A 115,343-nucleotide genomic window follows, 5' to 3' on the forward strand; every position below is an offset into this window, starting at 1 on the left:
CAGTTCGGCCCAGAGCCCGCGCGATGGCGAAGACGTGTTCGACGTCTACTCCCACGCCAAGGGCCGTGGCCTCAACGGCATCGCTTACCGCGAGTGGTGACTTTCATGCGCCGGGAAAAGGGTTTTACCTTGCTCGAACTGATGGTGGTGATGGCGATCATCGCGACCCTGATGACCATCGCATTGCCGCGCTATTTCAACAGTCTCGAAGCCTCGAAAGAGACCACGTTGCACCAGAGCCTGTCGGCCATGCGCGAGGCGCTGGATCACTACTACGGCGACACCGGGCGTTATCCCGATTCCATCGAGCAACTGGTCGAACAGCGTTACCTGCGCAACGCGCCACTGGACCCGATCACCGAGCGCAATGACCAGTGGGTGCTGGTCGCGCCGCCGGAAGGTGTGGCGGGTGGCGTGGCCGATATCAAGAGCGGTGCTACCGGGAGGGCGCGTGATGGCAGCCAGTATTCCGAGTGGTAAGCGCGCGGAACAGGGCGGGTTCACCTACCTGGGCGTGCTGTTCCTGATCGTGATCATGGGCATGGGCCTGGCCAGTGCCGGCGAGTTGTGGTCGACGGTTTCGCGGCGCGATCGCGAGAAGCAACTGCTGTGGGTCGGCACTCAATACGCCCAGGCGCTGCGCAGCTATTACCGCAGTTCGCCGGGGTTGGCGCAGTACCCGAAAGACCTGGCTGACCTGCTGCAGGACGAACGTTTTCCTGAGCCACGCCATCACCTGCGCCAGCTCTACCCGGACCCGATTGGCGGCGGTGAATGGGCGCTGCAACGGGGCTTTGACGGGCGTATCACTGGCCTCAACAGTCCGTCCACCGAAGTGCCATTGAAGCAGGCGGACTTCCCGTCGCAATGGTCGGATTTCGAGGGCATGCAGCGTTATTCGGACTGGCAGTTCGTGGCTGAAAAAGCCTTCCTCGATGGCACCGGCCCTGGCAACGGGTCCCCGGTCAAAGGCCAGTCGGCCCTGCCGCAGGCATTGCAGCCATGAGCCGTCCGTGGTGGTGCGCGTTGATCCTCGCTGCTGTGGCGTGCTGCGCCAGCGCCGCCGAGGAAGACGAAATGATGGGCTTCATCGTCGACGACACGATCTCGCACATCGGCCACGACTTTTACTACTCGTTCAGCGAACGCCTGCGCGACACCAGCCCGATGGATTTCAACCTGGTGGTGCGCGAGCGCCCCGACGCGCGCTGGGGGAGCCTTGTGACCGTGGAATATCAGCAACGCCTGGTGTATCGGCGCTTCCTGCCGCCGAACACCGTAGAACTGAAGGACGAGGCCTACGAGGCCGCCGACTCGGTTCGACTGGAGGTCGTCCGGCGCAAGCTGGAAGCCTTGTTGCAGGACACCACCGACCTTGAGAAGGACGAACTATGAACACGACAACGTTCTCACGGCGCCGCGGATTCTGGATCTCGGGGTTGTTGATCGGGCTTGCCAGCGCCGCCGCCGTCCAGGCCACCGAGCTGGTCTACACACCGGTCAACCCGTCGTTCGGCGGCAACCCGCTCAACGGCACCTGGCTGCTCAACAACGCCCAGGCGCAAAACGATTACGACGATCCGGACCTCAAGAAACGTACGACGGTGGCCGGCACTTCGGCGCTCGAACGTTTCACCAGTCAATTGCAGTCACGGTTGCTGGGGCAACTGCTGGACAACATCTCCACCGGCAACACGGGGAGCCTGTCCACCGACGCTTTTATCGTCAACGTCGTCGATGACTCGGGGGCACTCACGATTGAAGTGACTGACCGAGCGAGCGGCGAGGTTTCTGAAATTCAGGTGAACGGCCTCAACCCATGACGGGATGACGGTTCCGGGGAGTGATGGACATGAAAAAAATAATAGCGCTAGGGCTGATGTTGGCGGCATTACAAGGGTGTGGTCTGCGTGAGCCGATGTCGGCCGAGCAGGACACCGACACTCCGACCCTGACCCCCAGGGCCTCGACCTACTACGACTTGCTGAAAATGCCTCGGCCCAAGGGCCGCTTGATGGCGGTGGTGTACGGCTTCCGTGACCAGACCGGACAGTACAAGCCGACCCCGGCCAGTTCGTTTTCCACCAGCGTCACCCAGGGCGCGGCGTCGATGTTGATGGACGCCTTGCAGGCCAGTGGCTGGTTTGTGGTGCTTGAGCGTGAAGGGCTGCAGAACCTGCTGACCGAACGCAAGATCATTCGTGCGTCGCAGAAAAAGCCGCATACGCCGGTGAACATCCAGGCTGAACTGCCGCCGTTGCAGGCGGCGAACATGATGCTTGAGGGCGGGATCATCGCTTACGACACCAATGTGCGCAGCGGCGGGGAAGGGGCGCGGTATCTGGGGATCGATCTGTCCCGTGAGTACCGGGTTGATCAGGTGACTGTGAATTTGCGCGCGGTGGATGTGCGCAGCGGGCAGGTGTTGGCGAATGTGATGACCAGCAAGACGATTTATTCGGTGGCGCGCAGTGCCGGGGTGTTCAAGTTTATCGAGTTCAAGAAATTGCTTGAGGCTGAGGCGGGGTATACGACGAATGAGCCGGCTCAGTTGTGTGTGTTGTCGGCGATCGAGGCGGCGGTGGGGCATTTGCTGGCGCAGGGGATTGAGCGGCGGTTGTGGCAGGTCGCGGGGGATAATTCTTCGCCTGCGGGGGATGAGACTTTGAATCGGTATTTGACTCAGAACAAGGTGGATCCGGAGGCTGAGTGAACTTGGCGGCCTTTGGGCCGACCAGGTTCCTTTGGGTGTTTTGAGTACATATCCGTTGCTGCGGTAACGGCTTCTTATGGTTTCGCCCTTACGGCGACTCCCTTTGGCAAACGCCCCAAAGGAAGCAAAGGTCTGGGCCCCGGCGTTCAGCCCCTCGCTGGGGCTCGGGGTTCCTTCGTTCCGGGATTCATCCGGGGGCATCGCCTCCGGTTTGCTTCGCTGCACCTCCTCTCGATGTGTTCGACTTCGTCGAACGGTCGCTGCGCTCCCACCCCCGGATGAATCCCTCCACTCAGCCTGCCGAAGGGGCCGGCACGTCAAAAGCGGTACTCGAGCTAACGCTCATTGTGTTGAGTGGTGAGAGGCGAAAAGCAGAAAGCAGAAAGCAGAAAGCGGACTGCTTTTGCTTTGATCGTTCCCGCGCTCCGCGTGGGAATGCAGCCCGGGACGCTCCGCGTTCCATTCTCGAATGTTTAAAAGATGTGTCTGTTTTAACGATCCTTCCCACAAGGTTTTCAGGTTGTCCGTCGGAAGCGCGGGCTCTAGCCTGTTTTGGTCGCTGCCAATTCAGCGATCGGGTCTGGAAACCCGGATGTGCGAGAAAGCGAAATCGCTTTTCATAACGTATGCTTGCGCACCTTCATTGTGTGCACGCTGTTATGGCGGCTGTGCGCGGGAGACATTTATGTCTGCCGGGTCGCGTTCTCCCCGGATTTCCAGCCCGCGTACTGCTGCCACCCATTCTTCCTGGAAGTCGATTGGGCCGGCTGCAACCATCAATGAGGACGAAATGACCATGAAGAAACCAACACCCAACCCACCCGAAAACCAGGCCAGTCTCGAAACCGACCCAACCTCCCCATACACCTCCATCAACTCGAAAAAACTCCACGAAGCCGCCGAGCGCGCCCTCGACCATTACCTCTGCCCCGGCGCCCACATCATGGGCAGCGTCAACGAACCCGCCCCGATGTACCTCGCCAACCCGGCCTACAACACCGAATCCCTGCTCGCCAACGCCTGCGAATCCCTGGGCTCCGCCAGCGAAATGCTCAACAACTTCGCCGCCACCCTCGACCCCGCCCACCGCAAGACCGCGCTGGGTATCGCGCAGATCCTCATGTTGAGTGAGCTGGCCGTAAATCAGGCCTTGGATCACGTCGAGCTGAACGATGAATAGCTCGGTACAGAAACCAAGTCCCTTCGAATCGGAACATAGTCGACTTACCTTGGAGGCAATGGACGATGTGGATGCTGATCGGGTGATTGACCATCAAACAGTGCTGGATTGGGCCGGTTCTTTGATCTGTCCGGATAAACCAATAGATAGTCTCCAATAGCTTGAGAACCATCAGAAACAAAAAAAGAACGCGATCCAAAAAAGAGGTCGCGTTCTTCACTTTCAATCAGGAGCCAACATGGATGACCTGTTCTCCCCAATCGTTTCAGACTTCGAAAGCGAAGAGCAGGCCGCCAGATATGACCGTTGGTTGCGTGCCAAAGTACAGGTTTCAATCGATGACCCACGACCCAGCATTCCGAATGCGCAGGTGATGGCTGAAATGTCGGCCCTGATGGAGGACAAACGAAGAAAGCATGAGGCGGGGTGAGTGCTTTGCGTTGGCAATGTGAAAAGTAGAAAAGCGCAATGCCGATTTTGGCTACTCTACTGCTTCCTGACGACTAACTATTTTTGAGGAGCGCATGGACCTTTCACCACCACTGGAAATCGACAGCGCTACCTATGCAGAATTCTTGGGCCTGTGGGAAATGGGTTCCTTTGATAATCAGCGATTGGGACAAGCCTTCTACAACCATTTCCGCCTCCATCGGTTAACCGATCAGGCTTTGTTGCATGGGCTTTACGAGGCAGACGGCAAGAAGGCTCGAGCCGCTATAAGTCGCATATTTAATCTCAATTAGCATCAGCCTTTTTGCGCATTGATTCCATTAAGGCATGTATCTCGGCCATCACCTGGTCATGCGGGATGTTCGGACGCGGATCATCGAGAGAGGCCTGCACTTCCGACGGCCAACCGCCAGAATTCGTCAGAAAAGTCCCCGATTTTCTGAAAACGGTCCGTTTTCCGTAGTACGCCACTCAAGCTTCAGCGCGAAAAAAACCGCGACCCTAAAAGATCGCGGTTTTCCAACACCCAACCCTTACTGCTGCAAAACCGTCGCCTGGTTAGCCGACCCGAACTGTTGAATATTCGCGGTCTGTGTCATCCCGCTCTGATCCACATTGGCAATGTTCCCGGTTCCGCCCTGGGTCACGTACGCCACGTTCATGGTGTCAGCCTGTTTCACGGTGATCATGTTGTCGCTGCCATAAAGCTGCGCGGTGTACGCCTGGTTGCCCGTGCCGGACTGATCGAATTCGGTGCTGTTGCCCGTGCCGTTCGAGCTGCCTTGGGCCAGGTTGGTAGTGCCGCGTTGATCGGAGATCAGGATGTTGTCGCTGCCGTTCTGATCGAAGTACAGCTCGTTGTAGGAATCAGCCTGGCTGACTGTGGTTTTGTTGCCGGTGCCAGTCTGGTGGGTCGTCATGGTGTGGCCGACGCCGTCCTGGGTGAAGCTGGCGATGTTGCCGTTACCCGCCTGATTGATCGTTGCACGCTGGTTGCTGCCGAACTGGCCGCCGTGTTGCGGGCCTTTCCAGTTGCTGGCGTAGACCTTGTTGTCGTTGCCCACGGAGGTGGCGTTGAGCGTGTGACCGTCGCCACTCTGGTAGGTGTAGTGCACGTTGCCGTTGCCGACTTGATAGAGGGCCAGCGTCGAGTTGACCGACTCGAACTGGTCGGCGTAGATGGCGTTGGTGTTGCCGACCTGGGTGACGGCGGCGGTGTTGTTTTCGCCGAAGCTCTGGTCGACCACGGTTTCGTTGCTGTCGCCGTATTGGTTGACGGTGGCCTGGCTGGCCAGTTGGGTGTCTTGCCAGATTTCGCTGCCGTTGAGGTTGCCGAACTGGTTGATGGTGATGTTGCCGCCGGTGCCGTTGCGCTGGTCGGCGTAGCCGTAGTTGTTTTCGCCGGCCTGGTTGATGCCGATCTGCCCGCCGTTGTGGGTGACCTGTTCGGCGGTGCCGTAGTTGGCGGTGCCGTATTGGGTGATCACCGAACTGTTGCCGCTGCCTTCGTACAGTTGCTCGATGTTGGCTTCGTTGCTGTCGCCGAACTGGAAGGTCTTGCCTTCGCTGCCATTCTGCGAGTCCTGGTAGACGAACGAGAAATTGCCGGTGCCTTGCTGCTGTTGCAGGGCGGTGTTGGGTGAGCCGAAGCCCAGCGACTGGCTGGCGTGGGTGGTGTTGAAGGCGCCGACCTGTTGTTGGGTGATGGTGCCATTGTCTTCGTAAAGTTGTTCGGCATAGGCGGCGTTGTAGTCGCCGACCGCGTCCTGGGTGATGACGCTGCTGGCGGTGTCTTGCACGGCGGCGGCGTCGTTGCCCTGGCCGAGTTGGGTCTGGGTGGCGCTGCTGAACGGGGCCTGGGTCTGCTTCACATTGGCGATGTTGGCAGTACCGACCTGGCTCTGGGTGGACAGGCTGTCGTCGGCCATGGCCTGGGCACTGATCATGACCAGGATGGCGGCGGTGAGGGGCGTCAGTTTGAACATGATGAACTCTCCGATGATTGCAGTGCTTAGCGATATTGCTTGACCGAAACGCTCATGCCGTTGCCCGACTGGGTCACGGCGCTTTGCAGCCCCGTGCCGGCCTGCTCGATGCTGGCGTCGTTGTTGTTGCCGTTTTGCGAAATCTGCGCGCGGTTGTGGCTGCCGTTTTGTGTGATGGACGCGGCGTTGCCGGAACCGTTTTGCGTGATCAACGCCATCAGGTCGCTGCCTTGCTGAAGGATGTACGCCTCTTGATTGCTGCCCGACTGCACGATCTTTCCAAGCAGCGACTGACCGTTCTGCGAGAGCAGGGCGAGGTTGGCCTGGCCGTTCTGGTCGATCAGGGCTTGCTGGCCCACCGGGGGCGGCAGTTCACCGAGGTCGGCGGAGGGCGCCAGGTCGTCGTTTTCCATCAGGTCGTCGGCACGCACGCCCGCACTGCCGCACAGGGCGAGCAGGCAAAGCAGGGCGGCGGTCGGCGTGTTCATGGCGTTGTCCTGTGGTGTGTCGTGTTGCGCAAACCTGAAATCGTGGCTGAGACCGGCCCCACCCACTCCGCGCCAGGCGGTGTGGGGCGGGTGGGGCGTGGGCTCAGAGGGTGGTCACCGAGATGGTGCGTACGGTGCCCTGGGACGAACGGATGGTGGCGGTCGGGTTGGCCGATGGCACCACCGTCGTGTTGTTCAACGTCAGCCGCCAGCGTCCGGTGACCGGTACCGTCGTCGTGCCCAGGGTGACCAGCCCGGTCGGGGTGGTGACCTGCACGGTGATGGTGTTGCCGGTGGTCACCGATGAGGTGCCGGCGAAGTCCCAGTTGAAGCGGTTGCCGGAACGGGCCTGCACGGTCGAGGTGGTGATCGTGAAGGTTTCCGCTGCTGGCCGTGGCGACACTTGCACAGTGACCGTGGCCGGCGTCGACTGGGCGCCGAAGCTGTCCCGGGCGATGTAGGTGAAGGTCGTGGTGAAAGCGGTGGTCACGGTGGCCGGTGGGGTGTAGGTGATCACCGTGCCGTCAGTGCTGACGGTGCCGCGTCCTGCCGGCGGTTGGGTCAGGCTGGCGACGCCCAGCGGCGTGTTGCCTTCCGGATCGGTGTCGTTGGCCAGGACGTTGATCGGGATCGCCACGCCCAGCGTTGCGACGCTGTCGGCGACGGCGGTCGGTGGCCGGTTCGGCGCGACGCTGATGGTCACCGTGGCCGGGTTCACCGAGGCCAGGCCTTTGCTGTCCTGGGCCTTGTAGGTGAAGGTCGTGGTCAGCGGTGCGTTGACCACGGCTGGCGGGGTGTAGACCACCGAGGTGGTGCCGTTCAGGGCAACGGTGCCCTGGCCGGCCGCCGGTTGGGTCAGTGCGGTGATGGTCAGCGGTACGTTGCCGTCCGGGTCGTTGTCGTTGGTCAGCACGTTGAGGGTGATCGGCACGCCGAAGCTGGTGCTGCCGGTGTCGGCGACGGACAGCGGCGCCTGGTTTTCACCGGTGTCCGGCGCGTTGCCGACGACTACGACCGGTTCTGTGTCGCTGCCGCCAGCGGCGGATTTGACCGTGACGGTGGCCGGCGGCTGGGTCAGGTCGGCGACGGTGATTTTTTGCAGGGTGCCGGTTTTCGACAGGCGTCCGTAACCTTGGGCAACCATATCCGGCACGGCGACTTCATCGGTCGATGTGGCTTCGATCAGCAGGCTGTGGTTGGCCCAGCTGTAGCGGGCAGTCTGGATTTTCACCACGTCGGTGAGCTTGGCCGATACCGAAGTCGGGCGCGTTGTCCCGGCCGGGTTGGTTGCAGTCACGACGATCACCGATGGCAGGGTCCCGTTGCCCAGACGCTGGCCGAAGAACAGACCGTTGTTGTCACCCAACAGACTGGTCTGGCACGGCGTTTTCGGTGGACCGGGCAGCAGCGCCAGGGTTTCGCGGAAACACAGGGTCGAGCTGCTGTCTGCCTTGGCGAACACTTCGGTACGCACGCCGGCCGACGTCCGGCGATAGGTGGCGCGATCGAGGGCGACGTGGGTCTGTTGACGGTTGTCGAGGACCTTGCCGGCGACGGTGAACAGGGTGGTCTGAATCGAGCCGGCGCCCGAGGGACCGTCGATCCGCACGAAGTTGGTGTTGAACGGGCTGCCGGTCACTGCTTCAGTGAGGTTCGGGTCACCGACGAAGGTTTCGATGCTGCCGGTGTCCGGATTCACTTCGGTGTACGGGCCGTTGATGCTGCGCAGGAACGGTCCGATGGCGCCGTTGAGCGCACCGCTGAAGTTGCCCGGAGCGCCGATGCCGACGTCCTTGGTGATGTTGATTGCCCGCCGACCTGGCGTGGTGACGGTGACCGTTTCCACGCCATACGGGTGGGTGATGGTGTAAGTGCCGGCAACAGGCACGTTCACCCGGATGCGGATCCGCGCGAAGCTTTGCTGATCACCGTCCACCGGGTTTCCCGAGGCGAACGCTGCTTCGATCCCGGCGACATAGGCGTCCATACCAAAACCGGCGCCATTGTTGGGGATATTGGTTTCCGCCAGGAACCAGAACGCTTCCGGCGGCCAGTTGTCGGGGAAGACCATCGGCAGCGTGTCGTCGAAAATCCCCGGTTCCGGCAGCAGGGTGCACATGTACGCCGGCGGGGTGGCGGCCGGCACTCGCGAACTGGCGGCGCGCGACTGGCAGAGCTCCATCGACAGCAGGTTGTTGTCCTGGTACCACATCGGGAATTTCCCGGTGGCGAAGGTGTAGGGGCCGGGATCGACGGCGGCCAGTTGCGCGAACGCACTGCCGGTCAGCGAGATTGTCAGCCCGAGCGCGTTGAGCGCGAAGCGTGGCCACTTGTTCATGATGCCTCCTGATGCGGATCTGGGCATGTGAGCGTTCATTGCACGATGACCACTTCTTCGGTATCGCTGCCGCCGTTGGACGACGTCACCCGAACCTTGGCCGGTGGGATCGGGGTGATCCCGGTGGTCAGGGTTTTCACTGCGCCGTCACCGCCCAGCGCACCGATGGCGGCGCCGCTGCCGGAGGTGGCGGTGAGTACCGGCGGCGAGGTTTCGTCACTGGTCGAGGCCACCAACGTCAGTTGCCCGGAGCTCAGGCTGTACTCGGCGCGCTGGATCACCACCAGGTCGGTCAGGGTCATGGGTAGGGTGGTCGGCAAACTGGTCGCGATGGCCAGGTGGTTGTCGGCGGTCACTTGCAGCGTGGTCGGCAAGGTCGGGTTGACCTGCGATTGCGCGTACCAGCTGCCGGTGCTGTCGGCCTCTTTGAGGTTGAGCACCGGCGTGCTGCTGGTGACCGCGACGGTGGCCGGAGCAGGCGGGGCTTTGACGAATACGTCTTGTTGGGCGACCGGGGCGCTGTCGCCGGGTTTGCGCGAGTAGGTGCTGCGTTCGGTGATCAGCGGTGTTGGCCGAACCACCGTCGACAACTTGCCGGAGACGGCAAACACCGTGGTGCGCAGATCGATCCCGCCGGGGCCTTCGATGCGGATGAAGTTGGTGTTGAACGGGCTGCCGGTCACCGCTTCTTCAAGGTTCGGGTCGCCGATGAATTGTTCGGCACCGCCCGCCGGATTGGTCTCGGTATACGGACCGTTGACGCTGCGCAGGAACGGCCCGACGTCACCCTTGAGCGCGCCGTCGTAGGTTTTCGGACTGCCGATGCCGATGTCGCGGGTCATGTTGATCGCGCGGCGACCGGGGGTGTCGACGGTGAACACTTCGACGCCGTACGGGTGAGTGATCACGTAGGTCCCGGCGGTGGGTACATCGACCCGGATGCGGATGCGGGCGAAGCTGATCTGGTCGCCTTCCACCGGATCACCGCCACTGAACGCCGCTTCGACGGCCGAGCCGTAGGACAGGTTGATGCCCCGGGCCGCATCGACAACGGTGCCGTCGGCGGTGAACCAGAACGCTTCGTCGGGAAAGTTGCTCGGGAAGACGATCGGCTGGGCGTCGTCGAACACACCGGGTGTCGGAATCAGCGAGCACATGTACGAAGGGGCGCCAGGCGTGCTTGGCACGCGCGAGCTGAGCGCTTTGGACAGGCACAGATCCAGCGTACGACCGTGGGTGTCCTGATACCAACTGGCAAATCCGCCGGTCGCCGGGGCATAGGGTCCGGGATCGACGGCGAACAGAGCGGCCTGGGCAATGCCCTGGGCCAAGGCGCTCACGACCAGGACGGTCGCGGTTTTGGACAGTAAAGGGTGCATGAGTTAATCCCTCTATCGAAGTGCCTGCCCCTTGGGGGTGGGTCAGTTGCAGAGGGGCTTTACAACTTCCATACCAACGACCCGTAACGGTCGGGAGAAGCCCGTGGCGCAAGGGTTGGCAAGTGAGGGTGGGGATTTTTTGCAGCGCGGGCATCGGGCGACAGTCCCCAGGATTGGGGATTGTGGGGCTCCATCGGCAGAGCGGATTTGCAGATCGATGATCGTGGGGCCGTTCACCCCCCGCATCCGGGCAATCACCCAACGGTGGGCTATAACCCTATAGGGACGTATCGGGAAGTCGCCGCCATGAACATGCAGTCAAAATCGCTACCGGTCGAGGAGAGCAGCCTGCGGCTGGGCTCGCGCAAGCAGCCGTTCAATCTGCTGCGCTGGTTTTCATTGATCAGCATGGCGGTGATCGGCACGGTGGCCGTGGCGCTCGGGACGGTGTCGACGCGATTCGTGATCGAAGAAAGCGTGCAGCGCGATGCCTTGCTGACCGCGCAGTTCATTCAGGCCATCGCGTCGGCGGAAGTGCGTCACGTCTCGATCCCCAATATCCGCACCATGGGCGAGTTGCTCGACCCGCGCCAGGACAACGATTTTCCCGACGTAGACCCAGCGGCCCGGGCCAATGCCCGAGGCGAGTTTCTCGATCACATTGCCCACTTGCCGGACGTGATTCTCGCCAACATTTATGCGCCGGATCGTCTGGTGATCTGGTCGACCAACCCGGCACTGACCGGTACGCGGATTCACGCCGATGAAGACCTCGACCGGGCGTTCAATGAAAAGATTCCGGTCTCGGCCAGTTACCACGACGTCGACAAGGGTCGTGAAGAGCAGAAGTTCGTGGTGCCGCCGGAATACATCTTCATCGAGAACTACATCCCGTTGTTCGACGCAGACGGCAAGAACGTCACGGCGATGGTCGAGATCTACAAGGAGCCCAAAGACCTGATCGCCCGCATGGAGCGCGGTCTGACCCTGATCTGGCTGGCCACGGCGCTGGGCGGCGGGCTGATTTATCTGGGGCTGTACTGGATCGTGCGTCGGGCGGCGATCCTGTTGGCGGTCCAACAAAAGCAACTGATCGCCAACGAAACCTTCGTTGCGCTGGGCGAGATGTCCTCGGCGGTGGCGCACAGTTTGCGCAACCCGTTGGCGACCATCCGCTCCAGCGCCGAACTGGCCCTGGAATTCGACGCGGGGCCGGCGCAGAAGAACATCAAGGACATCATCGGCCAGGTCGATCGCATGTCGAAGTGGGTGCGCGAACTGCTGCAGTCGCTGCGACCGCTCAACGACGAACCGGAACCGGTGAACCTGGTGGCGGCGCTGCATGAAAGCCTGGTCGCGTTCGAACAGCAGATCGCCAAAAACGCGGTAAACGTGGTGTTTCATCCGCAACAAACGCCGATGGTGCTGAGCCAACCGGTGCAACTCACGCAAATCCTCAACAGCCTGTTGGCCAACGCACTGGAGGCGATGGACAAGGGCGGCACGCTGACCATTACGCTTGAGCCAACGGACAGCCGAGGTGTCAGCGTCATGCTCAGTGACACCGGCAAAGGCATGAACGAGGAACAGCGCAGCATGGCGTTCCGGCCGTTTTTCACCACCAAGCAGGGTGGGCTCGGCGTAGGGCTGGTGCTGGTCAAACGGATCATGGAGCGCTTCGGCGGCGGCGTGACCCTGGACAGCCGCGAAGGCGAGGGCACCACCGTTCGTCTGGCGTTTCAGCTCATCCAGTAAATTGGGGTGAACTTCCCCCAGGAGCGGGTGTCAGGCCCCAGTCACCGGGGAGTGGGGAATGCAACAGCGTCTGTAATGGCTTGTTTCAACGGGGATTAATACTTTGGCGAGGTAATTGCAAAACACCATCACCCCTTCCTTAGATGAGGCGGCTGGTGATGGACAGAGCAACGCGTTACCCCAACAAGTTATTCCTGCTGACGCCGTTAAGCGTCTTTCTGGCATTGACCCTTGGCACCATGACCGGGGTTCGAGCGAGCCCGATCGATGACGAGAACCAGCCGGAAGCCTCCGACCCGTCGGCCTACTACGACGAGCCGGCCGATGAACCGGCGGCCCTCAACGCCATCCTGACCATGCCCGAGGCCAACGAAGATTCCTTCGATCTGCCTGACGGGGTGAAAGGCACGCGCAACACCACGCGTTCGGAAAACATCCTGCCGCCCACCGTGCAGACCAGTTTCAATTACCCCACGAATGGCAAGCCGAGCCCGTTGTACGGCGCCCAGCCGTTCACTCAGCAAATCGTATTGTTCGAAGAATTCGGCCCGGAAAAACTCGACCCGACCACCCCGGCCGCGCCGTTGGGCTTTCCGCCCGCTGCCATCGGCCCGGCGCCGGCCCAGGACCCGAACAGCGTTGCCCGCAGCGCGCCACCCGGCACGGCGCTGGACGCGTTTTTGCGTCAACCGGGGCTGACACCATTCCCGAGCCAGTTCTCCAACGTCGTCGACCGTAACCCGTGGCAGTCGCAAATCGAGTTGTTCCTCAACCGTCACATCGGCTCGTCCGCCGAAGGCCGGCCACCGGGAAAAGGCTGGGCTCACCAGCGCTGGAACGAGTTCTACCCGCAAGTCGCCTACAAGACCGTGCAGACCGGCGCGCGTCTGAACGGTGGCCTGCGTGACAGTCGGCAGATGCACGGTTATGCCGTCGGCGAATTCGGCCCCGGTGGTCTGTACCACAACGTCGCCGGCGTGCCGGCGACCGATGGCACGGCCAAAGGCGTCGATGCGCGTTTCCACCCGGCGATGCCAGTGCAGAACCACAACTCGGTGTGGACCTTCGACGGCACGCTGCCGCCGAAACTGCTGATGGTGCGCTACGGCCAACCGGTGATGATGCGTCACTACAACGGCTTACCGATCGATCCGTCGGCCAACCGCGGTTTCGGCCTGCACACCATCACCACCCACGAGCACAACGGCCACGCACCGGCGGAAAGCGACGGCTATGCCAACGCATTTTTCTTCCCAGGCCAGTATTACGACTATCGCTGGCCGATCCAGCTCGCCGGTTACGACAGCATCAACACCAAGGCTGAAGACCCGCGTGCGGCGTTCCCGTGTGCACCGGGGGAAACCCTGTGGGTCAACGACCTTGCACCTGCGAAGAAGACCTGCGACCACGGCACCATCAAGATCCGTGGCGACTGGCGCGAAACCATGAGCACCCACTGGTTCCACGACCACATGCTCGATTTCACCGCGCAGAACGTCTACAAGGGCAACGCGGCGATGATGAACTACTACAGCGCCCTGGATCGCGGCAATGAATCGGTGAACGACGGGGTCAACCTGCGTTTCCCCAGCGGCAGCGCCTTGCCGTGGGGCAACCGCGACTACGACGTCAACCTGGTGTTCGCCGACAAGGCCTGGGATCAGGAAGGCCAGTTGTGGTTCAACCCGTTCAACACCGATGGCTTCATTGGCGATCAGGTGCTGGTCAACTGGCAGTGGAAACCGACCCTCGACGTGCGTGCCCGCAGTTATCGGTTCCGTATCCTCAACGGTTCGGTCTCGCGCTACTTCAAACTCGCGCTGGTACGGGAAATCAAAGGCACCAGCGGTGAATTCCAGGGGCCGAAGAACTCCGGCGTTTCCTACAGCCGCGTGCCGTTCCACATGATCGCCAACGACGGCAACATCATGGAGCACAGCGTGCCGTTCGACGGTTCGATGGATCTGGATGCTGACGGCGACAAACAGAACCACAACGCGATCCTGCCGACCCAGGGCATCGCCGAACGGTTCGACATCATCGTCAATTTCTCGAAAAACGGCATCAAACCGGGCGACAAGCTGTTCTTCGTCAACCTCCAGGCCCAGGACGACGGCAAAGGCCCGAAAGAGACGATCTCGCTGTCCGACGTGCTGTCCGAGAAGTACCTGGCGGTGATCAAGCAGACCAGCAAAGGCCCGCAATGGGACAGGGGTGATCCGGCAGTGGGCAAGGTCTTGCAGCTCAACGTCAAGCCTTTCACCGGGCAGGACCTGGCCATGGACCCGGCAGCCTACGAACCGGCCAAACCGGGCAAGGCTGAAGGCATGGTGATGATCCCGCTGAAGATCCACCGCGACAACGCCGCCGACAAGGCGCTGCTGGCCAACGCCCGTCACCGGACCTTCACCTTCGGCCGCAGCGACGGCACCGATGAAGCACCGTGGACAGTCAAGACCGATGGCGGCTTCGGCTTCCACATGGACCCACGCCGGTTAAACGCCTCGACCAAATTAGCCAGCGGCCCGACCGATGCCGGCACCGCAGGGTTCGGCACTCTGGAGGTGTGGAACATCAAGCTTGGCGGCAAGGGCTGGAGCCATCCGGTGCACGTGCACTTCGAGGAAGGGATCATCCTCAGCCGTGGCGGCAAGGCCCCGCCTGAGTGGGAAAAATGGGCGCGCAAGGACGTCTATCGCATCGGCTCGGAAGCCGACGGGCTGGACAGCGTGGAAATGGCGATCAACTTCCGCGAGTTTGCCGGGACCTACATGGAGCACTGTCACAACACCCAGCATGAGGACAACTCGATGCTGCTGCGTTGGGACCTCGAGAAACCCGGCCAACTGCAGTTGATGCCGACACCGTTGCCGAGCTGGGATGGCGTGCGCTACGTCAACTCTGCCGCGCTGCCAACCTTCCGCACTGGCGATGGCTTCGGCCCGCAAGTGACCGTGAAGAAATGAAAAGGGAGGGAGCCGACATGACCCAGCCAACGCCGCGCTCCCGCGCCCTCGGCATGCACTTGATCCTGGTGCTGGTCACCTGCCTGTTCGGCAGTCAGGTGCTCATCGCCCATCAAGCGCTGCCCGAAGGCGCCAGCGAATCCGCCACCCCGTGGGGTGGCGACTATTTCCCCAACACCCTGCTGACCGATCAGGACGGCAAGCAGGTGCGCTTTTTCGATGATCTGATCAAAGACAAAGTGGTGGTGATCAACTTCATCTTCACTTCATGCAGCGACTCCTGCCCACTGGAAACCGCACGCCTGCGCCAGGTGCAGAAACTGCTGGGGGATCGGGTCGGCCAGGACATCTTTTTCTACTCGATCAGCATCGACCCGCTCAGCGACACCCCCGAAGTGCTCAAGGCCTATTCGCAACGGTTCAAGGTCGGCCCTGGCTGGAAATTCCTCACCGGCGAATTCGAAGACGTCACCGACCTGCGCAAGAAACTCGGGCTGTTCATTGAGGGCGTCGACAACGGCCGCACCAAGGATCACAACCTGAGCCTAATCGTCGGCAACCAGAGCACCGGGCGCTGGATGAAGGCGTCGCCGTTCGAGAACCCGTGGATCCTTGCCGATCAACTGGCCAACACCCTGCAGAACTGGAAGCAGCCAAGCATCGAGGAAAGCTACGCCAATGCGCCGGACATTCGTCCGCCAAGCAACGGCGAAGAACTGTTCCGCACCCGTTGCGCGTCGTGCCACAGCCTCGGTCCGCAGGACGGCGAAGGCATCGGCATGCGCAACATCGGCCCGGACCTGATCGGCGTGACCCGTCAGCGTGACCCGGCCTGGCTCAACCGCTGGATCCGCGAACCGGATCGGGTACTGGCGGAAAAGGACCCGATCGCACTGCAACTGTTCGAACAATACGAGCGGATTCCGATGCCCAATCTACGCCTGGACGAGTTGTCGGCGCAGTCGATCATCGACTTTCTGCGCGATGAAACCGAGCGTCAGCACCCCACCGCGCAGCCCTTGGCTGACGGGGCGTTGACGCCAATAAGTCCGGCCGCCAGCAGCGAAACGGTGAGTCGCATGCGCTAGCGGCTAAATAGCATCATTGAGTCCTGTATCACGGTCATTGCCACCTACACTCAGTCGTGAGGTGGCTGTAACCGGTTCGATACACAATGCCAGGGCACCCCCATGCAACGACTGGAAGAACAAAAAACACCTGCGCCGAATGTCGCGGCAGCAGCCATCAAGAGTTGGGGCGGACAGTTCAATCTGCTGCGCTGGTTCTCGCTGGCCAGTTTTTTCATCATCGCCGCCGTGGCGCTGGGGCTGGGCTATATCTCCACGCGTTTTGTGGTCACCGAGAGCGTGGAGCGCGATGCGTTGCTGACGGCGCAATTCGTCCAGGCCATCGGCGATGCGGAAATGCGCCATGCCGGCATCACACCCCTGCGCACCATGGGCGAAATGCTTGATCCGCGTCAGGACGAAAATTTCCCCGACGTCGATCCGGTGGCCCATGGCGCGGCCCGGGCCGAGTTTCTCGATCATGTCGAACACTTGCCGGACATCCTGCTGGCGACGGTCTACGCCCTGGATCGCTCGGTGATCTGGTCGACCAACCCGGAGCTGATCGGCGTGAAATTCGAGGACGATGACGAGCTGGACGAATCGTTCGAAATGAAAGTGCCGGTCTCTTCCAGTTATCACAAGATCGACGACGAGAAACCCGAGCAGAAACTGTCCCGCGAACCCAAATACCTGTTCATCGAAAACTACATTCCGATGTTCAACGCCGACAAAAGCAAAGTCATCGCCATGGTCGAGATCTACAAGGAACCGGCGGATCTGGTGGACCGCATCGACCGTGGTTTTGCTTCGATCTGGGCGGCGACGATCCTCGGTGGCGCGGCGATTTATCTGGGGCTGTTCTGGATCGTGCGGCGTGCCTCGACCTTGCTGCAGAGCCAGCAACAGCAACTGATCAGCAACGAAACCTTTGTCGCCCTGGGCGAGATGTCTTCGGCGGTGGCTCACAGCTTGCGCAACCCGTTGGCGACCATCCGTTCCAGCGCCGAACTGGCCCAGGAAGTGGCCAGCCAGAGCGCCCAGCGCAATATCGGCGACATCATCAGTCAGGTCGACCGCATGTCGCGCTGGGTGCGCGAGCTGCTGGTGTCGTTGCGGCCGATGAACGATGACGGTGAAGCGGTGGACCTGCTGGCGGCGGTCGAAGACACCCTGGGCGCGTTTGATGCGCTGATTCGTCGTAGCGGGGTCGACGTGCGATTCAACCCGCAGGACTGCCCGCCGGTCGTCAGCCAAAGGGTGCTGCTGACGCAGATTCTCAATAGCCTGTTTGCCAACGCCCTGGAAGCGATGCCCAAGGGCGGCGTGCTGAGTGTCGACATTGAGACACCCCATGCCGGCCAGGTGTGCATGACCCTGGGCGACACCGGCAAAGGCATGAGCGCGCAGCAGCAACAGCTGGTGTTCAAACCGTTTTTCACCACCAAGCAGGGCGGCCTCGGGGTTGGCCTGGCACTGGTCAAAAGAATCATGGAGCGTTTTCAGGGCTCGGTCGTGCTGACCAGCCGCGAGCAGGAAGGAACCCGCGTCAGTCTCAACTTTAAAGTGGCATCGGGAGGGGAATATGGAACACAGCATTCTGCTGGTCGAGGATGACGAACTGTTGGCCGACAATATTCAGACCTACCTGGAGCGCAAAGACTTCGAGGTGACGGTTTGCCATTCGGCTGAAGACGCGCTGGGGCAACTGGAAAGCTTCATGCCGGACATCGTGCTGACCGACAACTCGCTGCCGGGCATGAGCGGTCACGACCTGATCCAGAAGCTGCGCATCAGCGCGCCGGATCTGAAAGTGATCATGATGACCGGTTACGGCAATGTCGAAGATGCGGTGGTCGCGATGAAGGAGGGCGCCTTTCATTACGTCACCAAACCGGTCGCGTTGCCGGAGCTCAAACTGCTGCTGGACAAGGCTCTGGCCACCGAGCGGATGGAGCGCACGCTGTCGTTCTATCAGGAGCGCGAGGCGCAGAAATCCGGGGTGCAGGCGCTGATCGGTGAATCGGCGCCGATGCAGCATTTGAAAAACACCATCGGCCAGTTGCTCGAAGCCGAACGCCGCATGACCAACGGCGATCTGCCGCCGGTGCTGGTGGAAGGCGAGACCGGGACCGGCAAGGAACTGGTGGCGCGTGCGCTGCATTTCGACGGCGCGCGCAGCAAAGGCCCGTTCATTGAATTCAACTGCGCGTCGATCCCCGCCAACCTGGTGGAATCGGAGCTGTTCGGTCACGAGAAGGGCGCGTTCACCGATGCCAAGGATCGTCGCGTCGGGCTGGTGGAAGCGGCTGACGGCGGCACGCTGTTTCTCGACGAAATCGGCGAAATGGATCTGGTGCTGCAGGCCAAACTGCTGAAGTTGCTGGAAGATCGCACCATCCGCCGGGTCGGCTCGGTGAAGGAGCGCAAGGTCAACCTGCGGGTGATCAGCGCCACCAACTGCAACCTCGAACAGATGGTGCAGCAGGGCAAGTTCCGCCGTGACCTGTTCTTCCGCCTGCGGATCATCTCGATCAAGGTGCCGCGCCTGTATGCCCGGGGCGACGACGCGCTGCTGTTGGCCCGACATTTTCTCGCCAGCCACGGCAAGCGCTACGGCAAACCGAATCTGCATTTCAGCCAGCAGGCCGAAGAGCTGCTGCTCAACTACACCTGGCCGGGCAACGTGCGCGAACTGCGCAACATGCTCGAACAGACCGTGTTGCTGGCGCCGAACGACATCATCGCCGCGCACCAGTTGAACGTGTGCATGAGCCTGGTCGACGAGCCGCCGCTGCATCAGCATCACGAGGTGCCGCATTTCGAACCGCGCCCGGCGAGCAATACCGAGTCGATGAACCTGCCGGAGGTCGAGCGCGACATGGTGCGCAAAATGCTCGACAAGACCGACTGGAACGTCACCAAGTCCGCCCGCTTGCTGGGTCTGAGCCGCGACATGCTGCGTTACCGCATCGAAAAACTCGGCCTGGCACGCCCGGACAAGCGTCAGTGGTAGACCGCGTTACTCCGTGGATTCGGCGGGCTCAGGCACTCCAGCAGGCACGTCGGGTCCAGCACCTCGTCATTGACGTAGATGCCGCGCTCGGCATCGTACGTGCGGATAAACACCCGCACCGTCGCATCGGCCACGGTCGGCAGTTGTGAATCGTGGAAGTCGTGGCGATCGGGGATCACCACGAAATCCTGCGGCGTGGTGTCATCGAACGGCCGTGGCGGCTGGGCATTCAGCGACGGCGGCGCCGGATGGGCGAACGGCTGGTTCGGCCCGTAGTAGTTGAAGTTGCTGTCGAGAGCTTGCGCCTGTGTGGCGGCGAGCAGACAGGCGGATAGCAGCAGCCGGTTGAACGTTTGCATGGCGGCACCTGTGGAAGCGGTTTTCCCCAAGGCTATTAACTATAGCCGCCCGTTGGCTTACAAGTTCGCAACAACCTGGATCTGCAGGCTCAACTAGACTCGGGCCGCTCAATCAAGAGCATCGTCCGGAGTGCGCCATGGAAGTGCCAAACAACAAGAACGCCATCGAAAGCAATCGTCAGGCGTGGAACGATTCAGCCCGTCATCATCAGGAATCGCCCGACTGGCAGGCCTTGCTGACCGAGGTCGCCCAGGCTGATTTCTCCTGCCTCGACTCAACCCTGCGCGGTTTGCTGGAGCAGGTCGGTGTCGATGGGAAGGATGTCGTGCAACTGGGTTGCAACAATGGCCGCGAGAGCCTCTCGCTGTTCGCGCTGGGTGCGCGAAGCGTCGTCGGGGTCGATCAGTCGGTGGCGTTTCTCGAACAGGCCCGGGAGCTCAACAGCCGCTCGCCGCACAAGGCCGAATTCGTCGAAACCGATATTCATCACCTGCCCGAATCACTGCGCGGTCGCTTCGACGTGGCACTGATCACCATCGGCGTCCTCAACTGGATGCCGGACATCGGCGAGTTTTTCCGCCATGTCGCCTCGACTCTCAAACCGGGCGGGCAACTGGTGATCTACGAAACCCACCCGTTCCTGGAAATGGTCGATCCCGACGCCGAGGACCCGTTTCGCCTTGCGACCTCGTACTTTCGCAGCGAGCCGTTCGTGCAAGAGGAACCGATTGTCTACGTCGGCAAGGTCGAACAACAGGCCGCGCCGTCGTACTGGTTCGTGCACAACCTCGGCGCCATCTTCACCGCCGCCCTCGAAGCGGGGCTGAACATCGCGCATTTCAAGGAATACCCGCATTCGAACCGGGAAGAGGCGTATGACCAGTACCTGAACCGCGAGGCGCAGATGCCGATGTGTTTTACGTGGGTGGGGGTGAAAAACTGAAGTCCGAATTGAGCGTCATGAAGGCGGCCGATTGGCCGCCTTCTTCAATTCAAGCCTGCGCAGCCGCCGTCACCACCGGCCGTCCCGGTTTGCGCAGCGGTTCCAGCCGTGAACCTTCGTACCGCGTCTCGCGGAAGAACCGCCATTTTCCAAACAGGCCGTAGACGTGGGTGACGCGGCCCTGTTCGTGATAGCCCATGCGGATGTGCAGCTTCAGCGCCGGGATGTTGTGGGTTTCGCAGACGTCCACCACTTTGTGGCAACCCTGGGCGGCCATGGCTTGCCAGAGGGTGACTTGCACGTCCACCGACAGGCTGCTGCCGAAGTAGGCGCGGGTCATTTCGCCGCCGAACTCGAAGAACTCGCCGGGTTTGACCGGGAATTCGCAGCCGTAGTAATGGCGGTCGTGGTAGTTGCGGGTGCTGCCCCAGATGAAGCCCACTGCGTGGTCGTCTGCGTCGAGGTACATGTGCCCGGTGTGACCTTCGGCCGCAAGTTCGGCCATGGTCTGCACGCGGTCACCGAAGTGTTTGGCGAAGGCGCCGGTGTTGTGCGGCGTGATGTCGACTTTGCGCAGGCCTTCGTAAGGGCGCAGCTTGTGCGGCGGCACCGGGCTGATCAGGTCGCGCTCCATCCACAGCAGTTCCCAATGGAAGAACACGTAGCGTTTCCACAAGGTGCCGAAGGTGCGGCCCAGGCCTTTTTGCTTGATGCGTTCGCGCAGCTTTTCAATGACGCTCATATGCCCTCCGTGGCCGCAGCCCGGGTGTTTTTGGATGTCGCTCTGGTGGGTATAGATCAAGCCTGCAAGTTCATTTCGAAGTGCCATCTTCGAAAGTATTGCAAGTTGTGTAACTCAATCGAGTGCCGCGGCACCGCGCAGAAAATCCTTGTTCAGGTCGGCATAGGAGACCCGTGGAACGCCCGCCAGCCGCTGCTCTAACACGCGGCTCAGGGACTCTCCAGGTTGCAGATAGGCATCACCGAAATCAGCCCCGAGCTGATTCGGATGTGCGACGATTTCCAGCACACCGTCGGTCGGCGCGGGCTCGTTGCGCAGGTCGACCGGGGTGCAGACGTAGTCCGCCGTCGCACCGGCCAGCCCTTGCAAACGACGGTTGAGCAAGCCTTTGAATAGGCGTTTGGGCAGGCTGAGGTTTTGCCCCAGGTTACGTGCCAGTCGCACCGGTACGCCCTGGTGGGCGGCGAAGCGCGCGACGATCTCGCCGATCGGCCAGATGTTGTGCACGTGCTGATGGGAATCGATGTGGCTCGGGCGCACGCCATGATCGACACAACGTTGCCACTGCGCCTGCAATTCCTCCTGCACCGCCTCGCGATCCGCTCGACCGAGCCACAGGCTGTACCGCGTCAGGTTGAGGTCGAACACTCCCTGGCTGTCGCAGAAGGTGGGACGGGCGATAATCGCCTGGCTCAGTGGCCGGCCATACGTCAGGTTGAAATGCAGGCCGATCCGCCCCTCCAGCAAGTGATGGCGGGCCATCGCGCAGGCGGCTTCGAACGCCGGCATGTTGGCCATGGCCGTGGCGGAACTGATGACCCCGGCCTGGAAGGCGCCGAAGATCACCGCATTTTCGTTCGGGGTCAGGCCGAAATCGTCAGCGTTGACTATGACTTGGCGAGGCATGTTCGCCCTCCGTGGTGATGGCGGCGGGTTTGCCGACGGGTTGGGCGATCGCCGTTTGCCGACGTGCTCGCCACTGCTGCAGTTTCGGTTTGAGCCGCTGCCAGACGCGTAGCCCAAGCCCCAGCAACAGGCCGCTCGGGCGCCAGGAGTAGAAGCTCCAGCGCCAGTGTTCCAGTTGCCCGGTCATGCGTTCGTGCAGTTGGTGACTGGAGTTTTCCAGGCTGACCCGCGAGGCATCGATCCAGCGCCAGTGATCGTCCAGGCCCCAGCGAATCCATTCCTCCAGTAACACCCGACCGCTGCCCAGATCGGCGTACTGCGGCAGGAACGCGAGGTTGTAATCGTAGAGCCGGCCCTGTTCGAGCAAACCGAGTCGGTAGCTGATGCAGCGCCCGTCCAGCTCCAGCGTGACCACCCGCACCAAACCCTGTGCGGCGAGGGCGGTAAAGGCGCTTTCGATGCAGCGGCGGCTGCGTTCGCTGGCGAAGATGCCGACGCCTTCGTCGCCTTTCCAGCTCACCGCTTCGACTTCGCTGATGGCCTGCAACAGCGGGCCCATGGTCACGGCATCGGGAATGATTCGCCGCACGACAGCTCCGCACGCCGCAATCCGTTTGCGCGCACGGCGCAGTTTGTAGCGCGGATCACCGGAGACTTCCTGAAGATCGGCGTCACTGATCAGGTGCACCGGCACCCGACAGCTCAAGCGCCGCTCGCCAGTTGAACTGCGCGCCATCCATTCGGTGAGGACGCTTTCTTCACCCGCCGGCTCAGACAGTTCGTTGAGCTGCAGCAACGCGTGGGGGATGCGCTGGCGAATGAGCAACAACGCCTGGCGCAGGCTGTCGGCCTCAAGCACGGACAGCAGCGCCAGGCGATCCGCCAGCGGATAACCGAGGTGATGCACCACGCCAAACGGTATCCCGGCAAAGCGTTCACGACTCGCCACCAACGGCAGGCACAGGCGCAATTCGTCCGCCTCCCAGCCCAGCAGAATGTGCAGATGCTCACTCGCGTCGAGTGTCTGCTCTGCCGCGATCAACCAGCCGAGGCTGTTGAACGGCGTGTGATCCGTCACCCGCAGGCGCAGCCCTTCATAGGCTGCTGCCGGGAAGTCGGGTGCGCACAACGAAGTGCGCCATTCGAATCGCGCCATAGGCTCAGGTCGCCGTTGCTGTGACGGAGGGACGGGAAGGTTTGCGCAGCGCATCCAGACGCGAGCCGCTGTAGCGGGTTTCGCGGTAGAAACGCCAGCGGGCGAACAGGGTGTAGACGTTCATGATCCGGCCCTGTTCGGTGTAGCCCATGCGCAGGTGCAGCTTGAGCGCCGGGATGTTGTGGAACTCGCAGACGTCCACCACTTTGTCGCAGCCCTGGGCGGCCATGGCTTTCCACAGTTCCAGTTGCAGGTCCACCGACAGTTCGGTGCCCCAATAGGAACGGGTCAGTTCGCCGCCGAATTCGAAGAACTCACCGGGTTTCACCGGGAACAGGCAGCCGTAGTAATGGCGGTCGAAATAGTCCCGGGCGCTGCCCCAGATGAAGGCCACCGCATCGCCGTGATCGTCGAGGTGCATGTGCCCGGTGTGACCTTCGTTGGCCAGCTCCGCCATGGTCCCGACGCGGTCGCCGAAGTAACGGGCGAAGGCACCGGCGTTGTCCGGCGTGATCTTCACCACCCGCAGCGGCGGGTAAGGCTTGAGGCTGTGGGGCGGCACCGGGCTGACCAGGTCGCGCTCCATCCACAGCAGTTCCTGATGGGAAAAGAAATAGTGCTTCCACACCTTGGCCAACGTGGCACGCAGGCCTTTCTGTTTAATTTGCTCGCTGATTTTTTGCAGAATGCTCATGGTCGTTGCTCCTGATGACGAGTCATCGCGCGGCACAGGCCTGCGCGGCGGAACATCAACGGACGGTTCATCAAGCGTTCCAGCTCAGAGAAAACAGGGTTTGCCCCGGCAGCTCGAAACGCACACGACCGTCCTGGCAGCGGAAGGGCGCGTCGCGGCTGCGGTTGTCGGCGCCGAAATAGCGCAGGGCGCCGTTGTTCAACGGGCACTTGGCCCCCGCCAGATCGACACGCTGCAACCGCGTGCCCTTGTTGACGCCCAGCAACCCGCGCTGATCGTCGCCGGCCATCGCCAGCACATCGACTTCGAATGCATCGTTTTCCAGCCACAACACGTTGTGCAGCCAGTGCTGCTGGATGAACTGCTGGGCCAGGCCCACCGGTTTCAGTTCGAAGTGTTGTTCATCCGCCGAGACGCGCAACATGCCTTTGGGGTATTCCGGTTCATCGGCGGCCTGGAACCAGTTGAGCATCGTCAGCAAGCCGTCCTGGGAGGCGTTGATCACCACCGAGGCCCACCACAGCGAGGTGTAATGGGTTTCCTGATCGTAGGGGCTCAGGCTTGAGCCGCTGGAGAGATTGGTCTGATCCAGCAGCAAGGCCTTGCGCGGCTGACCCTTGGCGTCGAGGCCGACCAGATCGGCGGCGCGGCGCACGCTGTCGCGGTAGACGCGGGTGGCGAGCAGGTCGCGGATCATCCATTCGTGCCAGGCCAGCGCATCGACCTGATCGGCGGACTCACCCAGCAGACGCCGGGCCCAGTCGATGCCGCGTTTGCTCGCCGCGTTGTCGGCGAACGGGCCGTTGACCAGTCGCGAACTGGCCGGCATCGCAATGCGCACGCCGGCCCTGGCATTGGCCGGATCGCTGCGCACCTGCCGGGCCATGCTGGTGAAGATCGAACGGTATTGCTCGTAGCTTGAATAGTTGAGATTGGGCTCGTCGGCAAAGCCGATGTAGTGCGTGCCTTTGCCGCCAAGCAGCCGCGTGCTCGCGAGCCAGGCGTCGAGGCCGTTGTTGCTTTGCACATCGGCGCGCAGATCAGCCTGGCGCTGGCTGCCGGCGAGCAGGGTGATGTCCTGGCGGATGCCGAAACGGTCCTGATAGACCTGACGAAACGCATCTTCGAACTGCGGCTTTTTCGCCGTCACATCGACGAAGCTGTAGTAACTGGCGGCCGTCGGTTTCAGTGCATCGAGCGCCGCATGACTGGCGGGCGGCGGCATCACGTAGGGCAGGGCGATGCCCAGGTCCGGCGTGCGGCCGAGGACTTTGTCGTGCAGGGTCAGGCGGGTCTGGCCATCGTCTTCGCGCAGCGGTTTGAGCTGCTGCGGATTCTGCGCGAACAGATTGGCCGTGCCATCGAGCCAGAACGCCGCTTTGCCGCTGCCTTGCAGACGCAGGCGCCAGACTTGTTCTCGATCGCTGACCGGCAGCGCGAGCTGATCGAATTGCCAATAGGCGCGATACGGTTTGAGCGCCAGCGACAGTTGTTGGCCGTCGCCGACCCGCTGCGCTTGCAGGGCGCTGACGCCACCGTGGAACTTGCCCGCGAGCACCGCGTGTTCACCCGGTGCAATCCTGAAATACAGCTCATCGCCGTCGCGGGTCTCAGCGCTGAAATGCACCTTGGCCGGGGCGAACAGCGCCACGGTGTTTTCGTCGTGCTCGACCCGGTAATTGCGGAAACTGTAGCCGGGGATTTCCAGTTGATAACTCGCCGCGCCCGGCGCCAACGGCCAGCTCTGGCTGCCACGGGCTTCGCTGGCCTTGATGAAGCGGTCGCCCTGCAATTGGCCCTGGCCGTCGAGCAGGTACAGGTGCTCTTCGTTGGCGTCCGCCTGCCACGCCGGCGCCCAGCGCACGGTCACGGTGTCGGGGCGATCCGCTTGCAGGTACAGGCTGCCGTCGCGAATGTCGCCCCAGCGCATCGACGCCGCGAAGGCGTCCAGCGACAGACCGAGTCCGAGCAGCAGGGCCAGGCTTTTCATGCCGCCTTCCGACGCTGCAACATCAGCCACATCGGAGCGATGTCAGCGGGCAGGATGATCAGGGTTTGCCAGAACGGCACGCCGCTCAACCGGCAGTACAACACCAGCATCGCCACGGTCACCGCCAGGTAGGCAATCGACGAGGCCGCTGCCGCGCCGACGATGCCGTAGGCCGGGATCATCACCAGGTTCAGGGCCAGGTTGAGCAGGGCACCGAGGCCCATCAGCAACGACACGGTGCCGGGACGATTCTTGCCCAGCAGGTCGAGCCGCAGAATGCTCGCGTAGCACAGGCCCAACAGGCCCGGCAGCAACGCCAGCAGCGCCGGATACGCCGGTTGGTAGGCGACGCCGAACAACGTGACGATCAGCCATTCACCGATCACGGCCATGGTCAGGCAGGCGCCGAGCATCACCGTGGCCGTCAGGCGCAGCGCCAGCGGGGTGACTTTGTCCATGCCTTCGTCCTGTTGCAGCAGGCGTTTCATCAGCGGGGTGGTCACCGCTTCCGGGACGATCAGCAGCAGTTCGGCGGCGGCGCTGGCCATCGCGTAATGACCGAGTGCGGTGCTGCCGAGCAGGGCACCGATGAACAGATAGTCGGAACGCAGAATCACTTGTTGGAACAGCAAGTCCGGATGGCTGCGGGCGCTGTAGCGCAGCAGTTCGTTCTGGCTGGCGCGGTCCCATTGCAGCTGCAACGGTTGTGCGCGCTTGAGCCAGACCCAACCGGCCAGCACCACCAGGCTGATCCCGGCCAGCCAACTGATCAGCGCGGCTTCCAGTGCCGCTTCCTTCCACATCCAGAACAACGCAAGAAACAGCAACAGCGGCGCCAGGGATTCCACCAGGCGCAAGGCATTGAACGCGACCACGCCGCCCGATGCATTGTGCAACGTCAGCAGGCCGCTCTTGAGCACGGTCAACGGCACGGCCAGCAGCAACAGCCAGGCCAGCAGGCCGAGTTGCACGGTCACGTCCAGTTCACTGCCGAACTCGCGCACCAGCGCCACCACCAGCAAGGTCAACAACCCCGCCAGCAGACAACCGAACACCAACACTTGAGCCAGCAGCAACCCCATCGGCCGCTGCTTGGCGGCCTGATAGCCGACAGCGGAATTCAAGCCGCCACTGGTGGCCGCGCTGATCAGATCGGGCAGGGTGCTGAGCAGGGCGAACAGCCCGCGTTCACTGGGGCCGAGGATCCGCGCAAGCAACACATTCCTCAGCAGGCGCAGGGCAATCATCGCCAGCTTGGTGCCCATGCTCAGCGCCAGGTGCTTGAGGTAATTGCTTCGACTCATGGTCGCGCCCCGCGAAAGATCCGCCACGACAGCAGTTCCGGGTTGCGCGCAGTGCGCTGGCTGACCCCGAAGCGCGGCAGGTTCAGCGGATCACCCGCGCCGCGATAGATCCCGGTGCCGGTGCCGAGGGCGAACGGATAATCGTGGTTGGCAATCTGTTCGCGCACCCGTGCGTCGTTGTCGCCGTTGGGGTAGCAATACACCGGCAGTGGACGGTTGCAGCCATTGTGCAGGGCATCGCGGCTGCGACTGATTTCTTCGCTCAGGCGCACGTCGTCGAGTTGGGTCAGGATCGTGTGACTGGCACCGTGGGGGCCGAAACGCACCAGCCCCGAAGCTTCCATCGCCCGCACCTGATGCCAGTCCAGCGCCTGGGGTTGCGACTCTGGCGGGCATTCGTCGGTCAGGCGTTCGAGCATCAAAGGGTCAGAACTCTTCAAACCTTGCAGGTAGTGCAGCAACGTCAGGCTGCGACGATCCACATCGATGTCGTCCATCAGCACCGGCAGCGGGTGGTGAATCGCCTGCAAGCAGTCGATCAGGTGCATGCGCGGTTTTTCACCGTGGCTGCCCCACAGGGTTTCTCCGATGCTTTCCCACCAGAAGCGCTGGCGGCTGCCGATGAAGTCGGTGGAGAGGAAAATGCTCGCCGGCACCTGATGTTTCTGCAGCAGCGGGAAGGCGTTGGCGGCGTTGTCGCGCCAGCCGTCATCGAAGGTCAGCGCCACTTGCGGGCGTTCGCTGCGCAGGGCGTTGGGCTGGAGGATTTCCATCAGCGGCACGCAATCGAAATGCTTGCGCAGCCACACCAGCAGATGCTCGAAGGCTTTCGGCCCGACGCACAGTTCGTTGCGATGCGGCAGGTCGGCGGCGCGGTCGTTGGACAACACCCGGTGCAACATCAGGATCACCCCGGCGCCGTGCAACTGGTTTCGCCCCACGGACGAGTTGAGATAGAGCCAGCCACTGGTGCGTTTTATCAGTTGTTTGATCGCCATGGCTTGAGCCCTCTCAACGGTTTTGGTCAGGGTTCCACTGGGCGTAACGCTGGCCGCGCAGGAACTGCCACAGGCCGATGCTCATGCCGGCCAGTGTCACCAGCAGGAATGCCGCAAGGCGGAACGGTTTGGGTAAGCGGTGTTGCGAATCCAGCAGACCGGCAATCGCGATGCCGTACCCAAGCAGTTGCGCGATCAGGCTCAGGCGATAGAAACCGTGGTCGTCCCACAGCCAGAAATTGCTCAGCAGCAACGGCAGCAAAAGAATCGGTGCCAGACGCCGGATCAGTTTGTGGCTGATCAACGCAATCGAATACAGCCCGTGCTTGAGCGGATTGAGCAGTTCGCTGCGCTGGGCCAGGCTTTGCAGGCCGCCGACGGTGACCCGCTGGCGCCGGCGGAACTGTTTGTCCGCTTCATCGACGCCGTGGTCGATCACCTGCGCTTCGGGCACGTAAACGATGCGTTTGAACTTCACCGGGGCGCAGGTGCTGATGAAGAAGTCGTCGTTGACCTCCGCCGGCACGTCCTCGAACAGTTCCCGGCGCAGGGCGAGCAACGCGCCATCGGCGGAGACCATGCAACCGGTGCGGTTCTCGACCCGGCGCAGCCAGCCTTCGTAATGCCGGTACAGGCTGTCGCCGACACTCAAGCCGCCGCCGGTGACCGGGATCACCATGTGCCCGGCGCAGGCGCCGACCTGCGGATCGCTGAGGGGCGCGAGCAGGTAGCCGAGGGTTTCCCGCGACCATTGGTTATCGGCGTCGGTGAACACCAGAATGTCCCCCGTGGCCAGCGCCGCGCCGGCATTGAGCGTCGCGGCTTTGCCCTGACGCGGCAGGTCGAGCACGGTGATTCGCGGGTCGACGACCTTGTGCGCGCACGCCACGGTGTCGTCGGTGGAACCGTCGCTGGCCAGAATGATTTGCAGGGTGGCCGGCTGATAATCCTGGGACAGCAGCGAGCGCAGCTTGTGTTCGATATGCCGCGCCTCGTTGTGCGCGGCGATCACGATGCTGATGTTCAGCGGCGGCGCCGGGCTGTGACGCCACGCCGGGAAAAGCGGCGCCAGCAGCGTCAGCAGCAACGGGTAGCCGACATAGGCGTACACCGGCAGCAGCAGGCACATCCAGAAAATGAACTCAGCCACGGGCAGGCCTCCTGGCATTCCAATGACACAGACTGAGAATGAACGCCGCACCCGCCAGGTGCAGGCGTACCCAATGCAGCCCCCACAGTTGCAGGGTCAGGCCGAGGTCATGCTGTTGGCGACTCTGACGGATGCTGAGTACCAGCGCCGGTATCGTGGTCAGTGTCACCATGACGGCGGCGTGATGGGGAAAACCGTTGAGCAGCGCGGAAATCGCCAGCAGATCCAGCAGCCACGCGGCCAGCGACAGCAATGGAAAACGCAGCAACCGCAGGCTGAACCCGTGAGTGCGCAGCAGTTGCAGGTGACTGCCCTGGCGCCACATTTCCTTGCCCATCCATTCGCGCCAGTTCATTTCGTAGCCCCAGTGCAGCGCCACGCTTTCGTTGACCGACAGCAGCCGCGCGCCCTGTTCGCGCTGGCGCAGGGTGAACTCTTTGTCTTCGCCGGTGCGCAGGGTTTCGTTGAACCCGCCGACCTTGTCGAACCAGCGCCGACGCATCAGCAGGTTGGCACTGGGCAGCCAGTCCACGGCATGGGCGGCGTGGGAGATCGGCCGTTGGGTACGGCGTTGCCAGGCCACGGCGTACCACGGCGCGGCGGCGGGGGTGTGCAGGTCCAGCCCGAACACGTCGGCGTGGTTTTCGGCTTCGAGGGCGAACAGCCCGGTCAGCCAGTCTTCGGGCATTTCGATGTCGGCGTCGATGAACGCCAGCCATTCGCCGGTGGCGATGGCGGTACCGCGATTGCGCAAGGCGCCGATCAACACGCCTGGCACGACCAGCACTTGCGCACCGAACTGGCGAGCGATCTGAGGGCCGTCATCGCTGGAACCGTTATCGACCACGATCAGTTCACACTCGACATTGGCCGCGTGCGCGGCTTTTTGCGCGGCCAGCAGGGTACGGCCGATGTGGCGGCCCTCGTTGTACATCGGGATGACAACACTGATCCGGCTCATGCCCGGGCCTCCGTCAACGGTGCTTGCTCGGCTTTCAGGCGCAGGACACTGGTCAGCGCGAGCATGATCCACACGTACTTCTGATTCGGTGCACTGAGAAACATCAGGAACAGCGTCAGCGACAGGAAGCTCACGCCAAGGTGGGTCATCAGGTCCGCTTGATCCCAGTCCCGTCGTTGCATCCAGGCGCGACGGGCGCGGATCAGGTTGTACAGGCCCAGGCCGAGCATGCCGACGAACAACAGGCCGGCGGGAACCCCCAGTTCGCTGAAGACTTCCAGGTAAGTGTTGTGGGCGCGGCGGTACAGGTCGCCGATCTTGCGGTTGGCGGAAAACGCCTTGGCGTAACCGGTGGTGGCGTAGTGCAGCGGGAAGGTGCCAGGGCCGGAACCGAGCAGCGGATTCTCGCGGATCATCTGGCTGCCGACCACGATGTACGAGGCACGGCGACCGAGGGATTCGTCATCGTGGCCACGGGCGCCGGCACTGAGCACGCTCAGCGACTGGATACGTGCCAGATAGCCGGCGGGCATCGCATAGATCGCCAGCGGAATCACGATCGCCAGACCGAGCATCGCGAAGCCGAGGTGACGCGGACGAATCCGCGACAGTTGCGCACGGTAGTGCCAGCAACCGATCACCAGACTCAACGCCAGCACCACCAGCCCGGAGCGGGATTCGGTCTTGGTCATGCCGCCGAGCAGCAGCAGGCAGCACGCGCCCCAGAACAGCCGGTGCAGCAGGTTCGGGCCGCGAATCACCAGCAACAGACCCAGCGGCACGGCGAACGCGATCAGCAGGGCGAAGGCGTTCGGGTCTTCGAGCAGGCCGGCGGCGCGGCCCTGATCCTGGAATTTGGTCGAAAACATCGCCATGGCGCAGGTGGCGCTGACGCTCAAAGTTACCAGCCGGGCGAACAGGTCGAGGTTAAGCTCGCGGCCAATCAGCAACGTGATGACGAACAGAATCAGGCCGACGCTGAGTTCGCGCAGATGACCCAGCGACATACCCATGTCATCGGTGTTGAGCAGGCTCAGAAAGTACAGAACCATGAACCAGATCAGGTAACGCCAGATGTTGCTGCGCAGGCGTTCCGAAGGAATCTGGTGCATCGCCAGTTGCAGCATCAGGATCACCGCCAGCGACGCGCCGATGAGCTTGCTGCCCGACAGCGAACTGTCCTTGAAGAAACCCTCGAACGGCACCAGTGCGGCGATGCCGAGCAGCCCCCAGGTCGGTTTGCGGTACAACACCGCGAACCCCACCAGACCGAGCACCGCGCCCGGCGCCAGATAGGGCCATGGGCTGGCCAGCAAAGCGATGCAGACCAGACCCAGCAGACTGACGATCGAGAGCGGGAAAATCATGCGCGTGCCTCCCGTGCCGTGCGGATGTACAACTGCGACCAGCGCTCGGCCAGGGCCTTGAGGTCGTAGCGGTCCTGTTGCGTGCGTTTGGCGTTGTCGCGCAGTTTGCGCGCCAGCGCGGGTTGGCTCAGCAGCGTGTCGAGCTGGCGGGCGAGGGCGCTGCTGTCGGCCGGCGCGGCCAGCAGGCCGTTGTGCCGGTCTTCCAGCACATCGGGAATCCCGCCGACCGCGAACGCCACCACCGGCACCCCGGTCTGCATGGCCTCCAGCAAAATCATCGGCGTGCCCTCGGTGCGCGAGCTGATCACCAGCGCGTCGAGTTGCTGCCACCAGTGGCGCATGTCGGTCTGATAACCCGGCAGACGAATGCGCTGTTGCAGCCCGGCGGCGTCGATCCGCGCCTGAAGTGCCTCGCGCTCCGGGCCGTCACCGAGCATCACCGCGTCAAGTTGCGGATGTTGATGACACAGCGGGATCAGCGCATCGAGAAACAGGTCCGGACCTTTTTCGCTGCTCAGTCGTCCGACGTACCCGGCGAGCCAGCGCTGATGATCGACCTCCGGTATCCGTTCAGCGACCGCCGCCGGCAGACCGTTGGGGATCACTTGCAGCTTTTCCGCACGAACGCTGGCCTGGCGGTGCAGCACCGCGATGCTTTCGGCCACGCACACCACTCGATCCACCGACGCGGTGCGGCACAGTTGCAGGCTCAGCCAGGTGTAGAACTTCTGCTTGCGGCTGCGCGGGGTGAAGCCGTGTTGAGTGATCACCAGCGGCAGCCGTAACAGCGTGGCGCCAACCCAGCCGAACAGCAGGCCTTTGAAATTGTGGGTGTTGATCAACGGACGTTCCGCCCGGCGCTGACGCAGATGCCCGAGCAATGCGCCGAGCCCGGCGCAACCTTGGGCATCGACGCCCGCCGCGCGAAAGCGCTCGATCAGTTCCGGCGGCGCATCGAGAAACAGCACCTGATGCTGCCCCGGTGTCGCCAGGCAATGATCCAGCAACATCCGCTCGGCCCCATAGAAGCCGCCACTGCTGAGCAAATGAATGATCGGCAGGGCGGCGTTCGGGGAGGACGGGGTGCTCAATTGCGCACCCAGTGCACGAAGCTTGGCACGGTCCAGTTCTTGTGCGGATTACCCGGCTGAGTGCTCTGGTCGTTGATCACCAGCAGCACCGGCAGGCCCAACTCGTGGCTGATTTGCGCCGGGTGTTTGAAGCGGTGATCGAAGAACTCACGCACGTAGACCAAGGCAATCGCCAGCAACAGACCAGTGAACAGGCCGAACGGAATGATCAGCAGCGGTTTGGGGAACGCCGCTTCGGTCGGTTCGAACGGCGGGCTCAGGACCCGGGCGTTGGACAGGTCGTCGTTCAGTGAACGGGTGGTGCTGCTTTCGGCAAAACGCTGGGCGTAGGTCGAGAACGCGGCGTGCAGGGCGTCGATTTCAGTGTCCATCTGCCGCAGCTTGCTCTGGGTCTGCTGCAACTCGTGGATCCGTGCCTTGAACTCGGCGATGCGCGCGGTTTTCTGATCGATCACCTGCTGAACCACGGCCAGGTCGTTGGTGCGCTCCTGAATGCGGTTGCTCACCACTTTGAGGAACTGCTGACGGGTGCGGGCGATCTGCTCGCGGGTCAACAACATCGGCTCGCTGCCAGGCTGGAACACCGCCAGATCGTTCATGTAGCGACTGACCTGGGTGGTCAGTTGCTCGCCCAGCTGTTTGATCTCCCGGTCCTCGAACGCCACGTTGTCGACGGTGGTGGTGAAGGTGTAGGGGAAGGTGTAGTCGTTGAGCTTGTTGTTGCTGGCGGCAGCCAGGCTGGTTTTCAGGTACTCCAGCCAGCGTTGGCTTTGCAGCAGGCGGTCCTGATACAGGTTCAGTGCCTGTTCTTCGGTGTTGATCGCGTTCAGGCGGAAGGTGATTTCTTCCTTCGGATCGGACGCGCCGACACTTTCGAGCAAGGCTTGCCGGTTGCCTTCCAGGCCATCGAGACGCACCTGGTACAGGTGTTTTTTCGATTCGTAGAACGACTGCGGCAGGTCGATCGATTGCAGCGCCTGACGGCTCACCAGATAGTTTTGCAGCAGGGCTGAAACGAACGTCGTGCCTTGATGCGGATCGGGGAAGCTGTAGACGATCGAGATCACGTTGGAGCCGGGCAGGGTCTCGATCTTCAGGCTGTCGATGGCCTGTTGCGTCAGCGCATCGAGGGCGGTGTCGCGCACCGGATCGGTTTCAAGGCCCAGCACGTTGCGCAGCGGGTTGATCAGGTACTGACGCAGCGGCGAGGTGATGTAGCGCTTGAACGGCTCGCCAATCAGCCGGGCGAAGACGCCGGGCGACGGGGTGTACTCACCCTTGTCCCGCAGTTCGCTGATGGTCTGACGGATCAGTGCTGGCGAGCGCAGGATATTGCTCTCGGTTTCCATGTCCGCCAGCGACGGCGGGATGAACGTCGCGTTGTCCACGGTCAGCGACGTGGTGGCGTCGCCCTGGGAGAGTTTTTTCGACTGCACGATCACCTGGGCGGTGATATCGAAGCTCTGTTTGAGCACCAGCGGCAGCACCAGCGCGATCACTGCAAAGATCAGGAAGACACGCTTCACCAGTTGCTTGTTGGCGAAGAAGATCCTGAAGAACTCATGCAGGTAGTTTTCCTTTGGATTCATGTCAGGTCACCCGAGAGTCAGTTGTTGTTGCTGCCTTTGTTGTCGACGCGATAGCCGAAGCTGAAACCCACGCCCTGGAACAGCACTACATCGGCCAGTTGCCTTGCGAGTTCGCCGGCGCTGGCCAGTTTGGTTTTCGGCACGTAGAGCATGTCGTCCGGTTGCAGGTAGGCGATCTGCGAGGCATCGCCGGACAGGGCTTTTTCGACGTCGTAACGCACGGCCTGCACCTGATTGCCATTGCGGCGCATGATCACCACGGAATCCAGGCGCGCCTTGACGTTGGTGCCACGGGCCAGGGTCAGTGCTTCAAGCACCGAGACCGGCCGACGGATCGGGTAGGAGCCGGGCTGGCCGACTTCACCCAGCACGTAGATCTCGTTGCCGGCGGTGGACTTGAGCAGCACGTCCACGGTCATCCGTCCCGGCAGTTGCGCGTAGCGTTTGTTGAGGAAGGTTTCCAGTTGATTGACGGTCATGCCTTGCAGCGGCACGGCGCCGATTTCCGGGAAGCTCGCGTAGCCGTCGGTGCCCACGGTGATCTCGCGGCTCATGCCGGTGGCCGGGTGGTTGAGGGCGCTTTTCAGGTTCTGCTCGTTGGTCAGCGGGCTGATGATCTGCACGGTCAGTTGATTGCGATTGGGCTGGAACAGCTGCTTGCGTTGGTAGGCACGCTGGATTTCCTGGCGCGCTTCGTCGCTGGTCAGCCCGGCGATTTTCACCGAGGTGTTGGCGCCCGGCAGTTCGATGGTGCCGTCCGGCAGCACCAGCTGGTTGCCGTTGAGCTGGCTGGCGGCGGTGAAGTTCAGGCCGATCTGGTCACCCGACTGCACACGGTAGGCGTCCGAACCGCTGGTGCTGATGTGGAAGATCACATCCAGCACATCCTGCGGGCGCAAGGTCTGTTCGATCTTGGGCATGTCGGTGGCCTGGGCGTTGGCCGGCGGGGCGGTGAGGATATTCACCGGCATGCTCTGGGTTTCCGAGTTGCTGGAGCAACCTGCAAGCGGCAGCATCAGCAGAACCAGTATCTTGGCGTTCATGGCGTCATCCCTCGCGTTTGCTTACAGGTTTTTGTAGAGCCATTTGGGCATGTAGTACTTGCGCCGGTTGAACACGCTGCCCACCACTTTCGCCCCGGCCTGGGTCAGCCGTTGCACCGCGGCCTGGGCGACTTCCCAGCGGGTGTCCTCGGCACGCACCACGAACACCACCCCGTCGACCTGCGTGCTGATGACCAGGGTGTCGGCGGCCGAATACACCGCATCGCCGTCGATCACCACGAAGCGGTACTGGCTCCCCAACTGATCGAGCAACGGGCTCAGGCGCTCGGCGGTCAGGTGTTCCATGGTGCGGATTGGCCGGCCGTTGGGCAGCACGTGGAACGGCAGGCTCGACACCTGCACCACGCAGTCCTGCAACAGCGGCGGGCTATCCGGGTTGAACAGCAAGTCGCGCAGGCCGCGCTCCTTGCTCAGGCTCAGTTGCTGGGTGAGGTTGCCGGCCGACTGGCTGGCATCGACGTAGAGCACCAGACCGCTGCTCATTTGTGCCAGTTGACTGGCCAGGGCCAGTGCGCTGGTGGTCGTGCCGGCGCCGGGGTTGGCGGCGGTCAGGAACAGGATCCGCAGATCCAGGTCCAGCACGGTCGAGGTCAGGTTCGACTCGCTGGGGCTGGCAATGCTCAGGCTTTTGTTGGTTGAACCGTCCATTAGCTTGCTCCGTGGCCGCTGAATACTTTGAAAGGGGTTTTCAACAGAATCTTCAGATCAAGCAAAAGGCTCTGCTCGGCGATGTAGCTGAGGTCCAACTCAACGCGCTGGTCGAAGTCGATGTTGCTGCGTCCGGAGATCTGCCACAGGCCGGTCATGCCGGGGTAGATCGCCAGGCGCGCGAGGTGACTGTCCTTGTAGCGGTAGGCGTTGAACGAAGTCGGGCGAGGGCCGACCAGGCGCATGTCGCCGGTCACCACGTTGATCAGGTTGGGCAGTTCGTCAAGGCTGGTGCGCCGCAGGAAACCGCCGATCCGGGTGATGCGCGGGTCCTTGTCGATCTTGAAATCAATAGCATCGGCACCGTGCTTGTTGAGGTGGCGCAGCGATTCTTTCAGCTCTTCGGCGTTGGCGACCATGGTGCGGAACTTGAACATGCCGAACTTGCGGCCGCGATAGCCGGTGCGTTTCTGCACGAACATCACCGGGCCCTTGCTGGTGAACTTGATGGCGAGCGCCAGACCGATCAGCAGCGGGGAAATCATCACCAGAATGACCAGCGCGCCGAAGCACGCCACCACCCGATTGGTGCGGGACAGTTGCCATGGTCGACCGCCTTCGCGACCGGTCACCCAGCCTTGGCCCTGGCGGTGGATCGCCGCGTCGAGGCGCATTCGCTGTTCCGGATCCATGCGTTTGTCTCGAACCAATTGTTGGATCGGTACACCTTTCTCATGTCCAGTCATGCAGTCCTCCGCTGAGGTCAGCCGCGAGCGGCGCGTGGGCGATAGGCAGTGGGGTAGTAGTCGCGATACCAGGCGATGAAACGCCCCAGTCCTTCATCCAGCTCGATCCGGGGCTGGAACCCGGTGGCCTGGGCCAGATCATCGGTGTCGGCACAGGTGTTGAGCACGTCGCCCGGTTGCAGGGGCAAGAGCTCGACCACGGCTTTCTGACCGAGGTGCTTTTCCATCAGCGCCAGGTAGGTTTTCAGTTCCACCGGGTGGTGGCCGCCAATGTTGAACAGGCACCACGGGGCCATGCTGCTGCCCGCGTCGGGGTGCTCGCGGTCCCATTCCGGATGGTTGTGTGGCGGGTGGTCGGTGAGGCGCGCGATGCTTTCGACAATGTCGTCGATGTAGGTGAAATCACGCTGGTGCCGACCGTAGTTGAACAGCTTCAGTGGCGTGCCTTCGGTGATGGCGCGGGCGAACTGGATCGGCGACATGTCGGGCCGGCCCCACGGTCCGTACACCGTGAAAAAACGCAGGCCGGTAGAAGGAATGCCGAACAGATAGCTGTAGCTGTGGGCCATCAGCTCATTGGCTTTTTTGGTTGCGGCGTACAACGACAGCGGGTGATTGACGTCGTCGTGCACCGTGTAGGGCGTGTGCTGGTTGGCGCCGTACACCGAACTTGATGAGGCATAGATCAGATGCTCGACCGGGTGATGCCGGCAGCTTTCCAGAATGTTCAGGAAACCGCTGAGGTTGCTGTTCAGGTAGGCCTGAGGGTTTTCCAGTGAATAACGCACCCCGGCCTGCGCCGCGAGGTGGATCACCACTTGCGGGCATTCACGGACGAAGAGGGCGTCGACGGCGGCGGCATCGGCCAGGTCAACCCGGGCGATCTGGAAATCACCGACCTGGTCGCGCACCCATTGCACGCGATCCAGTTTGAGCTGCGGGTCGTAGTAGCCGTTGAAGTTGTCGAGACCAACCACCTGATGCCCGTCGCGCAACAGTCGCAACACGCAATGGGCACCGATGAACCCGGCCGCACCGGTGACGAGGATTTTCATGGGCGCAACCCGTCGGGCGAGATATGCCGCAGGCCGATGCCGCTGTAGTGCAGGCCGGCGGCCGCCACTTGTTCCGGGTTGTAGAGGTTGCGTCCGTCGATGATCACTTTGGAGCGCAGCTTGTCGGCCAGCAGCTCGAAATCCACCACGCGGAAATTCTTCCACTCGGTGCAGATCACCAGTGCATCGGCGTCTTCCAGGGTGTCGTCACGGGTGGCGCACAGGTGCAGATCATCGCGGTAGCCGTAAATGCGCCGGCACTCGGACATCGCTTCCGGATCGTAGGCCTGGACGCTGGCGCCTTCGGCCCACAGCGCATCCATCAGATAGCGGCTGGGGGCTTCGCGCATGTCATCGGTATTTGGCTTGAACGCCAGGCCCCAGACGGCAATGGATTTGCCGGCCAGACCTTGCGGGAATTGCGCCTTGAGTTTGCTGAACAGGATGTGCCGCTGGGTGTCGTTGACGTCGGTGACACTGCGCAGCAGTTTCAGCGGCATGCCGTTGTGCTCGGCGGTGTGCAACAGGGCGCGCAGATCCTTGGGAAAGCACGAGCCACCGAAGCCGCAGCCGGGGTAGATGAAGTGATAGCCGATGCGCGGGTCGGAACCGATACCCTTGCGCACCGCTTCGATGTCGGCGCCCAGCAGTTCGGTGAGGTTGGCCAGCTCGTTCATGAAGCTGATACGGGTGGCCAGCATCGCGTTGGCCGCGTACTTGGTCAGCTCGGCGCTGCGGTTGTCCATGAACATCAGTTTTTCGTGGTTGCGGCAGAACGGCGCGTACAACTCGCTCATCTGCGCCCGTGCCTCATCGTCCTGAGTGCCGACGATGATCCGGTCGGGGCGCATGCAATCGGCGAGGGCGCTGCCCTCCTTGAGGAATTCGGGGTTGGACACGATCCGCACGTGCAGGCCGCTTTTGCCGCGCCGGTGCAATTCGTCGTTGGCGGTTTTCAGCACCTGGTCCGCCGTGCCGACCGGCACCGTGGATTTGATGATCAGCGTGCGATCGGCCTCCATGAAGCTTGCGATCTGCCGCGCCACATTGAGCACGTGACTCAGGTCGGCGGAACCGTCCTCGTCAGCCGGAGTGCCCACTGCAATGAAGATCAACTCGGCGTGTTCTACGGCATCGCTGGCCTGGGTGGTGAACAGCAGACGCCCGGCCTTGATGTTTTCTTCCAAAGTTGCCGATAGACCCGGTTCGCTAATAGGCGGTACAGCCTGTTGCAGTTGTTTAATCTTGTTCGGGTCAATATCGACGCACAACACACGATGTCCGACATCGGCGAGTGCCGCAGCTTGAATCAGGCCAACATAGCCCGTACCAAATACGCTCACGTCCATATTGGCGTGCCTCGTAAGACGGTGGAGGAAGATCGAATTGGAACTGTCAAAAGGGGTATAGCGCAGCGTGGGGAAAGCATGTCAGCAAAATGACATGTTGCAGGTGTATAACACCCCCAATTCTGGGGGCGATTGGCCATCAAGTACTTGCTGTATCTGGATTTGTCCCGTCCTTGACATGTTTTTCACATTTCAAAGAAAACGATAAACGGTCGTAGGCCACAAAATACAAGGCCTGTAACGACTTTGGTGTGTCAGTTTTGAGTCAATGTTTTTTTGACGCTTTTGGCCAAAGTCCGACAGTTCTTGCGCTTTGATGGCCCGCTGCTAGTGTCAGAAAATGGCCGACAAGCGATTGACCATGCCCCGTCGCAAGCGCCCCGGAATCGCCATGTTTCGATATTTGAAAGAACTGCTTTTAATTATTTATCTACTGCTTTATTCCGAATATTACCTTGAACGTTTAAACGCCATGGGTATCGGCCCGGCAGTACTTCTTTTTGGCGCGATGTTTTTGGCGCTGACTTTCGCATTATTACTAACGGCCTATATACGTCAGACTTTCATTCGGCACTTGTTCGCATTAACGATGTTTATTTCGGCGGTGTTTTTTGATGTTTATACCCGGGTCACCGCCGATTACCTGACGTACAGCAGCTTCGTCTCACTGGTGTATTCCGGCGGTTTCATCCAGGAAGCGGCCTACCAGTACCGGGACGCGATCGTCCACGGAGCGCTCAATGGCCTGCTGCTGTTGGTCGGCATCGGCCTCAAGCCACGGCATTCGATCCCCGTGCCAAATGCCTGGCGGATCGCGGCGCCGTTGTGCGGCGTACTGCTGCTGAGTGCGGTGTTGTTCGTGCGGGCCGGGGAGGGCGCGCGCGGGTTGCCGATCATGTACACGCCGCTGGCCTACCTCAACCTGTTCGGCTATGAGGCGCTGCACAACACCGTCGGCCCCCGTGAGCCAGTGACCCTGGCGCGCAACGGACCAGCCGTGGGCCACGACATCGTGCTGATCATCGACGAAAGCATTTCCGGCAATTACCTGGACATCAACGCGCCGTTCGGTGTGCACAGCAACCTCAAGCAGGCGCCTGCGGGCGTCGACATTTTCAACTACGGCTATGCGGCGTCCATCGCCAATTGCAGTGCCGACACCAACGTCACCCTGCGCTACGGCGGCACCCGCGCCGATTACATGCGCATCAACACCACGCTGCCGTCGATCTGGCAGTACGCCAAAAAGGCCGGCCTGCGCACCGTCTACATCGACGCCCAGCGCACCGGCGGCAACCTGCAGAACCTGATGACCGACACCGAGAAAAAGGACATCGACGAATTCGTGCAATTCGACCAGACCAGCGTCCGTGACCGCGACATGGTCGCCGCTGCCAAACTGATCGAATTGCTCAACGACGACAAACCGGAGCTGGTGGTGATCAACAAGGTCGGCGCGCATTTCCCGGTGCACGACAAATACCCCGATGCGTTCATGGCCTACCGCCCGACCTTGCCGCGCGGCCAGTTCACCGAAGTCGCCGACACTGGCAAGCGCGACGGTTTCAACGGCCAGCCCGATGACTGGGTGCTGTACCGCAACGCCTACAAGAACACCGTGCTGTGGAATGTCGGCGAGTTTTTCTCGCGAGTGTTTGCCCAGGCCAACCTGAACAACGCGCTGCTGATCTACACCTCGGATCACGGTCAGGATCTGCATGAGCGCGGTAATCCTGGGCTCAACACCCATTGCGGCGGTGACCCGGTGGAGGAAGAGGGATTGGTGCCGCTGGTGGTGATTCAGGGCGATCAATTGCACACGCTCGACTGGTCGGCCCAACTGGCGGCGAACAAGGATCGCTCCAGTCACTACAACATCTTCCCGACCCTGTTGCAGTTGATGGGCTATGACCTCGCGGGGATCGAGTCGGTCTACGGCAAACCGCTGAGCGTGCCGACGGCGGATGATTTCACCTTCAACTACCGCTTCAATGCGCGGTTGGGGGCCAAGCCCGAGTGGAAACACATCGACCTGAACAGCATCGTCACGCCGGGAGAGGCGCCGACCAGCGTTGCAGCCGGACAGTAACCCTGCGCCATCCGCTATCCTTGCCCCACACGGATCGATCGGATGGCGGCATGCTGCAGGTTCAAAACGTCTTCAAGAGCTATCTCACCCCTCAAGGCCCGTTGCCCGTATTGCAAGGCATCGACCTGACGCTCAAACCCGGCAGCAGTCTGGCGCTGATGGGCGAGTCGGGCAGCGGCAAAAGCACGCTGCTGCATTTGATCGCCGGTCTGGATAAAGTCGACAGCGGCAGCATCCGCAGCGGCGAACATCGACTCGACGCCATGAACGAGGCGCAACTGGCCAACTGGCGGCGCACGGAAATCGGTCTGGTGTTCCAGCAATACAACCTGATCGGCAGCCTGCGGATCGAAGACAACCTGGCGTTTCAGGCGCGACTCGCCGGGCGGCATGACCCGCGCTGGCAGAACCATCTGGTGCAGCGTCTGGGCCTGGGCGATCTGCTCAAGCGTTATCCCGAACAACTCTCCGGCGGTCAGCAGCAACGGGTCGCGCTCGGCCGGGCATTGGCGTCGCGGCCCAAGCTGTTGCTGGCGGATGAACCCACCGGCAGCCTCGATGAGGCGACCAGCGACGAGGTGCTGCGTCTGTTGCTGGAATTGCTCGATGACACGCCGACCACTTTGCTGATGGTCACTCACAGTCAGCGCGTGGCCGCGCGACTGGCGGAGCGGGTGGTGCTGTCCAGCGGTCGTCTGACGTGAGGGTTTTTCGGCAAACGTTGATCGCGTTGCTCAGTCACTGGCGGCGGCATCCGGTGCAGTTTTTCAGCGTGCTGACCGGACTGTGCCTGGCCACCAGCTTGTTGACTGGTGTCGAAGCGCTCAACAGTCAGGCGCGGGACAGTTACGCCCGCGCCAGCCAGATGATTGGCGGCGAACCCCAGGCCAGCCTGAGCACGCCGAATGGCGCGACGTTTTCCCAGCAATGGTTTGTCGATCTGCGCCGTCAGGGCTGGCCGGTATCGCCGGTGCTGCAGGGCCGGTTGATCCTCAAGGGCCATGAATCTCAGCGCCTGCAATTGATGGGCATCGAGCCGGTGTCCCTGCCAGCCGACAGCGCGGTGGCGGGGCAGGCGATGCCGATCGAACGCATCGTCGATTTCTTCAGCCCGCCGGGCAGCACCTGGATTTCTCCCGAGACCTTGCAGGCGTTGAACCTGGTCGAGGGCGCTACAGCGCAAACCGAAACCGGCCAGACGTTGCCGCCGTTGCGGGCGCAAACGGACATGGCTCCCGGTGTGCTGTTGGTAGACATTGGAGTCGCTCAGCGTGTGCTTGAACAACCCGATCAATTGTCGCGGCTGCTGTTGCCGAAGGACTTTCACGCCGACATGCCGGCGGCGTTCAAAGGCCAGTTGCAGCTCAAGAGCAGCGGTGAAGAAAACAATCTGGCGCGGCTGACCGAAAGCTTTCACCTCAACCTCGATGCGCTGGGATTTCTCTCGTTTGTCGTCGGGCTGTTCATCGTGCATGCCGCCATCGGCCTCGCACTGGAACAGCGCCGTGGGCTGTTGCGCACGTTGCGCGCCTGCGGTGTCAGCGCGCGGATGCTGATCGCTTGCCTGATCGTCGAACTCGGTGCACTGGCGTTGATCGGCGGCCTGTTCGGCGTCGTCAGCGGTTACTGGCTGGCGAGCGTGCTGTTGCCGGATGTCGCCGCCAGCCTGCGCGGGTTGTACGGCGCGGAAGTGGCGGGGCAGTTGCGCCTGAGTTCGTGGTGGTGGTTCAGCGGTATCGGCTTGAGCCTGCTCGGCGCGTTGCTGGCCGGGGCCAACAGTTTGCTGCGGGCGGCGCGGCTGCCGTTGCTGGCGGTGGCCGATCCGCAAGCCTGGCACGAACAGCATGCACGCTGGTTGCGCCGGCAGGGCTGGGTGGCCGGGGTGTTTGCCGCGATTGCGTTGATCGCGCTGCTGTCGGGCAACAGTCTGGCCAGTGGTTTTGTGTTGATGGCGGGGTTGCTGCTCGGCGCGGCGCTGGCGTTGCCGGTGGTGCTCAGTGCGCTGTTGAACGGCTTGCTCGGGCGCAGTCGTTCGGTGCTGGGGCAGTGGTTTCTCGCCGACTGCCGACAGCAATTGCCGGCGCTGAGTCTGGCGTTGATGGCGTTGCTGCTGGCGATGGCGGCAAACATCGGTGCCGGCAGCATGACCGCCGGTTTCCGCCAGACCTTCAACGACTGGCTCGAACAACGCCTCACTGCCGAGCTCTATCTGAACCCGAGCAATCCGGCCCAGGCCCGCGAGCTCTACAGCTGGCTGAAACAGCAACCGAGCGTCACGGCGATCCTGCCCAACTGGCAGGTTTCGGTGACGCTGCAAGGCTGGCCGACGGAGGTGTTCGGCATCATCGATCATCCGCACTATCGCCAGCACTGGCCGCTGCTCGAAGCCCGGGGCGACGATCCGTGGGCTGCGCTGGCCACCGACGATGCGGTGATGCTCAGCGAACAACTCGCCCGCCGGCTCAAGGTTCGGCCGGGCGATCACCTGACGATTCCCACGCCGGGTCTGCCGTGGTCGCCGCGCATCGTCGGGATCTACGCCGACTACGGCAATCCCAAGGGGCATGTGCTGGTCAACAGCAATCACCTGTTGCGCAGTTGGCCGCAACTGACGCCAAACCGTTTCAACCTGCGTATCGAACCGCCAAAAATCCCCGTACTGCTGAGCGCCTTGCAGGCACGTTTCCAGCTCGACGACAGCCGCATCGTCGATCAGGCGCGGCTCAAGGGCTGGTCGGTGCAGGTTTTTGAGCGAACCTTCGCCGCAACGGCCGCGCTCAACAGCCTGACGCTCGCCGTCGCCGGGGTGGCGCTGTTCATCAGCCTGCTGACCCAGAGCCAGAGCCGCCTCGGCCAACTGGCGCCGCCGTGGGCCCTGGGGGTGACGCGACGACAATTGATGCTGCTCAACCTCGGCCAGACCTGGCTGCTGGCAGTGCTGACGCTGGTGCTGGCATTGCCGTTGGGCATCGGGCTGGCGTGGTGTCTGGATGCGGTGATCAACGTTCAGGCTTTTGGCTGGCGTTTGCCGTTGCGGGTGTTTCCGTGGCAGTTGTTGCAACTGACCGGGCTGGCCTTGCTGGCGACGTTGCTGGCCTCGGCGTGGCCGCTGTATTCGCTGTACCGCACGCAACCGGCGGACTTGTTGAGGACGTTTGCCCATGAGGATTAGCTTCGTCGTGGTGTTTCTGGCGTTGTTGCTCAGTGGTTGCGACAACCCGGCACCGGAGCAGAAAGGCTTCGCCGGAATGGGCGCCCAGGCGCAAGCCTTCACACCGGTGGTGCCGGGGCGGGTGTTCAGCTTTCCGGCGGATCACGGCGCCCATGACGGTTTTCGCATCGAGTGGTGGTATGTGACGGCCAATCTCAAGGATGCCCAGGGCAATGATTTCGGCGTGCAGTGGACGTTGTTTCGCAGCGCGTTGAACGCCTCGCCGGAACAACCGGGCTGGGCCAATCAAACGATCTGGCTTGGTCATGCGGCGGTGACGTCGGTCAATGTCCATCACGCCGCCGAGCGTTATGCGCGTGGCGGCGTCGGGCAGGCCGGGGTGCGTTCGGCGCCGTTCGAGGCGTGGATCGATGACTGGCGTTTCGTCAGTCAGGCGAGCGATCCGTTGGTCGACATGCAGCTCAGCGCAAAGGACAAAAACTTCAGCTACCAACTGCGCCTGACCTCCAGCCGCCCGCTGGTGCTGCAAGGCGATCACGGCTTCAGTCAGAAATCCGAACAGGGCCAGGCGTCGTATTACTACAGCCAGCCGTTTTTCCAGGCCAGCGGCACCCTGCAAATCGACGGCAACACCTACACCGTCAACGGCCCGGCCTGGCTCGACCGCGAATGGAGCAGCCAACCGCTGACCGCCAACCAGACCGGGTGGGACTGGTTCTCCCTGCATCTGGACGACGGCGCGCACGTCATGCTCTACCGCATGCGCCAGAAGGAAGGCGCGCCGTACTTGACCGGCACCTGGATTGCCGCCGATGGCCAGACCGAAACGCTGCACGCCGGGCAGATCAAACTGACCCCGCAGGACACCGCGAAGGTTGCTGGCCGTTCGATGCCGGTGCGTTGGTCGATCGGGATTCCGGAAAAGAATCTGCAGATCACCCTCGATGCAATCAACCCCAGCGCCTGGATGGGGCTGCGCATTCCTTACTGGGAAGGGCCGGTGCGGTTGAGCGGCAGTCAGGGCGGGCAGGGTTATCTGGAGATGACCGGGTACTGATTCGCCCTGTGCGAGGAGCAACGGTCGATCAGCGTCTATGCTCCTTCGCACGCATTGCGCTGAAACCGATTCGGCGCGGTGTGCTGCCATTCATCACAGGGAAAGTACCGCTTATGAAGCTCCAAGCACTGACGCACGCCATCGCACTTGCCACTGTCCTGTCCGCCACCAGCCTCACGGCATTGGCCGCCGACATTCCACTGTCCGCAGCGGTCGAGGCCGACCAGGTCACCACCAAAGTATTGGCGGTCGACCCGGCCAATCATCAGGTTGTCCTTGAAGGCGCGGAAGGTCGCCAGGTGCACATTCAGCTCAGCAACAAGGCGAAAAACCTCGGCAACCTGAAGGTTGGCGACAAGGTCGACATCCAGGTTACACATTCGATTGCCGCTTTCCTGGACACCGACGTGGATAAAGGTCTGCCTGGCTCCACCGAGCGTACCGGTGAGCTGCGCAACGCCGTGGGCAGCAGCAACCCCGGTGGCGAGGCGTTCCGTCAGATTCAGGTGCAACTGAAAATCACCAGAATTGATTTGAAGAAAAAGCAGGTCACTCTGGAAAACCCTTCGGGCCAATCGAAAACCCTCAACGTCGAAAAGCCTGAAATCCAAGCCAAGCTCAAAGATCTGAAAGTCGGACAGAGCGTTGTGGTCACTTACACCGATGTATTAAAAGTGACCAGTGCACATGAAAGCTGAGTATTAACTCTACAGATTGACTGTTCTTGTACAAATAGTTGTATGAGAACAGTCATATGAAATGTTTGAGTGGGAGAATTCTGAAAGTTTGTCGGGAAATATCGATGATCAATATTCGTTAACGTTTTAGTACATAAAATTCATTTTCAATTAGCACGACATATCCGCCAACTTCCATTAAAATCCCTCCCGTTCGCCCAGTGTCAGGGCTCTTTACCGGTGCATGGATTGCCAGGCCATTACACTGGGCGAACACCTCCTCCAGAGAGATGGCTAAAGAATTCAGATAAAAAAAGGGCGACTGTGAAGTCGCCCTTTTTTATTGTTCTCAGGATTTGGCAGGTCGCATGCCTTGCTGCATCTGAATACGCTTGAGTGTTTGCTGGTACATGGTGGTGCGGCGGTGGTTCTTGGCGTAGCCACCGGCGGCGGCCACGGTGCCTGCCTGGATGTGATCCAGGTAGCGGAAGATCGTACGCGGCGAAAGACATTTGATGCCGTAGCCGAGGCTGCTTAATCGATCCTGCAGCGTGTATCCCGGGACCCGGTCGTCCATCGAAAAATGTAGCCCGTGCGCCTTGATCAACCGTGCATTCCACAAGGTGCAGAAGCTTTTCAGGTGGGTTTCCCGGTAGGGTTTTGGCTCCCGGGAGCGCAGGCCCAACTGAAGTTTTGCCCGCCGGAAATAGTGTTTGAAATAACGCGAAGACAAGCGCCAGGTGTCTCTTAGAACACCCCGATCAAGCTGTTCGACACAACCGACTGCTGCTGTATCCAAAGATTGCATACACTCGTTGATCATCATTGAAAAGACAGTGCTGTCGAACACGAAAGTGTCGGTGTGCAGCAGAAACAGATAATCGGTTTCAACTTTCGCAAGTGCCAGGTCAAGTGCCTTGCCATGAGCAATATGTCCGGGTTCCTTACCCGGCGAGGGGCGCTCGATCAAGTTGATCCAGTCAAGGGAACGCAAGTAAGTCAGACTTTCGTCCGCAGAATCGTTGTCCACCACCCACACCGGAATCTGATGATCCTTGACGTATTGCTGGAGAAACTCCAGGCACATCCGGGTTATTTCCGGGGTTTTGTAATTGACCAATACAAGACTGAACGCGGGCTGTTGTGCCGAGGGGAAATCAAACGCTCTCATGGTCAGGGCTCACATCAAGTTGAAGGGTTTTGCATGCGGCAATCGATGCTCGCAACCCGCTGCTTTGTGGCCCGGATGGTAGGGACGCAACCTTAGTTCAAGCTTAATTTTGGAGCGGTCGGGTTCAGTCGACTTGTTACGGCGTGCGACGCAAGCGCAGGCCGCGCACACGGCGACTTTCCACGGTAAGATGCGCCGCCATTTTCAGATCAAGGAAGACAACGGCCCGCGCCGTTTGCCACGGATGAAACCACTTTCCCTCTACCACCCGGCCCTCTACTGGCTGCGCGTGTGGCAAAAAAGACTGTTCCGCCACATCGCCTGGCACTGTTCGAGCAAACGCTACGCACGACCTGCCGCGACGTCCGAGCGCTTGCCGTATCGCTACCTCAAACACACCTCCAAACTGATTCGCAAACTCGGCGACTCCGACCTTGCGCTGCAACACAACAAAGTCATCAACCTCAAACTCGCCGTCGCCGCCATCGACGGCGTCACCATCGCCCCTGGCGAATATTTCTCCTTCTGCCGCCTCGTGGGCCGCCCGACCCGCCAACGCGGCTACGTCGAAGGCATGGAACTGTCCTTCGGCCAGGCCCGCACCGGCATCGGCGGCGGCATCTGCCAACTCAGCAACCTCATCCACTGGATGGCCATTCACTCACCCCTGGTCGTCATCGAACGCGCCAACCACAGCTTCGACCCCTTCCCGGACGACGGCCGTGTCCTGCCGTTCGGCTCCGGCGCGGCGATCTTCTACAACTACATCGATCTGGTGCTGCACAACCCGACGGATCGGAGCTTTCAGCTGAAGCTGAAGGTGGGGGAGACGCAACTGGAAGGGGAATTGTTGTGTGATCGGGAACGGGCGTATCGGTATCACGTGTTTGAGTTGGGGCATCGGTTTGTGCGGGAGGGGGAGCGGGTGTATCGGGAGAATGAGATTTGGCGGGAGGTGAGGGAGAAGGGGCAGGTGGGGGCTTTGGTGGAGAGGGAGCGGTTGTATGGGAATCGGGTGGTGGTTAAGTATGAGGTTTTGGAGGGGATGATTGAGGGGGGATAGTGGTGATGTTGCTTTAGTCATTTGGTTTGCTTCATGTGTCAGAAGCGTTTTTCGATTCTAGCTTTCCAAGTTTTTTAATACGTTCTCTAACGCGATTTTCAGTTCTGCCCAGTTTTTGGATTTTTCACAATGAATCGGATTTTGCCAGTCTTGATTGTGGATTAGAGAGCTTACAAAGGAACCGCGAGTGCTGAATTCTGGATACCATCCGATATCGAGTATTTGGCCGCATGGGAAGATCGCTTGAAACATATCCTCCTTCAAATTGTTTATTAGGAGAGAGAGTTTGATCGCTTGATTAAGGTGCGATATATCATCGAAAGTTATTTTGGCTCCGAGTCGGGCTAGGTATTTTTTCATGATTTATTTAACACCTTGTGAAAGGAAAGTATGTAATATTGGTTTTTTGTAATCGATGTTTCTATATTAGACCTATGTTATAGGTTGGTTATATTGTCTGGTCCGCCATTTTTGACGAGCATGTTTACTCGACGATTGAAGAGCTCGAGATTTTCAGGAGTGTTGTTGGTTGCAACTGTCTCTTTGAGAAATGACATTGTTTTCGAGATTCTTCGCTTTTCGTCGTTGTTGGCATCTCGGATAAGATCGAAACCGTTTTTTGATAGGTAGGGTTGTTTGGTTCTCAAGTAGTAATAGCAGCCAATGTTTTCAAGCAGGTCATGCGCATCGGTTATCGTGAGTTCTACAGTGCTTAGATACAAGCTGAATGCGTTTTTCAGTATGTCTGTCGAGTTGCTCAGCGGTTTTAGAAAAATACTCGAGTCCTGCCAGTTTCTGATATGCAACTGAGTTCCCCAGTCAGGATCTCTCGTAAAATACTCTCCTTTGCCCCTGAAGTAATCTGGGAACTCATTTTTGTTCAGTGCGATTTCGAAGTTGCTCGTCATTGTGTGGGTCTGGTTTTTGGTGGCGGTGATTTTATCAATTAAATGATGTTGTTTTCAATTTCATATTGGCTTTGATTAGTAATGGGGAAGGGGAAGTCATTAATTGTAGGTGCGATAGCCAAGGTCAAAGTTGCTAGTGGTGTGCGTGTTGCTATGTGTGGGGTCGAATAGACCTGTGAGAGGTGGTTGAGTAGGTTTTTCTCTTGAATTTAATTCTTCTAAGGACTTTTGAAGCTCAAGGTAACTCTCTATGTATGTGTAATCTGACGAGTTAAATTCAAGTGTTATAGTATTGGGTGAAATGAATGCGAAGTTAATCAAGAGTTCCGGAGTTGAAAAAAGTCTTCCGCTGATGTCGTAAATCTTGTCTCCGGTATTTAATTTTTGACCGTAGCGCTCGTGGGTTAAATATCCGTTATCTTGGTTTAATAGTCGCAATAGTTTTTCGTAGCCTTTTATTGACTCAAAGGAAATACTGGCTTTTTTTATTATAAGGAAACCATCCTCGGTCATGTTCTCCAAAAAGGTTGAATTCTGCCTGTTGATTGAGGTGATGACGGGGTCGTCGATCAAGTTAAGTACGAAATTTGATAGCTTAAGGCGAAATTTTTCCCGAGGGTTTTCGATGGGGGGAATGTTGATATAGCTTATGATCCCGCCTGCGTTATCGGAGTCGATCGCGCCAAAACACTCTGTGATATCAATAGAAAAAATCATTTTGTTCTCTCGATAATGAACCGATCAAGTGATATGGATCCGATTTTGCTCGCCTTCGATGGTCTTGAATCCCTTTGAATCTCTACTCTTTGTATGTGAATGTGCCTCTGAAAGTGATTTCTTTGCCTCGGATTGCGCGGGCTGGTGGATTGCCTTGAAAAGTGAAGTCGTATATTGCAATAAGAGTGTCTATTGTTTGATTAGTAGGCTGAATATTTTTTGATTTTATGTCTGAGGATATATCGGAGTCGTAAGAAAAGCCTTCAATTGCAATCTCGAGAGAGTTGGTGTTGCCGACTGTGTCAGCTTCGATAAAATCATTATCTATAAAGCCAAGTGAAAATGCATTTGTAAACTCGCACCCAAGCGAGTCTCTATCTTCTGAATATGCCGGCAACATTATTTCATGGAGTGTTGACGGCTCCCAGCCAGTTTTTGCAGTCCAGATTGAGACTGTTTTTGTTATTTCCATTGTCTCTCGGTTTTTTTGAGATCTGAAGGAGTGGAGTCAACGTGATTGTCTAGCCTTTGGGGCTATAAACACGGGGCGGATTTATTTTCATCAGCGAAAAATAAATCTGTCCCCTTTGGGTCCGTCCCCTTTGGTTTATTTATTTATGGTTTGGTATTTTTTAAGGCAGTTTAGTAATATTTTCATAAAGTTGCGTTTGTTGGACGGGGGGGCAGGGAAGTATGTTGTCATGTCTGAAAAGATTCGATTGAAGCTTTCGTTCTTTTCTAGATAGAATGTAAGTGAGTCTATATACCATTGCTGCTCGCTTGCTATTCGGCTTGTGAAGTCTGGCATGATAAAAGCGTCGAAAAGCTTAGTAAGCTCTAATTCGTTGTTAATGTCTGTACTTGCTATCTGTTCTTCTGCTTCAACATTTTGATCACTATCCACGTCAAAGGCGAAAAGTAGAGACGGCAAAATATCCAGGGTTGGTTGTAGTTTCATGGATGAAAATGGGGCGGATTTATTTTCTTCAACAAAAATAAATCTGTCCTCCCTAGTTATGATATCTCACTAAAATTTATTTCGCCTTCGCTGCTAATGCAGCCTATGAAACTCAGATCGTCGGAGAAGAAATAAGTATGCTGAGGGATTTCGGCGAAAATTGCCAAGGTGGTTTCGAAATCGTTAGTGCTGGTTTTATATGCGCTCTCTGTGAGGGCGTCACCAATGAAAATTATCTCAGGAATACTTAGAACCTTTACTTGTTCTGATATTTTTCTAAAGGCTTGGTTGTATTCATTTTTTACGTAGCTCATGCTGTTGGGTAATGAGTTCCACGATATTTTGGAGCCGGAGAACGGAAATTTTTTGTTGATAACTGATACGAAGTCGTCGTGTGCTTCGCTTTTTAATTTTTCGAAATGGATACTCGATTCTGATAGTTCTTTTTCAAGTTCTTCATCGAAATAGCTCATTTTTTGAATGCCTTGAGTAATTTTAGTACAGTTTTTTCGCTTGCGTTGTGTGAAAAGTGTGTGAAAAGGGGACGGATTTATTTTATTTATTTTCTATTTTCTTCGAAAAAGGGGACCGAAAAAGGGGACAGTTCCCTTTGGTTAAAAAACATGCAGTGGCTCATTTATTGTTTCTCCAATATCGCGCTGCATGGCTGAGAAAGGGCAATGCAGGTAAAATTCCCGTCACTGATCTCAACTTCCGCCTCGGTCGAGTCTCTGGATATCCAACTGATGTCCTTTATTAATATGTCTATTGCTCTGTCTTTAATCCGTACGGAGACTTCCATCCGATCTGAGGGTCTGGACTGATCGTGTCTGTTTTTACCGACATCGGAAAAAGGTGGGGCAGATTTATTTTATTTAACGAAAAATAAATCTGTCCCCTTTTGGTTAAAAAATAAATCTGTCCCCTTTTGGTTAGGGTATCTATTTTTAAAGTTTAAATGATAAACGGCGTAGATTGCGATCCACTTTCTAAGTGAGTCATTCTGCGAAGGTGGTTCCTGCGCAATCTCTGTATATGATTTTGCCTCCAAGCCCCACCAAACTTTTCTAGGGATTGTCTTCAGGGTGCTCATTTTTGTCCTTCAAATTGGTTTGGCCAGTAGATTCTTATAACTTCCCCTTTCACAGGGTGAAGCTGCAAATGTGGATGATCACCATGTGGGTCGCTCGGGTCGTGATTCGCCATGAGCTGAAAGGAAGAGCTGAAAGGGGACAGATTTATTCTCTTCAGTAAAAAATAAATCTATCTCCTTTATTTTGTAGTTTTGATAGTGCCTTTTAGCTTTCTAGTGGTTACTCTAGATAATAGTTAAATTTTTCTTCCCATCCGAAATTCACATCCTGTTGCTTTGTGCGTTCAAAAATATTAATTATTTTGTTGTACGAGTCTCCCATGTTTTTTTGAGAGTGTTCAGAATTTTTCCATATTAAATCTACTGGGCGTTCCACGTCGGTGCTGAGTAGGTCCCATAAGGCGTTGAGGTTGTTTCCATAAAAATCTGTCACCGCAAAAGCAATGGCTATTTTTTTATGAAACTCTTGCTCTGATGAAATGGTTAAGCCATCAAGTACAATTATCATTTTTAAAACTCACTTCCAGGTTCCAATAGAGCTAACGGTGTCGTAGTGGTCGCTAGTTATATAAAGAAGTCCATCGTCTGAATAAAGTAGTCTTGTTCCTGGTTGGTTGCTACGAGACATTGTATTGTTAAGGCCTACATCAGCTTCATACCAAGTTCGACCAGGGGCTGAAGGGAGTACGTTTGTATCATTATGGAAAACATCACCACCTAGCTGACCACCAGGAACGCTATTATTTAGTGCTTTTCCCGGTTTCCAACCACTCTGCGCTGCTTGAGTCTTTGTGACATAGTTGCCTGGAAGCTGTCCCGTCGTTCGTAGGCTTTCAACTACAGGGTTCGCAGCCTCAGTCGTTTTTAGGTCTCGCTTCATTGCCGCGTATTTAGCAGCGTTATGAGCCGAGTTGTCATATGTTTCTGGTCCATCGCATTCTTTACTCGCTAATCCCAACGGATCCACCCACCCCGTAGGGTTAGGCACGTACTGGTAGTTATTCAATCCACCCGCAAGCTTGATCGGATCCGGAGTCAGAAACCGTCCAGTCCCCGGATTGTAGTAGCGATGGCGGTTGTAGTGTAGGCCTGTCTCCGCATCGAAATACTGACCCTGGAATCGCAACGGGTTGTCGATTTCACTGACGTCGAGCGCAGCGAGGTTGCCGTAGGCGCGGTACTTCGCGGACCACATGATCTCACCGCTGTAGTCGGTGAGCTCCTGCGGTGTGCCCAGATGATCGAGCTGGTAATAGAACGGTGTTGCCATGCGCGGGCCTTCGCCGTCGAGCATGGCCAGCGGGCGGAAGCTGCCGGGTTCGTAGATGTAAGTGCGATAACGATTGTCGCCGCTTTCGGCGATCAGGCGTTCGCCTTGCCACAGGAACTCGATGCTGTGGCCATCGACAGTTTTCTCGATGCGGCGACCGAAAGCATCGTACTTGTAGGACGCGGTGCTGCCACCCGGAAGGCTCGCGCCGATCAGTCGATGCTGGCAGTCGTAGCGGTATTCGGTGAGGAGTTTCTGTCCGGTGCCACGGCGTTCGCGGATCAGGTTGCCATAAGCGTCGTAATCGTAATGGCGGTCGCCCTGCATCATCAGGCGGTTGCCTTTGACATTGGCGAGGTTGGCTGTGCCTTCGTTGTTCTGGCCGAGTAGGTTACCGGCCGGGTCGTGGGCGAAACTTTCCGGTGTCGCGCCACGAACGCTGATCAAGCGATCGAGCGGGTCGTAGTGGTAGCTGCGGTTGCCCTTGCGGCTGTCGTCGATGCCTGCGAGGTTGCCGTTTGCGTCGTAGTTGTAGCGGCGCTGGAACAGGTTTTTGTCGCGTTGGCTGACGCTGTGGGCTTGCAAGCGACCCTGTTCGTCATATTGATATTGGCTGAGCAGCAAGCCTTGCTGGCGTTGCTGTTCGCGACCACCGCTGAACTGGTGAGACGTCAGGCGCGAACCGTTGAGGTCGATGCCGCTGAGCATACCACCGGGTTGGTGGCGGTAGTCGAGTTTGCTGCCATCGGGCAAGCGACAGTGCTTGAGCTGGCCGACGCTGTCGTACTCATAACGCAAGGTGCCCCAGCCCTGGTGTTCGGTGACGAGGCGATCTTGCAGGTCGTATTCGTAGGCGAGCGGCCAGTGTCCGTCGTCGACGTTGACCAAGCGGCCGAGGGCGTCGTAGCTGTAGTGGATTTCTTCGCCGTCGGGAAGTGTCTTCACCAGCAGTCTGCCAGCGGCGTCTCGTTGGTATTCAGTTACCAACTCGCTACCGTCTTCACCGAATTCGGTTTTTTTCAGCAACTGGCCGTTGAGGTCGTATTCGTATGCGGTGCGACGACCGTCGAAGCCGGTTTCCTGCTGGATCAGGCCATTCGGGAAGTAGTCGAGTTGGTAATGCTCGCCGCGTTCGTTTTCGATTTCGGTCAGCAACAGGCGCGAGTTGTCGTAGCGGTAACGCAGCTGGCTGCCGTCAGGATTGATGCGACGGCTGACAAGGTGCAGGTTATCGGCATATTCGTAACGGGTGACGCGGCCGAGTTCGTCGCGTTCGGCAGTGACATTGCCGTAGGCGTTGTAGGTGAACGCGCGCGTTGCGCCGCCCGGCAAGATAATTTGCGCGAGGCGATTGGCGGTATCCCACTGATATTGGGTGATGGCACCTGATTCCTCTTGCCGAGTAATCTGCCGGCCCAACGCATCGTAGCGGTATTTGCGTTGACCACCGTCGGGCAAGCGCTCCTCAAGCAGTTGACCGAGGTTGTTCCAACCGAGTTGGTGGCGGCTGCCATCCGGGTGACGGATCTCCAGCAGACGTCCTTGGCCGTCGTAACTGTAGAACGTCGAATTTCCGTCCGGGTCGATTTGTTGGGTGACGTCACCCTGTCTGTTGCGTTGATACTTCCAGCTGGCTTTGCCGCGATGAACCTCGCTGACGAAACCGTTGCTGTATTCGTAGGTGATGGCCTCATCTTCAGGAGGGATGACGGCGATCATCAATCCATTGTCGTCGTACCGGTATTCGGTCACGGCGCCAAGAGGATCCGTTTCCGCAACTAATTGGCCTTTGTCGTTATAGGCCTTGAGGTGCTCGGCACCATCCGGATCGATCTTGCTGATCAGTCGCGCCTGGTCGTCGTGGGTGTAAACCTCTTCGCTGCCATCGGCGTTGGTAACGGTCACGCTGCCTTTGTCATCCCAGGCGTAGCGCGCGTCCATCTGCGAGAAGTTTGCCCAGTGGTGGATGCATCGAGCCAGTTTGCCTTCGTTCTCCCACTCCCAGAAGAAGCTCGCGCCGCCGGCCAGCTGCCGTTCCAGAATCACGTGTTGATCGTTGTAGCGATAACGCTCGGCTTCCCCGGCAGCGTTCTTTGCTTCGATCAACCGGTGTTGCGCGTCATAGGTGTAGGTGACCAGCGTCTGGACTGTGTTCCAGGCATCCTCAAGATTGTCCGCAGGAAGAAACTGCTGATAGTCCACCGCCACAATGTGTTTGCGGTCGTAGCGTAAAAGCAGGGCACGACCTGCGCCGTTGTCGAGGCGTTTGATGCGCCCGTGGATGTCCCGTGTGACGTGCAGGCGATTGCCATAGCTGTCGCTGATGGCGATCAGGGTTGCGCCTTTGCTGTTGAAGCGGAAGTGGTAGAACGATGGGCGTTTGCCTGCTTGGGCTAGTACTAGCTCGGACGGGTCATCGCCGAGGAAAATGGCTGCACGCGAGAGGCTGTTGGTGATCGCCGGGCGTTGCTCGCTTGGAAGCGGGAACGGTGTGGAGCGGTTTTCGTGGTCGGTCCAGATGACTTCATCGCCCACGATTTCGATGCGGTGGGCAAGGGCGTGACTCCAGCCGTATCCCAAGCCACAGTCGATTTCCACGGCGCTGGTTCTGTACAGGCGTGTCCATTCAAACGGCAGCAAGCCGTCAAGTTGGCCATCTGTCAGTGTCAGCAGCTCTTCGCCGGTGACCATCGAAACCGGGCATCCGTTGGTGCAGGTTTCCGAGGCCGGTTCGGCACTCTTTTCCGCAGGCGACTTTGCCTGTTTGGAAGCGTCGTCACCGACTTTGCCTTTACCCAGTTTTGCGTTCTTTTTCCCGTCGAAGCGCAGCTGAGAGACGCCGTTCCTCACCTTGGCTGTCACCCCACGCGCCGCAACAGCGGTGTACTTCGCGACATACTCCATAAAGCCATTGATGATCTTGAACAGCGACTTCACGAAGCTGGTGACAGCGTTGATGACAAGCTCACCGTATTTCTTCAATCGGGCGGCGAGGTAGATAACACCTGTGCCTTCAGCCGCAATGGTCAGTACCACGCCAATCACAATGTCGATGGCGATACCGACGACAATTGCCGTGGTCATCTTCGCAACGTCGCCGGCCATCTTCATTGGCGGCAAGCCTGCCAACCAGATCACGGCACTGCGTACAAGCAAGAACAAAGCGGCCTCGTCGCTGGCGAGCAACATGGCTTTTTTCATGATGTCCGGCGAGCTTTCGGCGACTTTGATCAGGTCCTGGACGCCGGCACCGAGATCTTTTGCAAACTTTTTGGGGTCTTGCAGAATGTCGAGCACCAGACTGATGCCATCCCACACGCCTTTGATGGCTTCCCAGCCACCTTCAAGAATGCCGTTGCCGATCGCCATCGCAGTGCCTGAAGCCGACAGGTTCGACCACTGTGGTTTGAACCCGGCCCACTCCTTGCGCAGGAAACCTTCGAGGTCTGCTGTTACGCCGCTATAGGAGTTAAACAGAGCGTCGATCTGCGCAGGCGTCACTTCGTTGTGAACACGGATTTTGTAGAATTTGCCGGGGATTCCGCCGGTCCAGCTTGCTTTGCCTTGTTGATCGAGTTTGACCTTGCTGACTGCTCCACCTTCCACAGCGACGATCTCGACCTCGATATCGCCGATGGGAATGTCATAAACCGATTCGAACTTGCTCTCGATCAGCAGCGGTCCCTTCAACGGGCACTGAGCCACGTTCGAAGTGAAGTCGCCGTCGGTCATGCTCACCGATTTGCTGGTGTCACCAACCTTGATCACTCGTTCCATGCCCAGCAGGGAAGGGAGGTCAGCCGCACGGCTGGCTTTGTCGGCGACGTTGGCGTACCAGGTCTTGGTCTGTTCCTGATACAGCTTCAGACTGTCCTTGAAGGTGTTCAGTTGGTTGTCAACAAAGGCAACGCGATCCATCAGCCTTGCTCCAGAATCAGGTGGTTTATCAGTGCTTCTTTAAGGTTGTTTGGAGCATCCGGGCGACGCACGAAACGGGTGATTTTCAGTTTCAGGTTATTCTCGGGCCACGCGCTGTAGAGGTCCGGGCGCGCTTCTTCGAGCCATTGCATCAAGTTGCCGACCAGCGTCGTGTGATCCTCTTTCGCCAACTGATCCAACAGCTTCTTCGGCACCTCCCACCACGGCCAATCCCTCGCCTTCGGCACCACCCTCGGCCCGACTTCCAGGCTGCGGCCATTGATCAGATACCGCTCAAACACCGGCAGCACCTCCCCAGCGCTCTCACCCAGCCCTTCAAGAATCGGATAGATATGCCGCCCATCCCAGAAGCGGAAAAACACCTCGGTCCCGTCCGGCATCTTCACCTGGGTCAGGCTGCGCAGGTGTTCGAAGACTTCGTTGGGTTCCGAGCGGGAAACCGCCAGCCAGCCCCAGTCGAGGGCGTCGGTTTCGGTGATCCAGGGCAGGAAGGCCGAGTTGGCCTTGAGTTCGGCGACGTAAGGCATCACCGGTTGCCAGGTGGAGTAGGGCGTTCCGCCCCAGACGGGAATGGCCTGGACGGACGGTTCGCTCTGATACAAGGCCTTGAGCGCTTCGGCATCGCTGGCGGCGCTGACGATCAGGTACAGGCGTTCGTTCGCCTTGAGCGGGTGCGCGGAGAGCCAGGCCTGGGGAGTGATTTTTTCAGATGCCACAACAACCGTCCTTGATGGGTGAGTCTAAAAACTCATGTCCGCTTCAATGTTTTCTTCGTAACCCGAAAGTTTGCGCAGAACGCTTTCGCTTCCCGAGTATTTTTCTTTCAACTGCTTGAGCTGCTGATCTGTTCCCTTGCAGTACGTGTTTGCATTGCTGACGAACCGATTGATGTTGTCAGGGTCGGCCGGGTCGTACTCGGGAATATCACCGCGAAGCGAGTCACAGTTGTTTCTCTTGATTACGTAGCTGGAGACGTCGTCGGGTACAGCGCTGCGACGCTCGGCTGCGGAGGCGGTCTGCGGTTGAGTCAGCAAGACACCTGATAAACAGCATGACAAAACGCGCAGATTGACTCGGCCTCTGAGCGCTATGAGATTTGTTCGCGTATGGCGCCCGCAAGTCAGATCGCGCATGCCCCTGCCTTACACTTCTCACACTCTTCACAAAACGGCGCATTACGCTTGAGGGTATTGATCTGCGCCGGCGTCAGCACGGCACCCGCCTTATCGGCATCGGCCTGTTTCAGTACGCCCGGCATCAACGGCGCCGCACCGGTGCCGCTCCCCGGCCCACCGCCGGAGTTGATGTTGATCGCCGGCCCACTCATGGTCACGCCGCCGCCGTCGATCTTGATGAAGCTGCCACCCCCGACCAACGTCAGTTCAGCCCCAGCCTCCAGCACGACCTTCATGCCGCTGCTCAGGTGAATTTCCTGCCCGGCGTCGATGAACTGTCCGGTGCCGATCTTGATGTGCTGGTTCACGCCCACGGTCAGGTGGTCGTTGGCCCGTGCTTCGACTTTGCGGTCTGCGTAAACCGTGTGGTGTTCTTCAGCCTTGAACTCGCTGTAGCTGTTCTTTTCCACGACGTCGTGGCGTTCGTTGCCGACGCGGATTTTCTGGTCGTGTTCGATGTTTTCGTCCCAGTCGCGCTGGGCGTGGAGGAAGATCTGTTCCTGGCCTTTCTTGTCTTCGATGCGCAGTTCGTTGAAGCCACCGCCGCCCATGGAACTCAGGGTCTTGAAAGTGGTGCGCGTCTTGTTCGCCGGCAGGGCGTACGGGACGGTGTTTTCCTTGTGGTACAGGCAGCCACTGATCAGCGGCTGGTCGGGGTCACCTTCGAGGAAGGTGACCAGCACTTCCATGCCGATGCGTGGAATGGCGATGCCGCCGTACTGGGCGCCGGCCCAGGCGGAAGACACGCGCAGCCAGCAACTGGTCTTGTCGTCGGCCTGACCTTCGCGGTCCCAGTGGAACTGGACTTTGACGCGGCCGTATTCGTCGCAGTGGATTTCCTGGCCTTTAGGCCCGGTGACCACGGCGCTCTGGCTGCCGAGGATGCGCGGTTTCGGGTGGCGCAGGGGCGGGCGGTTCGGCACGTCCCACGGGGTGGCCTGGAAGCGGTTGCGGTAGCCCTGATGGAAATCGTCTTTCAGCGCGGTGGTGTCGCTGGTCACCGACTCTTCCAGCACTTGCGGCTGCTTGCCTTCGTGATGGACTTCGGTGAGCAGCCACAGGTCATTCCACTTGGCTTTCGGGTGTTCTTTCAGCGCGAGGAAATGGCCGCTGACCAGCAGCGGCTGGTCGCTCTTGCCTTCGGCGAGCTGGAAGTCGCTGCGATGGCGTTCGAGGGCGCGTTTGGCCAGGTGTTTGCCGCGCTCTCGGTCGACGAAATGGCCGGGGTAGTCGTAATCCTCGAGGTCGGGCAGGGCGTCGCCACGGTTTTCGCTTTCGAGGGTGATGCGCGGTTTTTCGAAGTCGTAATCGCGGCGGGTGGTGCGGCTTGTACGGGTTTCCAGGCGCAGGTCGAAGCGCTTGATCACCGGGTCGCTGGCGACCATGCCGGAGTCCTGCTGATAGGCCACCGGCGCCAGTTTGTGGAACACCGTCTGGTCGTCGCCGAACACCAGTTTGTGCGCCGTGGCGCTGTGCTGGAAGTGGTAGTGAATGCCTTCTTCTTCGCACAGGCGCTGGATGAAATGCAGGTCCGATTCGTCGTACTGCACGCAGTAGATGCGCTCGGGGTAGATCGAACCGGTCTGGAACTCATAGGCGTTGCCCTGGATGCCATGTTCTTCGAGGACCTTGCCGATGATTTTCGGCACGCTGAGGTTCTGGAAGATCCGCTGGTTGATCCGGTGCGCGAGGTACGCCAGTTGCGGGCGCAGGGTCACGGAGTAGCGCGTCAGGCGCTTGCCGGAATCGCCTTGCGCGGCGCGGTAGATCAGGCCGTGGATGCCGCTGCCGTCGGGCGACAGCTGCAAAAAGGCCGGCTTGTGCAGCAGGGTTTCGAGGTCCAGCGACGGCTGCTCACTGACCAGATCCACCTCGAACACAAAAGGTTGGCTGATGGCTTCCCGACCGGTGAGGGTAAACACCTGAAAGTCGTTGGAAAGACCTTCGACGGTCAGGGCAAAGTGAGTTTCATTGGCCGGCGCGAACATCCCTTGTTCCTCGTGCTGTACAGCGGCGTTCGTCGACCGCTGGACGATCAACGCACGCGAAATTCTGGAGGGCGTAAACAACATCGACCAGCAGAGCTGGCCGATGCTTGAAACGATCAGCCGTAATTAAACGACTGGAGCACGCCAGTCATCGGAACCCGAAGTACCGGATACTTCGTGGGTCCAGGTGATTTTGCGGTAGGTGAACTGCACTTCTTCCAGGTGGGTGAAGTGCGCGTTGCCTGGATCCTGGCAGTTGTGCATTTTGTTGTTGATGGCGACGATGATCGCGTCTTCCAGTTTGGTGGTGTAGTAGTGCTCTTGGGTGCCTTGCGCCGAAGTGCGGTACCACTGGATAACGATTTCGCTCATGCGCTCGCCGGAGGTCAGAGCAGCTTGCAGCAGAGGCGAAGCCTTGTCGTAGACCTTGGTGATCACGACTGGCTTGTGAACGCGCTGACCGGTTGGCTGACCGGATTGCGGGTCACGCGGGATGATCACGTCGTGGGTGAAAGCCTGAACCATAACCTGGTCTTCGTGGCCTTCCTGGTAGGTGTTGCCAACGGAGTCGGCGGTGAAGGCGCCGGCAGTGATCAGGCCTTGTTTTTCGCCGGTAACCGACATGTACGCTGGTGTTGCCATGGGATGCTCTCCTTGCGGATAAAGTTAGGGTGCCCGGGAGGCGAAATCGCCCGGTGGGTGCCTGACTGTTATCAAGGAGCGTGCCAACATTTTCGAAGCCTCGTAAAACCGGGGGGATGGCGCAGGCAGTCATTGATTTTCGTGAAAAACGGCAGCGTTTCAGGCGAAAAGTGCGCAAGAAGTTGCGCAGTACTGCGCAACTTCTTGCGCACTTGGCTGGAGGCCAGGAGCGGCGTGGCTTGCAGCGGTTTTGAGGGGTGTTTTATTACGTACAACTGCGCAACTTCTTGCGCAGTATGGCCAAACGCCGCTTCGTCGCCTTACCGAGTCAGCACGGTGAGGCATTCTTCTATCGAACGCTGCTGCGTCTCGGCATACAACCTCAATTCATCGATGGTCGAACGCCCCAAAGCTTGTTCGAACGCCTGACGATTGGAGTGCTCGCCATAGTGCGTCTGCGCCGCATCCCCCAGGTTTGACTGAAAAATCCCCGCCGCACTGACCGGCAGGAAATCTTCGTACACCAGCGGCTCGGCTTTCACGTACCCATCGCGTAACAACGCTTGCAGCGAAACATCAGCGGGACGACTCGCCTCAAGCCCTTTGTCTGTCACGAAATAACGGAAGTACGCCAACTCCTGCTCGCGCATGCCCTCGAGGCTGTCAGGGAATTCGCCGAAGTGCTGAGTCATCAGCGCGTTGTAGCGTGAGGCGTTGGCTTCGTTGGGGAAATCGCCCAATTCATCGCGTGCCGCATTCAGCAGGCGGTCGTACAGCGCCCGGCCCTTGGGGGTCAGCGCCGCACCCCGTTGTTCGATTTCGCCGAACCGGGCGCTGTGGCTGCCGCGAGTTTGCGTCTGGTCGGTGAAGGCGATCGGCTCGTCCAGCGCCTTGAAACTGGTCTGACGCAGCAGGATCGGATGCTGCCGGCGCGGTGGCCCTTCGATCACCGCTTTGGGTGTGATGCCGTGCAGCGGCATCTTTGCCTGAACGATGTCGATGTCCAGCGTACGCGGTGTCAGGTGGTTGATGTGCGGGCCCTTGAACGCGACGACATCGGCGATCAAACGATGCTGGGCGCTGAGCGTCTGGTATTGCGCGGCGGTGACGGTGGCGCTGTGGTGCCAGCGAAAAGTCTCCAGCGCTTGCAGGACAAATTCCCCGGCCTCGGATTCATTCAACCCGCCAGCGGCTTCAGCCTGCTCGATCAGACGCAACGCGGTTGGGGTGAAGATCGAACGCTGATCCAGCACCGATTGCGCGAAGACTCGCAGCTCGGGATCTTCGATCAACTCCAGTCGCAGCAACGAAGTGAACACCCGAAACGGGCTGACCTGTAGCGCATCTTCATGCACCGCGCGGAACGCCGTGGAGTGCACAGGCACTCCGGCAGGGGTCAGGTCGTAATAACCCACGGGTTGCATGCCCATCACCGCAAACAGGCGGGCGAGGGTGGCCAGTTCGGTCGCGGTGCCAACGCGGATTGCGCCATGGCGCTCCATGTCCAGCCGTTCGATTTCGCCGGTGCTGTGCAGTTGACGGGCGATCTGCGGCTCGCGCGACAGCACGTCGAGGTTGGTCTGTTCCACCAGTTCCATCAAGGCGCCATACAGCGGCACTTCTTCGCGGTACATGTCGGACATCGCTTTGGAGAAGCGTTGGCGGATCAGGTCGGGGCTGACGAAAGGCTGCACGGTCATGAAAAAAATTCCTGGCACGGTCACGTAAAGGATGGGGGAAAAGATCGCAGCCTTCGCCGACGCGGGCAAACGAAGAATCCTACGAACTTCATTCTGCCAACGACTGACCGTTTACCTGTCCTGACGCGAATTCTCCCCCAGGAACTCCCGATACAAACGTGCCGTGTTCGACGGCTGCTCGACCATCGGCATGTGACCGACGCCGTCCCACACATCGACCCGCAGATTGGCGATGCCCTTGCTCCAGACCGGCACGCTGCTGACATCGATCAACCGGTCCTTGCGGCCCCAGAGCAACAGCCCCGGGCATTTGATGTCCGGGAGTTTCGGCTCCATCGGCGGACTGGCGCGAAAATCCCGGAAGATCTCTTCCAGTTCATCCCGGCGTTGTTCGTAGCGCTGGGCGATGGCATCCAGCACCAGCCCCGGTACCCAGGGCGGCGAGGCCATGGTCATCGCATAGAAGCGTCGGAATTCTTCCCGGGAATTGATCAAAAACGGATTGTGCCCACGTGCCAGATGGCGCTCCATGTCGCTGGGCTCCGGTGCCGTGACGCCGGCCGGGTCGATCAAGGCCACCGAAGCGATGCGATCGGGGTAGGTCGCCGCCAGCCACGCGGCGATGTAACCGCCCATGGAGTTGCCGATCACATGGACTTTCTCGACCCCGCAGACGTCGAGCAACTGGATCATGCGCTTGGCCTGCACCGCGATGTCGTAGCCACCGCCCGCCTTGAAGCCGGTTTCGCCGTGGCCGGCCAGGTCCGGGATGATCACTCGATACTGGCTGACGAAATGCCGGGCGAAGCGCAGCCACAGGTTCTTTTCCGCGCTGTAGCCATGCAGCATCAGAATGCTGCTCGACGCTTCATAGGGCCCGCCTTGCCAGGTCGACACGGTCATTTCGGCAATCGGTACTTCAATCTTGTGCAACCGGTACAGCTTGGCCTCCAGGGCCGCGCTCAGGTCGTAGAGCCAGTGGCCGACCGCCGGGTAGCTCAACCAGCTCCAGGCCACGAAAACTGCGAGGGCGACAAACAGCAAGAGCATCGGACGTCTTCCTTGTTCAAGACAGAATGTGGTCGGCCGGTTTCAGCGCCCGGGTCAACCGGTGATAGCTGAAACTGAAGCCCGGGAACATTGCGATCACATGACCGCTCTTGCTTTGATACCAACTGTGGCAGCCGCCGGTTTTCCAGACCGTGCGCTCCATCTCCCGGTGAATCATCTGAGTGTAGGTACGTTCTGCTTCGGGGCGAACTTCGATGCTGCGCAGACCTTTGGCCTGCACGGTGCGGATGCAGTCGAGGATGTAGTTCATCTGCGATTCGATGATGAACAGCGCCGAGGTGTGGCCTATGCCGGTGTTCGGCCCGGTGACGATAAACAGGTTGGGAAAGTCCGGCAGGCTGGTGCCGAGGTAGGCGCGCGGGTATTGCGCCCAGACGTCGCGCAGTTGCACGGTGTTTTTTCCGCTGACCGGGTAGGAAATCACGCCATCGGTGGCGTCGTAACCGGTCGACCACACGATCAGATCAACGTCGATGTGCTGGCCGTCCGTGGTGACGATGCCGGTTTCGTCGAGGCTGGCGATGCCTTGCTCGCGGCTGTGCAGCGTGACGTTGGGGCGGGTCAGCGCCGGGTAATAAGTGCTGGAGACCAGTACCCGCTTGCAGCCGATGGTGAAGTCCGGCGTCAGTTTTCGCTGGAGTTCGGGATCCGTTACCTGGTGTTTGAGGAATTTCAGGGCCTGGTGCTGCACCATGTGAATCGCCGGTTTTGAATATTTGAAGGCGATGACCCGGGTTTCGAACTGCCAGTAGATCATCCAGCGCAACAGCTTGTAGGCCGGTTTCAGACCCAGCAGCCAGCGCTGGAAAGGCCCGAATTTGCGGTCGGGTCGGGGCAGCACCCAATGCGGCGTACGTTGAAAGACGTGCAGTTGCTCGACCTGCGGCGCAATGGTCGGAATCACCTGCGCCGCACTGGCGCCGCTGCCGACGATGGCCACGCGTTTACCGCGATAGTCGTAGCTGTGATCCCAATTGTTTGTATGAAAGGTCTTGCCCTGAAAGCGATCCTGACCGGGGAAATGTGGGACAACTGGTTGGCTCAGCGGCCCGGTGGCATTGATCAGGAACTGTGCGTAGAACGTGCCTTTGGTGCCGGTGTGTACGGCCCAGCGTTTCTCGGTTTCGTCCCATTCGATGCGCTCGACATTGGCTTGCAGTTCCACCCGGTCGCGCAATCCGAAACGCTCGATCACGTGTTCGGTGTAATGATGAAGCTCGGCCTGTTCGGCGAACATCTGCGTCCAGGGGTAGGGCGCGAACGACAGTGAATACAGGGGCGACGGCACATCGACTGCCGCGCCGGGGTAAGTGTTCTGGCACCAGGTGCCGCCGAAAAAGTCCCGCCGCTCCAGCAAGCGAAAATCGTCGATGCCGGCCTTAAGCAAATTGATGGCCGCGCACTGGCCGCCAAACCCGCTGCCGATGATCAACACTTGATAGGTCTGCATGGGCCTCCTTCTTAGAGTCTTTTTTCCATTTTCTTCCTTTCATGTATAGCCAATCATTTGCCTGCCGTGTGATGGAAATGGCGGGGTATTCGGCCGCTGGCCGGTGATGGCTATTTAACGTCTCCCTGTTAGACTCCGAGCACATCCTTTTGCGGTGTACTCGAGGCCCTTATGGGAAGAACGGGAGGAAAGGGACTTTCACTGGCCAGGAGGCTTTACACATCGCGAACCCTCGGGCTGGTCCTGGGGCTTCTATGCGTGAGCGTTGCGATGTACCCGCTCGATCCGCCGGCGTGGGTCTGGGCGCTGATGCTGTTCAACGGCCTGGTCTGGCCGCACCTCGCGTATCAATGGGCCCGACGGGCCAAGGTTCCGTACCACGCCGAACACCGCAACCTGCTGCTCGACGCCTTTCTCGGCGGCTTCTGGGTCGCCGCCATGCACTTCAATCCCTTGCCCAGTGCCACGACCATTTCAATGATGGCGATGAACAATGTCGCCATCGGTGGCCTGCGTTTTCTGCTGGCCGGGGCGGCGGCGCAGTTGCTTGGCGTCGGCGTCGGGCTGGTAGTGTTTGCCCCGGCCTTCATCCCCGCGACCTCTCCGGCGCAGCTCTATGCGTGCCTGCCGTTGTTGATGCTGTATCCGCTGGCGCTGGGCTGGATCTGCTTCCGCCAGGCCTACACCCTTGGCCTGCACAAGCGTGAATTGCTGGCGTTGAGCCGTACCGACAGCCTGACCGGTTTGCTCAATCACGGCGCTTGGAAGGATCAACTGGACATCGAATTCGAACGCAGCAAACGCCAGCAGACAGGCGCGGCAATTGCGCTGATCGACATCGACCATTTCAAGGCGATCAACGACACCTACGGCCATGTGGCCGGCGATATCGTCCTGCGTCAGTTAAGCAAGATGCTCAAGCAGAACCTGCGCATGGCCGATGTGGCGGGGCGCTACGGCGGCGACGAGTTTTGCGTGATCCTGCCGGACTTGCCGCTGTTCAACGCGGCGCAGGCCATGGAAGCCTTGCGTGAGCGTTTTTCCTTTCTGGTCTACGAACAGAACCCGGCGCTGAAAGTCAGCCTGAGCATTGGCCTGGCGGCACTCGATCCGGCTCACGGCGATGCAACGCGCTGGCTGAATGATGCCGATGAAGCGCTCTACGAAGCCAAGGCCAGCGGGCGCAACCGGGTGATCTGCTGCAACGATGACAAGCCGCGGCGTGAGGTATTCGATTCGGTTTGAACGGATTGGGTGTCGCATCCGGGATAGAGCCTTGGGGCGATGTCAGGTACGGTTCAGTACCCGACACGAAACAAGGATTGATTCATGACGTTCAACTTCCCTCGTTCCCTGCTGGCCGCCGGGCTCGGCCTGACCCTCTCTTTCGCAGCCACTGGCGCGTTCGCCGAACCGCACAAACAGGTGCTGGCCGACGCCGAACAATACAAACCCGAAGCCCTGAAATTGCTCGAACGCCTGGTCAATATCGACTCCGGTTCCGGCTATGAGCCAGGACTCAAGCAAGTCAGCGACATCGCCATCGATGAGCTGAAAAAGCTTGGCGCGACTATTGAGTTGGTGCCAAACACCCCGGAAAAAACCAATCACGTGCTCGCCACGCTCAAAGGCACCGGCAAGGCGAAAATCCTGCTGATGGCGCACATGGACACGGTGTTCAAGGAAGGTTCTGCCGCCGAGCGACCGTTCCACATCAAGGACGGCCGCGCCTACGGGCCGGGGGTGATGGACGACAAGGGCGGGATCGTCGCCGGCATTTATGCGCTGAAGATCCTGAAGAACCTCGACTTCAAGGACTACGCGCAAATCACCTTCCTGCTCGACGCCAGCGAAGAAACCGGCTCGGACGTCGCCACCGAGCTGATCAAGAAAACCGCCAAACTTCACGACGTGACCCTCAACCTCGAACCGGGGCGTCCGGCGGATGGCCTGGTGGTGTGGCGCAAGGGCAGCGCCACCGCACTGGTCGAGGTCAAGGGCAAGGCTGCTCACGCCGGCGTCGCGCCGGAACTGGGGCGCAACGCGGCGATGGAAGCGGCGCATCAGATCCTGCAACTGGGCAAGCTCGGCGACGAAGCCAAGAAAACCACCATCAACTTCACTGTGCTCAAGGCCGGCGACCGCACCAACGTCATTCCGGATCAGGCCACGGCCAAGGCTGATGTGCGGGCGGCGGTGCCGGAGGAATTCGACCGGATCGAGAAGGATCTGGCACGGGTGTCGCAGGACAAGTTGATTCCTGACACTGAGGTGAAAACTTCATTGCAACGCGGCTTGCCACCGATGCCGCAGACGCCGGAGTCGGATCGTTTGATGGCGATGGCCCAAGGGATTTATGGCGAAATCGGCCGCAAGTTGACCGAAGAAGGCAGTGGCGGGGCGGCGGATGCGAGTCTGTCAGCCGGGGTGGGCACGCCGACGCTGGACGGGTTCGGGATTGTCGGCGGCAACATTCACACGCCGGAGGAATATGCGGAGGTGGAAAGCGTGGCGCCGCGGATTTATCTGTTGTCGCGGATGATTATGGAGTTGGCGAAGCAGTAACGGCAGCTAGCGGTTTCGCGGCGGGCGCCATGCGAGTGGACTCGTAATGGCGTCGGGCCGCTCTGCCTCTTTGTAGCGAGGTGCTGGGTTACTCTTTGACGCTCATGTATTCCTTGGCCCAGAGGATGTATTCCTCAGGCTGGGTGTAGGTGTGGGTCAGTTCGGTGGCGCTCAGGTCCGAGGCCTGGGTGAAGATCTGGCGCTGTTCGCGCAGGCTGTCGTAAGTGGCCTTGATCGCCGCGAAGTAAGCGCCGTGGCCGTCGATGGTCACGCGCACACCCAGTTCGGCCAGGCGTTTGTCGTCGCGCAGCGCCGGGTTGCCGTAGGTGACCAGCATCAACGGGACGGTCAGGTGTTCGGCGATTTGCTCGAGCTGATCGAAGTCCTGGATGCCGACCATGCAGATACCGTCGGCGCCAGCGGCCTGGTATTGGCGGGTGCGGCTGATGATTTCCTGATTCGGCAGGATGCCGGCGTTGGTCCGGGCGATGATCGCCATTTCCGAGTCGACTCGGGCTTCCAGTGCCGCGCGGATCTTGCCGACGCCTTCGGCGACCGAGATCAGGTCGGTGGATTTACGGCCGAATTGTGCCGGCAGCAGGGTGTCTTCGATGGTCAGCGCGGCGACGCCGGCGCGTTCCAGTTCGACGATGGTGCGCATCACGTTCAGGGCATTGCCGTAGCCGTGGTCGGCGTCGGCGATCACCGGCAATTGGGCGACGCGGCCGATTCGGGTGGCCTGTTCAGCGAATTCGCTGAGGGTGATCAAGGCAAAGTCCGGGGCGCCCAGTACCTGCAACGAGGCGACCGAGCCGCCGAGAATCCCTACTTCAAAACCCAGGTCAGCGGCGATGCGGGCGGACATCGGATCGAACACCGAGGCGGTGTGATAGCAGGTGTCGGAAGCCAGCAGCTGACGGAAGTTACGGCGCAAATCTTGATGAGAAAGCCTGGTCATACGAGTTCCACCAATACAAAGGAATGGAAAGGCTTGAGCAAAGGTGTCAACGCCGAAGGTGAAAAGGCTATCACGCCAATGGGTCAAGGATCATGACGAATTAACGAGGAAGTTAACCAGGAAAAACCTGTTCAGGCTTTCTTGCTGCAGGCAGAGGCGCTCAGGCCGCCACCGCCTGCTGCTGTTGATTGGGCAGCGGCACTGCCCGCACCGAGTTGCCCGGCTGCAATTGCAGGCGTTTGGCGGTGAGACGGTCGATTACCAGAGTGCTGCCGACCCGGCGTCCCGGAGCGACGGTGATGCGGCAGTTTTCCAGACGCCGGTTGTGGATCAGCCACAGCGGCGCCTGATCGTCCGGCGCGCCAATGCTCAGGGTCAGTTCCAGGCTGTCGCGTACCGTGCGGATGCTGCGGATCGGCGCCTCGATGACCGGGCCGCCGTCGAAGATGTCGATGTAGCCTTTGTGGGCGAAACCCTCGGACTGGAGAATTTTCAGTGCCGGCTCGGTGTTGGGGTGGGCCTGGCCGATCACGGCCTGTGCCTGTTCGGTGAGCAGGCAGGTGTACAGCGGCTGGCGCGGCATCAGTTCAGCGATGAAGGCCTTGTTGCCCAGCCCGGACAGGTGGTCGGCATGGCTGAAGTCCATCTGAAAGAAGTGCCGGCCGAGGCTGTCCCAGAACGGCGAACAGCCTTGCTCGTCGGCACTGCCGCGCAGTTCGGCGATCATCTTCTCGCCAAACAGGTGCGGGAATTCGGCGACAAACAGCAAACGCCCCAATGACAGCAGGCGTCCATTGCTGCCGTGGCGCTGATCGTGGCGCAGGAACAGCGAGCACAGTTCCGATTGGCCGGTCAGTTCATTGTTGAGGAACAGCGTCGGGATCTGCCGCTGAATGCCCAGGTCCGGCGCCGAGCTGACGGTCAACCCGACCCGATAGTTGTACCAGGGCTCACGCAGGCCGACAGCCCCGGCCAGGGCGCTGACCCCGACCACCCGCTGCTCGTCATCCTCGAGCACAAACAGATAGTCGGCATCGGCCCGCTCGACCTGCTCGGCGAAGGCGCGTTGCGCCCAGCGTACCCGGTGGGCCAGGCGATCTTCGTTGGCGGGCAGGGTGGTGAACCCCGGCCCGGCCTGTTGCACCAGCGTCATCAACGCTGGCAGGTCGCTGACTTGGACCGGACGGACAATCATGCTGCAACTCCTTTTGCGCGCCTGCTCGGGCACTGTCGTTGGGTGAGGGCGCGGTTCACAGGGCAATCACCCGGATCTTGCTGCCAGCGCTGACATTCAGTGCTGCACAAATCGCCGGCGTAAGCGCCAAGGGCTGACCGGGCTGGTAATCCAACTCGGCGACCACCGCCCGAAAGCCATGCAGTGCATCGTTACTCACCAGATAACGACCGCGGGCATCGATCAGTGGTTCCGTTTGAACCGTGGCGGTCTGGCTCTGGGCGATCGAACGGATGTTGGCGGTGCGTGCATACAAGGTCGGGCCGGCATCGAACAGGTCGATGTAGCTGTTGGTTTCAAAACCCTCGCGCTCCAGGATGTCGAAGGCCTCCTGACCGTCCGGGTGGATGCGACCGATGCACTCTTGCGCCGCCAGCGGCAGCATCGGCACGTAGATCGGGTATTGCGGCATCAGTTCGGCGAGAAACGTACGGCTCTGCAAGCCGCACAGGCGTTCGGCCTCGACGTAGGGCAGGTCGAAGAAATGTTTGCCCAGCGCATCCCAGAACGGTGAGTTGCCTTGCTCGTCGCTGTAGCCGACGATTTCGGTGATCACCGCTTCGGCAAAACGCGTCCCGTGGGCGGCGATGAACAGCAGTCGTGCCCGCGAAAGCAATTCGGAAAACGGCGTGCGCACCAGCGCCGCGTCGATGTGAAAACCGCGCAGCAGCGTGTGGCCGCTGAGGTCGTGGCACAGCGACAGCGCCGGAACGCCATGTTCGATGTTCAGTTCCCGCGAAGCGCTGGTGAAGTGGCGGTTGCGCAGGCTGTAGAACGGTTCGTTGTGGCCGGCCGTGGCGAGAATCTCCGAGCAACCGACCAGGCGACGGCTTTCCAGATCTTCCAGCACGAAGAAGTAATTCTCCGGGCCCTGAGCCGCAGCGTCGCTGTCGAACGAGGCGCAGGACGCGGCGATTTTTTCGCTCAGGCGCTGGCTGTCGTCCGGCAGGGACGTGACGCCCACCAGGCTATCGCGAGCCAGTTGTTGCAATTGAGGCAGGTCGTTTGGCTCGACTGGGCGTAAGACCAGCATGGATGCACTCCTGTATCAAAAGGTTCGGCCCATTCGCCGAACCTGACTATCACTGTCGGTTTCCACGCGTTAAAGCGGCGGACGCCTGATTTGTTGTCAGACGCCGCTCTTTTTCTTGTCAGCCATTGCTCGGGTCAGGCAGCGCGGTACTGGCGCCGAGCTTGTTCAGGAAGAACAGGTACACCAGACCCAGGGCGATCCAGATCAGGCCGAGTTTCTGTGCATCGACGCCCATGTTGTACATGATGGCCGCGACGATGATGAAGCCGATCACCGGGCAGATCAGGTGACGGATCACTTGGCCGGACTTCTGCCGGCGCCAGTAGTAATTGATCACGGTCAGGTGCAGCAGCATGAAGCCGCTCAAGGCGCCGAAGTTGACCAGCGAGGTCAGGGTGTCCACCGAGTTGATGAACAGGTAGCAGATCACCAGCGACAGCACGGCCACCAGATAGATGCTCAGGTACGGCGTGTTGTGTTTCGGGTGCACCTTGGCCAGCACTTTCGGCAGCTTGCCGTCGCGGGCCATGCCGAACAGCAGGCGCGAGACCGCCGCTTGCGAAGTGATCGCCACCGCCACGCCCCAGGCCAGGGCCGTGGCCACGCCGGTCAGGGTGGCGAGCCAGCTGCCGGCGGCAATTTCGGCGATTTCATAGAACGCGGTGTCGGCAGACTTGAAGCCCATGCCGGCGGCCAGGTCGGTGGCGATCCAGGTCTGTACGACGAAAATCGCGCCCATCACCACCAGGGTGATCAACGCTGCTTTTCCGACGCTGCGGCCCGGATCGCCCTTGATCTCTTCGGCGAGCGTGGAGATCGCATCGAAACCGAGGAATGACAGCACCGCAATCGACACCGCTTGCATCAGCAGGGCGAAGTTGAAGGTTTCCGGGTGATACAGCGGCGCCAGGGTCAACTGGCCGTTGCCGCCACCGTTGTGCAGGGCGTTCCAGGCGTAGAACAGGAAAATCCCCAGCACAACCAGTTGTGCCAGCAGGAACACGATGTTCATGCGGGCGGTGAAAGTGATGCCGCGCAGGTTGACGAACGTGGCGCTGACCAGGAACGCCAGGATGAAGCCGACCTTCGGAATGTCCGGGTACAAATGGTTGAGCGCCATCACCGCGTAGACGTAGAGCAGCGGCGGAATCAGCAGATAGTCGAGCAGCATCAGCCAGCCGGCGATGAAACCGACGTGTTGATTCAGACCTCGTTGTGCGTAGGAATACACCGAGCCGGCAATCGGAAAGGCCCGGGCCATGCTGCCGTAGCTCAGCGCGGTGAAGACCATCGCCACCATGCCGATGATGTATGCCAAAGGCACCATCCCCGGTGCCTCCGCGTTGACGTAGCCATACACGCCAAACGGGGCGATGGGGATCATGAAGATCATCCCGTACACCACCAGGTCGGTCAGTGTCAGGCTACGTTTCAACTCCTGTTTGTAGCCGAACTCTTCTATTTCCATGAAGCGCAACTCCTTGTCAGCCAATCGGTCGTTTTAGTTGTTATATCGGTCCGTCGTTTACAGCGTCAGCAGTGGTTACAACAATCTTTACAGCAGGGGTGCCAGATAATTTGCCCAGCGGGAAACCGCTTCCGGGCTGCGCAGCAGGTCGTTGCGCACTTCGATCAAGACCGACTCCAGACCACGGGCATCGCCGTGCACCGGCACGGTCATGTCGCCCAGCGGGTCGATCTTGTACGGCTGGTTGCCGGCGACTTTCAGCGGATGTCGGTCGAGACCGTCGAGCAGGCGCTGGGCGTATGCCTTGGACTGACCGAACAGCACGCCGACTTCCAGTTCCCGTGGCTGGCCGTAGTACACCGGGGTGAAACTGTGAATCCCCACCACCCGCACTGGCCGGCCATCGGCCAGGCGCTCGTCGATCAGTTGTTGCAACCGGGTGTGAAACGGCTTGAACAGGCACTGGCGACGGTGTTCGCGGGTGGCTTCATCGAGCTCGCGATTGCCCGGCACCTGATAGATCTCGCTCTGCGCCGGAATGCTGTCCGGGGCATGTCGGGGCCGGTTGAGGTCGATCAACAGTCGCGAATAATTGGCGCTCAGGAGCGTGGCGCCGATCTTTTCCGACAGTTGCTCGGCCAGCTCCAGCGCACCGATGTCCCAGGCAATGTGTTCACGCGCAGCCGTGTCATCCAGGCCCAGATTGTTCAGGGCGTCGGGGATGTAACGGCTGGCGTGCTCGCACACCAGGATCAGTGGATGCGACGAGTTTTCGCGGATCAGGTTGTAGACCGGTCGGGTGTACAACCCAAGCTCGGCGGATTCAGTACAGGCGTGCATAGTGCTCACACAGGTCAGCGGGCGAGAGCTGTTCCGTCAGCGCCAGTTCCTCGGTTTTAAGGGCGAAATACGTGTCGAGCAACGGTGCCGGCAGCGCTGCCATCAGCGCTTCGCTGCGACGCAGGCATTCCAGTGCCTGAGCCAAAGAGGCAGGCAGGGCAACGATGCCCCGCGCCTCGCGTTGTTCGTCGTTGAGTGAATCGGGGATTTCATCGGTGATCGCGTTCAGCGCCAGACGCTGTTCGATGCCCAGGCGTCCGGCGATCAGCAGCGCAGCCATCGCCAGGTGCGGCGAAGCGGTGGCGTCCATGGCGCGGAATTCCAGGTTGTACTGCTTTGCCACGGGTTTGTTGCCCAGGCTCACGGTCGGGCAGATGCGCAGCGCCGCTTCGCGGTTCTGTTGCCCGAGGCAGGCGTAGGACGCGCTCCAGTGGTGCGGCTGCAAACGTTCATACGACACCGGCGTCGGTGCGGTGAACGCACACAGCGCCGGCAAGTAATGCAGCACGCCCGCCGCCCAGTGCTGGCCGAGGGTCGACAAGCCATTGCTGGTGCCGGCGTCGTACAGCATCGGCTGACCGGCCAGATCGAGCAGGCTGACATGCAGGTGCACGCCGTTGCACACCGCTTCAGCAGCGGTCTTCGGTGCGAAGCTCAGGTCCAGGCCCATCTGCCGGGCGATTTCACGGGTGATCTCGCGTACGTTCACCGCGCGATCCGCCGCCGCCACGCCGAAGGTCGGGCGGCAGGTGATTTCGTATTGATGCTTGCCGTATTCGGGCAGGAACATTTCCGGCTCGACGCCGCCGGCGCGCAACGCGCTGAGCAGCCAGCCGCCGAACTCGGCGCCCTGGCGTTGTGCTTCGAGAGAGAAGGCCAGGTGTTCGGCAAACCCTGCGTGCAGATTGAATTCGTGTTCGAACGCGGCATTGACCTGCAAGCCGAGCTGGTCGCGATACCGCTCGATTTCATCGCGCAGCAGCGTGCGCGGGCAGGCGCCCCACGGGCGGCCGTCGGTTTCGCGGATGTCGCCGTGGATGAAATCCAGCGCCGGGGCGGCGGTGTCCGGGCCGTTGCCGACGGTGACGCGGCTGGCCAGATCGGGAATCAACCGCAGATCGCCATAGGCGCCCCACGGATTGCTCGACGCGATGATGTCCTGCGGCGTCAACGCGCTGTTGGCCGGCACCCAGCCGCAACCGGCCGCTTGATAGTGTTCCAGCTCATCGCTGGGAAACGAGCGGCCACGGGTGATGCCGATCAGGTCGGTAGTGACGATGGTGGTCATCGGCAACGGCGACAGGCGTTCGCTCATGGCTGCATCTCCTGCAACCGGCCGAGTACGGTGTCGGTGTCGGTGATCCAGCAGTAGCCCTTGATCGCGTTCAGGCACGCGTCGTGGCGTGCTTCGGTGTAGGTCGCGCAGGCGTCCGCCACCAGTGTCACCAGATAACCCCGGTCGGCGGCGTCGCGCACGGCCATGTCCACGCACTGGTCGGTGACGATGCCGGCGATGATCAGGTGCCGGGTTTCGAGGTTGCGCAGCACGTAGTCGATGTTGGTCGAGTTGAAGACACCGGAAGAAGTCTTCGGCAGCACGATTTCGTTTTCCGCCGGGGTCAGTTCGGCGATGACCTGTGCTTGCGGGCTGCCCTTGGGCAGGTGCATGTCCGACAGTTTGTGGTCCAGCGAGCGGTCGCGGCCGTCGGCGGTGAGGCTTTCGATCAGGGTGTGCAGCACGTTCTGCCGTGCGTCGCGGAAGGCGTTGAGCAGGCGCACCTGATTCGGCACCACTTGCGAGCGCGTGCGGTTGAGGAAGTAGGCGGCGTCCGGGCCTTCGAGGTGCGGGTCGAACTGCGGCTCAAGCCAGGCACGCTGCATGTCCACCAGCAACAGCGCAGTGTGGTCGGTGACAAACGGCAGGTCCCGCGGCGAGCGGTGGGGAAGGCTGAACATCCTTATTTATCCTCCAGCAGGTGGGTGTCGAAGTCGTTGCGCAGGGCATCGATGCCTTCCAGGCGATCGGCCAGGTCCGGGCTGCGCAGGGTCAGGCAAGCGATCAACGCTTCAACCTGGGCCAGCGCCGGGACCATGGTGTCGAACGGCGATGCCGACTCCACCGGGGCGCTGATGATCATGTCGGCCAGCTCGCGCAGCGGCGAGGCATAAATGTCGGTGAACAGCACGACGCGAGCGTTGTTGTTCTTCGCGGCAGTGGCCACGCGCAGGGCCTGGGTCTGGTAGCGGCGATAGTCGAACACCAGCACCACGTCCTGGCGCTGCAGGTCGAACAGACGATCCGGCAGTTGCGCGTTGTCCTCCAGCGCAAAGCAACCGGGGCGCAGCAGACGCAAATGATTGAGCAGGTAGGTGGCCATCAGGCTGCTGAAACGCCCGCCGAAGCAGTAGACCTGATGGCGCGTGTCGAGCAGCCACTGCGCGAGAATCCGCACGTCTTCGGGTTGGGTCAGGGCCTGGGTTTCAGCCAGCAGGTTGTGGCTGTGGGCCAGATAGTGGCTCCAGGCATCGTCCTGATTCAGGTTCGAACGCGGTTGCAACAGCGTGCGCGGCGAGCGCAGGCGATGGTCCATGTCGCTGAGGAGGGCGTCCTGGAATTCGGCGTAACCGCCAAAACCGAGTTTTTTTACCAGGCGCACGATGGTCGGATCGCTGACGCCGGCGTGTTCGGCCAGACGCGCCATCGGGCCGAGCCCGTTGCGCGGGTACTGATCGAGCAAGGCCCGGACGACTTTGCGCTCTGATGGCGTAAGGTCCAGGCCGGGATCAGTAATCAGGTCTCTGAGAGGGGGCATCCGGGCTCCTGCTGGATGGGGTGTTGGATTCGCTTCACAATCCGTTAAAACAGTATTTATGTAACTCACGCTACATGTCTAGTGAATTTTCCAGGCAATTATTTCAGCCCCAAAATGGGGCGAGATGCCCGTGTAACAAGGGCTACACGTCTATCGATCGATCTTGTAGTCCATTGCCCATTGTTGTGTCAGACATTGCCGCTTTGTTTTGACAGGGCGATTGAAGGGCTTCCCCGGAACCGCCCGGTTTACGGCACAATTGCCGTCCTGTCGGCACGTTGCCGGGTGTTTTTTACCTTCTGACCGAGTGACTCATTGTGCAAGCCACCCGTTTGACCTTGATGTGTCACGCCAGAACCGTCGCACAAAAATTGGCGCGTTTTCCTACGAACGAAGCTGTTGAAGAAAGCGCTGTTGCGTCTGACTCGCTGGCCGCTCGGTTCGAGAGGCCGCGCCGTTTGATCTGTGGCCCGGAATTGCGCACGCGTCAGACTGCCGCATGGTTCGGTCACGATGCCCAGGTGGATGAAGCACTGCGCGATTGCGACTGGGGCCGTTGGCAGGGGCAGTCGATCAAAGACCTGCAGCGAGATGAACCGGAAGCCCTGCAAGCCTGGCTCGAAGATCCCGGCGCCGCGCCCCATGGCGGGGAGTCGGTGGTGCAACTCGGCGAGCGAGTGGCCGCATGGCTGGCGACCCTGCAAACCACGCCGGGTCATGTAGTGGCCGTCACGCATCCGTTCATCATGCGTGCGGCGCTGATGCAGGTCATGCAGGGCCAGGCTTTCCATAGCATCGATGTCGAGCCGCTGGCGGTGGTCGAGTTGAGTTTCTTCGGGCGCTGGCGGCTACGCTTGTCCGGCATCGACCTTGAAGGAGACCGTACATGAAGCGATTGCTGGTCATCGGCATTGGCGCCGGCAACCCCGACTACATCACGATGCAGGCGGTGAAGGCGCTGAATCAGGTGGACGTGTTTTTCCTCATGGACAAGGGCCAGAGCAAGGACAAGCTGATCGACCTGCGTCGCGAAATCTGCGAACGCTACATCACAGATCGTACGTATCGTTTCGCCGAAGCCCACAGCCCGGAGCGCGAGCGCGGCGATGTGGACTACAGCGCCAGCGTCGATGATCTGAACCGCGCCAAGCAGCAAACCTTCGAGCGCCTGATCAATGACGAATTGGCTGACGGGCAGTGCGGCGGTTTTCTGGTATGGGGCGATCCGGCGTTGTACGACAGCACCCTTCGCATTCTCCAGGCGATTCTGGCTTCGGGGCGATGCACATTTGAATTCGACGTGATCCCGGGCATCACCAGCGTTCAGGCCCTGGCGGCGCAGCACAGGGTACCGCTGAACACCATCGGCCACTCGATTGAAATCACCACCGGCCGACGCCTGGCGGCGGGGCAGGTGAGTGATACCGACAGCCTGGTAGTAATGCTCGACGCGGAAGATTCCTACCATCGGGTGGCGGATCAGGAGACAGAGATTTACTGGGGCGCCTACCTCGGCACGCCGGACGAAATCCTCATCAGCGGCCGGCTCAAGGATGTCGCGGATGAAATCGAGCGGGTGCGCAAGGCTGCGCGGGCCGAGCATGGCTGGATCATGGACACTTATCTGTTACGCAAGCCTTGACCTCACGACCAAATCGCTCGCGATACACCGATGGCGGCACCCCGACCACGCTGCGAAACGCCACACGAAAGCTTTCCACCGAACGATAACCACAACGCAGTGCGATCTGCTCGGTGTTCTGCGGCGTGCTTTCCAGCAACTCCCGAGCTCGGGCCAGGCGCTCGTGTTGCAGCCAGGCCTTGGGTGACTGGCCGCTGGCTTCGGTAAATTTGCGCAGGAAGGTGCGTTCGCTCATCGCCGCTTCGCTGGCCAGATCACGCACTTCCAGCGGTTCGTGCAGGCGTTCGCGGGCCCACTGCATCACGCGCGACAGATCGCTGCGCGGGGTCGGGCTGACCGGGGTGGGAATGAATTGCGCCTGACCGCCGGTGCGTTGCGGCGACATCACCAGCCGTCGCGCTACCGAATTGGCCACCTGAGTGCCGAAGTCCCGCGCCACCAGATGCAGGCAGGCGTCGATCCCGGCCGCGCTGCCAGCCGAAGTAATCAATTGGCCGGAATCGACGTAAAGCACATCCGGGTCGACATCAATGGCCGGGAAGCGCTCGGCCAGCTCCGAGGTGTAGCGCCAGTGGGTGGTCGCGCCATGCCCGTCGAGCAATCCGCTGGCTGCCAGCACAAAGACACCCGAGCAGATCGACAGCAACCGAGCGCCGCGTGAGTGCGCATCACGCAATGCTTCGAGCAATGCCTCGGGCACCGGCGCACTGCGGTCGCGCCAGCCGGGAATGATGATGGTGCGCGCATCCGCCAACAATTCCAGACCACCATCGGCCAGCACCTGAATCCCGCCCATGGCACGCATCGGGCCCTGATCGACCGCCGCGATGCAGTGCGCGTACCACGGGAAATCGAATTCCGGCCGGGCCAGGCCGAAGATCTCCACGGCGATGCCGAACTCGAACGTACAGAGGCCGTCGTAGGCCAGGATCGCGACCAATCCAGGTGAATCAGGCATTTGGCGGAAAGTTCCCGGTGAGTGTCTTGTGCGCCACTGTAGCGGCAAGCGGCGGCTCGATAAAGTCTGTTCAACCCACACAGACAAAGGAGTGATTCAACATGCCCAGCCTGGTTCGCGAAATTCCTGCCGCCCCGTCGGCGATTGCCCTGATGCACTTCAGCAACCGTCTGACCTTCGAAACCGATTGTTCCGACGTCTTCAGCAGCCAGGAAGCCGGCGAGATCGATTTCGTGCTGGTGGACGTGCGCGGGCCGCTGGCCTTCGAGCGCGGCCACGTACCGGGGGCGATCAATATTCCGGGGCGTTTGCTGACAGCCGAAAGGCTGGCGGATTACCCGACATCCACGCTGTTCGTGGTGTATTGCGCCGGTCCTCACTGCAACGGCGCCAACAAGGCAGCGGTGAAACTGGCGGCGCTGGGTTATCCGGTCAAGGAGATGATCGGCGGGGTCACCGGCTGGCTCGATGAAGGCTTCGAATTGAGTGTCGCGGCACCGCGAGCGGCGACCCATCCGATTGCCTGTGATTGCTGATATTCAGTGAGTTGCCGCCCTCGGCGGCAACTTTTATCGGCTTTGTCCTACAACCCTTGCACCGCTCTGGCGCACACTTTTCCCACGTGATGGCACTCGCCGATTTTCTATAAGTATTTGTCGCTTAAACACAATTTGCCCCGTGCGCACCGCCATAGACTGCCGGCCACTTCGGTTTCTTTGCGCTACACAGCCCAAGGCCGAACCTGACAATCGAAAGCTGCCAATAAAAGCCTCCGCACACGGGAGTAATAAATGAAAAAGCTGGTTATGTTCGGTGCCCTGGCACTGTCGATGTTGTCCCTGACCGCCGTGGCCGAAGACGCCAAACCGATCCGTATCGGTATCGAAGCCGGTTACCCGCCATTCTCGATGAAAACCCCTGACGGCAAACTGGCCGGTTTCGACGTGGACATCGGCGATGCGCTGTGTGAGCAGATGAAAGTCAAATGCACCTGGGTCGAGCAAGAGTTCGACGGCCTGATCCCGGCGCTGAAAGTGAAGAAGATCGACGCGATCCTGTCCTCGATGACCATCACTGACGATCGCAAGAAAAACGTCGATTTCACCATCAAGTACTACCACACTCCGGCGCGCTTCGTGATGAAGGCAGGCTCCGGCGTGAAAGATCCGCTGACCGAGCTCAAAGGCAAGAAAGTCGGCGTGCTGCGTGCCAGTACCCACGACCGCTACGCCACCGAAGTGCTGGTGCCGGCCGGGATCGAACTGGTGCGTTACGGCTCGCAGCAAGAAGCTAACCTGGACATGGTGTCCGGTCGTATCGACGCGATGCTGGCCGACTCGGTCAACCTGAGCGACGGCTTCCTGAAAACCGACGCCGGCAAAGGCTTCGAATTCGTCGGCCCGACCTACGAAGACGCCAAATACTTCGGCGGCGGCGCCGGTATTGCGGTGCGTAAAGGCGATACCGAGCTGGCGGAGAAATTCAACACCGCCATCAACGAAATTCGCGCCAACGGCAAGTACAAGCAAGTGCAGGACAAGTACTTCGACTTTGATGTGTACGGCCATTAATACGCCGTAGAAAAAAGTGGCCCCGTTGACGCGGCGGCCACTTTTTTTTCGCCTGTGATTTATCCTGTCAGCACATTTTCAATGCAGTCACTGTGCAGCAGCGACTACAGAATTTCCGGAGTTCCCCATGCAACGCATCGATCATGTACTGCCCTGGAGCCACTTGGGCAGCGAACGCTCCCTCAGCGTGTTCCGTTACGGCACCGGCCCGCGCAAGGTCTACATCCAGGCCAGCCTGCACGCTGATGAACTGCCGGGCATGCGCACCGCGTGGGAGCTCAAGCAACGCCTGAACGAGCTGGAACAACAGGGCCGTCTACAGGGCGTGATCGAACTGGTGCCGGTGGCCAACCCCATCGGCCTCGATCAGCACCTGCAAGGCAGTCACATGGGCCGCTTCGAACTGGCGAGCGGCAAGAATTTCAACCGCTCCTTCGTCGAACTCAGCGCCCCGGTGGCCGAACGCATCGGCGATCAGTTGGGCAGCGATGCCCTGGCCAACATCGCACTGATCCGCCAGACCATGGGCCAGGTACTCGACGAGCTGCCGGCCCCGGCCTCGCAACTGGAAGCGTTGCACCGTCTGCTGCTGCGCCACGCGTGCGATGCCGATGTCACGCTGGACCTGCATTGCGATTTCGACGCCGCGATCCACATTTACGCGCTGCCGCAACACTGGCCGCAATGGCAATCCCTCGCTGCACGTCTGAAGGCTGGCGTGGCGCTGTTGTGTGAAGACTCCGGCGGCAGTTCGTTCGATGAATCGTGCTCCACGCCGTGGTTGCGCCTGGCGCGGATGTTCCCGGCGGCGGCGATCCCGCCGGCCAACCTCGCCACCACCCTGGAACTGGGCAGCATGGGCGACACCCGCGTCGATCAGGCCCAGGCCAATTGCGAAGCGATTCTGGGTTCCTCGCCGAACAGGGCTTCATCAGCGGCGAATGGCCGAAGGCGCCAGACGAATGCTGCGAAGGCATGCCGTTCGAAGGCACCGAATACCTGTTCGCCCCGCACCATGGCGTGGTGAGTTTCCTGCGCAATGCCGGTGAATGGGTCGAGCGCGGTGATGCGTTGTTCGAAGTGGTCGATCCGTTGAAAGATCGCGTGACCGCCGTGCGTGCCGGCACCAGCGGCGTGCTGTTTGCCATCGACCGTGGACGCTACACCCAGCCGGGTACCTGGCAGGCGAAAGTGGCGGGGCGCGAGCCGATTCGGGCGGGCAAGCTGATCAACGACTGACGACCCCATCTTCCGGATCACAGTGTTAGGCTCTGCCCCGAACCCTGCACTGTGTGAAGGAAGGCTTATGTTGAAGGTGTTTGCTCTGTTGACCCTCCTGGCGTCCAGCGCTGTCCATGCTCAAACCTCGCTGCAAACCGATCTGCCGCTCAACTACCTGGCCCAGGTTCACCCGGATGCCGAACAGCGTCCGCTGGTGCTTTTCCTGCATGGCTACGGCAGTAACGAAGCCGATCTGATCGGCATGAAATTTCAGCTGCCCAAGCAGTACAACTACCTGTCGGTGCAGGCGCCGATGGCGTTGGGGGAAGGGCGTTTCCAGTGGTTTCGCAAGAAAGGTGACGGTGCCTACAACGGCGAGACCGATGATCTGAAGATCGCCAGCCAGAAGCTGCGAGCCTTTATCGGCGCAGCCGCGCAGAAATATCACGCCCGACCGGACAAGGTGTACCTGATCGGTTTCAGCCAGGGCGCGATGATGACGTATGAGGTGGGGCTGCGGCAGCCAGCGGTGGTCGGTGGCATCGCCGCGTTGAGCGGGCGAGTGTTGCCGGTGCTCAAGAGTGAGCTGACGTCAGAGCAACAACATCCGCCGCTGGAAATCTTCATCGGCCACGGCACGGCGGATGACCGGGTGCCTTACAGTGGCGCCACCGCAGCCAAAGAGCTGCTGGAAAAGCTGGATTACAAACCGGCGTTCCATGCCTATCCCGGCGTCGGCCACAGCATCAGCGCGGCCGAGCTTCGGGACTTGAACGACTGGTTGCAGCAACTCAACCCTTGAGGATCATTTTTCGCTGAGGATGGTTTTTACCAGCGCATCGTGACCGCTCTTGTCGCTGGCCCGGGAAATCACCTGGACCAGCGCCATGTGCGTGCCGGAGCCCGCGATCAGCGTGGTATTGAGGGTCTGGCCGCCACCTTGGGTCGCGGTGCTGTCGACTTGGCGCAGGCCCAGGCCGTTGCCTTTCTGTGTCAGGCTCTTTTCGCTGAGTTTGTTGAAGTCCGGCAGCGCCTTGCGCTGGGCTTCGATGAAATCGGACACGGTGCCGTCGAGGAACGCGCTGTCGTTATCCTTGACGTTGTTGCCTTCGGGAATCTGGTTTTCGGCGGTGATGACCACCGTCTTGGTCGCGTCGTTGGTGAACATCGTGCCCTTGGCACCGGTCGGGCCGGCCGGCAGCGGGTCGCCGACAAAGCCTTTGGGCAGGACAAAACGGAGCTTGCCTTCGAGCATCGAGACTTTCTCGGTGACAGCCTTCTCTTTGGCCTTGGCTGCCTGAGCATTGAGGGCGCCGAAACCGGCCACCGCCGCCAGCAACAGGACGACGGCTTTCTTGCTAAGCAATGACATTCGAATCTCCGAGGGATGGTCGCGCTTGGGCGGCGATCATCCCACGGAGCATGCCCGGCACTCCAGAGCGGTTTGTCCGGGCGGGTTCAGTTCGTCGACGGCGCAGGCGCCGGTTTGGCCAGCAACTGCCGGGTGACCCCGAGCATCGCCACTGAAACGGCCACCGCCACCACGAAGCCGCCGAAGCCCAGACGTGGGACTGTCAGCGCCAACACCAGACAAAACGCCGAAAACGAATACATCCCCGTCGCCGTCGCTCGCAACAACGCAGCGGTAAACGCCGGGCCGCGCGTCTGCTGGGAAAACACCGCCATCACGCTGCCCAGCACCGGAAATACCGCGAGCAATCCGCTCCAACGCTCGCCGACCGTGCTGGCCAGCATCGTCACTACCAGCGTCAATGCCGCGCCGGCAATCATCCGCCAGATCAGTTTGTCCGACTTCGGTGCCGGCCCAATGACCACCGGTTGAACCTTGGGAAACAGGTACGGCGCAGCAAGAAGGGCGGCTGCAGCCGCAGCCACCGAGAACGGTAGCGACGCCGGAATCAGCGACAGGATTACCGCCAGCACGGCCCAGACCGACAAAGACACAACCAGCGCCAACGGCCAGTTCGCCCGCTGCGCCACCTGCGCATAAGTGACGCAAAACGCGATCATCGCAAACATGGCCGACAACGCCGCGACCGCCGATTGCGCGGCAAACGCCGGCCCTTGCTCGATGGCGAGGAAGAACAGAATCGGCCCGACCACCACCGGCAACCCTGACAGCCACCCGGCCACACTGGGCCCCCAACGCTTGCCGGCCAGGGAAATCAGCAGCAGAAACCGGGAATCAGCAGCAGTTTGAGGATCAGCACGCAGGTGTCTCCATCGGGTCAATGAGGGCCACGTTAGCATTGTCGTTAATGGATTGCTGCATATGTATGCAAAATATGTATACAAAGTGCTGGGCGGGATAGCCAACTATGCTCTGACTATCAGGGTTTACCGGAGTCGATGCCGCGATGAGCAGAACACCGAAGGTGTTGCGTGGATGCTGCGGAATCGGTTTGTGGGCACTGTTGCTGACGCCGACCTGGGCCAGTTGGCAGGACGCGGTGCCCGGCGCGCAGATCATTGGCACCGGCGATTTCAGCGTGTTCGGTTTCGACATTTATAACGCCCGGCTGTGGAGTGCTGCGCGTCCGTTGGCCGACGGTCAGCCCTTCGCCCTGGAATTGATCTACCGGCGCAATGTGTCTCGCGAAGATCTGGTGAAGGCCAGCGTCGATGAGATCAAGCGCCTGGCCGGATCCTCCATCAGTCCTGCGCAACTGGCGCTGTGGCAGGCCCAGATGCAGCAATCGTTCGTCGACGTTCAGGCCGGCACGCGGATTACCGGGGTGTACTTGCCGGGGCAGGGTGCGCGGTTCTTTGTCGGCCAACAGTTGCAGCACGAGATCGACGATCCGCTGTTCGCCCGGGCGTTTTTCGACATCTGGCTTGATCCCCGCACACGCAGTCCCGAGTTGCGTCAGCAATTGCTCGGCACTGCCAAACCCTGAGCGCAGCACGTCTGCTCTTGGGCACGCCGACTGAAACGTCTAAGCTGCGCCTTTCGACTTGTTTCTGGATGTGTGCGTGAAATTCAGCTTGCCTAAAATCGCCACCGCGCCGTTCTGCCCGCCGGAAGTGGCCGGCAGTGTCCCGGTGGATCCGAATGCCTCATTCTTCAAACGCGTACTGCGCTTTGCCGGCCCGGGTTTGCTGGTGTCGATCGGCTACATGGATCCGGGCAACTGGGCCACCGCCATCGAGGCCGGTTCGCGCTTCGGTTACAGCCTGTTGTTTGTGGTGTTGCTGGCGAGTCTGGCGGGCATGGTCGTGCAATGCCTGTGTTCGCGGCTGGGCATCGCCACCGGGCGCGACTTGGCGCAACTCTCCCGCGAGCGCTACAGCACCCCGACAGCGCGGCTGCAATGGGTGCTGGCGGAAATCTCGATCATTGCCACCGACCTTGCGGAAGTACTTGGCTGCGCGCTGGCGTTCCACCTGCTGCTGGGTTGTTCACTGACGTTCGGCATCGCCCTGACCGCATTCGATACGTTGCTCGTGCTGGCCCTGCAAAATCGCGGTTTCCGGCGGCTGGAAGCGATCATGCTGGTGCTGGTGGGCACCATCGGCGTGTGTTTCTTCGTTGAATTGTTGTTGATCAAACCGTACTGGCCGGACGTCGCCCAGGGCTTCAAACCGTCGTTGTCGGCCATCAGCGATGCGGCGCCGCTGTACCTGGCCATCGGCATCCTTGGTGCGACGGTAATGCCGCACAACTTGTACCTGCACACCTCGATCGTGCAGACGCGGCTGATCGGCCAGGACCTGGCGAGCAAGCAGGACGCGGTGAATCTGGCGCGCATCGACACCATCGGTTCATTGGCGCTGGCGTTGCTGGTCAACGCGGCGATCCTGATTCTCGCGGCGGCAGCCTTTCATCAAACCGGGCATTCCGACGTGGTGGACATCCAGGACGCCTACCACTTGCTCGATCCGCTGGTGGGCGGCGCGCTGGCCAGCGTGCTGTTCGGCGTGGCGCTGCTGGCGTCGGGGCAGAGTTCGACCTTCACCGGCACCATCGCCGGGCAAGTGATCATGGAAGGCTACCTGAACCTGCGGATTCCCTGCTGGCAGCGGCGCCTCATTACCCGTGGGCTGGCGCTGATTCCGGCGTTCATCGGCGTGTGGCTGATGGGCGATGGCGCGGTGGGCAAGTTGCTGGTGCTGAGCCAAGTGGTGTTGAGCCTGCAACTGCCGTTTGCGCTGTATCCATTGATTCGCATGACTAACGACAAACAGCTGATGGGGCCGTTTGTGAATCGCTTGCCGACCCGGGTTCTGGCGTGGGGATTGTTTGTGGTGATCAGCGGCGCCAATGCCTGGCTGATTCTGCAGCTGGCCGCCTAACGGCCGAAGGCATCCACCACAAAGTCAATGAACACCCGGGTCTTGGCCGGCATCAAGGTGCGGCTCGGATAGTACAGCGAAATCGCCCCGGCATCGCACTGCCAGTCCGGCAACAGCCGTACCAGTTCACCGCGTTCTATCTGCACGCTGACATCGGGCAACACCAGCATCGTCACGCCGAGTCCCAGCAACGCAGCCTTGCGCATGGCCATCGGATCGTTGAGCACGATGTTTGGATTCAGCAGAGCGCTGGTCTGTTCGCCAGCGTCGTTGTGCATTTGCCATTGGCGGATGCGCCCGGTGCGCAGGCCGCGCATGACGATGCCCTGGTGGTCGGCGAGGTCTGTCGGATGCCGGGGCAGGGTGCGTCCGGCCAGATAGGCCGGTGAGGCCACTGCCAATATTTCAGCGGAGGCCAGTCGCCGGGAAACCACGCCGGGCGTCAGCTCGAATCCGCCGCCAATCGCCACGTCATAACCCTCGGCAATCAAATCCACTTGGCGATTTTCGAAGTGCCATTCCGGGCGAATCAACGGATAGCGCGCCAGAAACTCCGGCAGCAGCGGCAGCATGTGATCGATGCCGAACGTCGGCGGCAGGCTGATCTTGAGCACACCCGCCGGCTCGCCGCGCTCGGTCGCCACCGTCGCAATCGCGGCCTGCAAGGCATCGAGGTTGCCGCCGATGCTCGCCAGAAAACCTTCACCGGCCTCGGTCAGCGACAGCTTGCGGGTCGAGCGCTGAAACAGCCGCACGCCAAGGTTGCGTTCAAGAATCGCCACGTTGCGGCTGACCGCCGCCGGGGTCAGCGCCAGCAACCGCGCAGCAGCAGAGAAACTGCCGGTCTCGGCGCTGCGGACGAAGGATTCAAGATTGGCGAGGGTTTCCATGGTTTCGACCTGATAGCAATGCTTGAAGATCATTCAAGGCATTACCGACTAATCAAGCAGGAATGGCAAGCGCAAGATTGGTTTCGAGTCTTACCCCACTTTCTGGAGAACACCATGAGCACTATCGGAATCATCGGCGCTGGCGCCATCGGTTCAGCGTTTGCCAAAGCCTTGTCGCGTCAGGGCATCCCGTTGGTCATCGCCAACAGTCGCGGGCCGGAGACCTTGTCCGGACTGGTCGCGGAACTCGGCCCGACCGCCCGTGCCGTTACCCGTGAAGAAGCCGCTGCCCAGGACATCGTGCTGGTCGCAGTGAACTGGTCGAAACTGCCGACAGCGCTGGCCGGGTTGCCGGACTTCGGCGGTCGGATCGTCATCGACGCCAACAACTCGATTGAAGCGCCGTCGTTCAAACCGGTGGATTTGCAGGGGCGGCCGTCCAGCGAAGTCTTCGCTGAATGGGTGTCGGGGGCACGGGTGGTCAAGGCGTTCAACCATCTGCTGGCGCGTTTGCTGGAAGCGGACCCGGCGTCGGAGGGTGGCAAGCGCGTGTTGTTCCTGTCCGGAGATGATGCGCAGGCCAAGGCTGAAGTCGGCGCGCTGATTGATCAGCTCGGCTTCTTCGGGATCGACCTGGGCGAGTTGAGCGTGGGCGCGCGGCTGGTGCAGTTCCCGGGCGGGCCGTTGCCGGTACTGAATCTGGTGAAGTTCGCCTGACGGTCGGGCAAAAAAATACCCGGTGCGACGTGAGTCGCACCGGGCTTGTTGCCAGCGGGAGGTGGATGTCGTGGATCCGCCGCCCGCTGTTGAACCTCTTTTGCGTTTAAGCGCGTTCCAGCGCCAGGGCCACGCCTTGACCGCCGCCGATGCACAGGGTCGCCAGACCCTTTTTCGCATCACGCTTGATCATTTCGTGCAGCAGGGTCACCAGCACACGGCAGCCCGACGCACCGATCGGGTGACCGAGGGCGATGGCGCCGCCGTTGACGTTGACCTTGTCCAGATCCCATTGCAGATCCTTGGCCACCGCCAGGGATTGCGCGGCGAAGGCTTCGTTGGCTTCGATCAGATCCAGCTGGCCGATGCTCCAGCCGGCCTTGTCCAGGCAGCGGCGGGTGGCCGACACCGGGCCGATGCCCATGATCGCCGGGTCAACGCCGGCGTTGGCGTAGGCGGCGATTTTCGCCAGTACCGGCAGGCCCAGGGCCTTGGCTTTTTCGGCGCTCATCAGAATGACCGCAGCGGCGCCGTCGTTCAGCGACGAAGCGTTGCCGGCGGTGACGCTGCCGTCCTTCTTGAAGGCTGGGCGCAGTTTGGCCAGGGATTCTGCGGTGGTGTCGCCGCGCGGCTGCTCGTCGACCTTGAACGCCACCGGATCGCCTTTACGCTGCGGGATCAGGATCGGGGTGATTTCATCGACAAAACGACCGGCCTCGATGGCGGCAGCGGCTTTCTGCTGCGAAGCGGCAGCGAAGGCGTCCTGCTGCTCGCGGCTGATCTCGTACTTCTCGACCAGATTCTCGGCGGTGATGCCCATGTGGTAGTCGTTGAACGCGTCCCACAGGCCATCGCTGATCATGGTGTCGACGATTTGCGCGTGACCCATGCGCAGACCGGTGCGTGCGCCCGGCATCACATAGTTGGCCAGGCTCATGTTTTCCTGGCCGCCGGCGATGATCACGTCAGCGTCGCCGCAACGAATCGCCTGGGCGCCGAGGTGCAGGGCCTTGAGGCCCGAACCGCAGACCTTGTTCAGGGTCATGGCGGGTACGGCGTGGGGCAGGCCGGCCTTGATCGCCGACTGGCGCGCCGGGTTCTGGCCGGCGCCGGCGGTCAGCACCTGGCCCATGATCACTTCATCGACCTGGGCGCCGTCCAGACCGGTCTGCTCAAGCAACTGGCGGATGACCGCTGCGCCCAGATCCACGGCGGAAACGGTGGCCAGCGAACCCTGGAAACTGCCGATCGCGGTACGCGTGGCGGCAACAATGACGACGTCTTGCATTTTCGAATTCCTCACTCGGCAGCGAACTGCATTTCCGGTATGTGACCCTGGACGATCAGTTTACCAGCGGTTTTGGCGACGATTTCCTCGACGCTGACGCCAGGTGCGCGTTCCTTGAGGACAAAAGCGCCATTTTCGATTTCCAGGTAGGCAAGGTCGGTCAGCACACGCTTGATGCAACCGGCACCGGTCAGCGGCAGGCTGCACTGGCTCAGCAGCTTGGACTCACCGTCCTTGGACGCGTGGGTCATGATGACGATGATGTTGTCGGCGCCAGCCACCAGGTCCATCGCGCCGCCCATGCCCTTGACCAGTTTGCCGGGGATCATCCACGAGGCGATGTTGCCTTGCACGTCCACTTCGAAGGCGCCGAGCACGGTCAGGTCGACATGACCGCCACGGATCATCGCGAAGGACTCGGCAGAGTTGAAGATCGAAGCGCCGATGCGCGCGGTCACAGTCTGTTTGCCGGCGTTGATCATATCGGCGTCGATGGTGTCTTCCGTCGGGAAAGGGCCCATGCCGAGCAGGCCGTTTTCCGATTGCAGCATGACTTCCATGCCTTCGGGGATGTAGTTGGCGACCAGGGTCGGAATGCCGATGCCGAGGTTCACGTAGTAGCCGTCCTGCATTTCGCGGGCGACGCGTTGAGCCATTTGTTCGCGGGTAAGTGCCATGTTCTTGTTCTCCGTCAGCCTGGATTATTTGCGGATGGTGCGTTGTTCGATGCGTTTTTCGAACGTGCCGCAAATGACCCGGTCGACGTAGATGCCGGGCGTGTGGATGTGTGCCGGATCCAGTTCGCCGGGTTCGACGATTTCTTCGACTTCGACCACGGTGATCTTGCCGGCGGTGGCGGCCAGCGGGTTGAAGTTCTGGGCGGTGTGGCGGTAGATGACGTTGCCGAAGTGGTCGGCTTTCCAGCCTTTGACGATGGCGAAGTCGCCGGTGATGGACTCTTCCATCAGGTACTTGCGACCGTGGAATTCACGCACTTCCTTGCCTTCGGCGACCGGGGTGCCGACGCCGGTGGCGGTGAAAAACGCAGGGATGCCGGCACCGCCTGCGCGCATTTTTTCGGCGAGGGTGCCTTGCGGGGTCAGGACGACTTCGATGTCGCCTTTGAGCAGTTGCTCTTCGAACAGTTTGTTTTCGCCCACGTAGGAGGCGACCACTTTTCTGATCTGGCGATCGGTCAGCAGCACGCCGAGGCCGAAACCATCAACGCCGCAGTTGTTGGAGACGACGGTGAGGTCGCGGGTGCCTTTGCGCTTGATCTCGGCGATCAGGTTTTCCGGAATGCCGCACAGGCCGAAGCCGCCGGCGATCACGGTCATGCCGTCTTCAAGGCCTGCCATGGCTTCCTCGTAGGAATACACGCGCTTGTCGAAACCTGCCATATGCACCTCTTTTATTGTTTGTCGGGCGGCTGGCTAGCCGAATGGTTGGAGTGTCTCGCCGGGGGATATATTTGTTAAGTTGATTTTTAAGGTTGATTGATTGATAAAGCTCAACAATGGACTTGGTTCTCTGTTCCCACGCAGGAGCGTGGGAGCGATCAAGAAATGCTCGCCGTCGTCGGCGGGCGGATGTACAGCTTAGCCGTTGGAGCGACACGACCATGACCATCAAGCAGATGCGCGCCTTTCTCGCCGTGGCCCAGAGCCTGAGCTTTGCCGTGGCCTGTGAGCGTTTGCACCTGTCGCAATCGGCGCTGAGCCTGACCATCAAGGCGCTGGAGGAGGGGCTGGGCGGGCGTCTGTTCAGCCGCAATACGCGCAACGTGGCGCTGACCCCTGAAGGGGAATCGCTGCTGCCGCTGGCCCGGCGCCTGATCGCCGACTGGGACAACGCCGAAGACGAAATGCGCCAGCGCTTCAGCCTGCAACGGGGGCGAGTGACGCTGGCGGCGATGCCGTCGTTTGCCGGCAACCTGCTGCCGCCGATCCTCAAGACCTTCCGTGCGCGCTATCCGAACGTCAACGTGACGGTCAACGACGTGATCAACGAGCAAGTGCTGGAAATGGTCCGCGATCGTCAGGTCGAACTCGGCGTGGCGTTCGAGCCGATGCAGAACACGTCGCTGACCTTCACGCCGCTTTACAGGGATCGCTTCGTCGCGGTGGTGCCACAGGATTCGCCGCTGGCCCAGCGCACCGACATCGACTGGCAGACCTTGCTGCAGGAGCCGTTCATTACCCTGCAACGACCGTCCACGGTGCGGGTAATGCTTGAGGAGCACTTGCAGGCCCGGGGCATGAAACTGCCGGTGGAGTTTGAAAGCCATCAACTGGCGACGGTCGGGCGAATGGTCGCCAGTGGGCTGGGCGTCAGCGCGGTGCCAGCGTTGTGCGCTGAGCAGATGCGTGAGCTGGGCGCGCGGTGTCTCACGTTGCATGAACCGGTGGTGGAGCGGGCGATTGGCGTGTTGACTGATTCCGGGAATGAATTGTCGGCGGCGGCGCAGGCGCTTTTTGACATTCTCAAGGCTGAACACTGACCTTCGGAGGTCACGAAGTCAGGCGTTGTGTCAGAAGTGGCAATAGCTGTTCGCAGGACGCTTCAATCTTCAAATCCAGCAACTCATCCGCCCGCGTCTTGCCCAGATTGATCGCAATCAGCGGCTTGCCCCGATCCGCAATCACCCGGCACAGGCGAAACGCCGAATACGCCATCAACGACGAGCCGACCACCAGCATCCCGGCCGCATTTTCTGCCAGCGCCATGGCCCGGGCCGCCGTCGTTTGCGCCACGTTCTCGCCAAAAAACACCACGTCCGGTTTCATCCGCTCGCCTTCGCAGTGCGGACAATGCGGCACCTGAAATCGTGCTTCAAAAGCCGGGTCGAGCAGGGTGTCACCGTCCGGCGCCTGCACGGCATCGACACCCGCCAGATAAGGGTTCTGCGTTTCCATCAATTGCTGAATCGAATCCCGCTCGCTGCGCCGGCCGCAATCCAGGCACAGCACCCGATGCAGGCTGCCATGCAGTTCGATGACACCGTGACTGCCGGCCTGATCGTGTAAGGTGTCGACATTCTGGGTGATCAATCCGCCGATCCGGCCCTGGCTTTGCAGGCTGGCCAGTGCCTCGTGAGCTGCATTCGGTTGCGCCTGACGTACGCGTGGCCAACCGAGCATCGCCCGGGCCCAGTAGCGCCGGCGTGACTCGGGCGCCGACAGAAATTCCTGGTACATCATCGGCTGCCGGCCACGGCGCACGCCGTTGGTGTCGCGGTAGTCCGGGATGCCCGATGGTGTGCTGATGCCGGCGCCGGTCAGCACCACGAAATCGCCGTCGGCCATGGTCCGTTGCAGATAATCGAGATGTTCGTGGAGGGGGCGGTCGAGCATGGTCAGCGCTCCGCAGGCTGTGAGTGCCTTGCAGGTTAGCACTGCCGGGCGCCTCTTTTGGAGGCGCCCGGTAACAACGTTTACTTGCGTGCCTCCAGAATCAGGTTGAACGGCGTCTGCGTCGCCCGTCGGAACTGCTTGAACCCGGCTTCGCTGAACACTTTGCGCAAGCGCATCTCGCCGGCCTGAGCGCCAAGCCCCAGGCCCACTTCCTGGGACAGCGAGTTCGGCGTGCAGATGAACGTCGATGCCGCGTAGAACAGCCGCCCGACCGGGTTGATGTTGTCGTCCAGCGTATCGTTGGCAAAGGGCTCAACCAGCAACACGGTGCCGTCGTCCTTCAGGCAATCGTAGGCATGTCGCGCCGCGCCGACCGGGTCGCCCATGTCGTGCAGGCAGTCGAAGTAGCAGATCAGGTCGTAGTCGTCGCCGGGAAAGCTTTTCGCCGTGCCCTGGAAAAACTTCGCGCGGCTGCTGACGCCGCCTTCTTCAGCACGCTGGGTGGCAACGGTGACCGAAGGTGCGTGGTAGTCGAATCCGACGAAACGCGAGTTGGGATAGGCCTGGGCCATGATCACCGTGGAAGCGCCATGACCACAGCCGACATCGGCGACCTTGGCGCCTTCTTCGAGTTTGGCCACAACGCCCTCCAGCGCCGGCAGCCATTCGGCAATCAAATGTCCTTTGTAGCCGGGGCGGAAGAACCGTTCAGTGCCGGTGAACATGCACGGATGGTGATCACCCCAGGGCAGGGCGCCATTGCCGCGCATGGCTTTGACCAGTTTGTCCTTGTCGTGGAAAAACGACGCCACTACGCCGAGCCCGCCGGCCACGTAGACCGGCGAATCTTCCTTGGCCAGGGCCATCGCCTGTTCTTCCGGCAGGCGGAATTTGCCGTCCAGGTGTTCCATGTAGCCCGACGCCGCGTGGGCGCTCAGCCATTCGCGGACGAGCCGGGAGTTGCAGGCGGTTTTTTCGGCGAGGGTTTCCGGGGAGATCGGTTGGCTGTCGGCCATGGCTTTGTACAAGCCAAGTTCTTCGCCGACGATGACATTGGCCAGCATCGCCGCGCCGCCCATGTCGTTGACCAGTTTGCCCATGAACTCGTTGAGTCTGGCCTCGTCCATGTCATGTGCTCCTGTTAAGGATCACAGTCCGGTGGTGTTGGGGGTCGAGGCATTCACCACCGGGCGGTGGTCGTGGAAACGGGCAGGGCGACACTGCTGTCCTGCGTCCCCCTCGACTGGGTACTGATTCAGTCTAGCCGGTGTTGGGACCGGCGAAAGCACGATAGGCGCACTTCCTTACGCAACACGCAGATTTTGCCTACAACTTCGACGTGGCTCTATCCCATATTCTGAATCGACTCGGTCGAGGCAAGGACTTTTGAGTGCTGAAGTCTTTGTTTATCTGTGAAGTCCGAAGCCACTTCCTCGCACAGATTGATCGAGTCCGCCGAGAAATCATCCCCGCTAAAAGCCATGAACTCTGTCGTCTTGCCGGGTTACTCACCGATGGTGCTCGGGAGCCGAAGCACAGAAATAAAGTGATGCATTGGATGCAACGGAGAGCGAATTGACCGCCTACTTTCCACCGCTGTGCATAGGCGGATTGACGTACAACCTTTCTCATCTAGAACCCTTTACATTCACGATTCAGAGTCAATTGGCGAGGCGTGATTTGCGCGTGCATGTCACTTTTTCGAATCATTGTTTCAGCACGGGGTACGATCAAGCCTTACATCCGGCCGGGGAGCCCATCCTGCTCGACCATGCCCAGCGGCAGCGTAGCTTTTGCATGACCCGCTACCGCCTTTCACTGTCACTGCCACCAGTGATCAAGGGATTGAATCATCCCCAGGCGAAAGTTAGTGAAACGGCGGCGATGCGAAACTGGGCGTACTCCATCATGATTGAGGATCCGAGCGGGCCCTACCATGTCTTTTTTGAGTTGCGTCGCGCTGCCGAAGAGAAGCTGCAAGATCTCAATCTGGTCGTGGAAAGCGCTTACCACCAGACTGAAAAGCCGCCCAGGCTGTTCGGGAAAATGGGATTTATGCTGCTGTGCGGTAAGGTCTACCTTCGTCAACCGACCTCCACCAAACGCTGACACCAAAAACGAAAAAAGGCGCCAGAGGCGCCTTTTTCGATTCGGTAAAGCAGATCCAGACACCACTTACGAACCGCCTTGCGCGGTTACAGCTCTCGCTGCCGGGAAGCGCTCAATCTCATCTGGTCAGTCGCTTCGATGGGGGCAAAACTAACGAAAACTGGCAGATACGTCAATGAATTCGTAACTCGTCGTTCAGGAAGAGGGCAGCGACTCTGTATCCCATTGTGTACAGGCTCGTCGCCGATACAAACCCCGCCATTTCTCGCGCATCGCCCACACAGCCGCGATACACCCGCCGGTTTAACTGAGTCTGTCAGTCGCCACGCCCGGCGGCTCCTCAGCAGAGATCTTGCCCATGCAGATTCCCCAACCCACCTTGCAGGCCAGCGTCGGGCTCGGCCTGCGTCGCGGCTTGATGAAGGATCTTCAAGCCGCCCGCACCGGCGATTTCGACTTTCTCGAAGTCGCCCCGGAAAACTGGATCGGCGTCGGTGGTGCCCACGGTGCCGCGCTGCGTGAACTGGCCGAGCGTTATCCGTTGTCCTGCCACGGCTTGTCGTTGTCGCTCGGCGGGTCGGCGCCGCTGGATGTCGAATTTCTCCGGGAAGTCCGGGTGTTTCTCGATCATTACAACGTGCCGCTGTACAGCGAACACTTGAGCTATTGCAGCGACGACGGCCATCTCTATGATCTGCTGCCATTGCCGTTTACCGAAGAAGCCGTGCGCCACGTGGCTGCGCGGATTCGTCAGGCCCAGGACATCCTCGGCCGGCGTCTGGCAGTGGAAAACGTTTCCTATTACGCCGCGCCCCGGCAGGACATGGACGAGGTCACCTTCACCAACGCTGTGCTGCGCGAGGCCGATTGCGACTTGCTGCTCGATGTGAACAACGTCTACGTCAACTCGATCAACCACGGCTTCGACCCGAAGACGTTTCTGGCCGGGATCGAACCGGGCCGGGTGGTCGGGATGCACGTGGCCGGGCATTTCGACGAGTCCGACACGCTGAAGATCGACACCCACGGCGCGTCGGTGAAACCTGTGGTCTGGTCGCTGCTGGCGGACGCCTATGCACGCTTTGGCGCCCAGCCGACCCTGCTCGAACGCGACTTCAACTTCCCGGCCTTCTCCGAGTTGGTGGCGGAGTTGCAGACCATTCGCCGCTTGCAGAATCAGGGAGGCCAACGTGGATAACCTTGAGCAGCAACAACGGGCCCTGACGCGCTACCTGCGCGATCCCGAGAACGAGACGCCCCCGGCCGCCATGAACGCGGCGCGAGTCAACGTTTATCGCGACCTGGTGTTCAACAATGTCTCGCAACTGTTGGGTGGGACCTTTCCCGTGCTGATCCGGATCATCGGCGATCAGCGCTGGCGCACCCTGATTCGCGGCTTTCTGCGGGACTACCGCGCGCAGACGCCAAAATTCGGTGAGATCGCCGAGGAGTTTGTCGGTTACCTCGCGTCGGAGCCCGCCGTGTTGAGCGCGGGCGAGTGGCCGACGTTTCTGGTGGAACTGGCGCATTACGAGTGGGTGGAAATGGTGTTGCAGCAGTCCGACGCCGAGCCATTTTCGGCAAGTGATCCCGCGTTGCTGGTGGAGCGGCCATTGCAGGTTTCGGCGCTGGCCTGGCCATTGGCGTATACGTGGCCGGTGCAAGTCCTCAGTCCGGATCATCAACCGTCTACACCACCGGCCCAGCCAACCTTGTTGCTGGTGCGGCGTGCGGTGGATTTCGGTGTGAAGTTTTCCGAGCTGAGCCCGTTGGCCTGGCGGTTGTTGCAGCGCATTGGCGAGTTCCCTGCGTTGAACGGTCGTGAGCAACTGGAAGGGCTGGCGATGGAGGCAGGGTTGCCGGGAACTGCGTCGTTCATGGACAGCGGGTTGGCGTTGTTGCGGCAGATGCATGCAGACGGTGTGCTGGGCGTGGTGTAGTCGGTTCAGCTATCGCGTAACAGCCATTCGGGTGGATGGGGATGCAGGCTGTAGAAATTGCGCAGTTGTGCCGAGTCTCGCTCGAACCACTCGTTCACCCATTGGCTGTATTGCTGGCGCGCGGCACCTTGCCATGCCGGTTGCCGGAGACAGTCGTACACGGTTTTTGCCGCCTGCATGCCCGTCATCAACGCTTTGAGTACGCCATGTGACGAGGCAGGGTCGAGCAGGCTGGCGGCATCGCCAACCATGAAATAACCTGGCCCGGCGGGCGCCGTGCAGAGGCGCCAAGTGACGTCGGCGCCGCGAATCGGAGCCGATAGTGGCAGTGTTCGCAGACGCTCGGGAATCATCTCTGGAGAGTACTTTTGCTTTTCGAAAGTCAGGCGCGCCCAGTGCAGCCGCTGCTGCTCAACCTGCGCGAGCCAGGTCCAGCCATCAGGATCGGCTGACAATCGAGGTGCCTTTTCATCGGGGGGCAGACTGCCCTCGTGATATCCGAAACAGGCCACCAACGGCGGCGAGTAGTGTCGAACTGCGATCTGTCGTTTTCGACTCAACCATCCCGGTCCACCACTGCCATCGATCAGGTAGGGAGCAAACAGCAGGCCGGCGTCGGTGTTCAAGCCGATCACGCGATCGTCCCGCAGGAGTACCTGTTGCGCGCGGCACGGCTGGTACACCGTGACACCGAGAACAGCAGCCTGTTGCAGCAGCGCCGCATCCAGTTTGGCCCTGGAGATCTGAAAGCCGCGCCAGGGGCCGTAGTCATCGCCACCAAATCCGATGAACTGCAGCGGACCATTCCACTGGACCCAGTGTCCCTCGAAACGCAAGGCATGGTGGTTACACAGTTGTTCAGCCACGCCAAGCTGTTCCAGCAACGGTTCGATGCCGGGGTGCAGACTTTCTCCGGGGCGGAATCTGGGAAATTGTTGCTGCTCGATCAGCGCAACCCGCAAGCCGCGCTGCGCACAGCCGATCGCCGCCGCGCAGCCTGCGGGGCCGGCGCCGATCACCAGCACGTCAAACCGATTCAAGTGCGAGCTGCCAGGCAGCGTTGCCGTACTTGATCAGCATGACTTTGGCGCTGACCAGGAGGCTCACTTGTTCCTCGACTTCAACATCCTGCCACTTGAAATTGGCGGCCGGCTGGATCACTTTGCCGCGCCTGTACATCTGGTAGCGATGCACCCATCCGTTCAACGTCACACCGGATTGTTGCTGAGCGATGTCGAGTTCTGCATCGGGACGTTGCACCAGGAAAAAAGACAGCAATGGCCAATAGTTGCGCTGGGCAGGGTTGTCGCCGGGTCCAAGCACCGTGTAAACGCGGTACATCGAGAGTACGCGGTCCTGATACGCCTGTTGGGTGATCTGGCCGGTCAGACTCAGCGAAAACCCGTTGGCAAGGGCCGTGCCCGTGTAGTCGCTGTATTCGTAGGCGTGGTAACGGACGAAGGTCTTGCCTTGGTCGAGTATCACCTGCGGGGCAGGATGATTGTCCCAGGCCACATCACCCTGACCGGTTTCCGCATCGGTCAGCGGGATGATGGTGTGCAGGCTGTCGCGTGGCTCGAAGGTGCGGGTGGAGTCCGGTGCAACGCCTGGCCAGTAGGAACCGAGCGCGGCACAGATGCGTTTGTCTTCACAAAAGGGGCTGGCCATCTGATAACCGGCCAGCGCATTGATCCAGGTTCCGTTCGGACCTGGCAAGCGAACCCAGCCCACCTCCCAGCCTGGGCCGAAGACCCCGGCGGCAGCGTCCGGCAATGAAGACGGGCGAGGGGGCGAGGGGTGCCAGGTTCCGGGGGCCGGACGCGGTTTCGGCTTGCGCGGCAGCGCCACAATGGCCGTGATCCCGCGATCCTCAGGCGTGAAGGGCTGATCTTTCAAACTCAGGTTCGCGCAATAGCGCACATTCGATAAGGCTTCCAGCCTCGCATGCCAGATGTCGGGGCTGGAGAAGGCAGGTTCCTCTTTCACCCAGTGCAGGAGCCGGCGCTGATGGCAAAACGGAAAGTAATCCGTGGCGCCGATGACCGAATAGGCAGCCTTCGAAGGCAGGTTGTCTGTCAGGGGTGGGCAGATTGCCCGGACAAAACCATCAGCGGTGCCATCCTGATAGTGCAGTGCACGATAGCCACCTTGCCTGACAAGATTGGCAACACCCTCGCGATCATTCAGGTCCTCGATCTGGCCATCGTCTCTCACCTTGTGCCGGCCATGGACCATGCCGCCGGTGTTGGCCGGCATCATGAAAGACAGTGGTTGTCCCTTGTAATGAGCCAGCTCGACCAGATGCGGCTTGGGCTCAGGAGAAAGAATTCCCGGTCCCAGGTCAGGCTGCGTTGCCCAACCTGCAAGGTCCTTGGTGATGATGAATGGATGCTCGGATATCTCTGGCTCTTGCCAGCCGGTGCCGCTGTGGCGCAAGTGGACATGACGGATCTTTTCGTTGATCTGGTAGTTATCCAGCGTCAGGGTCAGATCCAGCCCATGCAGGCACTCCGCTCCACTGAAGAGCTTGTGCAAGGGCACTTGGAAATCCAGCCCGTCATCCAGCCCTGACTGAAAGTCCATAGGCCCGAAGCGTTGGTCATCGCCCTTCAGTTGCACCGCAAGGTAGGCGCTGTAATGCACCGGCATCACCCGAATCCCGTGGGCATCATCGTCGACGAAGGGCAGGAAACACCGCAGTCGTTCGTCATAGCGGGCGCCTGCGGTGCCTGTTCGGGCGATCCCGGTGCGGGAGAAACACAGATCGGCATGCTGGCCGTGGACCGTGTCGACGGCGCAGCGGTACTCTCTGGCGAACACCGCCACCGACAGTGGTGCACCTTGAGCCTGTTGCAGCAGGTCGTTGAGCGTGGGTGGCTGGATGTCGAACACGTAGTTCAGAACCGCCTCGATTTCGGCATGGGTAGGGAAAATCCCTAGAGGCTGCCCGGTCTCGTCAGCCGTGACTTGCGGTGAAGCGAGCGCGTGGTAGAGCAGGCTTTGTGCGGGCAGGGCAGGCTCGATGGCGCGGTTGCCATCAGGGCAAAAGTCCTCGAAACCGGTGAGCGTCCGGTCGATGATCAGTGGTTTGAGCAATTCTGCCTTCAGTGAAGGCGCCAGAATATCCAGGCCGTGCGCCAGCAACAGCGAATGCCAGCCACCTGGAGCCAATCGCTGACAGGTTCGGGTTACGGACTCGAGCAGATTCATGCGTGCTCCACGGTACGGTTGTACGAGGGACCATCGCACATCAATCAGTTGGCGATCGCGACTGTCAGAACTTACAGTCGCGACCAACGGTGCTCATCGCGGCGGTGGAGACCAAACGATAGAGTTCGACACCGGGCAATAACAGTCGGCCATTTCCGAGAAGAATGTAGCCGTCGACTTCGCGCGATGTCATCCCGGACACCCGCAGGCCAGCGTCGCTTAAACAGCCATCACGAATGAAGCGGCAACTTCAGCTCTGCACACAACCCGCCACCGTCACGGTTGCTCAGATTCAGCGAACCACCCAGCGCCATCGCCAGTTGCTGGGCAATCGCCAGACCCAGGCCGGTGCCACCCGTGCTGCGGTTGCGTGAGTTTTCCACGCGGTAGAACGGCTCCATCACCTGGGCCAGTTCGTCTTCGGCGATGCCCGGCCCGCGATCCATGACTTTGATCGACAGTTCGGTGTGTTTGCGCTCGACGTGCAGTTCGGCAGCGCCGGCGAACTTCAGCGCGTTGTCGGTCAGGTTGACCAGCACCCGGCGCAAGGCGTGGGGACGGGTGTCGATGACGGCATCGCTCTTGCCGCTCAATTGCACTTCTTTGCCCATGTCCTGATAGTCGAACACCAGGCTGTCGAGGAATGAATCCAGATTGGTGCGCCGACTTTCTTCGGTCGAACCGTGGATGCTGCGCGCATAGGCCACGCCTTCACGCACCAGATGCTCCATCTCGCCAAGGTCGTTCCACAGTTTGTCCTTTTCCGCCGAATCGTCCATGAACTCCGCGCGCAGTTTCATACGGGTGATCGGGGTTTGCAGGTCGTGGGAAATCGCCGCCAGCAATTGCATGCGTTCCTTCAGGTACGCGGCGATCCGCGCCTGCATGGTGTTGAACGCACGGGCGGCGTAGGCCACTTCGTTCGGGCCTTTTTCGTCCAGATTGATCGGATGGGCGTTGGGGTCGAGGGTTTCCACCGCATTGGCCAGGCGGGTGAGCGGGCGGATGGCAATGCGCACCGCCAGCCAGGTGCAGGCGATCATCAGCGCCAGTTGTCCGAGCAGCACCACGGGTAACCACGGCGACAGCGGCACCATCGAAGGTCGCACATCGATGGTCACCGGGCTGCCGTCGCTCAGGCGCAAATGGCCTTGAAAGTGCTTTTTCGGTCCCGGAATGTCGGTGAAGGTCAGCGGGTAGGCTTCGCCGATGGCATCGGTGATCGAGGTGACGGCAATCGGCACGTCGCCCGGGCCGATCGGCGTGCCCGGTTCGCCTTCGCTCAGCAGGTAACCGTAGTTGTTCCGGGCCAGGCGTTCGAGCCACATCGGGCGTTCGTCGGCGGGCAAGCGGTCGAGGATCGCGATCGAGGTCGAGACGTCGGTTTCCAGGTTGCCGAGCATGGTGTTCTTCGCGCTTTCATAGCGCTCGTAATACTGCGCACCGAACGACAGCGCCTGCGCCAACAGCAAACCGATCAGGAAAATCAGCGACAACCGTGAGGCCAGGGTACGCGGCCAGTGCAGGGCAAACGTCATGCGGGGGCTCCGAGGATTTCGACCGGTAGCGAGAACACATAACCTTCACTGCGCACGGTCTTGATGTAGGCCGGTTCGCGGGCGTCGTCCAGCAGGCGCTGGCGCAAACGGCTGACCAGCAGATCGATGGAACGGTCGAACAGATCGGCGTCGCGGCCCTGGGTCAGGTTGAGCAACTGATCGCGGCTCAACACCCGTTGCGGATGATCGAGGAACACCCGCAGCAAGCGATATTCCGCACCGCTCAGGGCGACCATGGTGCCGTCGGTGTCCAGCAGATGCCGGGCCGAGGTGTCGAGCTGCCAGCGACCGAACGCCAGCAAACGACCGCTTTCGGTGACCACCAGATTGGGCGGCAGCATCCGTGTGCGGCGCAGCACCGCGTTGATCCGTGCCAGCAGTTCACGGGCGGCGAAAGGCTTGGTCAGGTAGTCGTCGGCGCCCATTTCCAGGCCGATGATGCGGTCGGTTTCGTCATTGCGGGCGGTGAGCATCAGGACCGGCGTGGCCTTGTGTTTGCCGGCGCGCAATTCGCGGCACAGCAGCAGGCCGTCATCGCCCGGCATCATGATGTCGAGCACGATCAGGTCGACGGTGTTGGCTTCCAGGAAACTGCGCATCTGCCGGCCATCGGCGACCACGGTGGTGCGCAGGCCATTCTTCTTCAGGTAGTTGCCAACCAGTTCGCGAATCTCGCGGTCGTCGTCGACGATGAGAATGTGATCGACATGATCCATGGAGCCAAACCTCTATCAAGGGGGGGATGTCTCGCAGTCTATAGAGCCCGCGCGGGCTCGCCTGCCTGCCTTTGTATTGCAGTGTATCCGGCGCAACGACGGATACACGGGGACGCAAAAACACGATTTTTTCAGGGTTTTGTATCGCTGTGTATCCCCCGGCGGGCGAGATACGTAGCGATTTATACCTGCCGTTTCCCGACACAGACGGGATACCTCGCGAGCCTTAAATGAGCTCCATCGAGGCACACCACAGCGCCTCGGCTCAATCAACGACCTACCCATTGAAGCCTTGAGGAAATCGCCATGAACAACAAATCCGTAATCGCCGCCTGCCTGTTTGCTGCCCTGAACATCTGCACCCTGTCGGCCCGCGCCGAAGCGGTTGCCGCTCCGCAAACCTACACCTACGGCACGCATCTGGACATCCAGAAAGTGATCTCGATGAAAGAGGACAAATCGATGACCTGCGGCATCGTCGACGCCCGCATGACTTACCTCGATTCGGCCGGTCAGACCCGCGTTCTCGACTACAGCAAATTCGCCGACGGCTGCGACAACCAGAACTGATCCGCCCCCAATTAAAGGAAGACCGCCATGAACAACGTATCGCGTTTCTTGACCGCCATTGCCTTCTCGTTTGCTGGTGTCGCGGCGCATGCCAACAGCGCCGTCGAACAGAATAGCTGCGCCGGCAGCACCTGCTTTCAACTGAGCCCGGTGGCCAAGCAGGGCAGCGATGCCTTGATCGCCGCCGACGGCGCCAGCCACACGCCGCAAGGACAGATGGTTGCAGCGGACGGCTCCAGTCATACCCCGCAAGGCCAGACGGTGGCCGAAAACGGCGCTAGCCGAACCCCGCAGAGCCAATGGCTGGACAGCCAGGCCGCTTAAGCCCCCGAGCGTGTCTGTCGGTCATTGGCAGACACCTGTTTTATCGGCAGACCGCCCATCCTTCAAGAGGTGAACCTCATGTTCCTTATCGCTTTCCTGGGCGGTCTGTTGACTGTCCTCAGCCCCTGCATCCTGCCGGTGGTGCCGTTCCTGTTTGCGGGCGTCGACCGCAGCCGTTCTTCGATCCTGCTGACCCTCGGCGGCATGGCCCTGACCTTCGCGGCGATTTCGAGCCTGGCGGTGGTCAGCAGCGAGTGGGTGATTCAGGCCAACAACACCGGTCGGCACATCGCCCTGGTGGTGATGGTGCTGTTCGCTTTGTCGCTGATTTCCGCGCGCATTGGTGACTGGCTGGCGCGGCCGTTTGTATTGCTCGGCAATCGTCTCGATCCGGACACCCGGCAGAAGGCCGGCCCCATGGGCTCGATCATGATCGGCGTTGCCACGGGGTTGCTGTGGGCGCCGTGTGCCGGCCCGATCCTCGGCGTGATCCTCACCGGCGCCATGCTGCAAGGTGCCAACGCCCAGACCAGCCTGTTGCTGCTGGCCTACGGTGCGGGCAGTGCGTTGTCGCTGGGGACGCTGATTTTCGCCGGTCGCGGCCTGGTCAACCGGTTGAAACCGTCGATCCCGTTCACCGGCTGGTTCCGGCGCGGGGCGGGCGTTGCGGTGTTGGCGGCGGCCGCGGTGATCTCCACTGGCGCTGATAAAACCCTGCTGGCCGGCACCTCGTCCGAAGGCGTCGCCAGCGTCGAGAAAAACGTATTGGAAAACGCGCCGAAAGTAGTCGACTACTTCATCAGCAAAGTGCGGGCGGATTCGACTTCCGATGAGCAGGGCAAAGGCGCGATGCCGTCTCTGACCGGCGCAGTGCAATGGCTGAACTCACCGGAACTGAGCGCCGAATCCCTGCGTGGCAAAGTGGTGCTGGTGGACTTCTGGACCTACGACTGCATCAACTGCCAGCACACGCTGCCATACGTGAAGGACTGGGAGAAAAAGTACGGCAAGGACGGCCTCGTGGTGATTGGCGTGCACACCCCGGAATACGGTTACGAGCGGATCATCGACAACGTCAAGGATCAGGTACGGAAACTCGGCATCACCTACCCGGTGGCCATCGACAACAACTACGCGATCTGGCGCAACTTCGACAATCAGTACTGGCCGGCGCACTACCTGATCGACGCCAAGGGCCAGGTGCGTTACACCCACTTTGGCGAGGGGCGTTATGAGGCGCAGGAGCAGATGATTCAACAGCTGCTGAAAGAGGCCAAGGCGCCTGCAGCCTGAACCGCGAACATCAATGGCTCACAGGTCGCGCACCATGAGCCATTGTTCGTTGTCCCAGGCCTGAAAACGCTCCAGCACTCTCCAGCCGCGTTTTGCGTAGTAGTCCTGTTTGTTTTGCGTATGCAGGTAGAAACGCGGAAGGCCTTGTTTCTTTGCTTGCTCGGCAATCCCTTCGATCAACTTTTCTGCCAGCCCCTGACCGCGAGATTCGGGGCTGACCAGCACGCAGGCCAGCCAAGGCTCCAGATCCGGTCGTTGCGCAAGATCTGCACGAGCCAGTGCCGCGCCACCCAGCAAGCGCTCGCCGTCCAGTGCGATCAGGCAGCGCCAATCACCATTGGTTTGCCCTTCGGCAAATTCCCGCTGCCATTCGGCCAATGGTTGATGGGCATATTCGTAGTGAAACTGGCGGTGGATCCACTCGGCGTAAGTGTCGCTGTGCTGCATGTGGTCGGCGAGCCATTCGAGGCGCAAGGACATGGTCGGATTCCGTTCTCGGGTCGGGAGCGCATGAGAGCCGATCCGCTCGCGCATTGGCAACCCCCGACAGTGTTTCGGGGCCTTTACAAAATCCCGCCATTCATCGGCGAAAGCCCGGTTTACGGGCTCTTTAGACGATTGGAGGGGACGCCGGGCGGCCTCGGCGCGATAGTGGTGGAGCAGGGTGATGTGAACCCTGTCACACATAAGAAAAGCGAGGTTGCCATGCCGAAATTCGTGATTGAACGCGAGATTCCAGGGGCCGGAAAGCTGTCGGAGCAAGAACTCAAAGCAGTGTCGCAAACGTCCTGCAACGTGCTGCGTGAACTCGGGCCGGAGGTGCAGTGGCTGCAGAGTTACGTCACTGCCGACAAGATTTACTGCGTGTACATCGCACCCAACGAAGAGCTGGTGCGCGAACACGCCCGGCAAGGGGGATTCCCGGCCAACAGCGTGTCCCGGGTGACGACCATCATCGACCCGACGACCGCCGAGTGACGCCTGATCCAACCTGTCGTGGAGCACCTGTTCATGAGTACCCCCGTTGATCTCACTGCCCTGAAGGAACGCCAGAAAGTCGCCTGGGCCAGCGGCGACTACGCCGTGATCGGCACCACCCTGCAGATCGTCGGCGAAACCCTCGCCGAAGCCTGCGATTTGCGCTGCGATGAGGAAGTGCTGGACGTCGCCGCCGGCAATGGCAATGCCACGCTGGCGGCGGCACGTCGTGGTTGTCTGGTGACGTCCACCGACTATGTCGCGGCGCTGCTGGAACGCGGCCAGGATCGGGCGCGGGCCGAACACCTGGACGTGACCTTTCAGGTGGCCGACGCCGAAGCGCTGCCGTTCGCCGATTCCAGTTTCGATGCGGTGCTGTCGACTTTCGGTGTGATGTTCGCACCGGATCAGACCAAGGCTGCGAAGGAGTTGGCGCGCGTCTGTCGCCGTGGCGGGCGGATCGGTCTGGCCAACTGGACGCCGGAAGGCTTCGTCGGCCAGATGTTCAAGACCCTCGGCCGCCATTTGCCACCGCCACCCGGTGCCCAGCCCCCGTCGAACTGGGGCGCGGAAGCCTGGTTGCATTCGCAGTTCGATGATCGCCAGTTCCAGGTGCAGGTGACTCGTCGTCACTTCAACTTCCGCTATCGCTCGGCGGCGCATTTCATCGACATCTTCCGCCACTGGTACGGACCGGTGCACAAGGCGTTCGCGGCGTTGCCGCCGGAGAGCGGGCAGGCGCTGGAAGGAGATCTGACGCAATTGATCGACGGGCTGAACCGGGCAGGACCGGAGTCGATGGTGGTGCCCAGTGAGTATCTGGAGGTGGTGATTACCAAACGCTGAGCGCAAACCCGTGTGGGAGCGAGCCTGCTCGCTCCCACGGGATTTCTATTTCAGGTGCGAAGCATCAAACCACTCCAGCGCCGTGCGCCAGATGCAGATGCCGAGAAAGTACGCCGACGCCAGCAACCACAGGCCCATCACCAGTGGATTGATCACCGGGTGGTTGATCACCAGCGACAGACTGCACAGCAACCAGATCGCCGTCACCGCGATATTGATCGGCATGAAGCGGCGTACGCGGAACGGGTGCAGGAATTTCATCCGGGTGATGGTCAGCAACGCCAGGCCGATCACGGTCAGGAAGGTAATCCACGGCCCCGGGCCGATGATGTACAAGCACAGCGCAACCACGTTCCACGCGGCGGGGAAGCCGACGAAATAGTTGTCCTTGCTCTTCATGTTGACGTTGCAGAAGCAGAACAGCGACGACACCAGAATCAGCGACACCGTCAGCAGCAGCGTGTAGTCGGGCAGCGGAATGTAGCGATAGATGAACAGCGCCGGAATGAACACATAAGTCAGGTAATCGATCACCAGATCGAGGATCGATCCGTCGAAACTCGGCAGCACCGACTGCACATTGACCTTGCGCGCCAGCGCGCCGTCGAGGCCGTCGACGATCAGCGCCACACCCAGCCACATCAGGCAGTGGGTCGGCTGGTTTTCCAGCAGGGCGAGGGTGGCCAGAAAGGCAGTGACCACGCCAGTCGCGGTGAAACCATGGGCGCCCCAGGCCTTGAGCCTGGCGATGTGGACGGTCGATATCACAGGGGCGTTCTCCAGAAAGTGAAGCGAGCCGGGTATCACGCTTGATTGACAAGGGTGGCGGCCAACCGGGTCGGGTTTGCAGCTATCGACCGGTCGGGCCGGGATAAGGTTCACCCTTCATGAATCTTAGCTGGCCGGGAAAATTTTTCGACGCCGAAATCGCTTCCCCGCAGCAGCGTCAGCCAAACGGTGCTGGCGCAACGCGTGCGGAGGTCTATCGTTGCCTGACGCTGTTACGCCTTTGCCTGAGGACGATGTCATGAACACCAGTGATCTGCTCGAACAACTACTGCGAGGCCAGGCCTCGGCGGGACAACAAAGTGGCGCTTCGGCCGGCGATGGCCTGGGCGGGCTCGGCGGTTTGCTGGGTGGCCTGCTGGGCGGCGGCGGTAACAGCGGCGGCGGTTCGCCTGCCGGTGGATTGGGCGGCCTGGGCGGGCTGCTCGGTGGATTGCTTGGCGGTGGCGGAGGATTGGGCGGCGGGGCGCTTGGCGGCGGTACGCAGAGTCGCTCCGGCGGCACCAACTACGCAGCACTGGCCTCGCTGGGCATGATGGCGTTCCAGGCCTATCAGGCCTGGCAGCGCAGTCAGGCGTCCGCGGCGCCGCAACAAACGCCGCAGACCGCTGACCTGCTAGCCGGTCCGCAAGTCGAGGAACACAGTCACGCGGTGCTGCGCGCCCTGATCGCGGCGGCCAAGGCAGACGGCCGGATCGACGATTCGGAAAAACACCTGATCAGCAGCGAAATCGGCCGCCACACCGACGATCCGAACCTGCAGCAATGGCTCGACGCCGAAGTCGCCAAACCGCTGGATGCCAGCGAAGTCGCGCAAGCCGCCAACAACGATCCGGCGGTGGCCGCCGAAATGTACATCGCCAGCGTGATGCTGGTGGACGACCAGCAGGACGCCGAGCGCAATTACCTGGATGAACTGGCGGCAGCATTGCAGATCGACCCTCAGTTGCAGGTGCATCTGGAGCAGCAGGCCAAAGGCACAGCCTGAAACACGTCATCACCCAAGCCCCGGACGTTTCCATCCGTCCGGGGCTTTTTTACGCCGATTGAATTTTTCTCCGCCAGCGTCGCTCTTCTGCATAACAGGACCCGATTGCAGCCGGAGCCGCGATGAACAGGAACCTCGACGACTACAACCGCATGCGCGACTTCTCGGCCACCTCTGAACCGGCGGCGGTCAAGCGGCGGGGCAAGAAGGCTGATGTCGATCACGCGCTGCAGTTCTGCATCCAGAAGCACGACGCGTCGCACCTGCATTATGACTTTCGCCTGGAACTCGACGGTGCGCTCAAAAGCTGGGCGGTGCCCAAAGGCCCGTCGCTGGACCCCACGGTCAAGCGGCTGGCGGTGCATGTCGAAGACCATCCGCTGGATTACGCGACCTTCGAAGGCAATATTCCCGAGGGCCATTACGGCGCCGGGGACGTAATCGTTTGGGATCGCGGCGTGTGGATCCCGCTGGAAGACCCGCAGAAGGCCTACGCCAAGGGCAAACTCAAGTTCGAGCTGCAAGGCGAGAAGCTTGGCGGGGTGTGGAATCTGGTGCGCACCCACATGCCGGGCAAGCAGGAGCAATGGTTTCTGATCAAGCATCAGGACAGCGCCGCCCGGCCGCAAAGCGATTACGACGTGCTGGTCGCCGAGCCGGACAGCGTGCTCAGCGAGCGTACCTTGGTCGACAAACCCAGGCTCGACGCCAGACAAGTCAAACCGCTCAAAAAGCCTGCGCGCAAGCCGGCCTCGGGAAAACTTGTTGGCGCACACAAGGCCCGGATTCCCGCGCAGTTGAAACCGCAACTGGCCACGTTGGTGGACAGTGCGCCGGCGGGAGACTGGAGTTACGAAATCAAGTTCGACGGCTACCGGATCATGGCGCGCATCGATCATGACGACGTGCAGTTGTTCACCCGTAACGCTCATGACTGGACGCACAAACTGCCGGAGCAGGCCCGGGCACTCGCCGCGCTGGGGCTGGAATCGGCCTGGCTTGACGGTGAAATGGTCGTCGCCGACGAGGCCGGTGTTCCGGATTTTCAGGCGCTGCAGAATGCGTTCGAAGCCAACCGCAGCGCGAACATCATTTATTACCTGTTCGACCTGCCTTACCTCAACGGCGTCGATCTTCGCGAAGTACCGGTCGAAGAGCGGCGCGCGGCGCTGGCTACGGTGTTGAAGGCGCACAAGGATCCGCTGTTGCGCTTCTCCGAAGCGTTCGACGAAACCCCGGAGGCGTTGCTCAACAGCGCCTGCCAGATGCAGATGGAAGGCCTGATCGGCAAGCGCCTCGGCTCGCCCTACGTGTCACGGCGCAGCAGTGACTGGATCAAGCTCAAGTGCAAGCATCGTCAGGAATTCGTGATTGTCGGCTACACCGATCCGAAGGGTTCGCGCAGTGCGTTTGGTGCGTTGTTGCTGGGTCTGCACGATCGCGACAGCGGTGAATTGCGTTATGCCGGCAAGGTCGGCACCGGTTTCAATGAGGCCACGTTGAAAAGCCTGCGTGCGCAGTTGAAGCCCTTACGGGCGAAGAAACCGGCCGTGGTCAACCCGCCGAGTGGCTTCGAGGCCCAAGGCGTGCACTGGCTGAAACCGAGCCTGTTGGCGGAAGTCGCGTTTGCCGAGATGACTCGGGACGGTTCGGTGCGCCATGCGGTGTTTCATGGCGTGCGTGAGGACAAACCGGCCCGGGACATCACTCAAGAGAGGGCCAAAACGGTGAAACAGTCTGAATCAGGACCCGGCCTGGCCAGCGGCAAGGTGCGCATCACTCACTCCGACCGGGTGATCGACGCCAGCAGCGGCACCACCAAGATGCAACTCGCCGAGTATTACGCCAGCGTCGCCGAGTGGATCCTGCCGCAACTCAAGGATCGCCCGGTGGCACTGGTGCGGGCGCCGGATGGCATTGCCGGCGAACTGTTCTTCCAGAAAAACGCCGAACACCTTGCGATCCCGGGCATCCGCACGCTGGACAAGGACGTCACCGGGCAACCGGTCATGTTGATCAACAATGCCGAAGCGCTGGTCGGCGCGGTGCAGATGAGTACCGTCGAACTGCACACCTGGAACGCCACCACGGTGGACCTGGAGAAGCCCGACCGCTTTGTTCTCGACCTCGACCCGGACCCCGCGCTGCCCTGGAAAAGCATGGTCGAAGCCACCGCCCTGACCCTGACCGTGCTGGATGAACTGGGTTTGCGGGCATTCCTCAAGACCAGCGGCGGCAAAGGCATTCATCTGGTGGTGCCGTTGATCCGCAAGCACGGCTGGGACGAGGTCAAGGATTTCAGCCATGCCATCGTCAGCCACATGGCCAAGCTGTTGCCGGAACGGTTTTCAGCAGTGTCCGGGCCGAAGAACCGGGTGGGGCGGATCTTTATCGATTACCTGCGCAACGGTCTCGGTGCCACCACCATTTGCGCCTACGCGGCGCGCACCCGCGAAGGGTTGCCGGTGTCGGTGCCGCTGTTTATCGATGAAGTGAAGGAGATCAAAGGCGCCAATCAATGGAACGTGCATAACGTCCACGAACGACTGGCGGAGGTCGGCGATGAGCCCTGGGCGGACATGAAGAAAACCCGCCAGAGCATCACGGCCGAGATGCGCAAGCGGGTCGGCATGAAAAAATGATCAGGTGTCGCGCAGCAAGTCGTGGGCGTTGAGCAATTGGTAGGCGACTTCCGGATGTTTTTTCAGGCCACGGCGGATGGCGGCCGGAATGGATTGTTTTGTCTTGCGGCAGAGGCCCGGCAGTTCGTCGATCCTGATATCGATCCCGAGCATGGTTTTGACCACGTTGTCACCGGGGGCGATTTCCACGCGAATGCCTAACTGCTCGAACATCCGGCCTTGCAGGCGTTCGAGATCGGCCAGGCTTTGCAGGTTTTCCAGACGATCCAGCAGGCGTTTTTCCTCCTGCCGGGTCAGCAACAGGATGCGTATATCTGCACCAGGATTTTCCAGCAGCGGATCGCGCCCGCAGTCGCAGACACCGGGAGGGCAGGGGGAGCGGATCGGGGCGGAAATCGTCATGGCCTCCATCATAGAGGCCGTTCGACGGTTTTGCCCATGGTCGCCCGGCTGCCGTCCATCGGCAGAGTGCAGAGCTGGCGACGTCGAGCGTACGGCTTACTGCGACAAGCCTTCGTAATGAACCAGGATGGCGTTGGCCAGCTCTTCATCGCTGGCATTCAGGCCGGGGTTGTCCTGGCGAACCTGTTGCAGCACCGACTCCAGATACACGCCACGGATGGCACCGCCGCTGGCGACGAAGGCGGACAGGTCGTCACGGGCCGGAATCACCATTTTGTGATCCTTGAAGGTGGAGTACAGCGACGCTGAAACACCCGCCGATGTGGCGACATCTCCCGCATCCACACGGGCGAAGGCCGATCCAAAGGGCAGGCACAGCACAAGAGACGAAACGAGTAATAAACGACGCATGACGGTGTTCCTCCAGCAGCGTAAAGCGAAAAGGAAGTTCCACATAATGTGAGAGGTGCCGCGTGGCTCGGGAGTTCCATGGGCCGGAACAAGTTGTCGGGGCTGCAAACCGAGAACTGCCGCACAGTGTTCTTTTTTACCGGATGTGACGACACACGTTGAGACGCTCTAACCCGGCGGGTTCGCGGAAATAGGCTTAACTGAAGCTTTGAAAGCGCTGTGCGGCGCGACCAGGGAGAAAATTACCGTGTCGATCAAACTGCGTTTGGTGTTGCTGATTGCGACCAGTCTGCTGACGGCGCTGATCGTGAGCCTGGTCAGTTACGTCGGCAACCAGCGGATGGCTTCGGCGGTCAGTGACAACGCGGTCAGCATGAGCGCGCTGCGCAACCACATGGAAGCCGACATGATGCACGACGCCCTGCGCGCCGATGTCTATTCGGCGATGCTCGTGGGGCTGGGCAAAAGCACCAGCACGGCGGACGAGGTGCGCAGTTCCGTCGAAGAACATGCCGCGCATTTTCGCGAGGTACTGGGCGAGAACCTGAAACTGCCGCTCGACGCCTCGATCCGGGCCGCGCTGGAGCAGATCCGGCCAAGTCTCGACACTTACATCAACGCCGGCGAGCGGATTGTCGGGCTGGCGCTGGACAATCCGGACACGGCGCAACACGAACTCGGCACGTTCAGCGCCGCGTTCAGCCAGCTCGAAGAGCAGATGGCGTCCCTGAGCGAGCTGATCGAAACCAATACCCGGCAGACCAGCCAGGGCACCGAAGCGGCGATCCGCAACGCCAATATCGCCCTTGGTGTCGTATTGATTGCCAGCCTGTTGCTGCTGTTGGTGCAGGGGCGCTGGGTGATCCTGAGCATCACCGGGCCATTGAAAGCCGCCAGCCGCATTGCTGAAAGCATTGCCCATGGCAACCTCAGCGAGCCGATCGCCGAGCCTTCGGGCAAGGACGAGGCCAGCGTGCTGATCCGCACGCTGGCGACCATGCAGCGGGATCTGCGCGACATGATCGACGTGGTACGCCGCAATGCCCACGGCGTCAGCGGCATGAGCGAGCAACTGAGCCACGGCTGCCATCAGGTGGCCGACAGCAGCCAGCAGCAAAGTACCGCCGCCGGCACCATGGCCGCCGCCGCCAGCCAGATGACCGCCAGCATCGAGGAGATCACCCGCCACGCCGAACGGGCGCTGAACATGGCCAGTCAGGCCGAGTCACTGGCGAAAAACGGCGGTCAGGTGATCCATCAGGTGGTCAGCGACATGGACGACATCGCTCGTTCCGCCCAGCAATCGGCGCAGGTGATCCGCACGCTGGATCAGGAGTCCGAAGGCATCTTCAACATCATTCAGGTGATCAAGAGCATCGCCGACCAGACCAACCTGCTGGCGCTCAACGCGGCTATCGAAGCAGCCAGGGCGGGTGAACAGGGCAGGGGGTTTGCAGTGGTCGCCGATGAAGTGCGCAGCCTGGCCGCCCGCACCAGCGCTTCAACCCAGGAAATCGCCGCGATGGTCGCGCGCATCCAGAACAGCACTCGGGAGGCGGTCAGCAGCATGGAGGCAGGTGTGGCTCAGGTCGACAAGGGCATGGCGGTCACCGCCGACGTCGAACGCGCCATCCGAGAAATCCTCGAGGCTACGTTGAACACCACACAACTGGTCAACGACATCACCCGCACCATCGGCGAACAGAGTCAGGCCAGCAACGAGATTGCCCATCAGGTGGAGATGATCGCGGGCATGTCGGAGGGCAACAGCAAGGTGATCGGCGAGACGGCCAATACGACGGATGAGTTGTCGAGCCTGGCGGGGAGGCTGGCGCAGTCGGTGGATCGGTTTCGGTTGTGAAGGTTTTGGAGAACTCAGTCGAGCGGTGCCGGGAACCCTATTTGTAACAAGGGAGCGTCAGGATTCTGGGTTGGAAGGGGCGGTCAAACGGCTGAAAGGCTCAAGCCAGAGCCGCTGATGGGGGTCATGTTCGGCCGCTGGCAGCCGATAAGTCCTTGAACGGATAAAGACTATCGAGTCGGGAACAGACGCGCGGGTTTGTCCTGACGTGATATTCTTCGCCCCACTTGGTTTGACCTAATTCAGTCTGGCGCGCTTTTCGGCGGGCCGACCGAACCCCTGTCGCTCAAGTAGCTGAAGCCAATAATGATAAGAAGTCAGTTCAGAAGGGACATATAACTGAGGTCGACGCAGCCTGTCGGCCTTGTGTGCCCACCCGTCAAAATTGAAGTGTGCCGGAACCCGCGACGCTGGCCTGAGTGTCGCGAACAAGGGGAACTCATACGTACAACAGCGGCGGGCGGAAGGCGTTTTATCATAGGTGCAACAGATGTTTAAAAAAGTGAACACAGCCTTGCTGGGGCTGGCTTTGGCGATGGGGATGTCGTCTGCCAATGCCGAAGAAGCAAAGAAAGTTGACGTTCTGCTGATCGGCGGCGGCATCATGAGCACCACCCTGGGTGTGTGGATCAATGAGCTGGAACCGACCTGGTCGATGGAAATGGTCGAGCGCCTCGACGGCGTCGCCCTGGAGAGCTCCAACGGCTGGAACAACGCCGGTACTGGTCACTCCGCACTGGCCGAACTGAACTACACCCCGGAAGACGAGAACGGCAAAGTGTCGATCCCGAAAGCCGTCGAGATCAACGAAGCGTTCCAGGTCTCGCGTCAATTCTGGGCCTGGCAGGTTCAGCAGGGCGTCCTGAAGGACCCTCGCTCGTTCATCAACACCACTCCGCACATGAGCTTCGTGTGGGGCGATGACAACATCAAGTTCCTGAAAAAGCGCTACGAAGCCCTGCAGGCGAGCCCGCTGTTCGCCGGCATGCAGTACTCCGAAGACCCGGCTGTGATCAAGAAGTGGGTTCCGCTGATGATGGAAGGGCGTGACCCGAACCAGAAAATCGCGGCCACCTGGAGCCCGCTGGGTACCGACATGAACTTCGGCGAAATCACCCGCCAGTTCGCCGGTTACCTGCAGACCAAGCCTAACTTCAGCATGAAGCTGTCGAGCGAAGTACAGGACATCACCAAGAACGCCGATGGCACCTGGCGCGTCAGCTACAAGAACCTGAAAGACGGCACCAAGACTGAAACCGACGCCAAGTTCGTGTTCATCGGCGCCGGCGGCGGTGCTCTGCACCTGCTGCAGAAGTCCGGTATCGAAGAAGCCAAGGAATACGCTGGCTTCCCGGTAGGCGGCTCGTTCCTGGTGACCGATAACCCGGCCATCGCCGAGCAGCACCTGGCCAAGGCCTACGGTAAGGCTTCGGTTGGCGCGCCTCCGATGTCCGTTCCGCACCTGGACACCCGTGTCCTGGACGGCAAGCGCGTCATTCTGTTTGGCCCGTTCGCAACCTTCAGCACCAAGTTCCTGAAGGAAGGTTCGTACCTGGACCTGCTGACCAGCACCACCACCCACAACATCTGGCCTATGACCAAGGTCGGCATCAAGGAATACCCGCTGGTCGAGTACCTGGCCGGTCAACTGATGCTGTCGGATGAAGACCGTCTGAACGCGCTGAAGGAATACTTCCCGAACGCCAAAGCCGAAGACTGGCGCCTGTGGCAAGCCGGCCAACGCGTGCAAATCATCAAGCGTGATGAAGCCGCTGGCGGCGTGCTGAAACTGGGCACCGAAATCGTTGCTTCGAAAGACGGCTCCATCGCCGGTCTGCTGGGCGCATCGCCAGGCGCATCGACCGCTGCACCGATCATGCTGAGCGTGCTGCAGAAAGTCTTCAAAGACAAAGTCGCTACCCCTGAGTGGCAAGCCAAGCTGCACCAGATCGTTCCAAGCTACGGCACCCAGCTGAACAACGATCCAGCCAAAGTGGCTGAAGAGTGGGCTTACACCGCCAAGATCCTGCAACTGCCAACCCCACCGGTGATTGGCCAGGCTGCAGCTCCGGCGGCAGAAGCGGCTGACAAGGCTAAAGCTCCAAAAGAAAACGCTGCACGTGACATGGCTCTGTAATTCAGACGCCTGACACACAAAGCCCACTGAACCGGCGACGGTCAGTGGGCTTTTTTGTGTCCGGGTTTCAGGCTTTGGCAGCGGCCAGATAGGCCCCCAACCGCCGCCCCATTTCC

At 60.5% G+C, this 115,343-nt stretch carries 105 protein-coding genes and 4 pseudogenes (2 of these 109 running past the window's edge); 46 read left to right on the plus strand and 63 right to left on the minus strand.

The annotated features are described in order from the left end of the window. From IF199_RS10810 to IF199_RS30350, 9 genes are all read left to right on the plus strand, one after another. Positions 1-100 carry the final stretch of a type II secretion system protein gene (locus IF199_RS10810; protein ID WP_192560350.1) on the plus strand. 374 nt of this gene lie to the left of the window's left edge, so only the last 100 of its 474 coding nucleotides appear in the window; the start codon falls outside the window, past its left edge; the stop codon is at positions 98-100. A 5-nt stretch (positions 101-105) separates the two neighbouring features. Next, positions 106-480, plus strand: a complete 375-nt coding sequence (locus IF199_RS10815; RefSeq protein WP_096821322.1) for a type II secretion system protein — start codon at positions 106-108, stop codon at positions 478-480. After that, positions 455-1,006 (plus strand): type II secretion system protein, encoded by a 552-nt coding sequence (locus IF199_RS10820; RefSeq protein ID WP_192560351.1) that lies wholly within the window; start codon positions 455-457, stop codon positions 1,004-1,006. Before IF199_RS10815 ends, IF199_RS10820 begins: the two co-directional genes overlap by 26 nt. Then, positions 1,003-1,395: a curli production assembly/transport protein CsgE gene (csgE, locus tag IF199_RS10825; protein ID WP_096821324.1), complete on the plus strand. Its 393-nt coding sequence runs from the start codon at positions 1,003-1,005 to the stop codon at positions 1,393-1,395. Before IF199_RS10820 ends, csgE begins: the two co-directional genes overlap by 4 nt. Further along, complete coding sequence (locus IF199_RS10830; protein ID WP_102622383.1) at positions 1,392-1,823, plus strand: curli assembly protein CsgF; 432 nt, start codon at positions 1,392-1,394, stop codon at positions 1,821-1,823. The genes csgE and IF199_RS10830 overlap by 4 nt, the downstream gene beginning before the upstream one ends. Positions 1,824-1,852: 29 nt before the next feature. Next, positions 1,853-2,713 carry a CsgG/HfaB family protein gene (locus IF199_RS10835; protein ID WP_192560352.1) on the plus strand — a complete coding sequence of 287 codons (861 nt, stop codon included), beginning with the start codon at positions 1,853-1,855 and terminating at the stop codon, positions 2,711-2,713. Positions 2,714-3,509: 796 nt separating this feature from the next. Next, complete coding sequence (locus IF199_RS10840; RefSeq protein WP_192560353.1) at positions 3,510-3,893, plus strand: DUF6124 family protein; 384 nt, start codon at positions 3,510-3,512, stop codon at positions 3,891-3,893. 238 nt (positions 3,894-4,131) lie between these two features. Then, complete coding sequence (relB, locus tag IF199_RS10845) at positions 4,132-4,323, plus strand: type II toxin-antitoxin system RelB family antitoxin (RefSeq protein WP_192560354.1); 192 nt, start codon at positions 4,132-4,134, stop codon at positions 4,321-4,323. A 94-nt stretch (positions 4,324-4,417) separates the two neighbouring features. Beyond that, positions 4,418-4,636, plus strand: coding sequence for a hypothetical protein (locus tag IF199_RS30350; RefSeq protein ID WP_096821328.1), 219 nt, complete (start codon positions 4,418-4,420; stop codon positions 4,634-4,636). Here the strand turns inward: IF199_RS30350 and IF199_RS30355 are convergent. The 5 genes and pseudogenes from IF199_RS30355 to IF199_RS10865 form a co-directional block, all read right to left on the minus strand. Then, positions 4,629-4,742: pseudogene (locus IF199_RS30355) on the minus strand (antitoxin PaaA2 family protein); the annotation flags it as partial. The gene IF199_RS30350 and the pseudogene IF199_RS30355 overlap by 8 nt on opposite strands. Before the next feature lie 134 nt (positions 4,743-4,876). After that, entirely contained in the window at positions 4,877-6,328 is a 1,452-nt protein-coding gene (locus IF199_RS10850; protein ID WP_192560355.1) for a curlin, read from the minus strand. Positions 6,329-6,354: 26 nt separating this feature from the next. Further along, positions 6,355-6,816 (minus strand): curlin, encoded by a 462-nt coding sequence (locus IF199_RS10855; protein WP_096821330.1) that lies wholly within the window; start codon positions 6,814-6,816, stop codon positions 6,355-6,357. 103 nt (positions 6,817-6,919) lie between these two features. Then, complete coding sequence (locus IF199_RS10860; RefSeq protein WP_096821331.1) at positions 6,920-9,154, minus strand: Ig-like domain-containing protein; 2,235 nt, start codon at positions 9,152-9,154, stop codon at positions 6,920-6,922. Between the two features lie 35 nt (positions 9,155-9,189). Beyond that, positions 9,190-10,533: a hypothetical protein gene (locus IF199_RS10865; protein ID WP_192560356.1), complete on the minus strand. Its 1,344-nt coding sequence runs from the start codon at positions 10,531-10,533 to the stop codon at positions 9,190-9,192. A gap of 306 nt (positions 10,534-10,839) precedes the next feature. On the opposite strand from IF199_RS10865, the gene IF199_RS10870 reads away from it, so the two are divergent. From IF199_RS10870 to IF199_RS10890, 5 genes are all read left to right on the plus strand, one after another. Continuing rightward, on the plus strand, positions 10,840-12,288 hold the full coding sequence (locus IF199_RS10870) for a sensor histidine kinase (RefSeq protein WP_096821333.1): 1,449 nt from the start codon (positions 10,840-10,842) through the stop codon (positions 12,286-12,288). A 158-nt stretch (positions 12,289-12,446) separates the two neighbouring features. Next, on the plus strand, positions 12,447-15,254 hold the full coding sequence (locus IF199_RS10875; protein ID WP_192560357.1) for a multicopper oxidase domain-containing protein: 2,808 nt from the start codon (positions 12,447-12,449) through the stop codon (positions 15,252-15,254). Between the two features lie 17 nt (positions 15,255-15,271). After that, positions 15,272-16,342: an SCO family protein gene (locus tag IF199_RS10880; RefSeq protein WP_192560358.1), complete on the plus strand. Its 1,071-nt coding sequence runs from the start codon at positions 15,272-15,274 to the stop codon at positions 16,340-16,342. Between the two features lie 102 nt (positions 16,343-16,444). Next, a complete protein-coding gene (locus IF199_RS10885) occupies positions 16,445-17,938 on the plus strand; it encodes a sensor histidine kinase (protein ID WP_102622391.1) in 1,494 nt (497 codons plus the stop codon). Then, entirely contained in the window at positions 17,907-19,337 is a 1,431-nt protein-coding gene (locus IF199_RS10890; protein ID WP_096821337.1) for a sigma-54-dependent transcriptional regulator, read from the plus strand. Before IF199_RS10885 ends, IF199_RS10890 begins: the two co-directional genes overlap by 32 nt. Here the strand turns inward: IF199_RS10890 and IF199_RS10895 are convergent. Continuing rightward, positions 19,328-19,696, minus strand: a complete 369-nt coding sequence (locus tag IF199_RS10895) for a hypothetical protein (protein ID WP_096821338.1) — start codon at positions 19,694-19,696, stop codon at positions 19,328-19,330. The genes IF199_RS10890 and IF199_RS10895 overlap by 10 nt on opposite strands. A 137-nt stretch (positions 19,697-19,833) precedes the next feature. Here IF199_RS10895 and IF199_RS10900 point away from each other — a divergent pair, with 137 nt between their 5' ends. Continuing rightward, positions 19,834-20,640, plus strand: a complete 807-nt coding sequence (locus IF199_RS10900) for a class I SAM-dependent methyltransferase (RefSeq protein ID WP_192560359.1) — start codon at positions 19,834-19,836, stop codon at positions 20,638-20,640. Positions 20,641-20,689: 49 nt separating this feature from the next. On the opposite strand, the gene IF199_RS10905 is transcribed toward IF199_RS10900, so the two are convergent. From IF199_RS10905 to IF199_RS10985, 17 genes are all read right to left on the minus strand, one after another. Continuing rightward, on the minus strand, positions 20,690-21,382 hold the full coding sequence (locus tag IF199_RS10905; RefSeq protein ID WP_192560360.1) for a GNAT family N-acetyltransferase: 693 nt from the start codon (positions 21,380-21,382) through the stop codon (positions 20,690-20,692). Positions 21,383-21,496: 114 nt separating this feature from the next. Next, complete coding sequence (locus tag IF199_RS10910) at positions 21,497-22,288, minus strand: ChbG/HpnK family deacetylase (RefSeq protein WP_192560361.1); 792 nt, start codon at positions 22,286-22,288, stop codon at positions 21,497-21,499. Continuing rightward, positions 22,260-23,444, minus strand: a complete 1,185-nt coding sequence (locus IF199_RS10915; RefSeq protein WP_192560362.1) for a GNAT family N-acetyltransferase — start codon at positions 23,442-23,444, stop codon at positions 22,260-22,262. Before IF199_RS10915 ends, IF199_RS10910 begins: the two co-directional genes overlap by 29 nt. 4 nt (positions 23,445-23,448) lie before the next feature. Then, on the minus strand, positions 23,449-24,138 hold the full coding sequence (locus tag IF199_RS10920; RefSeq protein ID WP_102622398.1) for a GNAT family N-acetyltransferase: 690 nt from the start codon (positions 24,136-24,138) through the stop codon (positions 23,449-23,451). 70 nt (positions 24,139-24,208) lie between these two features. After that, on the minus strand, positions 24,209-26,128 hold the full coding sequence (locus IF199_RS10925) for a hypothetical protein (RefSeq protein WP_192560363.1): 1,920 nt from the start codon (positions 26,126-26,128) through the stop codon (positions 24,209-24,211). Then, positions 26,125-27,432, minus strand: a complete 1,308-nt coding sequence (locus IF199_RS10930) for a lipopolysaccharide biosynthesis protein (RefSeq protein WP_192560364.1) — start codon at positions 27,430-27,432, stop codon at positions 26,125-26,127. Before IF199_RS10930 ends, IF199_RS10925 begins: the two co-directional genes overlap by 4 nt. Further along, entirely contained in the window at positions 27,429-28,430 is a 1,002-nt protein-coding gene (locus IF199_RS10935; protein WP_096821345.1) for a polysaccharide deacetylase family protein, read from the minus strand. Before IF199_RS10935 ends, IF199_RS10930 begins: the two co-directional genes overlap by 4 nt. 13 nt (positions 28,431-28,443) lie before the next feature. Continuing rightward, positions 28,444-29,580: a glycosyltransferase gene (locus IF199_RS10940; RefSeq protein WP_096821346.1), complete on the minus strand. Its 1,137-nt coding sequence runs from the start codon at positions 29,578-29,580 to the stop codon at positions 28,444-28,446. Further along, a complete protein-coding gene (locus IF199_RS10945; protein WP_096821347.1) occupies positions 29,573-30,541 on the minus strand; it encodes a glycosyltransferase in 969 nt (322 codons plus the stop codon). Before IF199_RS10945 ends, IF199_RS10940 begins: the two co-directional genes overlap by 8 nt. Beyond that, complete coding sequence (locus tag IF199_RS10950) at positions 30,538-31,908, minus strand: O-antigen ligase family protein (protein ID WP_192560365.1); 1,371 nt, start codon at positions 31,906-31,908, stop codon at positions 30,538-30,540. The genes IF199_RS10945 and IF199_RS10950 overlap by 4 nt, the downstream gene beginning before the upstream one ends. Then, a complete protein-coding gene (locus tag IF199_RS10955; protein ID WP_192560366.1) occupies positions 31,905-32,999 on the minus strand; it encodes a glycosyltransferase family 4 protein in 1,095 nt (364 codons plus the stop codon). Before IF199_RS10955 ends, IF199_RS10950 begins: the two co-directional genes overlap by 4 nt. Continuing rightward, a complete protein-coding gene (locus tag IF199_RS10960) occupies positions 32,996-34,588 on the minus strand; it encodes a GumC family protein (protein ID WP_096821350.1) in 1,593 nt (530 codons plus the stop codon). The genes IF199_RS10955 and IF199_RS10960 overlap by 4 nt, the downstream gene beginning before the upstream one ends. 17 nt (positions 34,589-34,605) lie before the next feature. Then, positions 34,606-35,631, minus strand: a complete 1,026-nt coding sequence (locus IF199_RS10965; RefSeq protein ID WP_192560367.1) for a polysaccharide biosynthesis/export family protein — start codon at positions 35,629-35,631, stop codon at positions 34,606-34,608. A 21-nt stretch (positions 35,632-35,652) separates the two neighbouring features. Then, the gene (locus IF199_RS10970; RefSeq protein WP_096821352.1) at positions 35,653-36,300 is read right to left on the minus strand and encodes a CpsD/CapB family tyrosine-protein kinase; all 648 of its coding nucleotides are present in this window, start codon (positions 36,298-36,300) and stop codon (positions 35,653-35,655) included. After that, on the minus strand, positions 36,300-37,046 hold the full coding sequence (locus IF199_RS10975) for a sugar transferase (protein WP_096821353.1): 747 nt from the start codon (positions 37,044-37,046) through the stop codon (positions 36,300-36,302). Before IF199_RS10975 ends, IF199_RS10970 begins: the two co-directional genes overlap by 1 nt. 17 nt (positions 37,047-37,063) lie before the next feature. After that, positions 37,064-38,101: an NAD-dependent epimerase/dehydratase family protein gene (locus tag IF199_RS10980; protein ID WP_192560368.1), complete on the minus strand. Its 1,038-nt coding sequence runs from the start codon at positions 38,099-38,101 to the stop codon at positions 37,064-37,066. Next, positions 38,098-39,450: a UDP-glucose dehydrogenase family protein gene (locus IF199_RS10985; RefSeq protein WP_192560369.1), complete on the minus strand. Its 1,353-nt coding sequence runs from the start codon at positions 39,448-39,450 to the stop codon at positions 38,098-38,100. The genes IF199_RS10980 and IF199_RS10985 overlap by 4 nt, the downstream gene beginning before the upstream one ends. A 391-nt stretch (positions 39,451-39,841) precedes the next feature. Between IF199_RS10985 and IF199_RS10990 the strand changes: the two genes are divergently transcribed. The 5 genes from IF199_RS10990 (at position 39,842) to IF199_RS11010 (ending at position 46,466) form a co-directional block, all read left to right on the plus strand. Next, entirely contained in the window at positions 39,842-41,539 is a 1,698-nt protein-coding gene (locus IF199_RS10990; RefSeq protein WP_192560370.1) for a sulfatase-like hydrolase/transferase, read from the plus strand. A 50-nt stretch (positions 41,540-41,589) separates the two neighbouring features. Continuing rightward, positions 41,590-42,243, plus strand: a complete 654-nt coding sequence (locus IF199_RS10995; protein WP_192560371.1) for an ABC transporter ATP-binding protein — start codon at positions 41,590-41,592, stop codon at positions 42,241-42,243. After that, on the plus strand, positions 42,240-44,711 hold the full coding sequence (locus IF199_RS11000) for an ABC transporter permease (protein ID WP_192560372.1): 2,472 nt from the start codon (positions 42,240-42,242) through the stop codon (positions 44,709-44,711). Before IF199_RS10995 ends, IF199_RS11000 begins: the two co-directional genes overlap by 4 nt. Then, a complete protein-coding gene (locus tag IF199_RS11005; protein ID WP_192560373.1) occupies positions 44,701-45,768 on the plus strand; it encodes a lipocalin-like domain-containing protein in 1,068 nt (355 codons plus the stop codon). Before IF199_RS11000 ends, IF199_RS11005 begins: the two co-directional genes overlap by 11 nt. Before the next feature lie 113 nt (positions 45,769-45,881). Continuing rightward, positions 45,882-46,466, plus strand: coding sequence for a hypothetical protein (locus IF199_RS11010; protein WP_192560374.1), 585 nt, complete (start codon positions 45,882-45,884; stop codon positions 46,464-46,466). Positions 46,467-46,794: 328 nt separating this feature from the next. On the opposite strand, the gene IF199_RS11015 is transcribed toward IF199_RS11010, so the two are convergent. Further along, positions 46,795-47,616, minus strand: coding sequence for a glycosyltransferase family 2 protein (locus IF199_RS11015; protein WP_192560375.1), 822 nt, complete (start codon positions 47,614-47,616; stop codon positions 46,795-46,797). A gap of 244 nt (positions 47,617-47,860) precedes the next feature. Here IF199_RS11015 and IF199_RS11020 point away from each other — a divergent pair, with 244 nt between their 5' ends. Continuing rightward, positions 47,861-48,679: a VanW family protein gene (locus tag IF199_RS11020; RefSeq protein WP_192560935.1), complete on the plus strand. Its 819-nt coding sequence runs from the start codon at positions 47,861-47,863 to the stop codon at positions 48,677-48,679. Positions 48,680-49,116: 437 nt separating this feature from the next. Here the strand turns inward: IF199_RS11020 and IF199_RS11025 are convergent, their stop codons facing one another. The 13 genes from IF199_RS11025 to IF199_RS11085 all read right to left on the minus strand — a co-directional run bounded on the left by IF199_RS11025 (position 49,117) and on the right by IF199_RS11085 (position 65,590). Beyond that, positions 49,117-49,587, minus strand: a complete 471-nt coding sequence (locus IF199_RS11025; RefSeq protein WP_192560376.1) for a hypothetical protein — start codon at positions 49,585-49,587, stop codon at positions 49,117-49,119. 99 nt (positions 49,588-49,686) lie between these two features. After that, entirely contained in the window at positions 49,687-50,304 is a 618-nt protein-coding gene (locus tag IF199_RS11030; RefSeq protein ID WP_192560377.1) for a hypothetical protein, read from the minus strand. An 82-nt stretch (positions 50,305-50,386) separates the two neighbouring features. Then, the gene (locus tag IF199_RS11035) at positions 50,387-50,776 is read right to left on the minus strand and encodes an immunity 22 family protein (protein ID WP_192560378.1); all 390 of its coding nucleotides are present in this window, start codon (positions 50,774-50,776) and stop codon (positions 50,387-50,389) included. A 542-nt stretch (positions 50,777-51,318) separates the two neighbouring features. Further along, positions 51,319-51,735, minus strand: a complete 417-nt coding sequence (locus IF199_RS11040) for a hypothetical protein (protein ID WP_192560379.1) — start codon at positions 51,733-51,735, stop codon at positions 51,319-51,321. A gap of 840 nt (positions 51,736-52,575) precedes the next feature. Then, complete coding sequence (locus tag IF199_RS11045) at positions 52,576-52,863, minus strand: barstar family protein (RefSeq protein WP_192560380.1); 288 nt, start codon at positions 52,861-52,863, stop codon at positions 52,576-52,578. Positions 52,864-52,872: 9 nt separating this feature from the next. Next, positions 52,873-57,543 (minus strand): RHS repeat-associated core domain-containing protein, encoded by a 4,671-nt coding sequence (locus IF199_RS11050; protein WP_192560381.1) that lies wholly within the window; start codon positions 57,541-57,543, stop codon positions 52,873-52,875. Further along, complete coding sequence (locus IF199_RS11055; RefSeq protein WP_192560382.1) at positions 57,543-58,280, minus strand: DUF4123 domain-containing protein; 738 nt, start codon at positions 58,278-58,280, stop codon at positions 57,543-57,545. Before IF199_RS11055 ends, IF199_RS11050 begins: the two co-directional genes overlap by 1 nt. Before the next feature lie 24 nt (positions 58,281-58,304). Further along, positions 58,305-58,697 carry a hypothetical protein gene (locus IF199_RS11060; RefSeq protein WP_244142456.1) on the minus strand — a complete coding sequence of 131 codons (393 nt, stop codon included), beginning with the start codon at positions 58,695-58,697 and terminating at the stop codon, positions 58,305-58,307. Then, positions 58,685-60,727 carry a type VI secretion system Vgr family protein gene (locus IF199_RS11065; protein ID WP_192560383.1) on the minus strand — a complete coding sequence of 681 codons (2,043 nt, stop codon included), beginning with the start codon at positions 60,725-60,727 and terminating at the stop codon, positions 58,685-58,687. The genes IF199_RS11060 and IF199_RS11065 overlap by 13 nt, the downstream gene beginning before the upstream one ends. A gap of 126 nt (positions 60,728-60,853) precedes the next feature. After that, positions 60,854-61,369, minus strand: a complete 516-nt coding sequence (locus IF199_RS11070) for an Hcp family type VI secretion system effector (RefSeq protein WP_007949952.1) — start codon at positions 61,367-61,369, stop codon at positions 60,854-60,856. A 320-nt stretch (positions 61,370-61,689) separates the two neighbouring features. After that, entirely contained in the window at positions 61,690-63,069 is a 1,380-nt protein-coding gene (gene hglS, locus IF199_RS11075; RefSeq protein WP_192560384.1) for a 2-oxoadipate dioxygenase/decarboxylase HglS, read from the minus strand. A gap of 111 nt (positions 63,070-63,180) precedes the next feature. Further along, entirely contained in the window at positions 63,181-64,119 is a 939-nt protein-coding gene (locus IF199_RS11080; protein WP_102619566.1) for an alpha/beta fold hydrolase, read from the minus strand. Positions 64,120-64,135: 16 nt separating this feature from the next. Continuing rightward, a complete protein-coding gene (locus IF199_RS11085) occupies positions 64,136-65,590 on the minus strand; it encodes a flavin-containing monooxygenase (protein WP_192560385.1) in 1,455 nt (484 codons plus the stop codon). A 171-nt stretch (positions 65,591-65,761) separates the two neighbouring features. Here IF199_RS11085 and IF199_RS11090 point away from each other — a divergent pair, with 171 nt between their 5' ends. Both IF199_RS11090 and IF199_RS11095 read left to right on the plus strand, forming a co-directional pair. Further along, on the plus strand, positions 65,762-66,835 hold the full coding sequence (locus IF199_RS11090) for a diguanylate cyclase (protein WP_192560386.1): 1,074 nt from the start codon (positions 65,762-65,764) through the stop codon (positions 66,833-66,835). 84 nt (positions 66,836-66,919) lie between these two features. Then, the gene (locus tag IF199_RS11095; protein WP_192560387.1) at positions 66,920-68,155 is read left to right on the plus strand and encodes a M20/M25/M40 family metallo-hydrolase; all 1,236 of its coding nucleotides are present in this window, start codon (positions 66,920-66,922) and stop codon (positions 68,153-68,155) included. Positions 68,156-68,243: 88 nt separating this feature from the next. On the opposite strand, the gene IF199_RS11100 is transcribed toward IF199_RS11095, so the two are convergent. The 8 genes from IF199_RS11100 to IF199_RS11135 all read right to left on the minus strand — a co-directional run bounded on the left by IF199_RS11100 (position 68,244) and on the right by IF199_RS11135 (position 76,501). Beyond that, entirely contained in the window at positions 68,244-69,113 is an 870-nt protein-coding gene (locus IF199_RS11100; RefSeq protein WP_096822909.1) for an isocitrate lyase/PEP mutase family protein, read from the minus strand. 160 nt (positions 69,114-69,273) lie between these two features. Next, complete coding sequence (gene astA / locus IF199_RS11105) at positions 69,274-70,308, minus strand: arginine N-succinyltransferase (RefSeq protein ID WP_096822908.1); 1,035 nt, start codon at positions 70,306-70,308, stop codon at positions 69,274-69,276. Positions 70,309-70,363: 55 nt separating this feature from the next. Then, positions 70,364-71,380, minus strand: coding sequence for an arginine N-succinyltransferase (locus tag IF199_RS11110; protein ID WP_192560388.1), 1,017 nt, complete (start codon positions 71,378-71,380; stop codon positions 70,364-70,366). A 118-nt stretch (positions 71,381-71,498) separates the two neighbouring features. Next, entirely contained in the window at positions 71,499-72,848 is a 1,350-nt protein-coding gene (locus IF199_RS11115) for an APC family permease (protein WP_192560389.1), read from the minus strand. Between the two features lie 87 nt (positions 72,849-72,935). Beyond that, on the minus strand, positions 72,936-73,688 hold the full coding sequence (locus tag IF199_RS11120; RefSeq protein WP_192560390.1) for an N-formylglutamate amidohydrolase: 753 nt from the start codon (positions 73,686-73,688) through the stop codon (positions 72,936-72,938). Then, positions 73,672-75,003, minus strand: coding sequence for a type I glutamate--ammonia ligase (locus IF199_RS11125; RefSeq protein WP_192560391.1), 1,332 nt, complete (start codon positions 75,001-75,003; stop codon positions 73,672-73,674). Before IF199_RS11125 ends, IF199_RS11120 begins: the two co-directional genes overlap by 17 nt. Beyond that, positions 75,000-75,644 carry a cysteine hydrolase family protein gene (locus IF199_RS11130; protein ID WP_007956245.1) on the minus strand — a complete coding sequence of 215 codons (645 nt, stop codon included), beginning with the start codon at positions 75,642-75,644 and terminating at the stop codon, positions 75,000-75,002. Before IF199_RS11130 ends, IF199_RS11125 begins: the two co-directional genes overlap by 4 nt. A 2-nt stretch (positions 75,645-75,646) precedes the next feature. Next, a complete protein-coding gene (locus IF199_RS11135; protein WP_096822903.1) occupies positions 75,647-76,501 on the minus strand; it encodes a MurR/RpiR family transcriptional regulator in 855 nt (284 codons plus the stop codon). A gap of 317 nt (positions 76,502-76,818) precedes the next feature. On the opposite strand from IF199_RS11135, the gene IF199_RS11140 reads away from it, so the two are divergent. Beyond that, positions 76,819-77,391, plus strand: a complete 573-nt coding sequence (locus IF199_RS11140) for a histidine phosphatase family protein (RefSeq protein WP_192560392.1) — start codon at positions 76,819-76,821, stop codon at positions 77,389-77,391. After that, positions 77,388-78,143, plus strand: coding sequence for a precorrin-6A synthase (deacetylating) (gene cobF, locus IF199_RS11145; RefSeq protein WP_192560393.1), 756 nt, complete (start codon positions 77,388-77,390; stop codon positions 78,141-78,143). The genes IF199_RS11140 and cobF overlap by 4 nt, the downstream gene beginning before the upstream one ends. Here cobF and ftrA read toward each other — a convergent pair. Beyond that, positions 78,112-79,101 (minus strand): transcriptional regulator FtrA, encoded by a 990-nt coding sequence (gene ftrA / locus IF199_RS11150; RefSeq protein ID WP_192560394.1) that lies wholly within the window; start codon positions 79,099-79,101, stop codon positions 78,112-78,114. The two genes, cobF and ftrA, sit on opposite strands and share 32 nt — an antisense overlap. Positions 79,102-79,202: 101 nt before the next feature. Between ftrA and IF199_RS11155 the strand changes: the two genes are divergently transcribed. From IF199_RS11155 to IF199_RS11170, 4 genes and pseudogenes are all read left to right on the plus strand, one after another. After that, positions 79,203-79,637 carry a rhodanese-like domain-containing protein gene (locus IF199_RS11155; RefSeq protein ID WP_096822899.1) on the plus strand — a complete coding sequence of 145 codons (435 nt, stop codon included), beginning with the start codon at positions 79,203-79,205 and terminating at the stop codon, positions 79,635-79,637. Between the two features lie 255 nt (positions 79,638-79,892). After that, positions 79,893-80,672 (plus strand): ABC transporter substrate-binding protein, encoded by a 780-nt coding sequence (locus tag IF199_RS11160; protein WP_011333505.1) that lies wholly within the window; start codon positions 79,893-79,895, stop codon positions 80,670-80,672. 127 nt (positions 80,673-80,799) lie between these two features. Continuing rightward, positions 80,800-81,911: pseudogene (locus tag IF199_RS11165) on the plus strand (succinylglutamate desuccinylase/aspartoacylase family protein). A gap of 67 nt (positions 81,912-81,978) precedes the next feature. Next, entirely contained in the window at positions 81,979-82,695 is a 717-nt protein-coding gene (locus IF199_RS11170; protein ID WP_192560395.1) for an alpha/beta hydrolase, read from the plus strand. A gap of 3 nt (positions 82,696-82,698) precedes the next feature. Here IF199_RS11170 and IF199_RS11175 read toward each other — a convergent pair whose 3' ends face one another. Further along, complete coding sequence (locus tag IF199_RS11175; protein WP_096822896.1) at positions 82,699-83,265, minus strand: DcrB/PsbP domain-containing protein; 567 nt, start codon at positions 83,263-83,265, stop codon at positions 82,699-82,701. Positions 83,266-83,351: 86 nt separating this feature from the next. Next, a pseudogene (locus IF199_RS11180) lies at positions 83,352-84,124 on the minus strand (hypothetical protein). A 147-nt stretch (positions 84,125-84,271) separates the two neighbouring features. Here IF199_RS11180 and IF199_RS11185 point away from each other — a divergent pair. Together IF199_RS11185 and IF199_RS11190 are read left to right on the plus strand one after the other, a co-directional pair. Further along, positions 84,272-84,811 carry a chalcone isomerase family protein gene (locus IF199_RS11185; RefSeq protein ID WP_096822894.1) on the plus strand — a complete coding sequence of 180 codons (540 nt, stop codon included), beginning with the start codon at positions 84,272-84,274 and terminating at the stop codon, positions 84,809-84,811. A gap of 76 nt (positions 84,812-84,887) precedes the next feature. Next, positions 84,888-86,207, plus strand: a complete 1,320-nt coding sequence (locus IF199_RS11190; RefSeq protein ID WP_192560396.1) for an Nramp family divalent metal transporter — start codon at positions 84,888-84,890, stop codon at positions 86,205-86,207. Here the strand turns inward: IF199_RS11190 and IF199_RS11195 are convergent. Further along, complete coding sequence (locus tag IF199_RS11195; RefSeq protein ID WP_192560936.1) at positions 86,204-87,097, minus strand: LysR family transcriptional regulator; 894 nt, start codon at positions 87,095-87,097, stop codon at positions 86,204-86,206. The two genes, IF199_RS11190 and IF199_RS11195, sit on opposite strands and share 4 nt — an antisense overlap. Positions 87,098-87,115: 18 nt before the next feature. On the opposite strand from IF199_RS11195, the gene IF199_RS11200 reads away from it, so the two are divergent. Further along, positions 87,116-87,814, plus strand: a complete 699-nt coding sequence (locus tag IF199_RS11200) for an NADPH-dependent F420 reductase (RefSeq protein WP_192560397.1) — start codon at positions 87,116-87,118, stop codon at positions 87,812-87,814. Positions 87,815-87,920: 106 nt separating this feature from the next. On the opposite strand, the gene IF199_RS11205 is transcribed toward IF199_RS11200, so the two are convergent. The 3 genes from IF199_RS11205 to IF199_RS11215 are packed head-to-tail and all read right to left on the minus strand — an operon-like array spanning position 87,921 to position 90,502. Beyond that, a complete protein-coding gene (locus IF199_RS11205) occupies positions 87,921-89,102 on the minus strand; it encodes an acetyl-CoA C-acetyltransferase (protein ID WP_007956270.1) in 1,182 nt (393 codons plus the stop codon). Positions 89,103-89,113: 11 nt separating this feature from the next. Next, on the minus strand, positions 89,114-89,779 hold the full coding sequence (locus IF199_RS11210; RefSeq protein ID WP_192560398.1) for a CoA transferase subunit B: 666 nt from the start codon (positions 89,777-89,779) through the stop codon (positions 89,114-89,116). 24 nt (positions 89,780-89,803) lie between these two features. Then, positions 89,804-90,502, minus strand: a complete 699-nt coding sequence (locus IF199_RS11215; RefSeq protein WP_085698663.1) for a CoA transferase subunit A — start codon at positions 90,500-90,502, stop codon at positions 89,804-89,806. Positions 90,503-90,723: 221 nt separating this feature from the next. Between IF199_RS11215 and IF199_RS11220 the strand changes: the two genes are divergently transcribed. Then, positions 90,724-91,602 (plus strand): LysR family transcriptional regulator, encoded by an 879-nt coding sequence (locus IF199_RS11220; protein ID WP_096822891.1) that lies wholly within the window; start codon positions 90,724-90,726, stop codon positions 91,600-91,602. A gap of 10 nt (positions 91,603-91,612) precedes the next feature. Here the strand turns inward: IF199_RS11220 and IF199_RS11225 are convergent, their stop codons facing one another. Beyond that, the gene (locus tag IF199_RS11225; RefSeq protein ID WP_192560399.1) at positions 91,613-92,455 is read right to left on the minus strand and encodes an NAD-dependent protein deacetylase; all 843 of its coding nucleotides are present in this window, start codon (positions 92,453-92,455) and stop codon (positions 91,613-91,615) included. 80 nt (positions 92,456-92,535) lie between these two features. Further along, positions 92,536-93,582 (minus strand): class I SAM-dependent methyltransferase, encoded by a 1,047-nt coding sequence (locus tag IF199_RS11230; RefSeq protein WP_096822889.1) that lies wholly within the window; start codon positions 93,580-93,582, stop codon positions 92,536-92,538. 448 nt (positions 93,583-94,030) lie between these two features. Between IF199_RS11230 and IF199_RS11235 the strand changes: the two genes are divergently transcribed. From IF199_RS11235 to IF199_RS11245, 3 genes are all read left to right on the plus strand, one after another. After that, entirely contained in the window at positions 94,031-94,564 is a 534-nt protein-coding gene (locus IF199_RS11235; RefSeq protein ID WP_192560400.1) for a hypothetical protein, read from the plus strand. A gap of 358 nt (positions 94,565-94,922) precedes the next feature. Beyond that, positions 94,923-95,762: an HvfB family MNIO-type RiPP peptide maturase gene (locus IF199_RS11240; RefSeq protein WP_192560401.1), complete on the plus strand. Its 840-nt coding sequence runs from the start codon at positions 94,923-94,925 to the stop codon at positions 95,760-95,762. Next, the gene (locus IF199_RS11245) at positions 95,755-96,504 is read left to right on the plus strand and encodes an HvfC family RiPP maturation protein (RefSeq protein ID WP_192560402.1); all 750 of its coding nucleotides are present in this window, start codon (positions 95,755-95,757) and stop codon (positions 96,502-96,504) included. Before IF199_RS11240 ends, IF199_RS11245 begins: the two co-directional genes overlap by 8 nt. 5 nt (positions 96,505-96,509) lie before the next feature. Here the strand turns inward: IF199_RS11245 and IF199_RS11250 are convergent, their stop codons facing one another. From IF199_RS11250 to IF199_RS11265, 4 genes are all read right to left on the minus strand, one after another. Continuing rightward, positions 96,510-97,544 (minus strand): NAD(P)/FAD-dependent oxidoreductase, encoded by a 1,035-nt coding sequence (locus IF199_RS11250; RefSeq protein ID WP_192560403.1) that lies wholly within the window; start codon positions 97,542-97,544, stop codon positions 96,510-96,512. Next, positions 97,531-99,714, minus strand: coding sequence for a hypothetical protein (locus IF199_RS11255; RefSeq protein ID WP_192560404.1), 2,184 nt, complete (start codon positions 99,712-99,714; stop codon positions 97,531-97,533). Before IF199_RS11255 ends, IF199_RS11250 begins: the two co-directional genes overlap by 14 nt. A 230-nt stretch (positions 99,715-99,944) precedes the next feature. Then, positions 99,945-101,252, minus strand: coding sequence for a sensor histidine kinase (locus tag IF199_RS11260; protein ID WP_192560405.1), 1,308 nt, complete (start codon positions 101,250-101,252; stop codon positions 99,945-99,947). Then, a complete protein-coding gene (locus IF199_RS11265; protein WP_085708690.1) occupies positions 101,249-101,989 on the minus strand; it encodes a response regulator in 741 nt (246 codons plus the stop codon). The genes IF199_RS11260 and IF199_RS11265 overlap by 4 nt, the downstream gene beginning before the upstream one ends. Before the next feature lie 306 nt (positions 101,990-102,295). On the opposite strand from IF199_RS11265, the gene IF199_RS11270 reads away from it, so the two are divergent. The 3 genes from IF199_RS11270 to IF199_RS11280 all read left to right on the plus strand — a co-directional run bounded on the left by IF199_RS11270 (position 102,296) and on the right by IF199_RS11280 (position 104,176). Then, positions 102,296-102,559 carry a DUF2790 domain-containing protein gene (locus tag IF199_RS11270; protein ID WP_096822885.1) on the plus strand — a complete coding sequence of 88 codons (264 nt, stop codon included), beginning with the start codon at positions 102,296-102,298 and terminating at the stop codon, positions 102,557-102,559. 27 nt (positions 102,560-102,586) lie between these two features. After that, a complete protein-coding gene (locus IF199_RS11275; protein ID WP_192560406.1) occupies positions 102,587-102,883 on the plus strand; it encodes a hypothetical protein in 297 nt (98 codons plus the stop codon). Between the two features lie 78 nt (positions 102,884-102,961). After that, on the plus strand, positions 102,962-104,176 hold the full coding sequence (locus tag IF199_RS11280; protein WP_192560407.1) for a cytochrome c biogenesis protein DipZ: 1,215 nt from the start codon (positions 102,962-102,964) through the stop codon (positions 104,174-104,176). 18 nt (positions 104,177-104,194) lie between these two features. On the opposite strand, the gene IF199_RS11285 is transcribed toward IF199_RS11280, so the two are convergent. Further along, entirely contained in the window at positions 104,195-104,656 is a 462-nt protein-coding gene (locus IF199_RS11285) for a GNAT family N-acetyltransferase (RefSeq protein ID WP_192560408.1), read from the minus strand. 225 nt (positions 104,657-104,881) lie between these two features. Between IF199_RS11285 and IF199_RS11290 the strand changes: the two genes are divergently transcribed. Together IF199_RS11290 and IF199_RS11295 are read left to right on the plus strand one after the other, a co-directional pair. Further along, positions 104,882-105,154 (plus strand): DUF4242 domain-containing protein, encoded by a 273-nt coding sequence (locus tag IF199_RS11290; protein ID WP_102619593.1) that lies wholly within the window; start codon positions 104,882-104,884, stop codon positions 105,152-105,154. Positions 105,155-105,187: 33 nt separating this feature from the next. Beyond that, entirely contained in the window at positions 105,188-106,000 is an 813-nt protein-coding gene (locus tag IF199_RS11295; RefSeq protein ID WP_096822880.1) for a class I SAM-dependent methyltransferase, read from the plus strand. A 45-nt stretch (positions 106,001-106,045) separates the two neighbouring features. Here the strand turns inward: IF199_RS11295 and pcsA are convergent, their stop codons facing one another. Continuing rightward, positions 106,046-106,768, minus strand: coding sequence for a phosphatidylcholine synthase (gene pcsA / locus IF199_RS11300; protein WP_096822879.1), 723 nt, complete (start codon positions 106,766-106,768; stop codon positions 106,046-106,048). Between the two features lie 259 nt (positions 106,769-107,027). Here pcsA and IF199_RS11305 point away from each other — a divergent pair, with 259 nt between their 5' ends. Beyond that, positions 107,028-107,774: a tellurite resistance TerB family protein gene (locus IF199_RS11305; RefSeq protein ID WP_192560409.1), complete on the plus strand. Its 747-nt coding sequence runs from the start codon at positions 107,028-107,030 to the stop codon at positions 107,772-107,774. A gap of 122 nt (positions 107,775-107,896) precedes the next feature. After that, positions 107,897-110,416, plus strand: a complete 2,520-nt coding sequence (gene ligD, locus IF199_RS11310; protein WP_192560410.1) for a DNA ligase D — start codon at positions 107,897-107,899, stop codon at positions 110,414-110,416. On the opposite strand, the gene IF199_RS11315 is transcribed toward ligD, so the two are convergent. Then, positions 110,417-110,818 (minus strand): hypothetical protein, encoded by a 402-nt coding sequence (locus IF199_RS11315; protein ID WP_085733146.1) that lies wholly within the window; start codon positions 110,816-110,818, stop codon positions 110,417-110,419. A 96-nt stretch (positions 110,819-110,914) separates the two neighbouring features. Then, on the minus strand, positions 110,915-111,229 hold the full coding sequence (locus IF199_RS11320) for a DUF2388 domain-containing protein (RefSeq protein WP_096822876.1): 315 nt from the start codon (positions 111,227-111,229) through the stop codon (positions 110,915-110,917). A 247-nt stretch (positions 111,230-111,476) separates the two neighbouring features. On the opposite strand from IF199_RS11320, the pseudogene IF199_RS30575 reads away from it, so the two are divergent. The 3 genes and pseudogenes from IF199_RS30575 to mqo form a co-directional block, all read left to right on the plus strand. Continuing rightward, positions 111,477-112,235 (plus strand): annotated as a pseudogene (locus tag IF199_RS30575) (MCP four helix bundle domain-containing protein); the annotation flags it as partial. Between the two features lie 129 nt (positions 112,236-112,364). After that, positions 112,365-113,090 carry a methyl-accepting chemotaxis protein gene (locus IF199_RS30580; RefSeq protein WP_371858303.1) on the plus strand — a complete coding sequence of 242 codons (726 nt, stop codon included), beginning with the start codon at positions 112,365-112,367 and terminating at the stop codon, positions 113,088-113,090. A 490-nt stretch (positions 113,091-113,580) separates the two neighbouring features. Further along, entirely contained in the window at positions 113,581-115,227 is a 1,647-nt protein-coding gene (gene mqo, locus IF199_RS11330; RefSeq protein ID WP_096822874.1) for a malate dehydrogenase (quinone), read from the plus strand. A 67-nt stretch (positions 115,228-115,294) separates the two neighbouring features. On the opposite strand, the gene IF199_RS11335 is transcribed toward mqo, so the two are convergent. After that, positions 115,295-115,343: the 3' portion of a nuclear transport factor 2 family protein gene (locus tag IF199_RS11335; RefSeq protein WP_192560412.1), read on the minus strand. Its footprint extends 380 nt past the window's final position; only the last 49 of its 429 coding nucleotides appear in the window; its start codon lies beyond the right edge, outside the window; the stop codon is at positions 115,295-115,297.

Source organism: Pseudomonas allokribbensis (assembly GCF_014863605.1).
Taxonomy (GTDB): Bacteria; Pseudomonadota; Gammaproteobacteria; order Pseudomonadales; family Pseudomonadaceae; genus Aquipseudomonas; species Aquipseudomonas allokribbensis.

Coding starts and splice junctions, on each gene's coding strand:
- IF199_RS10815 (WP_096821322.1), top strand. CDS start 106: ATGCGCCGGGAAAAGGGTTTTACCTTGCTCGAACTGATGGTGGTGATG.
- IF199_RS10820 (WP_192560351.1), top strand. CDS start 455: ATGGCAGCCAGTATTCCGAGTGGTAAGCGCGCGGAACAGGGCGGGTTC.
- csgE (WP_096821324.1), top strand. CDS start 1,003: ATGAGCCGTCCGTGGTGGTGCGCGTTGATCCTCGCTGCTGTGGCGTGC.
- IF199_RS10830 (WP_102622383.1), top strand. CDS start 1,392: ATGAACACGACAACGTTCTCACGGCGCCGCGGATTCTGGATCTCGGGG.
- IF199_RS10835 (WP_192560352.1), top strand. CDS start 1,853: ATGAAAAAAATAATAGCGCTAGGGCTGATGTTGGCGGCATTACAAGGG.
- IF199_RS10840 (WP_192560353.1), top strand. CDS start 3,510: ATGAAGAAACCAACACCCAACCCACCCGAAAACCAGGCCAGTCTCGAA.
- relB (WP_192560354.1), top strand. CDS start 4,132: ATGGATGACCTGTTCTCCCCAATCGTTTCAGACTTCGAAAGCGAAGAG.
- IF199_RS30350 (WP_096821328.1), top strand. CDS start 4,418: ATGGACCTTTCACCACCACTGGAAATCGACAGCGCTACCTATGCAGAA.
- IF199_RS10850 (WP_192560355.1), bottom strand. CDS start 6,328: ATGTTCAAACTGACGCCCCTCACCGCCGCCATCCTGGTCATGATCAGT.
- IF199_RS10855 (WP_096821330.1), bottom strand. CDS start 6,816: ATGAACACGCCGACCGCCGCCCTGCTTTGCCTGCTCGCCCTGTGCGGC.
- IF199_RS10860 (WP_096821331.1), bottom strand. CDS start 9,154: ATGAACAAGTGGCCACGCTTCGCGCTCAACGCGCTCGGGCTGACAATC.
- IF199_RS10865 (WP_192560356.1), bottom strand. CDS start 10,533: ATGCACCCTTTACTGTCCAAAACCGCGACCGTCCTGGTCGTGAGCGCC.
- IF199_RS10870 (WP_096821333.1), top strand. CDS start 10,840: ATGAACATGCAGTCAAAATCGCTACCGGTCGAGGAGAGCAGCCTGCGG.
- IF199_RS10875 (WP_192560357.1), top strand. CDS start 12,447: ATGGACAGAGCAACGCGTTACCCCAACAAGTTATTCCTGCTGACGCCG.
- IF199_RS10880 (WP_192560358.1), top strand. CDS start 15,272: ATGACCCAGCCAACGCCGCGCTCCCGCGCCCTCGGCATGCACTTGATC.
- IF199_RS10885 (WP_102622391.1), top strand. CDS start 16,445: ATGCAACGACTGGAAGAACAAAAAACACCTGCGCCGAATGTCGCGGCA.
- IF199_RS10890 (WP_096821337.1), top strand. CDS start 17,907: ATGGAACACAGCATTCTGCTGGTCGAGGATGACGAACTGTTGGCCGAC.
- IF199_RS10895 (WP_096821338.1), bottom strand. CDS start 19,696: ATGCAAACGTTCAACCGGCTGCTGCTATCCGCCTGTCTGCTCGCCGCC.
- IF199_RS10900 (WP_192560359.1), top strand. CDS start 19,834: ATGGAAGTGCCAAACAACAAGAACGCCATCGAAAGCAATCGTCAGGCG.
- IF199_RS10905 (WP_192560360.1), bottom strand. CDS start 21,382: ATGAGCGTCATTGAAAAGCTGCGCGAACGCATCAAGCAAAAAGGCCTG.
- IF199_RS10910 (WP_192560361.1), bottom strand. CDS start 22,288: ATGCCTCGCCAAGTCATAGTCAACGCTGACGATTTCGGCCTGACCCCG.
- IF199_RS10915 (WP_192560362.1), bottom strand. CDS start 23,444: ATGGCGCGATTCGAATGGCGCACTTCGTTGTGCGCACCCGACTTCCCG.
- IF199_RS10920 (WP_102622398.1), bottom strand. CDS start 24,138: ATGAGCATTCTGCAAAAAATCAGCGAGCAAATTAAACAGAAAGGCCTG.
- IF199_RS10925 (WP_192560363.1), bottom strand. CDS start 26,128: ATGAAAAGCCTGGCCCTGCTGCTCGGACTCGGTCTGTCGCTGGACGCC.
- IF199_RS10930 (WP_192560364.1), bottom strand. CDS start 27,432: ATGAGTCGAAGCAATTACCTCAAGCACCTGGCGCTGAGCATGGGCACC.
- IF199_RS10935 (WP_096821345.1), bottom strand. CDS start 28,430: ATGGCGATCAAACAACTGATAAAACGCACCAGTGGCTGGCTCTATCTC.
- IF199_RS10945 (WP_096821347.1), bottom strand. CDS start 30,541: ATGAGCCGGATCAGTGTTGTCATCCCGATGTACAACGAGGGCCGCCAC.
- IF199_RS10950 (WP_192560365.1), bottom strand. CDS start 31,908: ATGATTTTCCCGCTCTCGATCGTCAGTCTGCTGGGTCTGGTCTGCATC.
- IF199_RS10960 (WP_096821350.1), bottom strand. CDS start 34,588: ATGAATCCAAAGGAAAACTACCTGCATGAGTTCTTCAGGATCTTCTTC.
- IF199_RS10965 (WP_192560367.1), bottom strand. CDS start 35,631: ATGAACGCCAAGATACTGGTTCTGCTGATGCTGCCGCTTGCAGGTTGC.
- IF199_RS10970 (WP_096821352.1), bottom strand. CDS start 36,300: ATGGACGGTTCAACCAACAAAAGCCTGAGCATTGCCAGCCCCAGCGAG.
- IF199_RS10975 (WP_096821353.1), bottom strand. CDS start 37,046: ATGACTGGACATGAGAAAGGTGTACCGATCCAACAATTGGTTCGAGAC.
- IF199_RS10980 (WP_192560368.1), bottom strand. CDS start 38,101: ATGAAAATCCTCGTCACCGGTGCGGCCGGGTTCATCGGTGCCCATTGC.
- IF199_RS10985 (WP_192560369.1), bottom strand. CDS start 39,450: ATGGACGTGAGCGTATTTGGTACGGGCTATGTTGGCCTGATTCAAGCT.
- IF199_RS10990 (WP_192560370.1), top strand. CDS start 39,842: ATGTTTCGATATTTGAAAGAACTGCTTTTAATTATTTATCTACTGCTT.
- IF199_RS10995 (WP_192560371.1), top strand. CDS start 41,590: ATGCTGCAGGTTCAAAACGTCTTCAAGAGCTATCTCACCCCTCAAGGC.
- IF199_RS11005 (WP_192560373.1), top strand. CDS start 44,701: ATGAGGATTAGCTTCGTCGTGGTGTTTCTGGCGTTGTTGCTCAGTGGT.
- IF199_RS11010 (WP_192560374.1), top strand. CDS start 45,882: ATGAAGCTCCAAGCACTGACGCACGCCATCGCACTTGCCACTGTCCTG.
- IF199_RS11015 (WP_192560375.1), bottom strand. CDS start 47,616: ATGAGAGCGTTTGATTTCCCCTCGGCACAACAGCCCGCGTTCAGTCTT.
- IF199_RS11020 (WP_192560935.1), top strand. CDS start 47,861: ATGAAACCACTTTCCCTCTACCACCCGGCCCTCTACTGGCTGCGCGTG.
- IF199_RS11025 (WP_192560376.1), bottom strand. CDS start 49,587: ATGACGAGCAACTTCGAAATCGCACTGAACAAAAATGAGTTCCCAGAT.
- IF199_RS11030 (WP_192560377.1), bottom strand. CDS start 50,304: ATGATTTTTTCTATTGATATCACAGAGTGTTTTGGCGCGATCGACTCC.
- IF199_RS11035 (WP_192560378.1), bottom strand. CDS start 50,776: ATGGAAATAACAAAAACAGTCTCAATCTGGACTGCAAAAACTGGCTGG.
- IF199_RS11040 (WP_192560379.1), bottom strand. CDS start 51,735: ATGAGCTATTTCGATGAAGAACTTGAAAAAGAACTATCAGAATCGAGT.
- IF199_RS11045 (WP_192560380.1), bottom strand. CDS start 52,863: ATGATAATTGTACTTGATGGCTTAACCATTTCATCAGAGCAAGAGTTT.
- IF199_RS11050 (WP_192560381.1), bottom strand. CDS start 57,543: ATGGATCGCGTTGCCTTTGTTGACAACCAACTGAACACCTTCAAGGAC.
- IF199_RS11060 (WP_244142456.1), bottom strand. CDS start 58,697: ATGCGCGATCTGACTTGCGGGCGCCATACGCGAACAAATCTCATAGCG.
- IF199_RS11065 (WP_192560383.1), bottom strand. CDS start 60,727: ATGTTCGCGCCGGCCAATGAAACTCACTTTGCCCTGACCGTCGAAGGT.
- IF199_RS11070 (WP_007949952.1), bottom strand. CDS start 61,369: ATGGCAACACCAGCGTACATGTCGGTTACCGGCGAAAAACAAGGCCTG.
- hglS (WP_192560384.1), bottom strand. CDS start 63,069: ATGACCGTGCAGCCTTTCGTCAGCCCCGACCTGATCCGCCAACGCTTC.
- IF199_RS11080 (WP_102619566.1), bottom strand. CDS start 64,119: ATGCTCTTGCTGTTTGTCGCCCTCGCAGTTTTCGTGGCCTGGAGCTGG.
- IF199_RS11085 (WP_192560385.1), bottom strand. CDS start 65,590: ATGCAGACCTATCAAGTGTTGATCATCGGCAGCGGGTTTGGCGGCCAG.
- IF199_RS11090 (WP_192560386.1), top strand. CDS start 65,762: ATGGGAAGAACGGGAGGAAAGGGACTTTCACTGGCCAGGAGGCTTTAC.
- IF199_RS11095 (WP_192560387.1), top strand. CDS start 66,920: ATGACGTTCAACTTCCCTCGTTCCCTGCTGGCCGCCGGGCTCGGCCTG.
- IF199_RS11100 (WP_096822909.1), bottom strand. CDS start 69,113: ATGACCAGGCTTTCTCATCAAGATTTGCGCCGTAACTTCCGTCAGCTG.
- astA (WP_096822908.1), bottom strand. CDS start 70,308: ATGATTGTCCGTCCGGTCCAAGTCAGCGACCTGCCAGCGTTGATGACG.
- IF199_RS11110 (WP_192560388.1), bottom strand. CDS start 71,380: ATGCTGGTCTTACGCCCAGTCGAGCCAAACGACCTGCCTCAATTGCAA.
- IF199_RS11115 (WP_192560389.1), bottom strand. CDS start 72,848: ATGGAAATAGAAGAGTTCGGCTACAAACAGGAGTTGAAACGTAGCCTG.
- IF199_RS11120 (WP_192560390.1), bottom strand. CDS start 73,688: ATGCACGCCTGTACTGAATCCGCCGAGCTTGGGTTGTACACCCGACCG.
- IF199_RS11125 (WP_192560391.1), bottom strand. CDS start 75,003: ATGAGCGAACGCCTGTCGCCGTTGCCGATGACCACCATCGTCACTACC.
- IF199_RS11130 (WP_007956245.1), bottom strand. CDS start 75,644: ATGTTCAGCCTTCCCCACCGCTCGCCGCGGGACCTGCCGTTTGTCACC.
- IF199_RS11135 (WP_096822903.1), bottom strand. CDS start 76,501: ATGCCCCCTCTCAGAGACCTGATTACTGATCCCGGCCTGGACCTTACG.
- cobF (WP_192560393.1), top strand. CDS start 77,388: ATGAAGCGATTGCTGGTCATCGGCATTGGCGCCGGCAACCCCGACTAC.
- ftrA (WP_192560394.1), bottom strand. CDS start 79,101: ATGCCTGATTCACCTGGATTGGTCGCGATCCTGGCCTACGACGGCCTC.
- IF199_RS11155 (WP_096822899.1), top strand. CDS start 79,203: ATGCCCAGCCTGGTTCGCGAAATTCCTGCCGCCCCGTCGGCGATTGCC.
- IF199_RS11160 (WP_011333505.1), top strand. CDS start 79,893: ATGAAAAAGCTGGTTATGTTCGGTGCCCTGGCACTGTCGATGTTGTCC.
- IF199_RS11170 (WP_192560395.1), top strand. CDS start 81,979: ATGTTGAAGGTGTTTGCTCTGTTGACCCTCCTGGCGTCCAGCGCTGTC.
- IF199_RS11175 (WP_096822896.1), bottom strand. CDS start 83,265: ATGTCATTGCTTAGCAAGAAAGCCGTCGTCCTGTTGCTGGCGGCGGTG.
- IF199_RS11185 (WP_096822894.1), top strand. CDS start 84,272: ATGAGCAGAACACCGAAGGTGTTGCGTGGATGCTGCGGAATCGGTTTG.
- IF199_RS11195 (WP_192560936.1), bottom strand. CDS start 87,097: ATGGAAACCCTCGCCAATCTTGAATCCTTCGTCCGCAGCGCCGAGACC.
- IF199_RS11200 (WP_192560397.1), top strand. CDS start 87,116: ATGCTTGAAGATCATTCAAGGCATTACCGACTAATCAAGCAGGAATGG.
- IF199_RS11205 (WP_007956270.1), bottom strand. CDS start 89,102: ATGCAAGACGTCGTCATTGTTGCCGCCACGCGTACCGCGATCGGCAGT.
- IF199_RS11210 (WP_192560398.1), bottom strand. CDS start 89,779: ATGGCACTTACCCGCGAACAAATGGCTCAACGCGTCGCCCGCGAAATG.
- IF199_RS11215 (WP_085698663.1), bottom strand. CDS start 90,502: ATGGCAGGTTTCGACAAGCGCGTGTATTCCTACGAGGAAGCCATGGCA.
- IF199_RS11220 (WP_096822891.1), top strand. CDS start 90,724: ATGACCATCAAGCAGATGCGCGCCTTTCTCGCCGTGGCCCAGAGCCTG.
- IF199_RS11225 (WP_192560399.1), bottom strand. CDS start 92,455: ATGCTCGACCGCCCCCTCCACGAACATCTCGATTATCTGCAACGGACC.
- IF199_RS11230 (WP_096822889.1), bottom strand. CDS start 93,582: ATGGACGAGGCCAGACTCAACGAGTTCATGGGCAAACTGGTCAACGAC.
- IF199_RS11240 (WP_192560401.1), top strand. CDS start 94,923: ATGCAGATTCCCCAACCCACCTTGCAGGCCAGCGTCGGGCTCGGCCTG.
- IF199_RS11255 (WP_192560404.1), bottom strand. CDS start 99,714: ATGAATCTGCTCGAGTCCGTAACCCGAACCTGTCAGCGATTGGCTCCA.
- IF199_RS11260 (WP_192560405.1), bottom strand. CDS start 101,252: ATGACGTTTGCCCTGCACTGGCCGCGTACCCTGGCCTCACGGTTGTCG.
- IF199_RS11265 (WP_085708690.1), bottom strand. CDS start 101,989: ATGGATCATGTCGATCACATTCTCATCGTCGACGACGACCGCGAGATT.
- IF199_RS11270 (WP_096822885.1), top strand. CDS start 102,296: ATGAACAACAAATCCGTAATCGCCGCCTGCCTGTTTGCTGCCCTGAAC.
- IF199_RS11275 (WP_192560406.1), top strand. CDS start 102,587: ATGAACAACGTATCGCGTTTCTTGACCGCCATTGCCTTCTCGTTTGCT.
- IF199_RS11280 (WP_192560407.1), top strand. CDS start 102,962: ATGTTCCTTATCGCTTTCCTGGGCGGTCTGTTGACTGTCCTCAGCCCC.
- IF199_RS11285 (WP_192560408.1), bottom strand. CDS start 104,656: ATGTCCTTGCGCCTCGAATGGCTCGCCGACCACATGCAGCACAGCGAC.
- IF199_RS11290 (WP_102619593.1), top strand. CDS start 104,882: ATGCCGAAATTCGTGATTGAACGCGAGATTCCAGGGGCCGGAAAGCTG.
- IF199_RS11295 (WP_096822880.1), top strand. CDS start 105,188: ATGAGTACCCCCGTTGATCTCACTGCCCTGAAGGAACGCCAGAAAGTC.
- IF199_RS11305 (WP_192560409.1), top strand. CDS start 107,028: ATGAACACCAGTGATCTGCTCGAACAACTACTGCGAGGCCAGGCCTCG.
- ligD (WP_192560410.1), top strand. CDS start 107,897: ATGAACAGGAACCTCGACGACTACAACCGCATGCGCGACTTCTCGGCC.
- IF199_RS11315 (WP_085733146.1), bottom strand. CDS start 110,818: ATGACGATTTCCGCCCCGATCCGCTCCCCCTGCCCTCCCGGTGTCTGC.
- IF199_RS11320 (WP_096822876.1), bottom strand. CDS start 111,229: ATGCGTCGTTTATTACTCGTTTCGTCTCTTGTGCTGTGCCTGCCCTTT.
- IF199_RS30580 (WP_371858303.1), top strand. CDS start 112,365: ATGGCCGCCGCCGCCAGCCAGATGACCGCCAGCATCGAGGAGATCACC.
- mqo (WP_096822874.1), top strand. CDS start 113,581: ATGTTTAAAAAAGTGAACACAGCCTTGCTGGGGCTGGCTTTGGCGATG.